This window comes from Bacillus cereus group sp. MYBKT14-1, from assembly GCF_051915185.1.
Lineage (GTDB): Bacteria > Bacillota > Bacilli > Bacillales > Bacillaceae_G > Bacillus_A > Bacillus_A cereus.
This window is the reverse complement of record NZ_JBQAEF010000005.1, coordinates 230,687-346,029: the sequence shown is the minus strand read 5'-3', so window position 1 is coordinate 346,029 and position 115,343 is coordinate 230,687. Positions and strand designations below refer to the sequence as shown.

Genomic DNA, 115,343 nt, shown 5'->3' with positions numbered 1-115,343 from the left:
AAATAGCAAAAGCTAAAGAAGAAGAGAAAGCAAGAGAAATAGCAAAAGCTAAAGAAGAAGAAAAAGCAAGAGAAATAGCAAAGGCTAAAGAAGAAGAGAGAGCGAAAGAAGCATCTAAAAACAACATACAGTCTGCTAAACGTGAATTAACGGTAGTAGCGACAGCGTATACTGCTGATCCAAGTGAAAATGGTACATATGGTGGACGCGTTTTAACTGCGATGGGGCATGATTTAACGGAAAATCCGAATATGAGAATTATCGCAGTTGACCCGAAAGTAATCCCATTAGGATCTAAAGTATGGGTAGAAGGCTATGGAGAAGCGATCGCTGGTGATACTGGAAGTGCAATTAAAGGTAATCGTATTGATGTTTTAATGGGTTCAAAAAGTAAAGCTATGAATTGGGGAAGACAAACTGTTAAAGTGAAAATTTTATAATAACAATAATTATCCAAATAGAAGTCAGTTCTCTTTATTGAGGCTGGCTTTTATTTTTTTAGTAGAAGGATAATAGGATTTTTAAATGACTTATTAATAAACCTGTAATAAAACATAAAAATTGTCTCATGTTTAGAAAAACTATTAAGAATGAGGTAAGGAAGTAAAACAGAAGGTTATTGAGAAGTAGAGAAGAATAGTATGTTGAAAACGAAGGGTTAACGTATAATGAAATATATAAATCGGATCAAATCGTTTACTAAACACTTTCACTCATAATAGTGTAATTAAGTTCAAAGGATAGGTGTATTTCATGAAAGAAGTAAGAGAATATATTGAAACAAAGAAACAAGGTGTATTGGAGTTGCAAATAAAAGAAACGGAAGAAAAGCTAGGTGCTGCTTTCCCAAATCAATATAGGGATCTTATTAAATTAGTTAATAATGCTGAAATAGGGGAATGGATACTATATCCGATTAAAGATAATAGAAATGTAACGAAAACTTGGGATGATATTGTTAGACAAAATATTGACATGAGAGATGAGTCTATACCAGAAAATCTTATCATAATTGGTGACGATGGTTCAGGGGATAAATTGTGCTTTAAAATAAATAATGGAAAAATGGATGATAAAATATATATTTGGTATCACGCGGATGACGAAATGGAAGAAATATCTCCGAGTTTAAAAGAATTTATTATGGAAACTATTCAGGAAGACGATGTTTTTTAGTCTTAATTATTATCATTTTGTGAATCATTCTTATAAAAGGCGAGGATAGAATATGACAATAGAATTATATGGCGCACATTGTAATGAGCGGAAAGGGTATAGAGTAATTGAAGGAAGAGGTTCATATAATCATTACTTTGGCGGTCAAGATTGTAATTTGCCAGTATGTAAGTTATGCGGTGAGAAGATGCATCAAATTCTCTGTTTTGATTTAAAAGATGGGAGACTTGCTGAACTTAAAAGTAATGAACTAAATATTTTACCATTCGTTTCATGCTTGAACTGTGCGATGGTGTGGGAACCGCAATATTTTCAGTTAAGTGATGGAGGTAAAACAGTTCAAATCATAAAGCAGCAAAATACAGAAGAATGGATAATGGAAGAGGAAGATAAGTTACCAGTTTCATTACCAAAAACAACGGTAAAGCTTATAAATATGAAAAATGAAGATATACCTACAGATGAAGATAGTTACTGGGAAGCTTTTGACTTGTTCGGTTCTGAATATGTATGTAGATTATTAGGGGCACCATTATATGCGGATCTTTCAGAGCATTTGGCGTGTCCAACTTGTTCTAAAGAGATGAAGTATGTTGCTACAATTACACAAGATATCGAGGAACGTGAACTTATTTCAGTAGTTGATTTCCAGTTTGGGGAAATGAATATATACTATTATTTATGTAAAGATTGTTCAATTATAAAAACGGAAACACAAAGTACATAACAAGACTAACATATTATATTAGTCTTGTTTTTGTATCGCAACATCATTAAGAATCGCATCAAATATATCTTTTTGCGTAAAGTTATCTGTAAAAATAGTTTCTGTGGCAACCTCAATTGTATCGTGCGGATTATACCATTTTTGGAGGGAATCTTCACCAAATTCATATCGTTTGTCCCTTGTGTTATGTCGTCTAATAGTTTCCTCTAATGATAAATCAAAGTAATATGCAAATGCATTTTCATCAAAATAACGAATTAATTCTTTTAACATCTCACCATACCTATGACTGTTCAATATACCTTCTAAAATAACAAATTCACATTTTCCTTTTCCGTACTTCGTAATTTCAAATAGTAAATCATGTGATAAATTACCCATTGTGTCGTGTACTCTAAGCATATCTCTACGTACAACATCCTGTGATACTAAAAGTGTTCCTTGTCCGAAATGTTCTTGTAGTTGTTTTGCAATCGTTGTTTTACCACTTGCGGAGTTTCCTCTAAGAATGATTAAAGTGGATGTAAGTATAGGATTAGACATAATGTATTTCCCCCCAACAGCATTAATTGTATAGAAAATTTTAACAAATAAAGTGAGGAAAGTGTATAATTAATATGATGGATATTTAAGGAGGGGGTAAGATGGGAGATATATTAAAAAATGCACAACCTATATGGAAACGGACTTGGTTTCGTTATCTAGGGGCATTTTTTATTGTTCAGTTACTGTTTACCCCGCATTAAAGGGCAGTAAGACCCCCACCTCAAAATTCAGCGAAAGCGAAGAAGTTAGGTGGGCGCCAAACTTTAGGCCAGGCGGAGAGTTTTTTAATAGAATATTAAATTCTCAATTTTTCACTGAATGGTTCACACTCTATACAATCCCGCAATTTAACGTATTTACAGCATTTTTTGCGATTACATTACTACCATATGCATTAGTAGGTGCAATGAAAGATGTAACAGCAAGAAAAAATATAAAGAAATAATAGAGGTATAATATGCTTTTTCAAAAAGAAGGTTTATTGATTAGATACGTAATGGAAGATGATGCATCTATCATTTCTAAATGGTTAACGGACCCAGCAGTCCTGCGGTATTACGAAGGACGAGATAATCCGCAATCTGTAGAAAAGGTGCTTGATCATTTTATACATAGTCCAAACAGTAATGAAAAAAGATGTTTAATAGAATTTGATACCATTCCGATTGGTTACATACAAATGTACCCAGTGGATTCAGAGTGGAAAGCGTTATATGGCTATAAAGAATCACAAAATGTATGGGGTATGGACCAATTTATCGGTGAACCAGCCTATTGGGGAAAGGGAATTGGAACAAAACTCGTTCAGGCAGCAATTACATATATTATGGGTGAAATGGGAGCAGAAGCAATTGCAATGGATCCGAAAGTAAATAATGAACGAGCAATAAAGTGTTATGAAAAAAGTGGATTTAAAAAAGTAAAGATTTTAAAGGAACATGAGTTGCATGAGGGGAAATTAGAAGATTGTTGGATGATGGAATATAAACAATAATAATGGCTTATACAAATAAAGGGGGATGTGTGAAATGAAAAAAGCATTAATCGTAATTGATGTGCAAGCAGGTATGTATACAGCTGGAATGCCAGTACATAATGGGGGAAAGTTTTTACAAACATTGCAAGAGCTTATTAGGGAATGTCGTTCAAATGATATTCCAGTTATTTATATCCAACATAACGGTCCTAAAGACCATCCGTTAGAAAAAGGTACGGATGGATGGCGAATCCATGCGGCCATCGCTCCGCAAGAAGGAGATAATATAGTTGAAAAGACGACTCCAGATTCATTCCATAATACAAACTTAAGCGAAGTGTTACAAGAGAAAGGAATTGAACACGTTATTCTTTCGGGAATGCAAACAGAGTATTGTGTAGATACGACAACGCGCAGAGCATGTAGTGAAGGGTATAAAGTAACGTTAGTGAGTGATGCGCATAGTACATTTAATACAGAAGTGTTACGTGCTGAAGATATTGTGAAACATCATAACGCAGTATTGGGAGCGTTTGCGGATGTTGTTGCAGTAAAAGACTTAAAAGTGGCTGCCTCTAAATAAGAGGCAGTTTTTTATTAGAAAAAATAGCGTCAAATATTGTTAGTAATTCGGTATTTTGAAATAATCACTTATATAATTTCACGTACCATAATGAAAAAATACAAAAAAGGAGCACCACATAATTAAAAAGGGCGCTCCTGCATTAAAACGTTACTTTTTCTTATCTTTATCCAATATATTTTGTTCTTCAGCAAACTCTGTACCATATGCAAAGCGGCGATTAATACGAATGTTATCATTGTTGTGCCTTGTATGAGAGTTAGAGAAGCGATGAACGATTACTTCAGATAAAGTGAAGACGATGGCAGAAAGGATACTGCCCCATGCAATTTGCATATAGTTGTCTAATAAAATATTACCGAAAATCCATACGCTTAAATATGTTAATAAGAAATCCGACATAATGGCACCAGTATTGCCAATTCGATTTAAAATAATTTTATCAACGAACATGTAGGATACGATTGTAACAAAGAGACTGAATGAAATAATTTGAACAAACGTTGCAGGGAAAAATAAAGCAAGCCCAATGCTAAATGCGATAATGCACGATATAAACTTGATAAGCACTACTGTGAAATCATTCAAAATTTACACCTCCGATTTATACATAGTTTTTCAATAAATTCTGGAGTTCATACATTGTAACGGATTTATTTACATAAAACTTTTTCATGTTCGGAATTTAGTCTAAATATTATAAAAACAATGAAAAAATGTTATAGTAAAATGAGAGTGTATGACATTTTTAGGTAAGGGGGAATCCAAGATGTGGATTACTTCAGAAGTAGAAATTCCAGATGAGTTAATTGATCACCTTGAGCAAGGAAAGTTAGTATTATTTGTTGGAGCGGGAGTTTCTATGAAAGGGAAATCAAACTTACCGAATTTTGATGATTTAGTTGATGAAATTGCAAAAACGTTATATGTCGAAAAACGTGAAATAACAGAGCCACATGATTATTATCTTGGCAAAATTGCGAAAACAAAAGATGTACATCAAGTCGCAAGAGATCTCGTTCATATAGAGAAATCAAAACCGAATCCATTGCATTATGCAATTCCAAGGTTATTTCCTTTAGATACAGATATCCGCATTGTAACAACAAATTTTGATCAACATTTTACAACTGCAATTAAAGAAATAAATAGAGATATCAATGTTTATTACGCTCCAGCTTTACCGACTGGGAGAGCTTTTAAAGGTCTTGCTTACATACATGGTAATGTAGAACAGGAGAAAGAGGCTTTAATTTTAACAGATGGTGATTTTGGAAGGGCTTATTTAACGGAAGGGTGGGCGAGAAGGTTTTTAGTTGATCTATTCTCAAATTACACCGTTTTATTCGTTGGATATAGTCATAATGACCCAGTAATGAAATATTTAGCAACTGGTTTACCACCAAGTACAAGACGATTTGCTTTTGTCGCACAAGGAGAAAATACATACCACTGGGAACATTTAGGGATAAGACCAATTGTGTATCCGAATAAGGTGAATAATCATCAATCCCTTGTAAAAGCGGTAAAACGCTGGGCTGAATTAATGGGTGATAATTATATTACGAAAAGAATGCGTATTCGGGATATTGTAACGGTTCCCCCGTCAGTAGAACAGGAACAATTATCATACATAAAGCAATCAATTAAAAAAATTGAAACAGTACGTTACTTTGTGGAATTTGCTCATGATTATGAATGGGTCGAATGGTTAGAAGCAGAAGGTAAATTACAAAATTTGTTTATGCTTACGCCAAACTATAATGAAGTAGATGAATTACTTGCAGAATGGTTAGTGGAACAATTTCTTTTTAGTCATCAGAAAGAATTATTTCAATTAATTTATAAAAACTATTCTAAAATATCACCGTTATTATGGAGAACAATTTGTAACTACTTAAACGAAACGAAGAGTAAGATGGACCCGTTGTTGTTTGCAAGGTGGACACTCCTTTTATTAGAAACAGCTGAAAAAGATAGTAGCTCTATAGAAAAGATTTCTAAGTTACTGCAAAAATGTTCTTTTCCTGAGCATAAAGAAATTGCCTTATTGTTACTAACTTTTATTTTAGACGGAAAACTGAAGTTGAAACGTGTAAGAAAATGGGGAAATGATACGCAAGAATCAATAGAACTCGAGGAATCGAGTCGCTTACCAGTATCTACATTTTCTCATGTGGAGCAAATTTGGAACGAAAAGATGAGGCCATATATCGCTTATTATGCTGTTCCAATTATGATGATTGGATTAGAAAAATTGAGAATGTTGTCGTTAAGACAAACGGCACTGAAAAAAAGAAATAAGGAAAATGTAGAGAAAGAGTTTCATCAAAATGATCTTGCATTTTTAATACGAATTGTAAAAGAGTGTCTAACTTATTTATGCGAAAACAATGAGAAAAAAGCGGATTATTATATTACAGAAATGATAGAAGCAAATAGTGTACTTCAAAAGCGAATTGCAATTGATGCGATGAATAAAAATATTTTTGTTCGTGTAGATGACAAAATGAAATGGTTGTTACATGAAGGACTTCTTTTAGATTTCACTTATAAACACGAAGTTTTTCAACTTTTAAAAAGGCATTATGCACATTGTTTAGAAAAAACAAAAGAAGAAGTCACTCGAACTGTAATAAAGCATCTTACAGAAGAGAGGGTATTTGATGCATGTCTCGTATTAGACTTATTATTCAAGTGTGATTCAAATAGTCCATCTACGGCAAATGGGTATGAGTTAATGAAGCAAAAGCATCCTCATTTTTATTCCGAACGATACAGTGTACAAAAGAAAGAGGATACAGAGCAAAGTATTACTTGTAATGTAACTGCTGACGGATTATTGCAACTGAAAGATGTTGAAATTATGAAGCAAGTTCAGCAATTTTCGCAAGATCGTGTTTTTGAACAACGCCATTTTTTAGAGATGTTATCAAAAGCATGTAAATTAAACACAGAGTGGAGTATTTCATTTGCATACCAATTAGTAGGAGTGCAAGAAATAAGTAATGAAGTATGGTTTGTTTGTATTAGAGAATGGCGAAATAATCGAGGATTGACAAATGAGCAAATCCAAAAAATTATTCCGCTATTGCAGAAATTTGTTAGAAATACTGCTTTTCATTGGTTAATTAGTAGTTTTCTATATGAAATTAGTAATCGACTAGAAGAGTTAGAAGAGAATAGTATACGTGTTGTAAAACGATTTGCTTTTTCAGTGTTTCCTCAAGTTATGAAGAGTGATACAGACTTTAAGCTTGGGAAACAAGATTTTTATAATGAATCAATTCAGCATCCAGTTGGAAAAATGACGGCTGTATTATTAAAGTTGTTATCATATGATCATTTATACGATCGTAATGTATATGAATATTTATTTTTATTTGAAGAACAAGTAAGAGTTAATTCGGAACGAACAAACTTTATGTTTGCTCGTTTAATAGCAGATATTACATTCCTATATCATATTGAAAAACAATGGTGCCGAAAATATTTGTTACCATACTTAGATTTAAAAAAACAAAATGAGATTACGGAATATGCATGGGCCGGCTTATGTTACACGCAAATAAATCTACCTTTATTTACAGAAATGAAGCGATTTATTAAGTATGCGATAGAACATTTGGAAGTATTACATCCGCATACGAGAGAAGCTTTCTTGAAATGGCTTAGCTTTGTATTTATTAAATGTGTACTATATTGGGAGCAAAAAACAGATTGGTTATACCCGTTACTCATACTAGAAAATGAAGAAAATAAAATTAAGTTTATGCAGTTTTTATGCTATTACGTCAAAACATTAAGTGTAAAAGAACAACAAAAATTTTGGACAGCTTGGCTCAGTGTATTTTTGCGAGAACGACCAAAAATGGGTGAGATAACTGCAAGAGAATATGTAATGCTTTTACGTATTATTTTATACATGGATGAAATATTAGAAAAAGGATTATGTATTATGTCTCGTGCATTTTCAAGTGTACATGGTAAATGTGCAGGTGAGGAAATGAAGCAGTTATTGATTGAAATGCTTCATAAAAAAGAAAGTATGAAAGCGCATAAAGAAATATTTGCAAATGTGTTTTTTATTTTACTACAAACATGTCACGAAGCCGTTTTATTTGAAAAAGAAATCATAAAAATAAAAGAATTATTAGTTCAGTATGAAGTAGAGGAATATGTTTTACATTTACTAGAAAATGAAATGATTCGCATAGGAATTGTAATGGGTGATTTACAAAAAGAATTATAGAACGAAAGTGGAATTTTAAAAAATATATAAAAAGTTGTTGACAGTGTTTTGAAAAGCGTTCTATAATACGAATCATACTTATTCAATTTCAAAAACATTTGAATAAACAAAGTGCAATGAAGAGATCACAGTAGTGGTTAGTCTTACTGTAACAGAGAGCTGGTGGTTGGTGTGAACCAGTACAGGGATAATCATGAATTACAGTCTTGGAGCATCTTTTTCGTAATAAAGATAGTTTTTCTTTATTACGAAAAAGCGGTCAATTGATCGTTAACAGTGAAGAGAGGTAGACGGAAAGTTAGTCTACAACTAGGGTGGTACCGCGATAAATATCGTCCCTACTGATTTATTCAGTAGGGACTTTTTGTATTTTAGTGGTCCAACTTGAAAATTAAATAGTCATGCATTGAAAGGAAAAGCAGTAGTTGTTGTTTCCCTGTAACAGAGAGCTGGTGGTTGGTGCGAACCAGTACATAAACAAGAGCGAATTACAGTCCTAGAGCATCTTTTTCGTAGTAAAGATAGTATTGTCTTTATGAAGGGAAAGACGGTCAGATGATCGTTAACAATGAAGAGAGGTAGACGAAAGAAGTCTACAACTAGGGTGGTACCGCGATAAATATCGTCCCTACTGATTGGATCAGTAGGGCTTTTTTGTACAAAAAAGTGGATTTTTAACTAGTAGTTTATGTCTGTGTACGAATTATTAGTTTAAAATAAGAAGAGGTATCGATTCCACTATAAATTTGTATAATTAGTCAGTTCAGAAAATAGAGAATTTTTTATTCTCTTACTATACTTTTAAAACATTAGAGGAGGATTTCCAAATGGCAAATCATGAATTAGATCAATTACGTAAACAGGTAGATGAAATTAATTTACAACTATTACACCTTTTAAACAAACGTGGTGAAATTGTTCAAAAAATTGGAGAGCAAAAGCAAGTACAAGGCACGAAACGCTTTGATCCAGTACGTGAGCGTGAAGTACTTGATATGATCGCAGAGCATAACGAAGGACCATTCGAAACATCAACAGTTCAACATATTTTCAAAACGATTTTCAAAGCAAGCTTAGAGTTACAAGAAGATGATAACCGTAAAGCGTTACTAGTATCACGTAAAAAGAAACAAGAAAATACAATCGTTGATGTAAAAGGTGAATTGATTGGAAACGGAACACAAACGTTCATCATGGGACCTTGTGCAGTAGAAAGTTTAGAACAAGTTCGTCAAGTAGGGCAAGCGATGAAAGACCAAGGCTTAAAATTAATGCGCGGTGGTGCATTCAAACCGAGAACTTCTCCATATGATTTCCAAGGTTTAGGAGTAGAAGGACTTCAAATTTTACGTCAAGTAGCAGACGAGTTTGACTTAGCAATTATTAGTGAAATTTTAAATCCGAACGATGTTGAAATGGCATTAGACTACGTTGATGTAATTCAAGTTGGCGCACGTAACATGCAAAACTTCGATTTATTACGAGCTGTAGGTAAAGTTAACAAACCAGTATTATTAAAACGTGGATTAGCAGCAACAATTGATGAGTTCATTAACGCAGCGGAATACATTATTGCGCAAGGTAACGATCAAATTATTCTTTGTGAGCGCGGTATCCGCACATACGAAAGAGCAACACGTAACACATTAGACATTTCTGCAGTACCAATTTTAAAGAAAGAAACACATTTACCAGTTATCGTTGATGTAACACATTCAACTGGACGCAGAGATTTATTATTACCAACAGCGAAAGCGGCACTTGCAATTGGCGCAGATGCAGTAATGGCTGAAGTTCATCCAGATCCAGCAGTTGCATTATCAGATTCTGCACAACAAATGGACATTCCAGAATTCCATAGATTCATGGATGAGTTAAAAGGTTTCAAAAATAAATTATCTTAATTCCATATCATATATGCGTTGAAGAGGAAACAGTAGTGCTTATCTCACTGTTAAAGAGAGCTGATGGTCGGTGTGAATCAGTACAAAGGTAAGCATGAATTACAGCCTTGGAGCATCTTTCCCGACAACTTTTGGAGGGGAAGACGGTCAAACGATCGTTAAAGAAGAAGAGAGGTAGACGAAAGAAGTCTACAACTAGGGTGGTACCGCGATAAACATCGTCCCTACTGAGCGCTCAGTAGGGACTTTTTTGTACAAAAAAATAGTAAAGGGGCAAGAGAAATGAGATACATTACAGCTGGAGAATCACATGGACCGCAGTTAACAGTTATTTTAGAAGGTGTACCAGCAGGTTTGACACTTACGGCGGAACATATTAATAAAGAATTATTAAGAAGACAAAAAGGTCATGGACGCGGAAGACGTATGCAAATTGAAACAGATACAGTTGAAATTGTAAGTGGTGTTCGTCACGGGATGACACTTGGATCACCGATTACGTTAATTGTAAAAAATGATGATTTCAAACATTGGACGAAAGTAATGGGTGCAGAGCCAATTTCGGAAAAAGAAAGTAAAGACATGAAACGTACAATTACAAAACCACGTCCCGGACATGCAGATTTAAATGGAGCAATTAAATATGGTCATCGTGATATAAGAAACGTATTAGAGCGGTCATCTGCAAGAGAAACGACAGTTCGTGTAGCTGCTGGTGCAGTTGCAAAACAAATTTTAAGCGAATTAGGCGTGGAAATTGCAGGACATGTTCTTGAAATTGGTGGAGTAAAAGCAAAACATATTTCAAACTTATCAATTGAAGAAATTCAAACAATTACTGAAAACTCACCAGTTCGATGTTTAGATAAAGAAGTAGAGCAAGAAATGATGAATGCGATTGACAACGCAAAAAGTAGTGGAGATTCAATCGGTGGTATTGTGGAAGTCATTGCAGAAGGTATGCCGATTGGCGTCGGTAGTTACGTCCATTACGATCGTAAATTAGATGCAAAACTTGCTGGTGCAATTATGAGTATAAATGCATTTAAAGGTGCTGAAATCGGCGTAGGTTTTGAAGCGGCACGACAACCAGGAAGCAAAGTGCATGATGAAATTCTGTGGGATGAAGAAAAAGGATACACGAGAAGAACGAATAATGCCGGCGGTTTAGAAGGCGGTATGACAACAGGTATGCCAATTATCGTAAGAGGCGTGATGAAGCCAATTCCTACTTTATACAAACCGTTAGCAAGCGTTGATATTGATACGAAAGAAGCATTCCAAGCGAGTATTGAAAGATCTGATAGTTGCGCAGTACCAGCGGCGGGTGTAGTAGCTGAATCTGTTGTGGCATGGGAACTTGCAGATGCACTAGTCGAACAATTCGGAAAAGATCGTATGGAATTATTAAAACAAAACATTATGCAACACAATAACTACGCAAAAGAATTTTAATAAAAAGGTGGGTTTAACGTGCAAGTAAAAGATCAACTATCATCATTACAACCATATAAACCAGGTAAATCACCAGAACAAATGAAAGAAGTGTACGGAGATCATTCGTTTGTGAAATTAGCATCGAATGAAAATCCATTCGGCTGTTCGTCACGTGTTTTAGATGAGTTGCAAAAATCGTGGTTGGAACATGCTTTATATCCTGACGGAGGTGCTACAACGCTCCGTCAAACAATCGCAGATAAGTTACATGTGAAAATGGAACAAGTACTTTGTGGTAGTGGTTTAGATGAAATCATTCAAATAATAAGCCGCGCCGTATTACGAGCGGGAGATAACATTGTAACAGCAGGTGCAACATTCCCACAGTATCGTCATCATGCCATTATAGAAGGTTGCGAAGTGAAGGAAATTGCGTTAAATAACGGTGTATACGACTTAGAAGAAATTTCTTCAGTAGTAGATAACGATACAAAAATTGTATGGATTTGTAACCCGAACAATCCAACAGGCACATATGTGAATGACCGAAAATTGACTCAATTCATTGAAGGTATTAGTGAAAATACGTTAATTGTCATTGATGAAGCGTACTATGAATACGTAACAGCAAAAGATTTCCCAGAGACATTACCGCTTTTAGAAAAACATAAAAATATTCTTGTACTTAGAACATTTTCTAAAGCGTACGGATTAGCTTCTTTCCGCGTTGGATATGCGGTTGGACAGGAAGAGTTAATCGAAAAATTAAATGTCGTTCGTTTGCCATTTAACGTATCTTCATTAGCGCAAAAAGCAGCGACGATTGCTTTTGGTGATGACGAGTTTATTGAAGAAATAGTTCGTGTGAATACAGAAGGATTACAACAATACGAGAGCTTTTGTAGGGAAAATGATATTCCATTTTATCCATCGCAAACAAATTTCATCTTCTTGCCAGTTGAGAATGCTGGAGAGATTTATGAAGCTTGTGCACACGCAGGATTTATTATTCGTCCGTTCCCGAATGGTATCCGTATTACAGTCGGAACAAGGGAGCAAAATGAAGGGGTGATTTCAGTGTTACAACAACACTTTGAAAATAAAAAAAGAAAGTCTCGAGATGAGGAAAATGCGTAAAAAGGTAGTATTAATTGGAACTGGTTTAATCGGAGGCTCTCTCGCATTAGCAATTAAGAAAGAGCACGATGTAACGATAACAGGTTATGATATATTTCAAGAACAAGTAGAGCGTGCAAAAGAATTACACGTAATAGATGAAATAGCAGTTGATTTACAGCTTGCATGTGAAAAGGCACATTTAATTGTTTTTGCTTCTCCAGTTGAAGAAACGAAGAAGCTATTACACAAACTTGCGTCATTCCGTTTACGAGAAGATGTTATAGTGACTGATGTTGGTAGTACAAAAGGCACGATTATGAATGAAGCAGAAACTTTATTTTCAAAGGAAGTATCTTTCATTGGTGGACATCCAATGGCAGGTTCTCATAAAACGGGAGTTGAAAGTGCAAAAGCGCATTTATTTGAAAATGCATTTTACATTTTAACACCGATGCATCATGTGCCAAATGAACATGTGGAAGAGTTAAAAGATTGGTTAAAAGGAACGGGATCACATTTCCTTGTTTTAAATACAGAAGAACATGATTATGTAACAGGGATCGTTAGTCATTTCCCGCACCTTATCGCAGCAGGTTTAGTGAAGCAAGTAGAGAAACATGCAGGAGATAATCCGCTCATTCATCAGCTAGCTGCTGGAGGGTTTAAAGACATTACACGTATCGCATCTAGTAGTCCGAAAATGTGGAGTGATATTGTAAAGCAAAATCGTGAGCATTTAATGGTATTATTAAAAGAGTGGATCTCTGAAATGGAAGATTTATATAAAACAGTTTCTACCGGAGATGCATGCGAGATTCAAAACTATTTTGCAGATGCGAAAGAATACCGTGATTCTTTACCAGTAAGAAAGAGAGGGGCAATTCCTGCCTATCACGACTTATACGTCGATGTATTAGATAAGGTGGGGGCATTGGCTCATATTACGAGTATTTTGGCGCGCGAGGAAATTAGTATTACGAACTTGCAAATATTAGAAGCGCGTGAAGGACTGCTTGGGGTATTACGTATTAGCTTCCAAAGGGAAGAAGATCGTATGAAAGCAAAACTAGCGCTTGGAGAAGAAGAATACCAAACTTATGAAACAATTTAAATGAGAAGGTGAAAAACGTGAAAGAAAGAACAATACAACCTGTTAATAACGGATTGAATGGCAATATTACAATCCCAGGTGATAAATCCATTTCACACCGTGCTGTTATGTTCGGTTCTATTGCAGAAGGGAAAACAACAATTAAAGGTTTCTTGCCCGGTGCAGACTGTTTAAGTACGATTTCATGTTTTAAAGAAATGGGAGTAGAAATTACGCAAAACGGTGATGAGGTTACTGTAGTTGGTAAAGGATTAGAAGGTTTACAAGAACCGAAAGCTGTATTAGATGTTGGTAATTCTGGTACAACAATCCGATTAATGTCAGGTATATTAGCTAACACACCATTTTTCTCTTGCGTACAAGGTGATGAATCTATCGCAAAAAGACCGATGAAGCGTGTAACAAACCCATTAAAACAAATGGGCGCAAACATAGACGGCCGAGAAGAAGGAACATTTACACCGTTAACAATACGTGGCGGAGATTTAAAAGCAATTGAATATATTTCTCCTGTTGCAAGTGCACAAGTAAAGTCAGCTATTTTACTTGCAGGTCTTCGTGCAGAAGGTGTAACAGCTGTTACAGAACCACATATTTCACGCGACCATACGGAAAGAATGCTCGAAGCATTTGGTGTTAAAGTAACTCGCGAAGGGAAAACAGTGAAGCTGTCAGGTGGACAAAAATTAACAGCAACAGATATTCAAGTGCCCGGTGACGTATCATCAGCAGCATTTTTCTTAGTAGCAGGTGCAATCATCCCAAATAGTAAACTAGTATTACAAAATGTAGGAATGAATCCAACCCGTACAGGTATTATTGATGTTTTAGAAAAAATGGGTGCTACGTTCACTGTAGACCTAATTAACGAAGGGGCATCAGAACCAGCTGCAAATATTACAATCGAAACATCTTCATTAAAAGGAATTGAAATTGGCGGAGATATTATCCCTAGATTAATCGATGAGATTCCTGTAATCGCATTAGCGGCAACGCAAGCAGAAGGAATTACAGTAATTAAAGATGCACACGAATTAAAAGTAAAAGAAACAAACCGTATTGATACAGTAGTTGCTGAGTTAACGAAACTAGGAGCTCGAATAGAAGCAACTGATGACGGTATGATCATTTACGGAAAATCAGCTCTAAAAGGCAATACAGTAAATAGTTATGGTGATCACCGTATCGGAATGATGCTTGCAATTGCTGGCTGCCTAGCAGAAGGAAAAACAATTATTGAAGATGCAGAAGCAGTAGGTGTATCATATCCTACATTCTTCGAAGAACTTCAAAAGTTAGCTAAATAAAGTAATGAGAAGCAGATACAGGATGTATCTGCTTTTTTATATTGAATTTGTGTCGTTAAGTCATTATAATTTCATTCACCGCACTGTAATATTTTAAATTATGGTACAATTCAAATAAAGGAGGGGGGAGAAACATATGAACGTTATACGATTAAAAGAAGATAAATTTAGAGAAGCACTACGCTTATCAGAATACGCTTTTCAATATAAAGTAGAAGAAGAACGAATGCAGCAACAACTTACAAAAATGAAGGAAAGTCATGAAGTATACGGTATTATGGAAGGTGAGGACTTAGCTGCAAAACTACACCTCATCCCGTTTCATATTTACATAGGTAAAGAAAAATTTAAAATGGGTGGCGTTGCAGGAGTAGCGACGTATCCAGAGTACAGAAGAAGTGGGTATGTAAAAGAGCTACTTCAACATTCACTTCAAACAATGAAAAAAGATGGCTTTACAGTCTCTATGTTACACCCATTTGCTGTTACATTTTACCGTAAATACGGCTGGGAACTTTGTGCGAATCTTCTCGTATGTCATTTGACAAAGAGTGATTTAGTTATGAAAAAACAAGTGAATGGTACTGTGAAACGTTTCAATAAAGAAAATCACCCAGAAGAGGTCGAGAAGCTTTATGAAACATTTGCAGAACGTTTTTCTGGTATGCTAGTTCGCAATGAAAAATGGTGGTTACAAGCTGTTTATGAGGATTTAACATTAGCAATTTATTACGATGAAAATAAAAGTGCAGCCGGCTATATGTTATATAAAATAGAAAACTATAAAATGACAGTAGATGAATTTGTTCCACTGCATAATGAAGCACGAAATGGTCTATGGAATTTTATTTGCCAGCATGATTCTATGATTAAAGAGCTTGAAATGACAGTAAGTGAAAACGAACAGTTGTTATATACATTGCAAGAACCACGTGTGAAAACAGAAATAAAACCATATTTTATGGGAAGAATTGTAGATGTAGAGCAGTTCTTAAAACAGTATGAGTTAAACTGGAACAATGTACAACAAGAAGTCATTTTACATATTACAGATTCATTTGCACCGTGGAATAATGTATCGGTGAGACTTGCAAATTATGAAATAGCAATTATAGAAGAACCAATGGATAAAGGGATCAACCTAGATATAAATGCACTATCTACAATACTGCTTGGATACAAACGCCCATTAGAACTAAATGAATTAGAATTAATTAGCGGAAGCGAAGAGGAAATACGGGCATTTGAGAATGTAGTACCAGTGCGCAATTCGTTTATTTATGATTTCTTTTAATTTGCATATAAGATGGAGTTGTTTCGAACAAAATTTTGGGATAGCTCCATCTCATTGTATTAATTTTTGTCGGTAAGTTGATATATCCTGAAAATCGCTGATATAATTTTATTCACATACAAGAGAATAGAATCGCAACTATACGTTGTCACGCACTTGACTTTTATTCCCTGTAATTTATAATTAAAAACGGAATGAATTTTCATTCCTGAAAATAGAGGTGGAAAAAATGGCTAAAAACAAACAAGAGGATATTTTTGATGCTGCGATGCAACTTTTTGCAGAGCGTGGTTACGATGGTACGACAATTCCAATGATCGCTGAAAAAGCAAATGTCGGTGCGGGTACTATTTATCGCTATTTTGAAAATAAAGAGGCGCTTGTTAACTCATTATTTTCAAAAAGTATGTTACAGCTTTCTGAAATGATAAAAACGGATTTTCCTGTTGAAGCAAATATTCGTGAACAGTTTAGTCATACGTATAACCGTTTATTTGAATTTGCGAGAAACAATGTGGATGCTTTTTTATTTACAAATTCTCACTGTGATAGTTATTTTCTTGATGAGCAGAGTAAGAAAATATTTGACGATTTTATAGGCTTCTTTATGAATATTATTGAAGATGGAATCGCAAAAGGTTTTCTTCGTCCATTGCCTCCAGTTGCTTTAATTATTATTGTATATCAACCGTTAGAAAAATTAACGAAAGTAATTGCAACAGGGCAATTAGAATACTCGAAAGAGTTAGTAAAAGAATTGGAAGAAAGCTCTTGGAACGCTATTAGAATCATTTGATTCTATAGCTTTATAAGGACAGGAATGAATATTCATTCCGGAAAGACTAGTTTAATAGAGTTTACAAAATAATGTAATAGAATAATAGGAATGAATATTCATTCCGTAACTAACGTAAATTTTAATCGCGGGAGATGATGCAAATGAGCAAGCTGAAAAATTGGAGAAGTTTATCTTTTCTATTATGGATAGTTATTACCATTACAATGATCGTAACGATGCCTAATATGGATAAATTAGTGAAAGAAAAAGGGCACATTACGATTCCTAATACAGAACAAAGTAGTATTGCTGACAAAATGATAAAAGAAATGGATAAAGACGGGACAGAAAAGTATGACATTATAGTTGTTTTTAATAGTGACAGTAAAACAGCTTTAATGACTGAGCAAAAAGAGGAAATAATAAAAACAATCAACGCTTTGCAAAATGAAAAAGAACAATTAGGAATTAAAGAAGTTGTTTCACATTTAGATAATAAAGAATTAGAGAAACAATTAGTTTCTAAAGATAATACGACTATTTTAACGCAAATATCGATAGATAAAAAGCATGGTGAAATATCGAAAGTTACAAATAACCTTCATAATAAAGTGAAAACGAAAGGGGTAACAACGTACTTAACAGGAAGTGATTTAATAGCAGGAGATTTCCTTACATCTTCTCAAGAGGGAGTGAAAAAGACTGAAGTTATTTCAATCATTTTCATTCTTGTAATATTAATCATTGTATTCCGTTCACCTATTGTTCCAATTGTTTCTCTTCTTACTGTTGGGGTATCATATTTAGTTTCAATGGGGATTATTGCTCATTTAGTAGATCAATTTAATTTTCCATTTTCTAACTTTACACAAGTGTTTGTCGTTGTTGTCCTGTTTGGGGTTGGAACAGACTATAACATTTTATTATTTACGAGATTTAAAGAAGAATTAAGTAAACAAGAAAACGCATTTTTGGCTACGAAAGAAACATTTAAATCGGCAGGGAAAACCGTTTTATATAGCGGGATAGCAGTACTAATTGGTTTTGCATCTCTTGCTTTAGCGAGTTTTAAACTATATCAATCTACTTCAGCGGTAGCAATTGGTGTCGCAGTTTTATTACTAGTATTAACTACGTTAAATCCGTTTTTTATGGTGCTTTTAGGAAAAGGGATGTTTTATCCCGTTAAAACATTTAAAGGTCATGAAGACAGTCGTCTATGGGGATTCTTTGCGAAAAACTCAGTAGTGAGACCATTTGTAGCTTTAATTATTGTATTCGTGATATCAATTCCTTTCATATTAAAGTATTCTAATACACTTAATTACAACGATTTATTTGAAGTAGACAATAAATATGAGTCGAAAATGGGGATTAACGTAATAGAAGAACATTTTCCACCTGGTTTTTCTTCACCAAGTACGTTAGTCATTCAATCGAATAACAAGTTAGATGAGGCGAGTTCGCTTCAAACTTTAGATGAACTAACTGATAAGATTTTGAAAGTAAAAGGTGTTTCAGAAGTATATTCACCGACACGTCCAACTGGTGATAGGATTAAAGAACTATATATAAATAAACAAGCGGGTGAACTAAATACAGGTTTAGGAGATGCCAATGGTGGTATAAAGGAAATTAATGATGGATTAACTACTGCGAAAGATAAGATGGGTAATAAGGACTCAAATAGTCTTGCGAACGTTCAAAAGTTAATTGATGGAACAAATGAAGCGAAAAGTGGTGTATCAGCATTAGGAACAGCTTTAAATCAACTATCCAATGGCATAAATGACGGAGCACAAGGTGCGCAGCAAATTGAGAGTGGGTTAACTTCAGTAAATGAAAATATAAGTGTATTATCTCAAGCAACTTCACAACTTCATGCTGGCTATACACAGTTAGAAAAAGGTTTAAGTTCTTACGATCAATACTTCGGAAGTATTTCTCAAGCGATTGACGGTGCGAAGAAAGGTTATGAACAAATTGAAATGTTAATGAACAATTTCATTCAAACGAAACCAGAATTAGCAAATGATCCTAACATTCTGCAGACGATAGGAATTGCTAAAGAGGCTCAAAAGCAATTAGGTGGGCTTTCAAATGAATTAAATAAATTGAAAGCGCAGCATAATGCGGCGATGGGATCATTTAAAGAAGCGAATCAATCATTATTGAAAGTGGATAATGGCTTAAAAGAAATGAACAATGGAGTTACTAAGTTACAAAAAGGAGCAGCTGATCTTAAAAATGGATTAAATGAAGGTGCTTCAGGTTCAAAACAAATTGCGAACAAGTCATCTGAGTTACAAACCGGATTAACGAAAATAAACGATGGGCAAGGTCAGCTATTAACCGGACTGAAAGACTTGCAAGAACAGATGGGTCAATTACAATCCGGACTAACTAAAAGTACAGAAGGCCTTGAAAAGGTAAGTAATGGCCTAGGGGATGCTCAGAAATATTTAGGAGAACTGAACGAATCAAAAAGCTCTGAGAAATTCTATATTCCAAAAGAAGTTTTGGAGGGAGAAGATTTCCAAAAAGCTTTGAATACGTACATGTCACATGATAGAAAGACTGCTAAAATGACAATCATTTTAGATGTAAATCCGTATTCAAAAGAAGCGATGCCAATTATTCAAGAAATCAATAACACAATAGATGGTACTTTGAAGGGGTCGGAATTAAATCATGCGAAAACAGCAATCGGAGGAACGACAGCTAGAAACGTTGATTTAAAAGAAGTAACTGGGCAAGATTTCTTACGTACAGCTACAATTATGTTAATTGGAATCGCGATTGTATTAATTGTGATTACACGTTCATTATTAAACACCATCTTTATTATTGGATCGTTACTATTAGCTTACTTTGCATCATTAGGGATAAGTGAACAAATTAGTACGCATATTTTACATGTAGATTCATTAAGCTGGAATGTTCCATTCTTTAGTTTCATAATGATTGTCGCTTTAGGAGTGGATTATAGTATTTTTGTAATGATGAGATACAATGAGTTAGAAGGGGACCCAGCGACGAAAATTGTAACTGCTTCTCGTCATATCGGAGGAGTCGTATTATCAGCGGCACTTATTTTAGGTGGTACATTTGCTGCATTAATCCCTTCAGGTGTATTAACGCTTATACAAGTAGCATCCGTAGTTGGCGTTGCACTTCTTCTATTAGCTTTAATTGTGATGCCGATATTATTACCGGCGTTAATAGGGTTAACGAGTAAAATGAAGAGTTACAAAGAGAAAATAAGAAATAAGAAGAGACTGTAGGGAATGATTTCTCTACAGTTTTTTCGGTATATAATATTTCAGATGAAAATGAATCCGATGTATGACAGAATGAGCAGTGAAAGGTTATATGAGAAAGAGGTCGATGATATACATACAATAGCTAGGGGAATGGACAAAAACTATCCGATTTCATTGTAGAAAGGTAATCAACCGTTGCTATTCATCCAGCTTCTACTATATAATAGCTATAGTCTACAATAATTGAGTCGTAATATGCGATTTTTTAAGACAATCGGTGAGAAAACGCTGAAATAAGCGGTATTAGTAGGAGGACACAAATGATTACAGTAAGTAACGTTAGTTTGCGTTTCGCGGATCGCAAATTATTTGAAGATGTTAACATAAAATTCACGCCAGGTAACTGCTACGGTTTAATCGGAGCAAACGGTGCTGGTAAATCTACATTTCTAAAGATTTTATCTGGGGAAATTGAACCATCAACAGGTGACATACATATTACGCCAGGTGAGCGTCTAGCAGTATTAAAACAGAACCATTTCGAATATGAAGAGTTCCCAGTATTAGAAACAGTAATTATGGGTCACACGCAACTTTACAAAGTAATGCAAGAGAAAAATGCTATTTACATGAAAGAAGACTTTAGTGATGAAGATGGTATGCGTGCTGCTGAACTTGAAGGTGAGTTCGCTGAGCTTAACGGTTGGGAAGCTGAGTCAGAAGCTGCAATCCTTCTTAAAGGTTTAGGTATTGGTGAAGATCTTCATGATAAGAAATTGTCAGAATTAACTGGGGCAGAGAAAGTAAAAGTATTACTTGCTCAAGCTTTATTCGGTCAACCTGACATTCTATTATTAGATGAGCCTACCAACCACTTGGACTTAAAAGCGATTCAATGGTTAGAAAACTTCTTAATGAACTTTGAAAACACAGTTATCGTAGTATCCCATGACCGTCACTTCTTAAATAAAGTATGTACGCACATGGCTGACCTTGATTTCGGTAAAATTCAACTTTATGTTGGTAACTATGACTTCTGGTATGAGTCAAGCCAATTAGCTTTAAAATTAACACAAGATGCTAATAAGAAAAAAGAAGAGAAAGTAAAAGAGTTACAAAACTTCATTGCACGCTTTAGTTCAAACGCTTCTAAAGCGAAACAAGCAACTTCTCGTAAAAAATTATTAGACAAAATTACATTAGATGATATTAGACCGTCATCACGTCGTTACCCATTCGTTGGCTTCACACCTGAGCGTGAAGTAGGAAATGACTTATTAACTGTTGAAGGTCTTTCTAAAACAATTGATGGTGAAAAAGTGTTAGATAATGTGTACTTCACTTTAAATAAAGGTGATAAAGTTGCATTTATCGGCCGTAACGATATTGCGATGACAACATTATTTAAAATTCTTATGGGTGAAATGGAGCCGGATAGCGGTTCATTCAAATGGGGTGTTACAACCTCTCAGTCTTACTTCCCAAGAGATAACTCTAAGTACTTTGAGAATAGTGATTACAACTTAGTTGAATGGTTACGTCAATTTTCTCCACAAGATGAGTCTGAAAGCTTCTTACGTGGTTTCTTAGGCCGTATGTTATTCTCAGGTGAAGAAGTTAAAAAGAACGTTTCTGTATTATCTGGAGGCGAAAAAGTTCGTTGTATGTTATCTAAAATGATGTTAAGTGGTGCGAACGTAATCACACTTGACGATCCAACGAACCACTTAGACCTTGAGTCAATCACAGCATTAAACAACGGTTTAATTGCATTCAAAGGTACAATCTTATTCACATCTCATGACCATCAGTTCGTGCAAACAATTGCAAACCGCATTATCGAAGTAACACCAAACGGTGTAATCGATAAAGAGGCTACTTATGATGAGTTCTTAGAAAATGAGGAACTTCAAAAACAAGTAGATGCAATGTACAAAGGTCAATAATATATAATGAAAAAACTCGCTCTTTTTAGAGCGAGTTTTTTTGTCGAGAAAACGTAACATCGCTGGTCGGTCAAATGAATAATTATTCAAATATAATATTAATGAACAGGAGAATTTTTTCATGTATGAAGGGATGTAATGACTTTAAGATTTAAAGAGTTAGTTGAAGAAGGGAAATGTAAGTGGAGTAATATAATCAAATCGTATTATTTTGTCATGTGAAATATGTACCAAATTTGGAGATAGAATAGTTTGCGAATGAGTTTATAAAGGTATATAGTATGGGGTGTCATAATTAGGGGATGAATCTTGGGAGAAAACAGGAAATGTTACAAATTTATTTTGTTAAATAGAAACCAAGGTCAAAATGTCTAGAAAGAAATAGTTGAATAAATACTAGCTTCAAATTATAATTACTAATATTCTTCATATAGTTAAATAAAGATAATCTATTTGAAGAAGAAAATTTGAATAGAGAGACAGACTTATAAAAAAATAAGCCTTGGATGATCAAAAGAGGTGGAGAAATGAAACAGTTCTTATTAAAGAGCAAAAGTGTGTTAAGCAATCATTTTGGATTCTTTCTGTTTGCCGTTATTTTATTGTGGCTCAAAACATATGCAGCTTATGTAACGGAATTCAATTTAGGAATTTCAAACACAATTCAAAAATTCTTGCTGTTTTTTAACCCGCTTAGTTCAGCAGTTCTATTTTTAGGACTTGCATTATTTGCAAAAGGGAAACGATCTTATATTTGGTTAATTATCATTAATTTGTTATTGTCGATTCTTTTATACGCAAACGTCGTATACTATCGCTTTTTCAGTGACTTTATTACGTTCCCGACATTAACACAAACGAATAACTTTGGAGATTTAGGTGGTAGTATTGTTGCGTTGCTACATCTTTATGATCCGCTATACTTCTTAGATACAATTATTTTAATTGTATTAGTAGCAACGAAATTTGCAAATCCGAAACCAATTCGTGTTGCGAAATATAAAGTATCATTAGTATTTGTAGCAGGTATTTTATTATTCAGTGTTAACTTAGGACTTGCAGAATCTGACCGTCCTGAATTATTAACAAGAACGTTTGACCGTAATTATATTGTGAAATATTTAGGTGCATACAACTACACAATTTATGATGGAATTCAAAGTGCGAAAGCATCGACAGAACGAGCATTAGCTGATGGCGATAATATGACAGAAGTACGAAATTATTTAACATCAACTTATGCAAGTCCAAATCCTGAGTATTTCGGTAAAGGAAAGGGAATGAACGTAATTTACATTCATTTAGAGTCATTCCAAAACTTCTTAATTGATTACAAATTAAATGGTCAAGAAGTTACACCGTTCTTAAACTCATTTACAAAAGATGCGAATACACTATACTTTGATAACTTCTTCCATCAAACAGGACAAGGGAAAACATCTGATGCGGAGTTTATGTTAGAGAATTCAATGTTTGGTTTACCGCAAGGTTCTGTCTTTACAACGAAATCTCATAATACGTATCAATCAGCACCAGCTATTTTAGGACAACAAGGATACACATCAGCAGTATTCCACGGTAACTACAAAACATTCTGGAACCGTGACGATATTTATAAATCATTTGGTTTTAATAAATTCTTTGATGCGTCATACTACGATATGAATGAAAAAGACGTAGTAAACTACGGGTTAAAAGATAAACCGTTCTTTAATGAATCTATTCCGTTATTACAAACGTTGAAACAACCGTTCTATACGAAGTTTATTACGTTATCGAACCATTTCCCTTATCCAATCGATAAGGCAGAAGCAACGATTGAACCAGCAACAACAGGTGATTCATCAGTAGATACGTACTTCCAAACAGCACGCTATTTAGATGAATCTGTAAAAGGCTTCATCGATTACTTGAAACAATCTGGTTTATATGATAACTCAATTATTGTTATGTACGGAGACCATTACGGTATTTCAGATAATCATAACGCAGCAATGTCAAAAGTAATGGGTAAAGAAATGAACTCATTTGAAAATGCACAGTTACAACGTGTACCATTAATCGTTCGTGTACCAGGAGTGAAAGGTGGCGTACAACATCAATACGGTGGTGAAATTGACGTTCTTCCAACGCTATTACACTTACTAGGTACAGATACAAAGAATTATGTTCAATTCGGTTCTGATTTATTATCACCAGATCATAAACAAGTCGTTGCGTTCCGTAACGGTAACTACGTAAGCCCAACAGTTACTGCACTAAACGGCAAATACTATGATACAACTACTGGAAAACCTGTAGAATTTACAGATGAAATAAAGAAAAATGAACAAATGGTTCAAAACTCACTAAAATACTCTGACCAAGTCGTGAATGGTGACTTATTACGATTCTACACACCGGAAGGATTCACTCCAGTAGATCGTTCGAAGTATAACTATAACAACCGCGATAAAAACAAAACGAAGGTAAAAACGACTCCGGAAGGGGAAGCTAAATAAATAATAAAAGGCGCTATTCATATGAATAGCGCCTTTTATTTGTAAATATACCATCATTATGAGACAGAACCAGCTGTTGCTTTTTGTTTAGCCTTTCCGAAGAAAACTACACCGATGATGATAATAATGATAAATGCCCATTTAACGAAAGGGTTACTTTCGAAAAATCCAGCGAACCATTTCTCATCTACAATCATTTTCGCGGCAGTATAAGCTAAAACGGCTGCTCCAATCGTAATGATGACAGGAAAACGATCCACCCATTTTAAAATCAATGTACTGCCCCATACGACTACTGGAATAGACACTAATAATCCGATGATTACTAAAGAAAAGTTACCATGGGCAGCTCCTGCAACAGCGAGTACATTATCGATGCCCATTAACGCATCAGCAATAATAATGGTTTTAATAGCAGACCAAAATCCTTCTTCGGCCTTAATATCATGATCTTTGCCTTCAGCAATTAATTTATAAGCAATCCATATAAGGAGTACACCACCAATTAGAAGTAGCCCTGGTATTTTTAACAACCAAACAACAACTAAGGTAGCGAGGGCTCTAATCGCGATTGCCCCGATAGTTCCCCATATAATAACTTTCTTTTGCTGATCTTTCGGTAATCTTCTTGCTGCTAATCCAATTACAATGGCATTATCACCGGCTAACACTAAATCAATTACAATGATGGCAAGTAGGGCGGACAAATATTCGGCTGAAAGAAAATCCATATACACATCACTCCTTAAGAGTAATATGTGCTAAAGTGTTGATAATATAAAAAAAGGATTGAAATTGTATATTCAATCCTTTTTTTGTCTGAATTCTGATATGTATGTTTTTATTTTGAATAAGTCGCTTTTGTAGTTTTTTACTTATCGCGTTTCTTTCTTAAATTGATTCCAAGCTTCTTCAGTTTGTACTATAAATACGATCATATAATATCGACTTATTTAAACTAGGTTAAAGATAGCATGTGATATTTCAAAGTTAAATTTATTTGATAAAAGGGAAGGGATGTATAATATTGATATGGTGCAAGCGTGTATAGGTTTTCTCTATAAGGAAATTCTAAAAACGATAAAAAAGACTTGATAACCTACTAGAGGGAATCAAGTCTTTTCATTACATACGATTATCATGCCAGAAGTTTAATGGGAAGTGTTCGTTCTCATTATATGCTTCTAATTCATATCCTTTTTCTTTCAGTCCTTTAATAATTCCAGGAACTGCTTTTACTGATTGTGGATGAATATCATGCATAAGGATAACTTCTGTTGGATTTGTAGCACCATGTAACACGTTTTCTACAATTTTAGCAGATGCAGCATCAACTTGCATTTTGTTATATTTCCAGTCTAAAGAATCAATTGTCCAATCCCAAACTTTTAAGCCATTTTCTACAACTTTGTTGCGAAGAGCTTCGTTTAATCCCGGCATAGAGCCGTAAGATGGACGAGTTAATACTGGTGATTTACCTAAAACACCAGAGATTAAGCCTTGGTCTTCCTTCATTTCATCTACGTAATGACCTTCAGTGTAGAGTTTTTTGTAGTTATGAGTCATACTGTGCATCCCAACGTAGTGGCCTTCAGCATCTTCGCGTTTTACAAGATCAGGGAAAGCTTTTACGTTTGAACCAATTAGGAAGAATGTTGCTTTTGCATTTTCTTTCTTTAACATATCTAAAAGCTCAGCTGTGTATTTTCCAGGACCGTCATCAAATGTTAAATAAGCGACTTTTCTAACTTGCCCGTTATAATGTTTTGGCGCTTCTTTCGGAGCAAGAGATGTTTGAATCTCACTTACAAGTTGAACAGATTTTGCTTCATCCTCTGTACTAGCTAGAGCAGTATGTACTGATCCAAAAGCCACTTCGTATGTGAATAATACCCCCGCACAAACTAACATAGCCCTTTTTACTAAAGTTGTCATTCGAATTCCATTGTGCATAATTTTCCTTCTCTCTATAAAAGTTCTACTCTACTATATTAGCAATTATAGGTAGGGAAATGCAAAGAAACTTTTTTACAAGTGTAAAAAAGTTTAGCCAAAAGTATGCAAGATTTTAAAGGAATGTCATTTTTAAAGAAATGTCACAAATAATTGGATAAATTGAATTATTAATTGGAAACAATATAAGGGATATTAATTTTAGGAGGTGCTTTAATTGAATTATAAAAAAATGGTTTCAATATTTATGACAAGCATATTTACAGTAGGATTATTAATTGGTTGTAATCCAGCTCCAAAAGACGAAAAGGAGCCAGATCCAACAGAGGAACCTTCTGAACAAAGACAGGAGGAAAAAAATGAAAAACAAGATCCTGCTAAAGAAAAAAATAATGAATTAAACAAAAAGGATGAACAAGAACCAGACCCAACAGAAGAACCTTCTGAGGAACAAAAGAAGAAAAAAGAAAACGAGTAGTTGTAGTTTAATGAAATATGTAGCGTGACTTTGTAAAAAAGAATATTTTCTAACACATACAACCACTTTTCTTGTTTTATAAAAAGTGGTTGTATAAAACTGTATATGAATTTAAAAATTTCATGGATATAAATTTTGCTTTAAGGCTATTTATTAATTCATATAGTTTGTAATATTTATTTCCCCTAAAATGAAGCTTGAAATCAATATTAATCTCTCTTTACAAACTCTTCAATTATCATATTAAATTCACCTGTTAGTTTTATCAACAAACTTTACATTGTTACTGCCTTTCGTATTAAATACTTCATACAGCATAATTATCTCTCCTTAATTTAAACCTAATACACTCCTGATGTGTAATAGTAAGTATGGTTGTGTTAAAGTTGTGACAAAAAATTAATTGATTCTTTTATTTTATGAAGATTTGTGCTTTCTTTTAACGATTAAAGTGTTAAATATATTAGAAAGTTTTAATAAAATTAAAAACTACTACCTTGGAAGTAGGAAATAAAAAATTTATAGGAATGAGACTAAAGTCTTAAAACCGAAAGGAGGCTAATCATACTTTCGTATCACTTCATTTTCGTTCTAATTATTGATTCGAATATTTGTATTTAGCCGACTATATAATGCATTTCATGGTGTGGTGGAAGATACGAATAAAGCTGTACAAAGATCTGCTGATCGGTATATAAAGGCTCTGCAAGGAGAACTATTTCATACGTAATAGCTTATATTTCATCTCTACATTTATATAACTAGTTTTATATGAATTTTATACTAAAGTCCTATTGTTTATTAATTAATAGGTCTTTCAACTTAGGAAGCTCACACTAATGAGGGGTGTTAAAGGGAATATATGTAACCTATACTAATTACTATAAAGCTTTGGAAAATGAAAAGGAGGAGATTTGCATGAAGAATTGGGTTCAATTTAGAATTGCAAGACCAACAGATAAATTTGAAGAAGTGATAAGTTTTTATGAAACAGGATTAGGATTAAAACGTATAGGGGAATTTCACAATCATGAAGGATATGACGGGGTTATGTTTGGGTTACCAGATGAAGAGTATCATTTGGAGTTTACTTCACATGTTAATGGAAGTCCATGTCCGGCACCGACAAAAGATAATTTACTAGTTTTTTATATGCCTAATAAAGATGAAATTGAAAAGATAGTAAATCGATTAAGTAATATAGGCTATCATGAGGTGGAACCAGAAAACCCGTATTGGATAGAGAAAGGAACCACAATAGAGGATCCAGATGGTTGGAGAATTGTGATTATGAATGCATCTGAATAAGGAAACTATTTTTATATGAAATAGAGTGTAACAAAATGATTTAGACATAAATCCCTACAGTGTTTGTAGGGATTTTTATATAAGAAATTTTTATTGAGAGAGTTATTAAAATGTAGAAAGTATTTTGGCTAAGAACAAATGTAATAAACATAATTTATGAAGGAGGTATAAAAGTATGATAGTAAACCATTTTGAAGAGTTTTCTAAACATGTTGGAAATACACATCTCATTAAAAGTTCTTTCGTAGTTTATATCTTATTCTACGTAAAATTGATATCATCAAAAAACTGTATGTTTAACATATATAGTTTTTTGATGGTGTAGCTGTGCAATGTTTAGAAATTTCACATACCGTATTTTAAAAATAAATATAGGAAAAACAAAAAGTAATGTAGAATATATCGTACATACATATATACAGTCAACATAAAAGATAAAGAGGTGGGTATATGTTACTTGAGGAAGTAATGCAGCAACTAGAGGAATATGGAACAGAACAAAATCGAAAAACGTATAAAAACCACGGAGCGAAAGAGCCGTTATTTGGAGTTAGTTTTGCGAATTTAAAATTGTTAAAAAAGAAGATAAAAAAAGATCACGATTTAGCAGTTGGATTGTGGGAAACGAAAAATATGGACGCAATGACATTAGCAACTTATATTTTAGATCCGAAAAAAATAACGACAGAACAGCTTAATAGTTGGATTCAGGATGTTGATTATTACTGTTTAATGGATGTTCTTATGACATCTATATGTACTTCGCCAATTGCAATAGAAAGAATGGAAGAGTGGACAAAGTCTAATGATGAATGGATTGGAAGAGCTGGCTGGTCTTTATTAGCAAATATAGCGATTAAAAATAAAACGTTACATGATGATTTCTTCTCTCCGTACTTAGAAGAGATTAAAGAAAATATACATAATGAAAAAAATAGAAAAAAAGAAGCGATGAATAGTGCTTTAATCGCAATAGGAATTCGTAATGAAGACTTAGAGCGACAAGCGATTGAAATTGCAAGTGAAATTGGAAAAGTAGAGGTTGATCACGGTGCAACATCATGTAAAACACCAGATGCAGAAAGCTATATAAAAAAAGCGAGAGAAAGAGCTGAAAAAAAGAAAGTGAAATAAGAAAAGAGGATGGGTTATGAAAGCAATTGACGCAGCACAAAACATAATTACATCACAATTTCCGAATTGTGATGTAGCTTTACTCGGCGGAAGCGTTGCACGAGGAGAAGCGACGAAAACATCTGACCTTGATATTGTAATAGTTGACCACAGTTTAACTTCTTGTTATAGAGAATCTTTCTATAGTAATGGATGGCCTGTTGAGGTGTTTGTTCATAATTTCGAAACATATAAAACCTTTTTCAAAATGGATTGTGATCGAGGGAGACCGTCGTTACCACAATTAGTTTCAGAAGGGATTGCCTTAAAAGGGGAACAGGAAATTGTTGAGAAATTAAAAAAAGAAGCGAATGATTTACTACATAAAGGACCGGCTAAATGGACCGAAGAAACGATTAAGCAGAAGCGATATTTTATTACGGATACTTTAGATGACTTTATTGGTGCAACAAAAAGAGAAGAAGAATTGTTTATCGCTAATTTATTAGCCGATTTAGTACATGAATATGTATTAAGAGTAAATGGTAAGTGGCTTGGGAGTTCAAAATGGTTTATTAGAGTGCTAAAAAGATATGATGAGCAATATGCAAACAAATTTGTAGCGGCTTTTGATCATTTTTATAAAACGGGAGGGAAAAATGAATTAATTCATTTTATAGAAAAGACGTTAGAACAGTATGGTGGAAGAGTGTTCGAAGGATTTTCTATTGGTAAATAAAAAGGGGAGAGAACAATGAATGTACCATATGTTCAATTAAGAGAATTGACACTAGATGATGTAGAAGATCGCTATCAATGGTCATTAGATAGAAATGTAACAAAACATTTAGTTGTACCAGATCAATATCCCCCGTTCACTCGTGGAGATACGAGAAACTGGATTGAAGCTTGTATAAGCCGAAAAAATGGTTATGAACAAAGGGCAATCGTTACTGAGACAGGTATACATATTGGATGGGTAGACCTTAAAAATTTTGATAAAACAAATAAAAATGCTGAACTAGGAATTGCGATTGGAAATAAAGACTATTGGGGTAAAGGATTTGGAATGGCAGCTCTAAACAGCATGTTACAAATAGGTTTTTCTCAGTTTGAATTGGAGAAAATTTGGTTACGTGTAGATGAAGATAATACAAAAGCTAAAAAGAGTTATGAAAGTGCCGGATTTGTATGCGAAGGGTTAATGAGAAATGATCTATTGAGACAGGGAAAGCTCATTCATCGCTATCGTTACAGTATATTAAAAGAAGAGTATGAATCAAAAAATAATAACCTATAAAAATATTATGTAAATTAAAAAGGGGAAAATAAAATGATTCGATTACTTACAAAAGCGGATGCAAAAAAATATTGGGAGTTGCGTTTACAAGCACTACAAGTAAATCCAGAAGCATTTATAACGACTTATGAAGAAGCAGTACGTCAAGAAAACCCTCTTAAACGAGTTGCTAGTAATCTTTCATCCAACAGTAGTTTTACATTTGGTGCTTTTAATAATGAAAATCGTTTAGTTGGGGTTGTTACTTTATTAACAGAAGAAAAAGACGCATATAAGCATAAAGGACATATCGTTGCAATGTATGTAGATACTGAAAATCGAAGAAGTGGTCTTGCACGTGATTTAATACGTAAAGCGATTGAAAGGGCAAAAGAGATGAAGCTAGAGCAATTGAATTTAGGGGTTGTGTCAACGAACGAACCAGCCAAACGATTATATGAATCAATGGGATTTAAAACATACGGAATTGAAAAAAGGGCTATAAAAATGAATGGTGTGTATAGTGATGATGAACATATGGTGTTGTTCTTTTAAGAGAGGAAGTTTTGTATGAAAGATCTCCATTTAGAAAGAAAAATGGACCCTCAAGTAGCGATTTTGTATGCGACGGTTGCTGATACGTTTAATAGATTGCAAAAGTTAGTCGAAGGTACTGAAGAGAACGAACTATCCTATAAAGGATCTGAAAATAATGAAAATAGTATTGGGCAGTTACTTCAGCATTTAGTAGTTGTTGATTTACATTGGGTGTATCGTTTCAAGGGAGAAGATGTTCCGCCAGCATTTGAAAATAAATATGGTCCTATGTTAAATGAAGTAGGAGAATTACCAAGTTTAAGAAAAAACACATTGCAAGAGTTAATGCAAGATTATGAAGCAGTGCAAAAATTGTTTTATGAAGAATGTATGAAACTATCAGAAACTGATTTAACGCGGGAAGTTTTGTATGAAAAAGGGGAAACTGCGACAATAAGATGGGGAATATGGCATATAGCAGATCATAATCGGTATCATCAAGCTCATATAAGTCGACTGAGGAAATTATACAGAGAATATAAACTACATATTCTTTAATTTTTGAATGAACGAACGCCTCTAAATAATAATTAAAGGAGGCGTTTGTTTTTATTCGTTCGCTTTTCTTCCCAAGCTATTATTAAATTTTTATGATAATCTTTTGGTTTTTCAATAAAAAACATGTCAATTGAATGTGTTGGTGTTGGAAGCCATTTTTTACGACGTTCTTGTATCTTATTGTGATGAGTATAGTGAGGATAAATGACAGTGGATTTCATTCCTTGTGTTTTGTAAAATCGAATATCCTCTATCTCATGCCAAAAAACTTTATTTCTATCTAAATCAATTATAATACCTTCATCATCCCAATAAAAAACTGTGTTTTCTCTTCTTTTTTTCAAAAGATAGAAACCATAGTATAAAAAAAGTACTGGAAAGATTATTAATAGAGTATCTAGGAAAGTAAACTCTTCGATTAATGCTAAAATATAAATAAAAAGAAAAGAAAATTCAGCAGCTAACACCATTAAGGTGAATAGCATGGGAATTTTATATGTTTTTAATATGATCACATCCAAATAATTGATTTATACCTTAAATTAAAAGTCTTCATTTGTACGATATACACTAATCATTATGCATATACAACTCGATTAACGGAATCTATGGAACGAATGATATATCTTATTTCTAATATGTTATCTTGTGTGCTCATTTAAGAAGGTATGTTAAAATGCTTCCTTCTAGTGTTATTTTAATATATAGTATAATAAATGAAAATATCATTATTTTATAATTTAATGTTCTGTTAAAAAAATTAACATTTGAATGATTTGAAAGTTATTTAATAAATAAAAAACTATTATAAGGAGGTTTAAAATGAAAGCTATTGCAGTAGGGATACTGGCATCCTTTTTCTTTGCCTTTACTTTTGTTTTAAACAGGGCAATGGACTTAGAAGGTGGAAGCTGGATTTGGAGTGCATCATTACGGTATTATTTTATGGTTCCAATGCTATTACTTATTGTTATGTATAGAGGGAACTTAAAGCAACTCTTTCAATATATGAAAAACAATCCGAAAGAATGGTTAGTGTGGAGTATCGTTGGATTTGGTCTCTTTTATGCACCGCTTAGTTTTGCTGGAGCGTTCGGACCAGGTTGGCTCGTTGCATCAACATGGCAAATTACAATCGTTGCAGGGATTTTGTTAACACCATTTTTTGCGGTGGATCCACTACATAAAAAACTTCCGATGAAGGAATTAGTAATGTCGGGCATTATTTTATTCGGTGTCGTTCTCATGCAAGTAGAACATGCTTCTTCATTAGGTATTCGTGAAACCGTTTTATGTGTAGTTCCTGTACTTATTGCAGCATTTGCGTATCCTCTTGGAAATAGAAAAATGATGCAAGTTTGTAAAGGGGAATTAGATGTATTTCAGCGAGTACTCGGTATGACATTAGCAAGTTTACCATTTTGGTTTTTATTATCTGGTTACGAAGTATCAACAGGCGGATTACCGTCAAGTAGCCAAGTTTTTCAATGTTTTATTGTAGCAGTTAGCTCTGGGTTAATCGCGACAGTATTATTTTTCTTTGCAACAGATCTTGTGAAAGATGATCCGCAAAAATTAGCAACAGTGGAAGCGACGCAGTCTGGTGAAGTTTTATTTGCGCTAGTAGGAGAGTTGATCTGGTTATCTGCACCAATCCCATCATCATTATCTTGGATTGGTATGAGTCTCGTTATTATTGGAATGATACTTCATAGTTATGTGGCTGTCGTTGTAAAAAAAGAAGAAAAAATAACGGCGTAATGAGATTAGCTCTTTTTATTAAGAGCTAGTCTTTTTTCATAGAAAGGGATGAAAGTATGAATTTACAGTGTGTTAAACAAATTGAGAAAGATTCAATATTAAATGTGCTACAATATGCCGTCGGTCCAAATGAAATAAGCTTAAAGAAGGCAGTAATATTTTATCAAAGTAATAAAGGGACTTTGTACAAATATGAAGAAAAAGCTTGTCTAGGTATTGAAATAATCGGAGAAACTAAAGCACGCATATGTCATATAGCAGTGGCTCCAGATTATCGTCAAAAAGGAATTGCACTGCAAATGATTAAAGAAGTGGTAAGGATATATCAATTGACTTATATAGAAGCGGAGACAGACGATGGGGCGGTAGAATTTTATAAAAGAATTGGTTTTCAAGTTAAAAGTTTAGGAGAAAAATATCCAGGGATAGAAAGACTTCATTGTTACATGGAAAAATAGTATAAAATATGCATATGGAGTATAGTTTGAAAAAATAGGATTTACATTTTTCTTCATTTCAAAAAAACTCTCGCTCATCATTATCTACGATTTTAATAGAGTTTTGAGGCTTCAGTATAATAATATACATATTTTTGTAGTAATGAATATGATTAAGTTAAAAATTGAGAAAAATATGATAATATATTTATATAAAAGTTTAAATTTACGTGGCTAGTGGGGGAACCAATATGAAAATGAATGAAATAGTAGCAAGTACACAATTTCCAAATACAATCGAAACAATAACAAAAGATTTAAAAGCATTAGGAGTCGAAAAAGGAATGACAATTATCGTTCATTCATCACTAAGTTCTATCGGGTGGATATCTGGTGGTGCCGTTGCTGTAGTAGAAGCATTAATGAAAGTTGTTACGGAAGAAGGAACGATAATAATGCCAACGCAATCTTCGGATTTGTCCGATCCGAAACATTGGTCAAGACCACCTGTACCGGAAGACTGGTGGCAAATTATCCGAGATAACGTCCCAGCATTTGATTCACGTATAACCCCAACAAGGGGAATGGGTGAAATAGTTGAATGTTTTCGTACATATCCGAATGTAGTACGTAGTAATCATCCGTTAGGAAGTTTTGCTGCATGGGGAAAACATGCAGTAGAAATAACAATGAACCATTCGTTATCAATGAGCTTTGGAGAAGAATCTCCATTAAGAAAAATATATGATTTAGACGGGTACGTATTATTAATTGGTGTTGGATATGATTCCAATACGTCTGTTCATTTATCCGAGGTGCGTTCTGGTGCATGTGAGTTAATACAAGTAGGAGCACCTATTATAGAAAACGGTGAAAGAGTGTGGAAAGAGTTTGTTGAAATGGATTACGAATCTGAGAAGTTTGTAGAAATTGGTGTGGAGTTTGAGCGAAAAGGAACTGTAAAAAATGGGAAGATAGGGAATGCAACGTGTCGTCTAATGAAACAGCGTGATATAGTTGACTTTGGAACAGAATGGTTTCGTAAGAAAAATTAGTAAGGGATGGTTACAATGAAGGGGAAAAAGGTATTAATTACGAGCGGTGGTTGTCTAGAAAAATGGGATCAAGTACGCGGGCATACGAATATGGCCAAAGGTACAATCGGAAGGATAATCGCAGAAGAACTTCTAGCTAAAGGGGCACATGTTATATATTTACACGGTTATTTTGCGGAGAAACCGAGTGATGTACATAGAGGGTTAGAATTACATCCATTTGAAGGAATCGTTGATTTACAAGATAAAATGAAAAGTATCATATCACATGAAAAGGTTGATGCAGTCATTATGGCAGCGGCTGGATCAGATTGGATTGTAGAGAAAATTTGTGATCAAGATGGTAATGTTCTTAATATGAACGGAAAAATTTCAAGTGATATAGCACCGATTATTCACTTTCAAAAGGCTCCAAAGGTATTAAAACAAATAAAAGAATGGGACCCAGAAACAGTACTTGTTGGTTTTAAACTTGAAAGTGATTTAAATGAAGAAGAACTGTTTGAAAGAGCAAAAAATAGAATGGAAGAAGCAAGGGCGAATGTAATGATTGCGAATTCACCACATTCTTTATATTCGCGCGGGGCTGTGCATTATGTAATTGGACAGGATGGTAAAGGGAAGTTGTGTAATGGGAAAGATGAAACAGCGAAAGAAATTGTCAAAAGCTTAGAGGTATTATGTAATCGTGTCACTGCTTTTTAAAATTAAGTTTTTAGATGAGAATGAATCCGCATAGTAATAAGTAAGCGAAACTTTAATTGGTGGGAATTTTACTTTTACACGAATGTGAAGCGTATACCAATCAAGAGCTATACACAGAATAATTGGTGAGGAGTGGATTCTATGGAACATTTATTAAAGCAAGCTATTAAACTTAGAAATGAAAAGAAATATGCGCAGTCTAAAGAGATGCTTATAGGATTAACAAACTTTACAAAGGATGCAGAAGTACTGTATCAGTGTGCGTGGATACATGATGTAATGGGGCTAGAAACAGAAGCAGTTCCGTATTATGAGCAGGCAATCGCAAATGGACTTGATGGCGAATCGCTTTGCGGTGCTTATATTGGTTTAGGAAGTACATATCGTTGTATAGGGGAATATGAAAAGGCAATTACAGTATTAGAAGCTGGGGTGAAAAAATTTCCAGAGAACGCTCCGATGAAAGTATTTTTATCATTAGCAAAATATAACGTAAACGATCACGAATCAGCGATGAAATTATTACTTGAAACTGTCGTGAAAGTAGAGGAAGTAAAAGAATTTGAACGTGCCATTTCATTTTATAAAGACCATTTAAATGAGGTTTTTAAATAAAGGAGTGAACGTATGAAGGTTACACTATCACGAAGGCGAAAAGGTATTTGGATTGGACTCGTCTCTTTAATTATGCTATCAAACTATTTATTGTATGCCCTTCCAATTGTACCAGTTGCGCCGAAAGAAGTTGTGCTTGGGTCATTATTAGATTGCATGTTTGTCATTCCAATCATCACGTATTTCTTCATTATTCGAAAAAGATACTCGTTAACATATATAGTTCCTGTTGTAATAGCTGGTTATATTTTTGCAAGATTTATTATTCCAAGTGATTATTTACAAGCTTTTTCATTCATCTCTTATATTATTGTTGCGGCTGAAATTGCATTTGTATGTCTAGAATTATTCCTTCTCTATAAAATTGTTAGAGTGCTTCCTAAAATAATAAAAAAATATAAAGAATATAGAAGAGAAAATTATTCCTTTTCTTATGCAATTGATGCAGCGTTTGACGCTACTATGAAAAGAGGTAAGTTAATAGATGTCATTCTAACAGAGTGTAAGTTAATCTATTATGCGTTTTTATCGTGGCGTGAAAAAGTACCAACAGGTAAATCTGTATACTCATATCATAAAAAGACTGGTGCTATAGGTGTGTATATCATGATTATTCATGCAACAGCAATTGAAAGCATTGGTTTTCATTATTTACTACATCAGTGGAATCCAGTAATAGCATGGATTTTACTTATTTTAAATGTATACGCGATGATTTATTTTATAGCTGAAATACAAGCGATGCGCAAAAATCCACTTGTCGTAACAGAAGAACAAGTAATCATTCAAATCGGATTAGGAAAGAAAATTGTTGTGCCATTTACACAAATCGATAATATTGCGTTCTACAAGGGTGAATTGCTAACGGCAAAAGAAGGGAGACAGGTATTGGATGCAACTGTTATGGAGTTCATAAAAGAACCTGCTACTTTTGAAATAACATTAAAAGAGTCAGTGAAAGCGCAGTTGTTATACGGATTTTCTAAAACAGTAAGTCGTGTTTACTTAAATGTTGATGAAGAACGAAAATTTTATGATGCGGTTAAGGAAAAGTTAAAACATGAGTAATAGTACTGTTAGTTGCATAAAAACAAATGAGCTTCCGTTAGAAGTGAAAAATATGAAACATGGATAGTGAAAAACTCTTTCTAAATAAGAAGGAGTTTTTATTATGTACTTGTATAAAGCATTATATAAAAAACTATACACTTCTTTATTACTACATAAATGGATATAATTAAGGATAGAACTAGCATAAGGAGAAACAAAATAATGAATAAGTTACTTACATCGAAAATTGAAATTATAGAAAGAAAAATCCGGTATAACTCAACAATAGTAGATCACAATTGCTTATTACTTGAAAAGCAATCACAAAGTATCGTTTTATTTCACGAGGTGCAGTATTCATTTACAATGACTGCAAATGATACTAAGTTAACAATCCCAAAAGGGAGTTATACAATCGCATATTACTGGAGAGATCGTCCGTACAATTTATACGTATGGAGAGATATAAAAGGAAAGTATTTAGGTTCCTATTTTAATATCGTAAAAAACACACAAATAAAAGATGAAGTGGTTTCCTTTGAAGATTTAATCATCGATATTATGGTACTTCCAAATGGAGAATATTTCATATTGGATGAGGATGAATTACCAGAACCATTAGGAAATTTCGAAGGTGGTTATGTGAAGAAAGCTCTTTATGAATTAAAAGAAATCATTCAAAAAGAGCTTCCACCAATAGTTTTGGAGACAGCCAGGGTGCGGAGGAAATAAAATTTAATTACATAAATATTTTGAATGGAAATGAGTAGTCTCAAGTTATATGATCTAACTTTTTTGATAAATCTAAGGTTAGTAGCATATCTCTTGAGATTACTCTTTTTTTGTAGAAATTTCGTCGCTTAGTTATTAAATCGATTTTAAATTTATGAAATAATATTGACTGAATCAAGTTCAGTCGTTTATGATTGAATCAGATTCAGTCGTGGTGAAAACATTGTAGGAGATGACGTATGAAAAGAATATCAAAAGAACCAGATGTAAGACGCCAAGAGTTAATGGATATTGGTTTTGAACTATATATGAAAAATGGTATGAAAGGATTTGGCATAAAAGATGTTGTGAATCATGCAGGTGTAGCAACGGGCTTATTTTATTATTACTTCAAGTCTAAAGAGAATTTTGTTGATGAAGTTTTAAATGACTGTATTGTGAAAAATATGGAGTTAATTGAAGAAATACTTGTTTCAAATGAACGGTCTGTCATGCAAAAGATGAAAGATTCACTAGATATATTTTGGACATTTATTGAAAAGTTAGCACCCTATAAAAATGTGAGTTCGTTTCAGACGGAACAACATTTTCAACTGGAACAGAAATTATTCGCACGTATGCAACCGTTAATTAGACAAGTAATTGAAGAGGGAGTAAACATAGGGGTTTTTTATACTGATAACTCATTATTAGCTTCTGGGTTTATTCTATACGGTCTTAGCAGTATTGCTCATTCAGAAGTAAAGTTGAATCTAGATACAAAACATGAAATGGTTAATTTAGTATTAACTACACTACGATACAATCAAAAGGAAGGAGAAAGTTTATGAAAATTATTATCGATGGAAATAATATCTCACAAGAGCAACTTATAAAATGGAAAAGAGAACGGATAAAAAAAGTAATATATATATTAGGACATAAAGAGCCTGAAATAAATGATACAGACGTCATGATAAAACAGCTAACGGAAATAAAGTTGCGATATACATACAATGAAATGTACGAAAAGTTGAAATCAAAACTTAGATTAAGTGCGATAGGTATGCGTATCTGTACTCTTTTATCTGGCGATAGACGAAAATTTTCAAAAACTAGTATTTATTTAGATGGGATTACAGCAGAAGAAGCCATACATGGAATTGATAGTTTGATGCTTGAACAATCACGTGAAAATAACAAAGTGAATTTATCTGCTTGTCCTGATCACTATGTACTAAGACCCTTTGGGGAAAATGAATTAGAGGTTATCGAAACTACTGGTAATTCTCCGTTTCCAGTTCAATTTTTCATTGTTTTTGGTGACGAAACCGGATTGAAAACACCGAGAGATAAATCTTATCAATACCAATCAACAGGTGTTGCACGTATGAAAGATGGTACTACTATTGGTGGAGTTCGACATCAATTTAAAGATACTGATACAGGGATAGAAGTAAGTCTAGTTGTTGAGTTCCCAGCCCTTTGTCCTAATAGTCTAATTAAATCCCATCAAATGCATTTAGCGTGTGAGTTTTCTTATTGGTTACAGTGGATTAAAGATCAGAAAAAATAGTAAGTAAACGTCGTTTAAATAAACAAAAGTAAAATGTTCAAACAAATCATATGTATGTTTTAATAAAACCTAGTTGACTTATCGGAAATATTTGTATAATATGTACTTAATTCCATAACGTATTGCTGATTGGAGAAACCAAAGGCATTTTATCAACAGATAAAATGCCTTTGGTTTTTTTATTGCACAAATACTGAATCTGTTCATTTATATGAATCATTTTAAGGAGGGGAAGAAATGACTGTTTCAATTGATGGGGTATCAAAATATTTTTTGAAACAAACTGGTACGGTTCAAGTGCTAGAGAATATTAATTTTCAATTAGAGGAAGGGGATTTTGTTACAGTAATTGGTCCGAGTGGGTGCGGAAAAAGTACATTACTAAAAATTGTTGCAGGTCTAGATAATGATTTTGAAGGTGAAGTTGTTATTGACGGGGAGCCTATCTTAAAAACGAGCAAGAAACAAGGTTTTATTTTTCAAGAACATAGGCTTTTTCCATGGTTAACAGTTGAAGAAAATATAGCGGCAGATTTGTCGTTAAAAGATAAGTATGTGAAAGATAAGGTGAGAGAATGGGTTGAAATCGTTCGGTTAGATGGCTTTGAAAAATCGTATCCGAAAGAAATTTCAGGCGGGATGTCACAACGTGTTGCGATAGCGAGAGCGTTATTAAGAGATCCAAATGTATTATTACTTGATGAACCTTTTGGAGCGCTGGATGCTTTTACTCGAAGTCATTTACAAGAAGTATTGCTAAATATTTGGGAGCAGAAGAAAACAACAATGATATTCGTTACACATGATATAGACGAAGCGATATATCTTTCAAACCGAATCATCATTATGAGTGCAAAACCAGGGAAAATACATAAAGTGATTGAAAATAATTTGCCTTATCCGCGAAATAAAACTTCTCAATCGTTCCAACAACTTCGAACGAAAGTATTACAGCAGTTTGAATATGGAGGGTTGATTCAAACAAGTATATAGGAAAAGGGTGATTTTATATGTATAAAAAATTTAAAATTCTTTCTTTTGCTTTAGCTATATCAGTATGTTTATTAGGATGTGAAAAAAGTACAGCAAGTAGTAAGAAAGAAGATGTAACAATACAAATTGGTATACAGCAAGGGTTAAGCCCGCTATTACTAGCAAAGAAAAAGGGGTGGTTTGAAGAGGAGTTTAAAAAAGAAGGAGTTAAAGTGAAATGGACAGAGTTCCAAAGTGGACCTCCTTATTTTGAAGCAATCGCATCAAACCGATTAGACTTTGGTGAAGTAGGGAATTCTCCAGTCATTTCAGCGCAAGCAGCAGGTATTGGGTTTACCGAAATCGCCAATACAAGTTATGCGAGAAAAGGAACTGGAATTCTCGTTCAAAAAGATAGCAAGATTGCGAGTGTAAAAGAGTTAAAAGGTAAAAAAATTGCAGTAGCAAAAGGAAGTAGTGCCTTTAATTTATTGTATCGAGCACTTGATAAAGAAGGGATTGATGCAAAAGAGGTAAATGTCATTCAATTACAACCAGATGAAGCGCAGCCTGCATTCGAATCAGGATCAGTAGATGCATGGGCGATTTGGGACCCTTTCATATCATTACATACGTTAAATAAAGGTGCGAAGGTGATTGCAGACGGTGAAACATTAAATGTCTCTTCACCAGAATTTTTAATTACGAGAACAAAATTTGCGAAAGAACATCCAGAATTAGTTGAGAAATTCCTCAAAGTTTATGAGAAAGCACGTGTATGGCAAGATGCTAACTTAGATGAAGCAATAAAAGTATATACTTCTGTAAAAAAGATAGATGCGGAGATCGTAAAAGAAGTGTTTAATCACGACAAACCAATTTTAGTTCCGGTAACGAAGGAAATAATAGCAGAACAACAAAAGACAGCGGATTTTCAATATAAGCTCGGTTCTATAAAGAAAGAAATTAAGGCGGAAAAAGTTGTAGATAATTCTTTCGTAGAAAAAGCATTGAAAGCGAAGTGAAAAGAGGTTTTGTATAGTGGAAAATACGAAAGCTGTTATGAAACCAGCGAGTATAACGATTGAGAAAAACAGAGTTAAGAATGTGCGAAAGTTAAATGTAAAAGTTTTAGTAAGGGCGATTACTATACCGGTTATTATATTAATAATTTGGCAGTTAGCTGGCGTATTCGGTCTTGTTTCTAAAACAGTTTTACCAACACCATTAGATATTTTTTTAGCTTTCCAAGAGCTTATTAAAACAGGAGAGTTATTCGGCCATTTAAGTATTAGTGTATTCAGGGCTGCGGCTGGTTTCTTTATTGGTGGGGGCTTAGGAATCATTTTAGGAACGATTGTTGGATTTTCAACGAGAAGTGAGCAATATTTAGATCCATCTGTGCAAATGTTAAGAACTGTACCTCATCTAGCTGTTGCGCCACTTTTCGTATTATGGTTCGGTTTTGGTGAAACATCGAAAGTGTTATTAATTGCAGATGGTGCATTTTTTCCTTTATACGTAAACGCATTTTTAGGTATTAGAGGTGTGGATTCAAAGTTATTTGATGTAGCGAGAGTGTTAGAGTTTAGCAAAAGAAAACTAATTACGAAACTCATTTTACCATCTGCATTGCCTAACCTTTTACTAGGAGCAAGGTTATCGTTAGGTGTTGCATGGGTGAGTTTAGTAGTAGCAGAACTTATGGGATCTACAGAAGGTATTGGTTATATGATTATGGATGCAAGGCAATTTTCAAATACAGATATCGTATTTGTCGGCATAATTATCTTTGCATTTGTTGGGAAGTTTTCTGACTCTCTAGTACGTTTACTAGAAGCGAAGTTTTTAAGATGGCGAGATAATTTTAAAGGTGAGACTGGGAATTAACATATAAATTATTAGGGGTAATTTATATAGAATGTGTTAGTATACGATTCAAAATAAATAAGGGGTGTGTAAAGGCATGGAATTATTATGGTTTATTCCGGCTTATGGAGATGGTCGATATTTAGGAACGACAAAACGAGGAAGAGCAGCTGAATATGGTTATTATAAGCAAGTTGCTGCGGCAGCTGATTATTTAGGATATACGGGTGTTTTACTTCCAACTGGTCAAGGATGTGAAGACCCTTGGGTGTTAGCTTCAGCTCTTGCTGCTGAAACAGAAAAACTAAAATTTTTAGTAGCAGTAAGACCAGGACTAATGTCCCCTACAGTTGCAGCGAGGATGGCATCTACATTTGATAGAATTTCAGATGGGAGACTGCTTATTAATGTAGTAGCTGGAGGAGATCCAGTTGAACTACAAGGAGATGGATTATATCTTGATCATGATGAAAGGTATGAAGCAGCGGATGAATTTTTAAAAGTTTGGAAATCGACATTGCAGGGTGAAACGATCTCTTTAGAAGGAAAACATATTCAAGTTACAGATAGTAAAGTTGTCTTCCCACCAGTTCAAACGCCATATCCTCCTATATATTTCGGAGGATCATCAACTGCTGGAAAAGAAGTAGCAGCTCAACATAGTGATGTATACTTAACGTGGGGAGAGCCGCCAGAGCAAGTGAAAGAGAAAATAGAAGAAGTAAGAAAACTTGCAGAAGAGAAGGGGCGTACAGTCCGATTTGGCATTAGATTACACGTAATTGTAAGAGAGACAGAAGAAGAAGCATGGGAAGAGGCCGAACGTTTAATTCAATATGTGGATAATGAAACAATTGAGCTTGCTCAAAAGACATTTGCAAGATATGATTCGGTTGGTCAAAAACGGATGACACATTTAAATAAAGGTACGAGAGAGTCGTTAGAGATAAGCCCTAATTTATGGGCTGGAATCGGACTTGTAAGAGGTGGGGCAGGTACTGCACTTGTAGGCAATCCATATACAGTAGCAGAAAGAATAAAAGAATATGAATTGTTAGGAATTGATACGTTTGTTTTATCAGGATATCCACATTTAGAAGAAGCATATGAAGTGGCAGAATTGTTATTCCCATTATTGAAAGACGAGAAGAAAGAAGAAAATAAAATTGTTGGTGAAATGATTGCTGATGCATATGCATTAAAAAAATAGTCAGAAATAAAGTTTCACCTATTTATTGCTTCATTTTGTTTACTGTCTGTTAATACGGGATAAAAAATCCGCAAGTTATTCGCTTGCGGGTTTTCATCGTAAATTATTAGAAAATATGGTAAAATTAAAGGGTAACTTAAGGTGCGGTTGGTTGTTCAATTATCACTTCTCCGAGTAGGAGGGGGGTGATAATACGTGAGTGAAATAGCGTTGCTACTGCAGGGTGGACTGTTTCTCGTTGCATTGTTAACGTTCGTCGTCGTTTTAATAGACAAGCTCAAAAAATAACAACCCACCTATGCCTATAGAATGTGGGTTGTTTTGTTTGTAAGAAACAAATAGGATAAATGAACAATCCAATCTGCTAAGTTACGTGGACTAGTGTGTAGCCGCACACTAGTCTTTTTTATTTATTTACAATTTATAATTGGTTTATGTGATTGTATTGTTCTTTTCATACTCATTATAACACAGTGTCTTTTCATCAAGAAAGGAGACCGTATGTTCTGGTATCTATTATATAGTAGGTGCTTTTTCTTTGAACAGCCCATCCATATACTGTTTTAAACTTTGGACATAAAATTTCTGTGTATTCACATTATTTACACCGACAATGGGTGATGGAAGGTCAAATCTTTTTTCTGATAAATGAACGACAACATCAAAGATGTCAAACAAGCGAATGAAGCAAAACAGACCGTCTTTATCGCTAAGTAAAATAAAGTAATGATTTTCACTACTTGTATTTAGCGTATTCCATAAAGAACTTTTGCTTAAATCACGTACAATGCTTTTTTCTTTTAGTTCCACGAAATCTGCATTTGAGAGAATGGTAGAAATATCAATTGCATCTTGATCTTCAAAGTAGCCATCAACTGCTTGTACAGCGAATGTATAAGCCATTTTTAATATACTCATTTTATATTTACGGTTATCTAATAGTAATTCACGTTGAATAGAACTCGCTACTTTTGTTACACGTTCCTCTTTCCAAATTTCATTATGTAAGGAAATATCGTGCTTTTTACATAGTTTCATAATTAATGCATTAGAATAAAGAATTTCGTCGCTTACTTCGACAACATCAGTCTCAGCAGCCGCAAGTTCCTCACCGTGCTCATTCGTATAGAGTGGGGAATCAATTTGTCTTTTCATTTGTTCAATCTTAAATTGACTCAATTTATGCCTAATTAAAGGGCGATCAATATTTGTTGTCATTTGTTCATGACAAGTATCACAAATTGAGTTTGTGAAATAATATCCACATAATATTTCTGGAATGACATATTGTTCACTAAGTTCTTTCGTATCTTTTCTGCAAATGATGCATTGTGTCATTTTTATCACCTTTACCTGCAAATTTGTATGTAATCTCATTGTAGTGTATTTATTGGTATTTTGGAATATTGTAAAGGAAAATATTATGTGAAATTCATACTTATTTTGGTACAATGAAGAGAAGTGCTAGTTTAAAGGAGGCCATTTTTTTGAAATCAAAAGTGCACTTTTGGACATTAGAAGTGCTAATGGTTGTAGGAATCATATTTATTTGCACAAAAATATCATTTTTATTTCAACCGATTGGTATCTTCATATCAACATTATTTTTCCCAATCTTAATCGCGCTTTTTTTATACTTTATATTTAATCCTGTATTAATCTTTTTGGAGAATAAAAAAGTACCTAGAAATTTAGCGATATTGCTGTTATATCTTTTTATCATAACATTAACTGCGGTTGGCGTTGGAGTAGTTGTTCCTACGATTTCACAACAGCTAATGGACTTAGTAAAAAATATGCCAGGCTACATAAAAGAGGGAAAAGTATACATACAAGAATTATCACATCATAGGTTGTTTGAATGGTTATCTACACAAAACTACGTTTCCATTGAAACAATTGAAAAAAATGCGATTGAATACTTAAAAGATATACCAAATACAATTACGTCGAGTGCAACGGCTTTATTTGGTATTATCACGAACGTTGCATTAGTTGTATTTACTGTACCGTTCATTTTATTTTACATGTTTAAAGATGGACATGCCTTTCCAGGAAAAGCGGTAAGTTTATTACCAGAATCTTACCGTGAAGAGGGGCTTCGTATCATTAAGGAAACGAACGAAACATTATCTGCATATATTCAAGGGCAAGCGCTCGTTTGTATATTTGTAGGTGCGTTTACTTTTATCGGTTATTTAATTATTGATTTACCGTACGCTTTCGTTTTAGGGATTATCGCAGCATTTACAAACATCATTCCTAACTTAGGTCCATTTATCGGGGCAGCACCAGCTGTTATTGTAGGACTGTTCGTATCTCCGATGCAAGCCTTATACGTAATTATTATCGTAACAATTGTACAACAGTTTGAAAGTAATATTATTTCACCACGTATTATGAGCTCGAAATTAAATATTCATCCACTAACAATTATTATTTTAATTTTAGGGGTAGGTAACTTTGCGGGAATTATCGGAATGATTTTAGCAGTACCAGTTTATGCAGTAACAAAAACAGTTGTTTCGAACTTAGTGAGATTGTTTAAGACGAAGAGAAGTAACCGAAAATAGTAAAAACTGAGGAAGATACACCGCTTTTTAAGTGGTGTATCTTTTGTTTATAAATAAATAATTAAAAGTGGGTTGATTTGATTTTATTATATATTTTTTATACATCAAATTCAGTGATAAACTTGTGTGATATAAGCTCTATAAAACTATGTGGAATCCCTCTGAACTATCCAAATCATTTCCTTACAGCGTGCTATCAACATCATAATCGACTCCTTTCAATTCTATATAGTTAAACGATTAAAGGTGAGTGTAGTACTTGCTTCTACGATCTCGAATTTCATCAATAACTTGTTTATATTGTCTTTCTTGTTTTAATTCATTTTGAGATATTGTTTCTTTTTGAATCGTAATCGTTAAAAAGAAAAGGTGAAACTTCATATGTGAATTCCTCCTTTCGAATTGGAATTACAGATGACTACAGTAATGACTTTGTCTTTCTTTTACAGAATTCATAGCCTGATTAATTTGTCGTTCATGAAGCATTTCAGACTCAGAAAATTTATTTTTTTGAATGGTAATGGTTAAAAAGAATACTTTAAATTTCATAAAATAATTGCCCCTTTATAAATGATTTAGAAAAAACGAGTGTAATAAGAAATTATAGGTGACTACAGTAATGACTTTGTCTTTCTTTTACAGAATCCATAGCCTGATTAATTTGTCGTTCATGAAGCATTTCAGACTCGGAAAATTTATTTTTTTGAATGGTAATGGTTAAAAAGAATACTTTAAATTTCATAAAATAATTACCCCTTTATAAGTGATTTAGAAAAGACGAGTGTAATAAGAAGATTGGCGCTCTTTTACTTCGTCCATAATGCTTTGGATGTGTTGTTCACGTAAAATCTCTTTCTGTGAAAGCTTACGTTTTTGAATGGTGATGGTTAAAAAGAATGCTTTAAATTTCATGAATATATGACCCCTTTAAAATATATTTTTAATACATTTGAGTGTAGTATGAACTTTTAATGTCAGTTATTTTATCAGTCAGTTGTTTTAACTGTTGTTTACGATTGATTTCAGTTTCAGATAAAGTATGTTTTTGAAGCACAGTCGTAAAAAAGAAAATATGAAAAGTCATAAATGAATTCCTCCTTTCAAAAAGGAATTACAGGTGATCACAGTAAAGTGCTTGGCGCTCCTTAACATCATTCATAGCTTTTTCAATTTGCTCATTATGAAGAATTTCATCTTTGGAAATTGTATTTCTTTGAATCGTAATACTTAAAAACAATACGCTAATAGTCATTGAATGTTGCTCCTTTCTTAGAAAAATAATGTAAGAGACTAAAAAATCGCGCAAAAAAACCACAGGAAGATACAGTTCTCCTATGGCTGGGCGTGAAAAAGCCACAGGAAAGTATACGACCTCCTGTGGCGAATTTATGAATTAAATGAAATAAAGTACGATTTTCAATTCTCCATTAGGGTGGTCGAATTCATATTTAATTGTCCAGAAAACACAGGTGCAGTTAACGCTAAAGTTAATGCATGTAATTGTAATTTCATCATTTCCTTCGACCTCCTTTTAGAAATTTTTTCTTACGTTAGTAAGTATATACAATTAATGGATAATTGTAAACATAAAAAATGAAAATTTTTAATTTTGATTAAAATGCGTATATTTAAAAAGGGATTTGAAAGTAAATATTGTAATTAACGAAATATCGATAAAAATGGGGGATGCTAAATGAAATATATGCATCATAACATAATCGTTATGCTAACAATTTTTTTATTCATTACGGCTTGTTCTAACGGGGAAAGAATAAAAGATATATATGATGTTAGGTCAGATGATTTTAAGAAATATACTGGGACATACGTTGGTAATAATTCAGATGTGGTTGCAATTATTAATCATTTACCCGGTGGTGGAACAGTTCAAAGTATAAGTTTAGAAAATGAAAATATAAAAGTGAACTATGGTGCAAAAGAGAGTGGAGCTCTTACAGAAGAAATGATTGAGACGTATTGGTTTGATGAGAAAGATACGATGAAGAAGAATTTTCTCTTTAATGCTACCTATCTAGTAATTTTAGTACCAAACGCAAAAGCTTATGAGTTTCAAATAGAAAATAAAAACTTTAAGATAACGAGGGAAGAAATGTTATCAATTTTGCATAGGGAATTCGATGATTTTACAAAAGAAAAAGATATATGGGATAAAAATAAAGTTATAAAGTTCTTTAACGGCAATGAAGAAAAAATTAAAATGCTTGTGGAAGATAAAGATTTTCGGAAATCTTTATTTGCTAAATATCCAGTGAGCCAGTTGAAATAATGGAGGGGAGAAGATGGAGTTAGTATACAAAATTTCTTATCATAGAATACAGGATCATTATTTACCTAAATTAGTACAGGCAATTAGGCTCGTTAGTGAAGAAGATTTGTGGAAAAAAGAGACCTCTGTTAATTCAATTGGTGGAATCGTACTACATATTTGTGAACATTTACAGAGAAATACAAGGCGTTATAAGGATCCAAATACAGTTTTTGAAAATGGAATTGAAGAATATTTTCCAGTGAAACAAATAAGCTCTGAAGCTTTGTTAAAAACTGTTGAAGAAATATTTGATGAGTGGGGCAAAGCATATATACAGGTCTGGGAAGAAAAAAGGCATATTGATCTTCAAAGTCTATTACATTTGGTTGAGCATACAAGCTATCATTTAGGGCAAGTAGTAGATCGTACAAAATGTATTGAGGGACAACAGTTAAATTTTTGTCAAAATGGTATAAATGAAAAGAATTTGAGAACAAGAGTTGAAACTTCGAATTTTTAGAAAGAGAGACATTCTTAATTGAATGACTCTCTTTTTTGTAAAAGAAATTTATGGAAAAAAATAATTCTATGTGATATGGTTAATTACATAAGTAATGAACCTATGAACCTAAGGTGGTGAAAATGTGAAGCCGACTCTAGAACAAAATAAATTAATATACATACAAATTGCAGAAACGATTGAATCTGATATTTTAAAAGACATATTGCTTGAAGAAGAACAAGTTCCATCGACAAATCAATTTGCGAAGATGTTACAAATAAATCCGGCTACCGCAGCTAAAGGGGTGAATGTATTAGTGGATGAGGGGATTTTATATAAAAAGAGAGGGATCGGGATGTTTGTTGCAAAAGGAGCAAAAGAAGTTGTACTAAAAAAAAGACAAAATACTTTTATGACTGAATATTTACCTAAAGTGTGGGAAGAAGCGAAAGTACTAGAAATATCAAAAGATGAATTGATGGATATGATTCAAAAGATTACGAAGGAGGGGAAAGAGGGATGATTGCACTTGAAACGAAAGATGTAACGAAAAAGTATAAAAAGAAAATAGCTGTAAATGAAGTAACGATTTCATTGGAAGAGAATAAAATATATGGTTTGCTTGGAAGGAACGGAGCAGGGAAAACGACTTTATTAAATTTACTAGCAGGACAAATTACTTCAAGTAGTGGAAGTGTATCAATATTTGGTGAAGATGTTTTTGAAAATAGTAAAGCGATGCAAAATATTTGTTTCGTTAGAGTAAAAGAAGAGTCTCATTTAAGTTATAGCGTAAAAGAAATTTTTAAGATATGTAACATGTTTTATAAAAATTGGGATCAGAAGTTTGCTGAAGAACTGGCGGGTAAATTTCAGCTTAATATAACAGAGAAATACCATAAACTATCTCATGGCATGCAAACAGTTGTAGGAATTATTAAAGGGTTAGCAAGCAGAGCGACAATTACTATTTTTGATGAACCAACTACAGGATTAGACGCAGCACATCGTGAGTTATTTTATAGTTTACTACTAGAAGATTACGGGGAGTATCCCAGAACAATTATATTATCAACACATCTGGTAGAAGAAGTAACCCATGTTATTGAAGAAGTAATTATCATAAAAGAAGGTGCACTTGTTGTTCAATCAACAGTGGAAGATTTATTGCAACAAGGTCATATTATTTCAGGGCAAAAAGGTAAAGTGGAGGAGTTCTTGATTAATAAAAAAGTTATAAATAAAGAAATTTATGGGAATAAAGGTATTGCTGTTATATGGGAAGAGCTTTCTAATGAAGATTGTTACTCTCTTGAAAAAGAAGGTTTAGTAATTGATAGAATTACATTACAAAAACTATTTATTCACATGACTGGTGGTGAAGTGGAATGACGATGTTAATGAAACAATTGAGGTTACATATAAATTTTCATTATAAAGCAATTTTAATATTTTGGATTGTAGCTTTATTAATAAAAGGAGCTTTATATGCTGCTCATTTAAATGAAGCGAAAGTTGGTTATTTACCCGAAATTATCAATAATCCTTCAATTGCAATTATGATTTTTATAGTAGGGAGTGTTTTCATTGTTCAAGATGATTTATTTCGTTTAGCAGTTTCATTTGGTATAACGAGAATACAATATTTTATCGGAGCGATTTGTTATATTGTGTTGCAATCCGCATTGTTTTCATTCCTTCAAATACTGTTTTTACAAGATATAAAATATAACTTAGTAAATGTTAACTTTGGAGAGCAATTAATACAACAGTTTATTTTACAATTTTTATTTTATGTTACGATAGCATGTTTCTTTCAAGTAGTAGTAATTTTTAAGCAAAGATTTCAATGGATTGGTCTCATGATTGGTGGGTCGCTTTTCCTTTCAACAAATAGTGTGCTGTATGGAGAAGTAGGGATAAAAGGATTGTTATTTACAAATGATGTATCTTTAATAGATATCCCTTATTTTATTGTTATTTCAATTGGATTAACAATTCTTTATATCATAACTAGTAGTATATTTATTCGTAAAGTATCATTTGAACGAACAGTTTAAAATAGTGATAGATTATTTTTTTAGGGAGAAGGAAAATATATGGGAGACACGTCCTCACTAATAACCGTCTTTTTATGCATTGCACTACTAATATTTTGGCGTCGTTATCGCTCCATGCATAAGTCAATAAAGGGATCGGGAAAACGTATTTTATGGCCATTACTATTTTTAACACCAGGTATTGTATGGTTTTTAAGTCCCGTACATCCAGCTATATTGCAAGTAAGTATAGCGGTATTCATTGGTGTACTTTTTGCTGTGCCGCTTATAGTATTAACAAATTATGAACGAAGAGATGATGGGAATATTTATACGAAAAAAAGTGCAGCTTTTTTAATTACTTTTATTGCACTTGTCGTTTTGAGATACGGTTCAAGAAAATATATTGTTGACTTAGATCAGCAAACAATAGGTTTATTATTTTATGTTGTTGCAGTATCGTATATTTTTCCTTGGAGAATTGCCTGTTATATAAAGTTTAGAAAAGTTTGGCGGGAAAATAATAATCATGCTATATGAAAACTTCTCATTTGAGAAGTTTTTTTATTTTTACAGGTAAGCAAAACAAGTTGTTGAAGGGCAGGCTGTCATAGAATATGATACATATTATAATGAGGAAAAGTTGAGGGGATAAAAATGCGTACAATTTTACTTTTTCTAAACAACATGTTCATTAGCGAAATCGAGGACATTAGGCAAAAACATGATCCTTTATTTGGATTAATTTTACCGCATATTACAATTGTATTCCCATTTGAAAGTTCGATTTCAAATGATGAGCTGAAATTACATATTATAAATGTATCAAAACCGATACAGAATATAGAAATTGAATTTACGAATCAAATTACAAGTGAAAGAGAATATTTGTTTTTACGAGTTGAAAAGGGGAAAGAACAAATAGAGGAACTACATAATATTCTATATACAGGACCTTTATTACAATTTTTGAAAGAAGACATTCCGTACATCCCGCATGTAACAGTCGGAAGAAAAGAAAGTGCCGAATTAGCTGCTGAAGTAGTGAAGGAGATTCCTAGTTTTCATGGGAAGTTAAATTGTGTGATTGATAGAATAAGCGTGGAGCGAATTGGAGAGAACGGGGAATCAATTATTGAATTTGAAGTGCCATTTCTAAAAAGCTGACAAAAGTCAGCTTTTTATTTCGTAGCATGAAGTAATGCACCAATTGCACCGCTATTACCACCATCTTGTAAAAAGATTGGTGTTTTATTTTGATATTCGGTGTAGCTACTAATAATATGTTGAAGTTGTACGTTATTACATAAAGTCGAACCAATATAAATAATATGTTCAATGTTTTTTGTTTCAGCGAATTGAAGGCTTAATGCAGTAACGACTTCACCGACAAGTCCTTGTACAGTAGCTAGTATATCGGAGCTACTATTATTTGATTCTGTAATGGCTGCTTTTCCGAAGTTACTAGCAGTTAAGTTATTATCGATAGGGGAAAGAATACCACCATAAATATCTCCAACCGTAATATCTAGCTCTTTTCTAGATCCTACTTTTGTTAGAGGTATTATATCTTCAAAATGATCTATATTTGTTAACAATTTTGAGAGTCCCATAATAGTCCCACCGCCAACTCCGGTTCCACCAGCGCGAATATATTGTTCATTATAAACATAATGGATAGAAGTACCTGTACCGATATTGGTTAAAATAAAATTGTTTATAGTATGTTGTTCTTCTTTTAATATGAATTGGACACCTGCAAGAGTAGCTTCAAATTCGCTTAGCTCTATTATTTTATATGAACCTGTAAGCAGTTGCTGTAATAGTTTCGATTTACCACCCGTAATACATATTTGTTTTATGCCATTGTTGTTTTTAATCCAATCTATTATTTTATGTTGTTCATGCGAATAAAATTTTTCAAAAGTTAATAGCTTTTTTTTGTTAAAATAAGCTATTTTCGTTAATGTGCCTCCAGCATCGATACCGATAGTACGTTCCATTTTCCTGCTCCTAACTACGTAATATGTTTTCCTATTTACTTAATCGGTTGAGAATAGATATTTCCAACTGATATAAGGAACACTTTAATCTGCTTGATATATTAATAGTTTTTCTATAGTTACAATAGGCTGGTCGTTTACAGTTGCAATACCTTTACCAAGAACAAAACCTCGGCGATTGCGCGTTAGCTCATAATGTAAATCAAGTTTATCACCGGGATATGCTTTTCCGTGGAATTCAACTCCATCTAAAGAGGAGAGGAATCCTAGTCCTTCAGAATCACTTGTATGTACAAATGCACTAAGCTGAGCAAGTGCTTCTACAATTAACATATGAGGCATATGTTTGTGACTATCATTTATAAACCATTCGTTATTTGTAATGAGTTTATATCCTGTAACGAATTCATCTTGTTTTACATTTGTTACTTTATCAATCATTAAAAATGGATAACGATGGGGAAGTGTGTCTTTAATATGCATATGAAAGTACCTCCAATTAATAATACCCCTGCTAAAGTTAAGCAGGGGAGCCGGAATTAATTTTTAACTAATTCATTTACTTTTTCAAGGACGAAAATGCCGCTATTTCTAATGTTTTCAACAACTTGTTGCAACACTTCTTTATCTTGAACGAGTGCAATACGTACGAAGCCTTCTCCGTGAGGTCCAAATGCATGACCAGGTGTAACAACGACATTCGCACGATCCATTAATGCATAAGCGAAGTCTAGAGAAGTCCATCCTTGTGGAATTTCTGCCCAGACAAACATACTACCAGCTGGCTTATCGACATTCCAGCCAAATGTTCGGAATCCATCGACTAAAGTATCTCTCCGTTCTTGATAAATATTGCGGTTTTTCTCACAAAATGCAGCGCCATTTCTTAGTGCTGCAGATGCCGCTTTTTGAATTGGTAAAAATACACCGTAATCGGTATTAGATTTAAATTGAGTAAGTGCACGAACAATTTCTTCGTTTCCAATCATATATCCAATACGGCTACCTGCTAAACTATAACTTTTTGACAAAGAATTGATTTCTACGCCAACTTCTTTAGCACCAGGTACAGAGAGGAAGCTAATTGGCTTATTACCATCAAAATAAAATTCGGCATAAGCAAAATCATGGACAACGATAATATTATGCTTTTTCGCGAATGCGATTACTTCTTTAAAGAAATCTTCATGAGCCATTGCTGGAACGGGATTTCCTGGGAAGTTTAAAATCATCATCTTCGCTTGATCGGCAATTTCTTCAGGGATGACTTCTAAGTTTGGTAAGAAATCATTCTCTTTCTTTAAAGGCATGTAGTAAGATGTTGCACCAGCCATTTGAATACCTGTTTCATAAGCTGTATATCCTGGATCAGGAACTAATATAATATCACCTGGATTTGCATAAACCATAGGTAAATGAACGAGCCCGTCTTGTGAACCCATTAATAATAAAACCTCTTTATCCGCATGTAATAAAACGTTATGAGTGTTGTTGTAATATTCAGTTACAGCTTCGTGAAATTCTTGAATACCTGATAATGTATACCCGTAGCTCTCTTTTTCACTCGCTGTATGTACCATTGTTTCTCTTACAAAATCAGCGGGCGGCATATCAGGATTTCCGATGCTCAAATCAATCATGTTATGACCTGCTGCAATTTTTTCTTTTTTATAGGCTCCTAATTCACTAAATATAGAAGATTGGAATGCTTTCATTCTGTGTTTTTAATTATTCTGAAAACACATGTTTATATTTTATCATTTTTTTATGAAAATTAAAATGATTGACAAATTTAGAGGAAGGATTAGCCTATTTTGAAAAGTATCGATGTAAATAGCGTAGATGTGTTAATTGAAATGTCTATTATAGGATTCATTTTATATAACTTAAGGTATTTTCTAGTTTTTATTAAGTATATTTCTCATGTTTTGAATGAAAAAGAATACGAAAACAAGGGCTATTTTTGTGGCCGATTTCTAAAGTGAAATAACGCAGAAAATATTTTCTGCGTCTCCTCTGAAATGTAATCATTTCTTTTTATATGTGCATAATTTTTCGGCTGTCAAAAAGTATACATTTAGTGTACCGTCGGCAACTTTTAAAGTTTGGTCCGATGTAAATGAATTACCATAATCAATGTGATATACATTAGAATTTTTGACAAATGAGCCTTTATATAAATCGTCTTTATTCTTTGTTGTTTGCATTTCTACTAAATTTTGCACAATCTTCTCTTTATTTTCTTTTTTGACAACTGTTTCAAATTTATAATATACAGGGCATTCACCTTTTTTATTGTCAACGACTTCCCAAGAACCGTATATATCGTTATTGCTGCATCCACTAAGTAGGATGATTAGTATAGGAATTGTAAGTAGAACCTTTTTCATTTTGTACTCCTTTCTTTTAAATTTGAATAAACGTGCGAATACGATAGGGATATTATAATAAATAAAGTTTAAATTTTTTTAAAGAATTATTTAATTTCATATAAAAATTTAAGAGAAATTAAATAAGCATGAATCTAGTGTAAAGTCAGATTCATGCTAGTACTATAGCCTATGTTATGTCTTTTTTGAGGATAAATAAAGAAGAAAGCAGAATCACTATTCCATTTAATATATATACGCTTGCGATCATAAAGGCTAACGTACCTGCGCCAAATCCTGCTTTATCGAATATAGAAGCAAATGTTGCGATAGTCAAAAAAATAATGGGAGTCAGTAGTAAAAATATGAAACCTGCCACGATTCTTTTTTTAAAACTATGTCCAGATAAGGAAATGGCTAAAAAGTTTAGGATGCTAAACAGAGCAATTGCAAAGAGCAGGACAATAAATACTTCGATGCCATCAGACATTTTACCACTCCTTTTATAAAGAGTACTTTTTATAATCTATTCGAAATAAAAGGGGGATACTCCTTTAGGTAATTTCAATAAACGTAATAAATAGGCGTATTATAAAACAAAGAAGTATGGATTCAATATTAGATCCATACTTCTTTGTTTATTTTATAAATTCGCAGATTGCGAATGCTGTTTTTCATAATGTTTCTGCTTAGAAAGGGAAATAGAAATAATCAATAATGAAACGACTCCGAAGATGAGAACCATATATTGTAACCCAATTGTATCTAAGAAGAAGCCTGTGCCAAGTAAGACGATTTGGAACATAACCCTCTCAAACATATTACGGAATGAGAAGAGGCGACCGTGATAACTTTTTTCCACTTTCGTTTGGAAAATCGTCGACATAATAGGGAAGAAGCAGCCAACACTAAACCCAAACAAACCAAATGATGTAAGAGCCATCCATTTTATATCGCTAAAGAACAATGACAGGTGTGCAAAAGCAGTACAAACTGCGAAGAAATATAGTAATTTTTCAGGTTTGAAATGATCAGATAGACGTTTAATTACGAAGGCACCTAACATAAATGCGACACCTTCAATTGTATATATGAACCCTTTAATCGTAGGATCATGTTGCATTTCGCTAATGTTAATAACCATTAAATTAAACCCAGCTATAAATAATAGAGGGATGATACTTAATATAAGTGCTGTAAAAGCAATAGGAATTCCTTTTAAAATACGAAATACTTCCATAAAGCTATTATCTTTTGCAGCTTGTTTACTTGGTGTTGTTGATTTCTTGTCTTCGAATTGTAGGAAGAAAGTCGAGAGGAATAATAAGGCGTATGCTGCCATTGAGAAGGCATACATGTACTGTAAACTCATCACAACTAAAAGAATTCCACCTAGTGAAGTACCTGCAATACGAGCAATTGTACCAACATTCATATGTATACCGTTCATTTGTAATAACTCATGCTCACGTACGATGAGTGGAATTACAGATTGTAATGCAGGGAAATAAAATGCTGCTGAAATTTGAAGAGCAACCATAAATGCGATCATAAATGCGATACTTTCAAATTGAATAGCGAAAAACATAAAAATAACACTTAAAACTCGACCAAACCCAGCGTAAAGAAGAACTTTTTTCTTTTCATACTGATCGATGACACGGCCAGCCATAGGTCCAACTAGAACACCGGCTAATAGTCCGATAAATAATATAACTGATTTCATGAAATCAGAAGGGACATATTTTTGCATAAATTCAAGGTTGCCAAGAATACCAAGCCATAATCCTAGACCTGCAATAAACTCCCCAATTAAAACAATCCAAACGTTTTTATTACGCCACATAACATAAAACCTCTCCGTCTTTTAAAATGAAAAACTCGTATATAAAACCTCCTTATTTATGTAGTATTTTTATACAAACTTTTTTAGAGTCAGAGTCTATATTACGTGTTTCATAATTGGATTTCAATCTTTTTGATTTGTAAAAAATTTGATGTATTAATTGATGAAATAAGTGAATCAAAACGCAAAAAAATTATGATTAAAGCTAATAGAAAGTAAGGATAAATATAAAATTAAACATTAATTTCACTTAGCAACATTTACGCTCTTGTCCAATATATAAAGCGCTAAAAGATAGAGGACCAACAACTTCTGCACTTGCACCACTAGTAAGGTTTTCTACAGTTAATGAATATTCGTGTGTCCCACTGCCAACGTTTTGATCTATAGCTTGAAATGTTTGTACGTACAATTGCTTTATTTGGAGAAAAAGGGACTACAAAAGTTGTTTCATCAGTTTTACTTACAGGATGAGTAGTTTGGACAAATACTAGAATATTTTAATAAAGTCGAAAACAAGTGTTGGAAAGAAGTAATTCACATAAAAGCATCAAGAATATATCACAATAAGATGATATTTTTCTTAATGCTTTTTGTAATTAAGCAGAATATTCTTCTTTACGTACTTCAAAAAATTCATTACGTCGTAAGTAATTATAAATTTTCTCTGAAACCTCTTCTTCTTCAGACACTAAGAAACGATGATCAAAAGCGTAGAAAGATTGACCTTTAATTAATTTTACGTAATACATATTAAACGCCTCCTGACACTAGATTATTACTTGCTTCGTATTATAATGGCCTATATGTCTGCTAAAAATACTTGGAGTTTCAAAGGGGCTAAGTAAAGGAATGAAAGAGCTTACAATTCTGTAAGGTTTATGTCACCTTTTTCGATAGTTTACATTCACCAATTTCTTCTATACTACAAATAAGTTACATAAAATAAGGGGGGTAAAAAGATGGATGAAATAATTGGAGAAGTTGTAGCTGGTATTTGTGAATTTGTAGTGGAAGTAACAGCGGATGCTATAGGAAGTTTAGTTTCCGGAAATGATGAGGAAAAAGAAACATTATAATAATTTGTAAAAGAATAAAGTTGATCAAATTATAAAGGCTGATTTCTAAAGGGAACTCAGCTTTTTTATTTTTTACATTACATTAACTTAATTTGAATATTCATTTGTTATCATATTTAAGAAGCCTATATAAGGAGGTGAATAAACGAATATGTCGAATTCAGGGCCTGATTTATCTGTTTCTCGTTTGATTGTGGTAAATATAGAGGAAAAAGAATATCATTTTATTGTTCGTGAACATCCGATTGTAGGGAAATTTATATCGCTATTTGAAAATGGAAAAGAATATGGTTTAATAGATAAACAAATCGCTAATAAAGATAAATTTATTACATCGGAGCTTACTAAATTAGATTATTTTAATATAGATGTTTTATATCGTACACCTGGGTGGATATGGATTGGTATGGATCAATTTGGTTTACATGCTCGTGAGGCTACTTATAACGAAGTAGATGTTATTATGAAGTTGAAAGAGGATTTGTATTATATAGATATATACGAAGAAATAAAAATGTAGTAAATATTTAGTCAGGTTAGGGGGCAAGTTCCCGTAGCCTTTTTTTGTTTAATAGAAGAACGTATAATCATATTATTTTGATTATAAGAGAATGTTATGAGAAGTGAGATGAAAAGAGGATTTGAAAATACATGAAGAGAATTGTAATAATTATATGAGTCGTATATGTAAATAATAATAGAAAGAAGATGATAATATGAGTAAAGAAGAGCTTGTGAAAAAACAGTTTGGCAGTAATGCAGATAAATATGTAAATAGTAAAATACATGCTAAAGGACTGGATTTACAATATGTAGTTCAACAAGTTGAGTCTCGTCATAATAATCGTCTTCTTGATGTTGCCACTGGTGGCGGACATGTGGCAAATATGTTAGCACCCATGTTTGAAGAAGTAGTTGCACTTGATTTGACAGAACAGATGTTAGAAAAAGCCAAAATTTTTATAAAGCAGAATGGGCATGAAAATGTATCTTTTGTAGCAGGAAACGCAGAGGATTTACCATTTGCAGCCCATTTTTTTGATACAATCACATGCCGGATTGCAGCCCATCATTTTACGAATCCGGCTCAATTTATTTATGAAGTAAATCGTACATTGAAGGATAATGGATTATTCATCTTAATAGATAATGTTTCGCCAGAAAATAATGAATATGATACATTTTATAATTTTATAGAAAAAAAGCGAGACCCAAGTCATGAACGAGCTCTAAAAAAGACAGAATGGCTTACTTTATTAGAAAAAAACGGTTTGCAAATGCAGTCATGTCTTACTTTTGATAAGAAGTTTGATTTTGACTGGTGGTGTAATATGATGGATGTCCCTTTACAAAAGCGTGAAAAATTAACAGAATGTATGATGAAAGCACCAAACGAAATGAAGGGATATTTTAATATTCAATTTAAAAATAATAAAGTAGAATCGTTCTATACTGAAATGGCTATGTTTATATGTAAAAAAAGTACAACGTTAAAAAGATAAATGTGTTGCAGTCTTTCTGAAGTACGATATACTTAGTACAGAGAAACTGAGAATTGAGGAATAGTTATAATGATTCGTGTACGCATTGAAGGTTCTGAGGAAGAAATGCTTGAATTTATGGGGAAAATGCCAGACATTCCTGGATTTGAAAAGACACATATGAGAGAGCCGAGAAAAGGAAATAACCCGAAATACGATTCAAGTAAAAATGTACTTGCATATTTGTCTTATAAAAAGATTGAAGTCGCCAATAAATAGGCGACTTTTTTAGTTTGCGCTGTTTCACCGCCTTGTCTTTTTCACATAATAATAATAGTAGATTATGCTTAAGAGGGGTGAGAATAGTTAATAAGAAAATTATCTTTTTTGGAGACTTTGGTATTGATGACGCCGTAGCGTTAATTTATGCAAATAAAACATGTAAATTAGATATTCTAGGTATTGTTGCTGAGTACGGGAATGTATCACGAGATATCGTTACGGAAAATGTTTATTTTTTAGAAAGGTACTATGCTACACAAGTGAAAATTATTGAAGGTGCGAGTAGACCGATGACAGCTGAAGAGCCTTTGTTTTTCCCTGAAATCCACGGGGATCACGGTTTAGGTCCTATTATTCCACCTGAGATGAGAATTTGTAAACGAGAAAATTTTTGTGAATTAATCAAATTAATCGAACCTTGTCCAGAAGATATTATAATTGTGGCGACAGGGAGACTAACGACGCTTGCTACGTTATTTTTATTGTATCCAAATATAATGGATCGTATTTGTTCGTATTATATAATGGGCGGCGCTTTCCTATTTCCAGGTAATGTTACACCAGTATCTGAAGCGAATTTTTATGGTGATCCAATTGCAGCAAATATTGTTATGAAATATGCGAAAAACGCTAGCATATACCCGTTAAATGTAACACAGGGCGCGCTTATTACGCCTGAAATGGCCAATATAATAGATAAACAAGGAACTGGACAGGCGAAACTCATTAAACCAATGATTGATTTTTATTATGAGAATTTCTATAAAAAAGAATATCCGGGTATTGGTGGAAGTCCTATACACGATTTACTACCGTTTATCTCGTTTATAAATGACAGTATTTTCGAATATAAAAAATCGGCAGTGTGGATTAGTACGACAAATGATGTGACTAGGGGCCAAAGTGTAGCAGACTTTAGAAAAATAGCTGAGCCAACAAGGTTTGATGATCGGCCGATTCAAAGAATTGCTGTTGGTTTTAACTATGCAGCTTTTAAAGAAGAGTTTATGCGAACAATATTGAAGCCAGATTGTTCTTAATGTGTGTAATAACAAGTCGGATAAATCGTTAGTTCAAAAAAAGGTTTAATCTGTGTGTATTATTCTCAAAAATCTTAAAGTTGAACAACATGAATAACTTATGAAAAATGTCACATAACTAATGGTAAGCAATTGTTTCTAATTATATTTTGATTGGTGAAATGTAAAGGAGGTTATTATATGATTTGGTCTTTAATCGTCGGTGGTATATTAGGATGGCTTGCGAGCTTAATTACTGGAAAGGACGTACCTGGTGGTGTAATTGGTAATATTATTGCTGGTATTATCGGTTCTTGGGTTGGTTCGAAATTACTTGGTAGTTTTGGTCCAGTCATTGGCGGATATGCAATTATTCCAGCTTTAATCGGTGCGATTATTTTAATTTTCATCGTAAGTTTCTTATTACGAGCAATGCGAAAATGAATGTAAGGACTGTTTACATTTGTAAGCAGTCCTTTTTATATGTTATGCTAGTATTATACAATCAGGAGGTGTCAGCATTGAAATCATTTACAGTAAATTTCCATCAAGAAGATAATGCAAAAGCGACAACAGTACATAAATTAAGTGAAGAGGACTTCAATAAAGCAACTGAAAAAGGTACTCGTCATTTATTTGATTTAGATACAAACGTTGGCTTCTTCGTATTCTTTGATGCAGAAGATGCAGAAGGAAATGATCAATACTTAATGTTACAATATGAAGGGGATCATGAAGAACCAACTGCATGCTACGGATTTGATTTAAAACTATACTATCAATTTTTAGCACTATACTTAAACGATCTTGAATTCCAAGGCGAAACAGATGAGGAAGAGGAAGAATACGGTCCAATTCATCATTTAGCGCATTTACTTTATCATATTGTTGAAGATGGTAAATCAATCGAAGTGTAATATACATATTTGAAGCTGCTCTTTTTGGGCAGCTTTTTTATATGACATTGAAATGGTGTACTGTAAGCTAAATAAGGTGAAATTTTAATCAGTGGGGGTTTTGTTCATTCCCACTGATTATCAGCCCTCACCAATTTAGCTTTTACGGGTAGCAGGGCCCCCACCTAACTTCTTTGTTTCCGCTGAATTTTGAGGTGGGGATCTTACTGCCCGGCAAATAGCGAGATAAATTAATAATAGAAATTTATTTATTACTTTCATGTTAGCGTCGTAAAACACCTGTTATAATGATTGTAATTAAATTCTTGGAGGCTAATTCTATGCTTGTAGATGTAAAAGCTTTTATTAAAGCTGCAGGTTTAACATGTATTTCATCATTAAGTGGAGATAACACGTTTGCTTATAATTTTGAAACAGTAAAAAACACTATCGCTACATTTTTTAAGAAGCTAAGATTTACCGTTTAATTTCATTTCAACCAGTAGGAAAAGAGTAATCACTTCCTACTGGTTTTTTTGTTTCAAGGAGCTGTTGTGACAGCATGTTTTAAGTTATAGATAGAGGATATTATCATTGAGAAGAGAAGGTTTAAAGAAGGAGATGAATACGATGATTAACAATATAATTCCAAGTTTTTTAAAATTATGGGAAAGTGACGATTTAGAATTAGAAGTCCTTAATTAATACTATACTTCGCATCCGGTTGATTATCGAAATGAATAAAATACAATAGGGGGTAAAAATGATGAAGGTATATTTGAAAATAGTTATGTTATTTCTTGCTTTTACATGCACATTTGCATTAGCAGCATGTAAAGGGACAGACGAAAAAAAGGAAGCAAATCCAGCCTCGGAAAATCATAAAAATGAACAAAGCAATTCTTCAGAAGAAAAGAAAAATCTTGAAGCAAAACCAAGTAATGAAAAAACAACAAAACCATCAGCTGAGCAAGATTCGAAAGATAGAACACTTAATCAAAAATCAATTAACCACGTTAAAGATTTGTTTGAACTAGCAAAAGAAGGAAAGGTACCTAATGTGCCATTTGGAGCCCATACAGGGGATATTGAAGAAATTGAAAAAGCGTGGGGGAAAGCAAATAAAACCGAATATGCAGGGAATGGAATGTACGCAACTTTTACAAATAAAAATGTTGTTTTCGGATTTAATAAAGGGTCACAAGTTTTTGATGTACGCTCATATCATGCAGAACTAAAATTGATTACATTACAAGAAATTGAAAAAGCATTAGGAAAACCATCTTCAGTTAAAGAGAATGGTGAAGATAAAATATATGTATACAAAGTAAATAACCAGTATGAATTGAAATTTGTCATTCCAAAATCGACTGGTAAGGTCGATCATATTTCCGTATTTTCGCCAGAGGATAGTATTAATAAAATGGCAGGATAAGAAATTAAGTGATTTCAAAAACACCTCACTTTCTTGAAGTGAGGTGTTTTTAGTTGTAAACAAGGAACGTCTCCTGTCATATAAAACATACTTTCATATGCGAAATACTTCACTTTTATTTTTTAGCATTTATCCAATAAGAAATGTTGATTTACTGAAAAAGTAGTAACCTATAAATTATGTGTAGGATGGTTCACGATTTTTTTACGTTCCAAACTTTGAACAAATAGCGCTTGAACAATACCTCCAACTAATAAGAAGCTAGCACAAATATAAAACAGCATACTTCCATTTAACTTACTTAATATAACTGCACCAATAACTGGTCCACACGTTCGAGATATATCCCAGTGTATACCGTAAATTGAAAAATATAAACCACGTTTATCATGAGGTGCAATTTCTGAAACGAATCGTAATAAATGGTTTAGAGCAATACTTTCTCCAATGACTAAAAAGAGTAAGGTGAAGAATAACGACAATATCGTCGTTGAATAACTAAAGCCAACTGCAGCTATTGTATAGCAGGCGTAAGAAATAAGGATGATTTTCGCCATAGAAAATCGTTCAGACCATTTTACGAGGAAGATTTGTAGAATGATTTCCAAAATGGCTTTGCATGTTGAAATAAATGCGAGTATGAATACGAGATTAGGAAATACATGTTCTGCAAAAATACGATAATTCGTCTCAGTTTGTGCATAAAAAAAGCTAATAGGAAGTGTAGAAACCATAAGACCGAATATGGCGTAATGTTTAAAAACAAATTGCTTTGGTGAACTTGCCTCAACTGTTTGTTTCGACTTACTTATAGGTGGAACAGTTTCTGGGAGCTGGGTCCAAACAACAACAGCATATATCGTAAGAGTTACACTTTGCACGATAAATAAATATTCTGGGTGAGTATTATAAAAACTTGCACCGATTAAAGGGCCGACTACGGATCCGATTGCTCCCATCGTTTGTAGGAGAGCAAAAATCTCTGCTTGCTGCTCTTGTTTTGTTAAATCAGCAATTTGTGCACGCTGAGCTGGAATGTATAAGGAACGGCCAATACCATTAATGACATATAACAGTGCAAATATAAAAACGGATTGAGCGAAAACGAAACTACCGATTGCAACACCTTGTAGTAATAATCCGAGTAACATAATCTTTTTTCGGCCATATTTATCAGTAATTCCTCCAGCAATAAGTGTAAATAAAATGTCTGAAAGTGGCTGCAGTCCGAAAATCAGCATAGTTATTATTACATTGCCGTTTAACATTTTATTGACGTAAATAATCATAATGAGAGCTAACATAGATTCAGTCGTTCGGGTTAATAATTCACCGCACAGTCTAATAAAAATAGGTTTATTGTAACGAAGTAAGAGATAATTCAATATTAATTCCTCCTTTCTATATTGAAATGATAAGATGAAAGGAGAGTTGGAAAAAGGGTAGAAACAATAGGGAGTATTTTTCACCTTTTAGGGGGAGTATGATGTTTATTTTAGATCAATACATTGAACTATGGATTGCTTATGGAAAAGGGAAAAAAGAGGGAGAACGATTGGAAGTAACAGTGCAAAATATATCTAGAACACTATTTTGTACAGAGCGTAATAGTAAATTAATTATAAAAAAATTAGATGAGTTAAATTGGATTAAGTGGTTTCCAGGTCGCGGCAGAGGAAATCGTTCTAAGTTAATATTTCAAAAGCACCCGATGTCTTTAATTTTAGATAGAGGAAAAGAAATAACGAAAAAAGGGGATGTGAAAAGCGGAAGCATATTTGTGGAACGCTATAGCTCACATTTTCCATCGGTAAAGGGAGAATATCACTCCTGGGTGGATTCAATATTTGGTCATAAGGTTGAAATGACATCTGAAGGGAGAAGAGATGTACTCCGGTTGCAAGTACAAATGAATTTAGATATCACATTAGATCCTGTATACGCTACAATGCGTTCAGAATGCCATATGGTAAAACATATATTCGACACACTCGTGTATGTAGACGGTAATACAAACATTATAGAGCCAAGACTTGCATTTCACTGGGAATATAATGACGCTGAAAAAATATGGACGTTTTACTTACGAAAAGGAGTTCACTTTCATAATGGAAAACAACTTACTGCACATGATGTTATATACTCGTTGAATCGATTTATGAAGCTGGAAAATAATGCACACGCATGGATGTTACAACACGTTGAAAATATCCGTTCAGTGGATGACTACGTTTTCGAAATTCAATTACATACGGAAAATCGAATGTTTTTACATATGCTAAGTGCAGAACAGTGTTCTATCGTGAATGAAGATGAAGCAGGAGGGTTAATTGGAACAGGGCCTTTTCAATTATATAAAAGTAATGAAAATCTGTTCATTTTAGAAGGACATCCTTTATATTTTCGTGAAAGACCTTTTTTAGATCGTATTGAGTTGTGGAATGTAGAACAAGGTGTAAGTACATACGATGTTTTAGTAAAGGCGCAGTATAAAGATAAAGAAAAATATAATAAAGAATTGTCTCGGCTTGAGTCGAACGTGACATATATAACATGTAATCTTACGAAAGAAGGACCAATGCAAGATGCGTTATTTCGGAAAGCGTTATATCAAATCATTCATGGTTATACAATCGTTCAAGAACTCGACGGAGAACGTGGAGAAGTGGCAAAGAAACTAATATTAGCAAATGAAAGCATAGTAGATATTGACGAAGATATCGAAAGTTTAATTAAAAGGAGTACTTATCATAGTGAAGTGCTACAACTCTACACATTTACAGGACGAGATCATGTTGAAGATGCACAATGGATACAAAAAGAGTGTGCGAAGTACGGGATTCGTGTAGAAAATAATTTTCTTGAGATAGAAGAGCTATTGGAAGTAAGTACGATACAAAAGGCCGATATGATGCATGATAGTGCCACAATAAGTGAACGAATAGAAGATAGTTTATTATATATGTTTCTTACAAAAAATAGTTTTATTCATGGACAAAGCAGCATGGACTTTCATGAAAAGTTGTCTCCTTATTTTAGACAAGAAGAATTAGAGAAAAGAGTTACACTGTTACGCGATATCGAGGATACTTTGTTACGTCAAATTCATATTATTCCTTTATATCGTAATAAACAAGAGGTAAGTACACATGAAAAAGTTCAAAATATAATGATTAATTCACAAGGTTGGATTGATTTTTATAATATTTGGTTTAAATCTTGATATATAAGGGCTTTTGCACATTTTCATAAGATGTGTAAGAGCCTTTTTGTATGTGAGAATAGGTTTGTTTTACACATTGTTACGCTACTTGTGATAAAAGTCTATTTACAGCGTAACAGTGTTATGTTACATTGTTATCAGGAAGGAGTGTTATACAGTTGAGTACAGATTTAATTTCAAAAAAAGATTTATTAGAACTAACTGGTATTTCATACGGACAGTTATATAGGTGGAAAAGAAAAAATTTAATTCCGGAAGATTGGTTTGTACGAAAATCAACGTTTACAGGTCAAGAGACATTTTTTCCGAAAGAAAAGATATTAGAGCGTATCGATAAAATCCAAACGATGAAAGAGGATTTATCACTTGATGAACTAGCGAACATGTTTTCACCGAGTGTGAGAGAAATTCTTTTAACAAAGGAAGAGATTTTACGCAAGGGGATTGCATCAGAACCAGTTTTACAATTTTTCATAGAACAAACGAATAAAACAGCAGAGTTTCAATTTGTAGACATTCTTTATGTGTACATGTTAGAAGAATTACTACAATCAGGAGAGATTAGTTTAGAAGAAGGAAAAATGGTCTTGCAAGTTTTACGTGAAAATTATGAAGCAATGAAACATAAAACTTGTGACTTAATCATTGTCCGAAAGTTAGGTATTTCGACATGTTTATTAGTTTCAAACGTGGACGATTTAATTTTTGAAAAAGGCACCAAAATCGTTTTACGCGAAGCGATTATGAAATATACCGAAGCATTAAAAACTAAATTGTTGTAGTGGAGGAGAAAGTATGCGTACAGATAATTTGATTATAAATGGTTACGGTTCATCGAATGGTGGCGAGTTTCATAAAGTGCAATTAAACGGAAAAGGAACTGTGAATGGAAATGTTGAATGTGAGCAATTTGAATGTAACGGTTACGGTGCAGTTACTGGCGATTTGAAAAGTAGCAGTGCACGAATTAGCGGATCTGGTAAAGTTGATGGCACAGTTCATGCTGAAACGATGCGAATTGATGGAAAAGCAACAATTACGCAAAATGTAAAAGCAAACAGTTTGAAAATTGCAGGAAAAGGTACGATAGGTGGAAATGTTACTGGTGAAGAATTTAAAGTCAATGGTCAAGCTACAATTGACGGTAATTGTGAAGTGGATACTTTTTCTTCAGAAGGACAATTTACAATCGGTGGTTTATTAAGCGCAGATGAAATTAATATAAATATTCACGGTACATGTCGAGCGAAAGAAATTGGTGGTCAAACGATTAAAGTAAGACATAGATCAGGTACATTTAGTAGGCTATTTAAAACAGTATTTGGCTTGCAGTTAGAAGCTGAACTATTAGAAGGTGACAATATCGATATTGATTATGCTCACATAAGAACGGTAAGAGGAAACAATGTTACAGTAGGAGCAAACTGTGAGATTGAACTGATTGAATATACGGGTGTTCTTACTGTTGATAAAAATGCAAATGTAAAAGAAATTAAGCAGGTTTAACGGAAGGGAGAAATCAGTATGGAACATCCACATAGTCTCACAGTAAATGGTTCTGGTAATTCAGCAGGCGGAGATTATAATAAAGTGAAGATTCGCGGTGAAGGAACAATTACCAATGATATGAGTTGCAATGAGTTTAAAACGTACGGAACGAGTGATGTACGCGGTAATGTGAAAGTGAAAAACTATGTCGTGTATGGAGATAACGAAGTACAAGGAAATGTAGATGCGGAATATGTAAAAGTATATGGTAATACACAAATTCATGGTGATGCTCATATTGAAAAAACAAAAGTTAGAGGTATGATAGATATTGCAGGAAAGTTTTCAGGTGATTTCGTAGATGTAAAAGGTGCTTTAAATGTGAAGGGAGATATTGAAATAGAAGATTTATCATTAACTGGTGGTCTTGAAAGTGCTGGATTACTTAATGCTGAAAATATTCAAATCTCACTTCGTTATGAAGGCAGTAAGGTAAGAGAAATTGGTGGTAAAAAGATTACTGTTCGTAAAAAAACGAGATTTATTCCTTTTACTAGTCATGCTGGAAACCTCCAAACTTCGATTGTTGAAGGAGATGATATCTATTTAGAACATACGATTGCTGAAGTTGTAAGAGGCAACAACGTCACAATTGGTCCTGGATGTGAAATTAGTGTTGTAGAATATCATACTAGTTTTAATCAAAAAGGTAATGCAGTCGTAAAAGAACATAAACAAATATAAGTAGTATGAGGGAGAGCAAGAGATATGGTTGAGAAGAATAATAAGCTCGGCTTTGTTGTGGCGGGCTTATTGCTAGGTATTTTAATGGCATCGATGGATAATACCATTGTCGTAACGGCGATGGGAACAATCGTTGGTGACTTAGGAGGCCTCGAAAACTTTGTATGGGTCGTTTCTGCCTATATGGTCGCAGAAATGGCAGGCATGCCGATTTTCGGTAAGCTATCAGATATGTATGGTAGAAAGAGATTCTTTATTTTCGGTTTAATTGTCTTTATGATTGGTTCGGCACTTTGTGGTACTGCTGAAAATATTACACAGTTAGGTATTTATCGTGCCATTCAAGGTATTGGCGGCGGGGCATTAGTGCCAATTGCGTTTACTATCGTTTTTGATATTTTCCCACCTGAAAAACGCGGGAAAATGGGTGGCTTATTCGGAGCGGTATTTGGATTATCTAGTATTTTCGGGCCATTACTTGGCGCTTATATTACCGATTACATTAGCTGGCACTGGGTATTTTATATTAACTTACCACTTGGCATTTTAGCACTTATTTTTATTACATTCTTTTATAAAGAATCACGCGTTCATAGAAAGCAAAAGATTGATTGGTTTGGTGCAATTACTTTAGTTGGTGCAGTAATTTGTTTAATGTTTGCTTTAGAACTAGGTGGACAAAAATATGATTGGGATTCTAGCTTTATTTTAAGCTTATTTGGTGGATTCGCCATTTTAATCATCGCATTCATTTTTATTGAACGAAAAGTAGAAGAACCAATTATTTCATTTGAGATGTTTAAGCAGCGCTTATTCGGAATGAGTACAATTATTGCTTTATGTTACGGTGCTGCATTTATGTCAGCAACTGTGTACATTCCGTTATTTATTCAAGGTGTATACGGTGGTACCGCAACAAACTCAGGATTATTACTTTTACCGATGATGTTAGGATCAGTCGTAACAGCGCAGTTAGGCGGATTTTTAACAACTAAACTTAGCTACCGAAACATTATGATTATTTCTGCGGTTATTATGCTAATTGGACTATTCTTATTAAGCACGTTAACACCAGAAACAAGTCGTGCATTATTAACAGTTTATATGATTATTATCGGATTTGGAGTCGGTTTCTCATTCTCTGTACTAAGTATGGCAGCTATTCACAACTTCGGTATGGAACAGCGCGGGTCTGCGACTTCAACGAGTAACTTCATTCGTTCGTTAGGAATGACACTAGGCATTACAATCTTCGGAATGATCCAAAGAACAGGTTTCCAAGAGCTATTCTATCAGAATCGGCAAGATCTCAAATCCCTCCGCAAATATTAGATAAGATTATTGACGCTCTTTCTAGTTCAATTGTTCAAACATTCATGTGGGCATTGGTACCAGCTGGATTAGCATTCATATTCATTTTCTTTATGGGAAATGAGCGCATGGTAATTAAGAAACAACAAACGAATAAAAAGAGTGAAACATCAAAAGCGTAATGAAAAAGCTCCTTTCTAATTGGAAAGGAGCTTTTTCGTATGTACGGATTTAGATTAGCCTTCGATAATTTCGTATTCTTCGTCTGCTAATAGTAAAATTTGTGTTTTCTTACCTTTGTTTTGAACTTCGATTACATCGTAAGCACCTAAGTCTCTTACTTTGCTTTGAGAAGCGTTAACCATAACTTCAATAGAATCAATTAAGATATCTTCTTCAATGTATGATTCAGGCAATGCCATATCTTCAGTATCTAATACACATGCGTATAGATTTTGTAAGTTTTCAGCAGTTGGGTTTTGTTCCTCAACATCAATGATGTTTTTTACTGCTTCCATATTTTCCTCTTTTGCTTGGTATACTTTAATTTTAGCCATTGTTTTAATCTCCTTTATAACGTAATCGTAGAGGCTACACCTTATTATAACGTTTTTTTTATGAAAGATGAAATTGTTATATGTATTTATAGTAAAAATTATGTGTCCTTACTCAAAAATGGTGTGATTTCCATATAAATGTACGAGTAGGTAACGATATTACTACGTTAACGTTATATTGTCCAAGCTTTTCTTATTTTCTTCTCATATATATGTAGTAGCAATTCTATATAGAGAAGGGATGGAGTGTAAGTGGGGTGTGAACCGAAACGTGATTGTGGGTGTTGCCAAAATAGTATATGTGAGTTTTTACAGAGTCTAGAACCGTATACAAAAGTTGAAAGTATCATAATAGCAGGAAACGAAATTGCTGTATCTTATTTTCTTTCATTTAATAAGAAAACAGGTATCGTATCATTCGTACAAGAAGACAATGAGGTTATATTTGTCGATTGTTCAAAGATTGATGCAATTCGAATAGGGAAAGTATGTAGTTGCAAAACAAAAGTTAAATATATTGAAGAGGACTTTAGCTTGCTAGGAAATGTTTGCCCGCATTGTTTAACGGAGGGGAGTACAATCTTTTTCGATTTTAACAATCCTGAATTAAATGTGTCTTTCCAAGCAACAACAATTAATCCACCTAGATGTACTGAATTTACAGATGATCTCGGGAATGTAGTAAAGCAAATTACTATAGTAGGTGAGGCGAGAGTTTCTAGAGATTTTGTTCAAGTACCTGAACTGGTAGGTTTTCGATTACTTTTATCACATCCAGCTGGAGACCCTTTAAACTACGGATTATTATTTATTAATTTTCCTGATACGATTTTTATTTTTATATTGGCATCAAGCGGATACCTTTCCATTTCGAACTGTTTAAAAATAGAGGGCGGAACTGGTGATGCCGAAATAGAAGAGATGAAAAAAATGATAGAGGATGACGTTAACACGTACAAATCAGTTGTTAAATTGACTAAAGTATATAAGAACGGTGAGACGGAATCTTTTATTTATAAAAATGAGTTATAACACATGTATTTAAATGCACCCTCAAACTATTGTTGAGGGTTGTTACATAATTAATTATGTTGGTCCTTCAAACCGTTTGTTAACGGGTAAGAAATATATTTATTGTTGACTTATTTTATATGTTGATCATTTCATAGTTAGTAGATGTTATAATCATTTTATGTTTACTGATATTTTATAAATATTCGAAGTTTTAATTTAATAGTCAATTGCTTTTATGATGAACAGGTGGGTATGTATATGAATACGAATTATGGAGCGCTCATGAAAATGTTAAGAGTAGTTGATTCTAAAGAAGGCGGGAATGTAAATGATGTATGAAGCGAATATACATACAAGAAAAAAACTAGTTTCTATGTTTGAGGATTTCAATAACGTTGTTTTACTTTCTTATTTACAAGGGCATATGGGTACTGCTTGGGTAAATGATCTTGAAAATCCAAAAGTAGCACAAGTTACGGTAGGGATTTTTACATTTTACGCTGGAGACCCAAATACGAAAGAAACAGAAGAGTTATTACGTAATATTCCAGAAAGAATTTTAGTTATCGTAAATAGTGAAGAGTGGAAACAACGCTTAGAAACATTCCATGAAAGAAAAATAGATAAGTTTTTACGTTATAAATTCAAACGAAATCCAGAAGTTTTTAATCGTTCAAAATTAAAAACTTTTATATCAGCACTTCCAAAAGAATATGAGTTAAGAAGAATAGACGAGTATATCGCAAATAGCCCTACATTACATAAGATATCTGAAGATTTCACAAGTCAATTTCATTCGGTAGAAGATTATATAAACCGTGGTATAGGTTATAGCATTTTATATAACGGAGAAGTTGTATGCGGTGCATCCTCGTATAGTATTTATAATGATGGGATTGAAATTGAAGTTGCGACTGATCACAATCATAGAAGAGAGGGCTTGGCAACTGTAGTAAGTGCAGCTCTTATATTGGATTGCTTAGAAAATGGAAAGTATCCAAACTGGGACGCAGCGAATACTACATCTGCTAAACTAGCAGAAAAGTTAGGATATGAATTTGATAAGGCATATGATACTTATTTTGTGGATAATAGATGAGTGAAGGAGTTACATACTAAAAAATAAATACGCCCTAGTACGTAAGTCTAGGGCGCATTTATTAGTTGGTAAATATCTTCATAACAATCATATCATATTTTATCTTTTGAATGTTTGGAATTAAAGATATTTATGTGACTTTTTGAAAAAATAAAAGAGCAGCTAGCAAAAGCCAACTGCTCCTCTCCAAGGGGAAATGGAGAAATACAATCATCTTATCTATAGTATTGACGGAACATAGAGTTTTAATCAAAGCCCGATTGGTGAGGGATTTGATTAAAACTCCCACTGATTAAAGTTTCACTTTATTATATTTACAATTTAAATAGTAGAACGTGTTTATCGTAGTTCTCCAAACACCAATTATATTTTTTTAGAATAATTGGATGGACTGCTTCTGTCGTAGTATCGACTTCAGTATATCCATATTTCTTATAAAAGTTTTCTAATTCCTCAAAAGGAAGACAATATACATTTTGTATTTGTGATTTTTTCGCAGTTTCTACTAAAAATGAAACAAGCTCACCAGCTAATTGAAGCCCTCTAAATTGAGGCAGAATAAAAATCCCGCCCATTTCTAAAGTATCTTCATCTATTTGGACTAATCGGCCAACACCTGCATACTCGTTGTTATATGTAATAATTGCAACTTTATCTCTCTTTAAATCACTTCGTACAAATCCTATTGAGTCATATTGACTATTAATCCATTTTAAATCGTTAGATGTGGCCAATTGAATACTCATATATATCCTCCTTCGGAATACTAGCGCTCTCTTCATTATATAGAACATAAGATACTATATCAAAGGAACCTTGAGGTAGCCCATTTGTTTAAGTTATTAGTTAAAAGTGTGGGGTTGCTGGCATTGAAATGATGGCTTCACCAAACATAGGATAATAATCTTGTGAATTTAGTGTTACATAGTCAAAATAAAAATTAATTCATGCGTTCGGTAACGCGCGATGGTTTAAGTGTAGAGAAGATCATAGGGGTATTTTAATTAGTAGCTACTGTATTCATTGAATTTATTAAGGAAATGTCGTAATCCCTAGCCTTAGTGATACAAATCAGGGTTTAGTAAAAAAACTCTTCCTGAAAAAGAGGGGGATTAAAGATAGGAGCACTTCGAAAAGTGCCCTTCAGTAAACGACTACTTATTCTAAAAAGAAAGGATGCAATATATTATATGAAGTTTAGTGTATTTAAGTATGGGTCTTTTATATAAATGTGAAATAAAAGAGGGGTGTCTTCTTATTAGAAGGCAGCCTTTTGTTATTAGAAAAAAGAATTAGAAGTAAAATAGAAAATCAAGTTACTTGTCCAAACAAATTTTTAAAAAATACATAAAATGCTAGTAGTTAGCCAATATTTTCATATTGCTAATTTTTTAGTCTAAAAGGGGTGATTTTATGTGTGAATGTGAAGTTTGTAGAAGAAAGAAAAATCGGGATCCATTAAACCGGGAGTTTGAGCCGAAAAAACGAGTTCCTGAGCCAAAAAAAGAGGATTGCGAGCCAAAAAAAGAAGATTACGAATCATTAAATGATTATTCGTTTAGTAAAAATGCAAATTTTTTAGAGGAAGCTATACAAACAGATGAAATCGATCAAATTTCTGAGGAATATATTGAAATAGTTGATTCAGCAGATGTACAAGTTACTACTACAGATACAAAAGCTGCGCTATCTATCCAAGCGGCATTACAAGCAGCTATCGTAGTTGTAGTAAGTATTTCTATAGCAGATAGTGAAAAGGCAGATAAAATAACACAAGAATTATTTCAAAAATCAGCTATTAAACAAATTAATAGACAAAAAACATTTATTAAAAATTCTAGAAACGTAACCGTAACAACTACTGATACAGATATTGCAGTGAATATTCAAATTCTCCTTCAAATTTTATTAGCGCTACTAGTTAAACTAAACATTTTATAAAGTTTAGCTATAAGGGTTCACTCTAAGTAAATATTTTTTGTTGTAATATGTGGTACAAGCTTGGACTTCTCATTATGACCGAATTAATATTCAAGATTTATGGGAAATTAAGTGTGGAAAACTACACAATAACAAAGATGAACTTATTATTTAACAGTGAATAAAACTTAAATATGTGAAGTAAAGGAGGGCTGTCTTCGTATTAGAAGACAGCTTTTTGATTTTATTAGTAAAAAAAGTAAAAATAGAAGATTAAGTTACTTGTCCAAGCAATTTTTATTTAAATACATATAATGCTGGTAGTTATTTGAAATTTTTATAGAAAACTGATAGGAGTGAACATTGTAAATGGATGATTTAAATAAATTTTCTTCCTTTAAGTTTGATAAGGATCAAAAGAATATAATTATAGACCTTTTACTCTCAGATATTTTTAATAGGCATGGGATAAATGAAGAAAAATTAAAAAATTTATCACCAGAAAAAAAGCAGCAAATTAAAAGTATTGTTTCTGAAATACAATCACAAGTTAATAATTATTTAGATTGAAGGGGGGTGAACATATGGACAAAACATGTCATTCAGATGAAAATAAAAAGTGGAGTGCATTAGATTCCTCAAATCCTCATCCATCTTTTAAAAATGCTAGCGTTTCAGAAGCAGCTGCGCAAGAAAGTAAAACGTATCAAATTTCTGAAGAATCTATTACAATTGTAGATTCCGCAGATGTAGAAGTTACTACTACAGATACAAAAGCTGCTTTATCTATTCAAGCAGCATTACAAGCAGCTATCGTGGTTATAATAAGTATTTCTATAGCAGATAGTGAAAAAGCTGACCGTGTAGCACAAGAACTGTTTCAAAAATCATCTATTAAACAAATTAATAAACAAGAAACTGTTATTAGAAATTCTAGAAATGTTACAGTTACGACTACGGATACAGACATAGCAGTAAATGTTCAAATTCTTCTCCAAATTTTATTAGCTTTACTAGTAAAATTAAATATTTTATAAAATGTTTAACTTGTTTTTATCTAGTGATTCTTACAGGTGAATATTCACTGTTTTAATTATAGTACAGGCTATAAATATTTATCATAACTGGACTAATATTCAACATCACCAAAGTATGAATGTAAACAAACAATTTGATGGAAAATAAAGTTTGGTTATTTTATGAAAATGTAAAAGCCATTTCCTTTATTGGATTTGGCTTTTAAATTTTAAACAGTATGAATTTGAAAAGATTATATTAAGATAAAGAATTAAAATATAATGATACAAAATACTTATAAAATTATTCGTGTTTTAGAAAAATAATAAGAAAAAGGTGTTTAAAATAGGATCATTTTCATTAATAGTTCAAGTTTTGAAGAATAGTGCATACAATATAAAGTGTTTTCCTTTCTTCATTTAAGTTTTACGTATATAATTTAAAAGTACTATTTTTATTTTATTATTTTATATTTATAACAGAATAGAGGTTTAAAAATGGGTGTTAAAATCATTACGGATAGTGCGGCGGATTTACCAGTAGAATTGCTGCAAGCATATGATATTGATTTAATTCCACTCCGTGTATATGATGAAGCAGAAACAGAGTATTTAGATGGAGTAACATTAGAGTCAGTTACATTATTGCAAAAAATGAGAGAAGGCGCTGTTTATAGAACATCATTGCCTTCACTTGAAACGTTCCAAGAAAAATTTGTTTCTTATGCAAAAGAAGGTAATCCTTGTATATATTTAGCTTTTTCATCTGAACTGTCTGGTACATATCAATCATCAGTTGTCATTAAAGAGGAAGTAAAAGAAACATATGCTAACTTAGATTTAGAAATTATTGATACGAAATGTGCTTCGCTTGGTCAAGGTCTTGTCGTTTTAGAAGCTGCTAAAATGGCAAAAGACGGCGCATCAAAAGAAGATATTTTAAAGCGTGTTGATTTTCTAATAAGCCATATGGAACATATCTTCACTGTAGCTGACTTACAGTACTTAGTGAGAGGTGGACGTTTAAGCAAAGTCGCAGGATTTATCGGTGGTTTACTAAACATTAAACCGATCTTAAACGTGGAAGAAGGAAAACTTGTACCACTTGAAAAGGTACGAGGGAAAAAGAAAGTATTAAGCCGTATTGTTGATATTATGGAAGAACGTGGTAAAGACCTTAAAGGTCAAACAATCGGTATGACTCACGGTGACGATTTAGAAACAGCGGAAGCATTAAAATCATTAATTACGGAAAGATTTGGCTGTGAAGTATTTATCGTAAATACAATTGGTGCAGCAATCGGTGCACATACAGGACCTGGCGTTATAACGTTATTTTTCTTAAATGAAGTAGAGTAAAGGATTGATCTTTTGATCAATCCTTTTTTATTTTTTAATCTGTGATAATCGGTCGATATGGTATTGATGAAGATAAAATCTTTGAAGTTTTCCTATATCAAATGCAATCTTGTAGAGGGAGTATTTTTTATATGTGTAATGATACTTAATGGTAGAAGAAAAGAGTATAAATAAGAATATATTTATAGGAATTTAAATATTTGGAGATATCAAAATTTTGCCATTTCATATATAATTGTGTGGGGAGAAATATCTGTAACTATTTGTAAAAATAGGAGGCGGCTATAAAAATGCAAGAAAGTGCTAGATGGGATTTAAATCGTTTGTATTTGAATGAGGATATTCTATTTCCGATTTTGGAGTTGAAAGAGCAATATTTTGTAACAAAAGATGTAGAGATTCTTTCAAAGCTTATACAAGCTATTGAAAAAGCAGAATACTATTTGTACTGTCGATCGGTTGAAGAAAGTGTTCCATCTGACCTTACTAAATTGACCGTGAAAGTGAAGGAACTAAAAAGTGAATTACAGCAAGTAATAAAACATAATGAAGTGGAAACTTCAGATAATACTAAGTTAATAAAAGATGAACTTAATGCGTGGGAAAATATGTACATACAATTACGGGATAGGATAGAAATAGAGCACAATAATAAACTATTATCCTTTGGACAAGCAAATACTATTGCAATGAATAGTGATAATGAAAAGGAAAGATTAGAAGTATTCGAGTCATTAACATGTGCTTTACATAAGGAAAAAGAAATCTTTGCTACTGTATTAAATCAAGTAGGGAGATTGCGTAATGCAAAGAGTAATGAAATAGAAGATAGAGAGATTTTAACACAATCTTTTCATGCGAATGGCATTTCAGAAACTGTATTATTCCAAATGTGGAATGCGACAGAAGAAAACCTTGATAAATTAGTAAGTGCTTTAAACGTGTATAAGAAAGGGAAAGCTTCAATTACATGGCATGCACTTATGACGGTAAAGGAAAGTAATGAGGTCATGATTCCTTTTTCAGTAGCAATACAAAACGTTTATGATGCATGTAAGAATATTGATGAAGAATTAGCAGAATTTGCACGTAATGCGATAGAAAGTGGTTGGGTAGATGCTGAACCGAGAGAGAATAAACCACCAGGTGGGTTTTGTGCTCCATTTTTCAGTGAGAAAGAATCGAGAATCTCCATGCGTTATGATGGGAGTATAGATAGTGTAAGAGTGCTCGCTCATGAATTAGGACATGCTTGGCATTTTTATAATATGAGTTTTGAACAATCTACATCTTTTTTAGATGATTATTTGCCGATGAGTACGGCTGAATCAGCATCTATTTTCTTTGAAACGGTACTCTTAAATTATCTAATTGAAACAACGGATAGTAAAGATATGAAAAAGTCATTACTTAGCTGGAAAATAAGAAATAGTTTTAATTATGTAATGGCAATACGAGCATCGTATCAGTTTGAAAAAACATTTTATGAAAAATGTAAAGAGGGTCCATTAAGTGCTGATGAAATTGAGAAATTATCTATAATGGTACAAAAAGAAGCTTATGGAAAAGCTTTAAGTGAATACCAGCCGTTTGTATGGATGAAATATATTCAATTTTATATAGCAGATGTTCCTTTTTACAATTATCCATACACATTTGGATATTTAGTAAGTTTTAGCTTATTAGAAATAGCTCAAGAAGGTAAAAGTACTTTTCATTCGAAATATAAAGAGTTCTTACGAGAAACAGGAAAGGCTCCAGTAGAGGAGCTTATGAAAAAACATTTTGAAATAGATATAAGAAATTATGAATTTTGGAATAAAGCTTTTATTCAAATTTCTAAAGACATTGATGAATATTTACAGCTTATGTAAGGGGAGAGTATAGTGGATCAGCAGTTTATAAAAGGTATACCTTTTTCAACTTTAGAATATGCAAAAGCTATAAGTTTATTAAAAGGTTGGCTACATGAACAACAAGAGAAACCAAGGTTTGTAGTAACTGCAAATCCTGAAATTGTTATGTCTGCAAAGGAAAATACGGAAAAATCAAAGCAGTTTAAAAAGATGTTACTATCTGCGGATTTAATAACAGCGGATGGGATTGGTGTCATAATTGGCTCGAAAATATTAAAAGGAACTTTGAAAGAACGTGTTACTGGGGCGGATTTAACTCACGATTTAATAAAATATTGTAACGACAATGAATATCGTGTCTTTCTTTTTGGAGCTGCGCCAGAAAGTAATAAAAAGGCATTAGAAAAATTAAATGAGCAGTTCCCAGGAGCACAATTTAAAGGACAGCATGGCTTTGTAAATGGTGAAGAAATAGAAGAAATAAAAATGAAAATTAAGCAATTCAAGCCGCATTTATTACTTGTAGGACTAGGTTCACCAAAACAAGAAGAGTTCATTTATGAAAACATACAAACATTAAACGTTCCGCTATCTATTGGTATCGGAGGAATGATTGATATAATATCTGGTACTGTAAAAAGAGCACCGAAAATAATGAGGGATACTGGAACTGAATGGCTGTATAGGTTACTCTCACAGCCGAAAAGATTAAAGAGACAACTTGTACTTCCGAAATTTTTATTGTCGGTTATGTCAGAGAGGATTAAAGGGATTAATTAATAAAGGGGACTACATACATGAACAGAATCGGCATTATCGGAGCAATGCAAATTGAAATAGATTTACTTTTAGAAAAGCTAGTAATACAAGAAGAACAGACAATAGCGGGAATGCCATTTTATATTGGAGAATTCATGGGAACAGAAGTAATTATTGCACGTTCTGGTGTAGGGAAAGTAAATGCAGCTGCATGTGCGCAAACATTAATTCATAAATTTAATGTAGACTCTATCATCAATACGGGCGTTGCTGGTGGATTACATCCAGATGTAAAAGTTGGTGATGTAGTTATTTCAACGAATGTTACTCATCATGATGTAAGTAAAAATCAAATGAAAAAATTATTCCCGTTTCAAGAGGAGTTTATTGCAAGTAAGGAATTGATAGAGTTAGCACGTAAAGCATGTAACAGTAATAGTTCAAATATTCAAGCTCACGAAGGAAGAATTGTAAGTGGTGAATGTTTTGTTGAAGATTCAAAGTTAAAGGCAAAATTAATAGACGAATACGCACCTCATTGTACAGAAATGGAAGGTGCAGCAATTGGACATGTTGCCTACATAAATGATATACCGTTTCTTGTTATACGATGTATTTCTGACAGTGCAGATGATGAAGCTCAAGTTTCTTATGATGATTTCGCGAAAACTGCTGCAAATTATTGCTCAGAAATTATTATTGAGATTCTTAAAAATATATCTGGTAAAACTATAGTCCAAAAGGAGAGATAAGAATGTTACAAGCATTAATTTTTGATATGGATGGAACATTATTTCAAACAGATAAAATTTTAGAATTATCGTTAGATGATACTTTTGATCACTTAAGATCACTTCAATTATGGGATACGGTAACACCGATTGAAAAATACCGTGAAATTATGGGTGTGCCGCTACCGAAAGTTTGGGAAGCTTTATTACCGGAACATTCTATTGAAATAAGAGAACAAACAGATGCATATTTTTTAGATAGACTAATTGAAAACATAAAAAGCGGAAAAGGCGCTTTATATCCAAATGTAAAAGAAATATTTATATATATAAAAGAAAATAATTGTTCAATTTACATTGCTAGTAATGGTTTGAAAGAATATTTACGAGCAATCGTAACGTATTATGCTTTAGACAAGTGGGTGACTGAAACGTTTAGTATTGAACAAATACAATCGCTAAATAAAGGTGACTTAGTTAAAAGGATTATGAACAAATATGATATAAAAGAGGCAGCGGTAGTCGGTGACCGGCTATCTGATATAAATGCAGCGAAAGATAACAGTTTACTTGCAATTGGATGCAATTTTGATTTTGCGCAAGAAGAGGAACTTGCTCAGGCTGATATAGTAATAGATGATTTAATAGATTTAAAGCGGATACTGCCTGCTGTACAGAGATAAATAAAGTGTGTGCATTTTTTTCGAGTCCTATATGTCTTATTTTATGGAGGGGAATATGCTTAAAAATAATTTTAAAATTAGTAATATTCCTGCGGTTTTGTGGGGAGATAAGAGTGAAAAAATTTTTATTGCAGTACATGGAAATATGTCAAATAAGGAAGATGCAGTTATTCAAATATTAGCTGAAGAAGCCGATCGAAAAGGTTATCAAGTATTAAGCTTTGATTTACCTGAGCATGGAGAAAGAAAGAATGATAACACTCCTTGTAAAGTACAGTTTTGTGTTAATGAATTATCTATAATTATGAACTACGCAAAAGAACATTGGAAAGAAATAAACGTGTTTGCATGTAGTATGGGAGCGTATTTTAGCCTTTTAGCTTTTCAAAATGATGTGATAGAAAAGGCATTATTTTTATCACCAGTAGTTAATATGGAACGAATTATCGAAAATATGATGAAATGGTTTAATGTAACACCGGAGCTTTTACAAAAAGAAATGACTATAGAGACACCTATTGGTCAAAAGTTATATTGGGATTATTTATGCTATGTAAAAGAGCATCCTATTAGTACATGGAATACAGATACATATATTATGTACGGAGCTAAGGATGAACTGTGCGAATTTGAAACTATTAACTATTTTACAAAAAAAAATCGTTGTGAATTAGAAGTTATGGAGACGGGTGAACATTACTTTCATACTGAAGAACAGTTAAAAATATTTGAACAGTGGTTACACAAACATATTGATTAACAAATTACAATTTATCTTGAACCTGTTAGAGAAGAATGGGGAATATATAAACTGATATTATATTTGAGAGACATTATAAATGTGTATGTATTCATTTAAGTAAACAGGTGCTTTAGTTCAATAAGAATTACACAACTTTAAAGAGCCTTACCACACACTAGATTGTAGCAAGGCTCTTATATTTTCATAATAAAATTAATTAACTGTATTATCGATTTACATATGAAGTGAAGTATATGCATACTATGAATTAAATAAAGTAACAACCATAAAAATGCTCAGAATAAATGATTCTCGAGCATTTTTATGTATTTTCGTACTTAGGGGGAATGGACTTGAAAGATATACATATTCAACAAATAGAAAATTTAATGGAATATGAATTCAGTCATCTCGTTCAAGACAGTGAAGAAGAAGGGTTTAATTTCCTTATAAGACTAATAAATGAATATAAAAACAAAGTAAATGTATTCAATAAAACTGGAGAATGTTTATATGGTATTTTCCAAGGGGATATGTTAATCGGAGTTGGAGGTTTAAATAAAGATCCGTACACAAAAGACAATAAGATTGGGCGGTTGAGGAGATTTTATATTTCCAAGGATTATCGGCGTATAGGGTTAGGGAATTTATTATTAAATCAACTATTATGTCATGCGGAAAAGTATTTTGAAGTGATTGTTTTACATGCTGACACGAAGCAAGGGGATGTGTTTTATACTTCAAATGGATTTGTAAAAGGGGGATTATATAAGGGATCGAGTCACTACAAACTATTATAGAGATTGCTATCCAAAGAATAGCTACGGAAAGGTATTTTCGTTGATAAATCGATATATTTTAAAAATCCCTGATATATATGAAGGTGCGACCCTTATATTAAAAACAACTTTTATAATTTCATTTACCAAATTGTTATTATAAAAAAGAGCACCTTAGCTTTTAAAATTTAGCTTATAAGGTGACTCCTTTTCATTCAATTACATTTTAACCTTCATTTGTTTCAATAATAATCCTGGTTTACCTTTTACATAATAAAAATGCGGATTATTTTCATCATCATAAAGCATAATATAAGGCTTTTCATTTAGTGGGAGCAGTATAAGTACTTCGTCTATTGTAGTGTGTAACCATTGATTAGTAATAGAAACCGGCTTAGATAAAGGGATTTTTATCATATAGCCATCTTTTGGAACGACATTTAAGTTTTTAAATGGACCAGTTATTGCTTTAGCGTATTGAACTGCTTCTTTTTGGATTACTGGATCTAAAGATTGCTTTTGAATGACCATTTCTTTTTGACAATCAAATACTTCAATTTGTTGATTTGTATTTGCGAACGCATTTGTTGATAATAGAAATAGAAGAAGAGAAATGACCCCGATTTTTTTTATCATAGTACAACACCTCACCATTACTATCCCCTCAAAAGCTTTAAATATTTTTCTGTCACATTCATGTAACAAAGATGTTGTATGATACAATTGGTTTTTGTTTAAAAGCAATGGAGGAAAAAATATGAAAGTTTTAATTGCAGATGACGAACAAGATATGTTAAGGATTTTAAAAGCTTATTTTGAAAAAGAAGGATTTGAAGTTTTTTTAGCAAAAGACGGGGAGGAAGCACTTCAAATATTTTATGATGAAAAAATTGATTTAGCTATTTTGGATTGGATGATGCCAAAACATAGTGGTATTACTGTCTGTCAGGAAATAAAAAAGAATTCAAGCGTAAAAGTATTAATGCTTACGGCGAAAAGTGAAAGTGAAGATGAATTAGCAGCGCTTCAAAGTGGGGCAGATGAGTACGTGAAAAAACCATTTCATCCAGGAGTACTAATTACGCGAGCGAAAAAACTTATTCAGCATGATGATATTATTCAAGTACAAGATGTAAAGATAAATTTCGCCAAAAATAAAGTATATAAAAATGATATAGAGTTAGAAATTACAAAAACAGAGCTCGAATTAATAAAATGCTTTTTAAATCATAAAGGAACGATTTTAACTCGTAAAAAATTGTTAGACATTGTATGGGGATTTGACTATTTTGGAGAAGAGAGAACGGTTGATACACATGTAAGAAGGCTGCGTAAAAAAATTGGAGAAAATATTATTAAGACGCATCGTGGGCTGGGTTATAGTTTGGAGGAACAAAGTGAATAAACTTGGGAAAAAGCTATTTCTCAGCATTTCTTTAACCGTTATTCTTATATTTACAATTTCTTTATTATTAATTAACTTTCTCCTGCCGAAATATAATATTTATAAAACACGTGAAAACTTAAATGAATTTACAACTCAAATACAAAATGCGCCAGTCAATGATTTAGAAGATGTTATTCATACAATTGAAAGTGAAAATAACGTTACAATTGCGTATACGCCAATTAATCAGTCAGAAGATGCTATGAACGACGAGTTACGCATGCAACTTACGAAAAAGAAAGTAACGTTAAATAAGCTCTGGATTACGAAAGACGAAGTTATGAAAGTGAAGACGGAAGGGCAATCGAATAAACTGTATGATCAAGGAAAGGTAAAAGCGAGTTTTTTTGCTAAATATATTGCGAAAGATGATACGATAATTTTAATTGGGACTTCCATTGCGAATTCAAATGAAATTATAAATACGTTAAATACATTTTACTTATATATCCTATGTTTCTCGCTCCTTCTTATTATTTTACTTGTGTGGATACTTTCAAAAATAATAACGACACCACTGAAAGAGTTAAGTGATGTGGCTCAGGATATTTCACATTTGCAGTTTAAAAGAACGAAAGTGAAAACGAATGATGAAATAGGAGAGTTGGCCAATAGTATTAATATCATGAGTGAAAAACTACATGAAGCACATCAAGACTTAACTGATCGTAATGAACATTTAAAACGATTTATGGGTGATGTAACGCATGAATTAAAGACACCGATCGCATTAGTAAAAGCATACTCTATGGGGATTAAAGATGGATTAGATGATGGGACTTATGTAGATACAATTATTAAACAAACAGATCAAATATCAAACTTAATTGAAGAACTATTACGATTTTCTAAACTAGAAAGAGATATTTTACAAAAAGAAGAATTCCCCATTGAACCACTGGTTCAGAGTATATTAGATAAGCATCAGATTGAACTGGATTCGAAAGAAATTAACTTGCAAGTAAATTGTAATGCAGGCAATACAATCGTTTATGCAGATTTAAATAAAATGAGAATGGTGTTTCAAAATTTAATTTCTAATGCGATAAAATATACAGCAAATCAAAACATAATAATTACATTAGAAGATAGAAATAAAAGTATATATTTCCAAATAAAAAACGGCATTCCTACGGATAAAATTAAGGATATCGAGAAAATTTGGGAGCCTTTTTATGTACTAGAATCTTCTCGTAGTAAAGAAAAATCAGGTACAGGATTAGGACTAGCGATAGTGAAAAGTATTTTAGAAAGGCATGGTTTTGAATATGGAGTTTCCTCTATAGATGGAGAAATTCAATTTTATATAAATGTGAAAAAGGACTAATGAAAATATTAGTCCTTTTTGCAGCTTTAGAGATTAGCGATATAGGATGAATCACCATAATTTTCGAAATTGATGCATTAAATAGAGAATTAGCAAATGTTCTACTTTCATTAAATTCACGTGAAGTTCACAGGAAAACGTTATATTTACATAGTTATATTTGAATTTAATGAAGTGAGGTATTCAGATTTGAAAAGAAAGAAATTAGTAATTGGTAGCATTTTAATGGGTATGACGTTATCTTTATCTGCATGTGGTTCATCAGATAATATTGTAACGACAAAATCAGGAAGCATTTCAGAAAGTGATTTTAACAAAAAATTAAAAGAAAACTACGGTAAACAGAATTTATCTGAAATGGTAGTAGAGAAAGTATTACATGATAAATATAAAGTTACGGATGAAGAGGTAACGAAACAACTAAAAGAATTAAAAGACAAGATGGGCGATAATTTTAATACATATATGGAATCCAATGGTGTGAAAAATGAAGATCAGTTGAAAGAGAAATTAAAGCTTACTTTTGCTTTTGAAAAAGCTATTAAAGCAACCGTAACGGAAAAAGATATTAAAGATCATTATAAGCCAAAGCTTCAAGTTAGCCATATTTTAGTAAAAGATGAAAAGACAGCAAAAGAAATTAAAGAAAAATTAAATAGTGGCGAAGATTTCGCGGTATTGGCTAAACAATATTCAGAGGATCCAGGTTCTAAAGAAAAAGGTGGGGAACTATCTGAATTTGGACCTGGTATGATGGTGAAAGAATTTGAGGATGCTGCGTATAAGTTAGAAGTTGGTCAATTGAGTGAACCTGTTAAATCTTCTTTCGGATATCATATTATTAAGCTAACGGATAAAAAAGAGCTTAAACCGTATGAGGAAGAGAAAGAGAATATTCGTAAAGAATTAGAACAGCAACGTATACAAGATCCTCAATTCCATCAACAAGTTACTAGAGAACTGCTTAAAAATGCAGATATAAAGGTATCTGATAAAGACTTGAAAGATACCTTTAAAGAGTTAGAAAAATAATAAATGGAATGTAAGGCAAGCGATAGAAATATCGGTTGTCTTTTTCTCTATTTATCCCGCTATTTGCCGGGCAGTAAGACCCCACCTCAAAATTCAGCGAAAGCAAAGAAGTGGCCCTGCTGATCGTAAACGCCCAATTGGTGAGGGCTGATTAAAGTTTCACTTTATAAAGAAGGTGGGAGTGGGAAAATAATTTCACACCTCCATTAAATTTTACTTAATAAGAAATCTTTGAGTTTCTCAACTTTTATATAAAAATAAAACTGAATTTTCAGTTATTTTGTTATATAGTAAAAGAGAACGAATAAGGGGAGGGAATATTTTGAGTAAAAAGAAAATGGCAATTACACTGTCAGCAATGCTATCTGCAACAATTATACCTAGCTTTACTATGGATGTGCATGCAGAGAAGAAGGAAGAGACTAAAAATACGAAAATTGAATTAGAAAATGGGATGACAAAACCGATTTATTCTCTCGATGAAGCTATTATCGAAAATTTATATGTAGAGACAGAAGTTGATAGTGATCGAGACGGTAAGAAAGACAGAGTATCGATAAAAGTTATGCGTCCAAAGACAGATCCGAATGTGAAAGTTCCTGTTATTTATGAAATGAGTCCATATCGATCTGGATTAAAAGATGTTCCTGTATATAATGTAGATAAAGAATTGTATGCGTATGAAGGAAAACCGTATGGAGCGATTAATCTTGGTTCGTATGGGAACTATTACGTGCCAAGAGGTTATGCAGTTATTTTAGGCGAAAGTATCGGTACTGGAAAATCAGATGGATGCCCTACAACTGGAGATGAACAAGAGATACTCGGGACAAAATCTGTTATTGATTGGGTAAACGGTCGCGCGAAAGCATTTACAGAACAGGGTGAGGAAGTTCAGGCAAATTGGTCTACAGGCAATGTAGGTATGACTGGAGTTTCTTATAATGGTACATTACCAAATGCTGTTGCGACTACTGGAGTTGAAGGTTTAAAAACAATTATTCCAATCGCAGCAATTAGTAGTTGGTATGATTATTATCGTGCAAATGGTGCAGTCATTGCTCCAGGCGGGTATCAAGGAGAAGATACAGATAATATGGCAGAAGCAGTACTGACAAGGGAAACCCCTGAAGTTTGCGGACAAGTTATAAAAGAGTTAACGGCTGGACAAGACCGAAAAACAGGTAATTATAATGATTTTTGGGATAAACGTAACTATGTAAAAGATGCTAAAAATGTAAAAGCGAGTGTATTTGTTGTTCATGGTTTAAACGATTGGAATGTTAAAACGAAACAGTTCGCGCAATGGTGGGAAGCACTTGGAGAAAATAATGTTCCGCGTAAAATGTGGCTACACCAAGGTGGTCATGGTGGGACATCAAGTAATAACTGGCAGCAAACACAAAATAAATGGTTAGATTATTGGTTGTACGGAATTGAAAATGGAATTATGGATGAACCAATGGTTGATGTGCAAAGAGAAAATAAAACGTGGCAAAAGATAAAAAATTGGCCAGATCCAGCGGCTGTACCTTCAAAAATCCGTATGTATTTAAGCAATAAATCAGTCAATTTGCCACTAAGTATGGGATCGGCTAATAAAGTTTTCTCATTCTTAGATGATGCACAAATAAAATCAAATCAATTAGTAGCAAACCCAGAATTAGAAGTAGCAAATCGATTAGTATATACAATGCCTGTACTGCAAAAAGATACGCGTATAAGTGGTACACCAAAGATTTCAATTACAGGAAATATTGATCGATCTGTATCAAATTTAACAGCGTTACTTGTTGACTATGGAGGAGCGAAGCCGGAAATCGTAACGAGAGGCTGGATGGACCCACAAAACGTAAAGAGTATAGAAAATTCAACAGCGATTCAACCGGGCAAAGATTATACATTCACATGGGACATGCAACCAGATGATTATGTATTTAAAGCGGGGCATCAAATCGGAGTTGTTTTAATTGCAAGTGATTATGATTATACAATTAGACCGAAAGCTGGCACGAAACTTACAGTGAAATTAAGTGAAGTGACATTGCCGATTGTGAAATAAATATTTTTTCTAAAGAGCTTACTAAAGTAAGCTCTTTAATTTGTAGTCTGAATTTTTAATTTTTATATTTCAAATTGGAAGGTTATGTAATACAATATCATTATATTCTATGGAAAGTGAGTGATATATTATGATAGTCAGCTCTTTCGAAATCTCATTAAAATTAGAGGTACAGGAAGATTAGTTGAATTGAAATCTTCCGTACGTAAAAACGGAGGAGAAAATAAATGTTTAGCTTTTATAGTACACTTTGTACGGAACTGTATGATTACACAAAACCAGTCGGTTATTCTTTAAATGGTGATATTGAGTATTACAAAGAACGTTTAAAAGATTGTAGAGGAAGAATCCTCGAAGCTGCAGTAGGTTCAGGGCGTGTCATCATTCCGCTTCTAGAGGCTGGTTTTAAAGTGGATGGGATAGATTATTCGCCTGAAATGCTAGATTCTTGCCGTAAGCGCTGTAAAGAGAGAGGCTTACATCCTAATTTGTATGAAGGAAGCTTGCAACAATTTTCACTTCCGCATAAATATAACGCAATTATCATTCCTACTGGATCTTTTTGTTTAATTGAAAATCGTTTGGATTCTATAAATGCATTGAAATGTTTTTATGAACATCTTAATCCAGGTGGACGATTAATCGTAGATATTATGCTCCCGCATAAATGGAAGACTGGGGAAATTCATACATCGACTTTCTCTTTGCCAAGCGGAGATGGAGTCACATTAGAAAATAAATCAATTGAAATAGATTGGCTGAACCAAGTTACTGTATCATATTTGAAATATGAAAAGTGGAGTAAAGGACAGTTAGTACAAACAGAATTGCAACGCTTTGCGCTGCGCTGGTATGGAATAGAAGAGTTTATACTTCTTTTAGAAAGTATAGGTTTCTCAAACATTACTCGCTCTGCTGAATATGTTTATGAAAAAGAACCGTCAAATGCAAATCAAACGATTACTTTTGAAGCTGTGCGAAAAGAATAGAACTAAAACTATGAATAAAAAATAAGGCAATCGATTAAAAATCGGCTGCCTTATTTTTAATTTTATGTAATGGTTTATAGAGAAAGATTGGAGGGAAATAAATGAAACTTATATTAATATTTGGCCCACAAGCAGTTGGAAAAATGACAGTGGGGGAAGAATTAGCAACATTAACCGGTTTAAAACTTTTTCATAACCACATGACAATTGATTTAGTAAGTCCAATTTTTGATTACAGTACGAAAGAAGCAAAAAGACTAGTAAGTTTATTTCGTAATGAAATATTTGAAGAAGTATCTAAAAGTGATTTATCTGGAATGATTTTTACGTATATATGGGCATTTGACCTCCAAAAGGATTGGGATTATATACATCATGTAGAAAATATTTTTGAATCAAAAGGTGGGACAGTGTATTTTGTAGAGCTGGAAGCGGAATTAGATGAAAGATTAGAACGAAATAAAAGTTCGAATCGATTAGAACATAAACCGAAAAAAAGAGATATTGAGTGGTCTGAAAATAATTTGAAAGAAACGATGAAAAAGCATAGATTAAACTCTCTTCATGGTGAAATTGAAAAAGAAGAGTATATAAAAATTAATAACACGTATTTGAGTGCAAAAGAAGTAGCGGAAATGATTAAAGAGAAGTTTCAATTGTAAAATTCCCGAAGTCTATTTCGTTTCTATTGTCCAAGCATTCTCCTACTAATTACATATACTATTTATGTTAAAATCGGTCACTATTTTAGATGGTGCTATTTTAATATATATAACTATGCAGGGAAGAGGGGAGAATAAATTTGGAAAACGTAGAACAAGATAGAATTGAAAATCAAGTGTATTCAAATCGTGTAGTAAGATCAGAATTTGATGCGAATTGGGAAACTTGTATATCAAAGAGTGGTTATGTAATTTATGTAGCAACAAGTAATAGTGCTGAAGTAATAGTGCTTCTTGCAGATGGTTCAAATAAATTATTAATTTTCGAAAAAGGCGGTAAAGTAGTAGTAGGTGGCGGTGGAACAAGTCATTACAGTAAGCCGCATATTGCAAGAAATATTTAAGATAGAACATGTTAATTAAGAAGAAGCTGGAAAACGGTTGTCATTCATGTTTAGGGCATGATAGACGAACCGTTTTTTATTTGTTTATAAATTTAGAAGAACTTCATTGATTACAAATACATCAGGATGAGCAGCGAAATTAGAAGAAAACTTGGCGGGTAATGGTACAAAATATTATGTACATTTGCAAGAATCTTACAGCGATATAAAAAAGCATTTCCTATTTGGGGAAACACTACTTCTATGTTATAGTATAATAGTGTTTTTAGATGGTACTATTTTAATATATCTATAATTTTGTTATGTATTATTTTCATATTAAATTAGCACCTAAAGTATTTTTTTATATAAGGAGTAGTAATTAGAGAAATGAAAAATATAGACTTTATACTAGAAAGTGACGAGGCATTAAAACCGTCTGAACGATTAGTACTATTATTATTAGAGAAGCATAGAATGTTATATACGAACGATCTATTGGCATTATCAAATTTATCATATAAAACATTAACAGATTCATTAACGGCGCTAGTTTTAAAATCGTATGTGTTAAAGGAAACAGGTAAGGGAAGAAGACAGAATTGCTATAGATTAGTATGATAAGGCAGCTGTTTTAGAAACTTTTACATATGTTTTTTTCAATTGTAAGGTGAAATTGTATTTTTGTTTTCGAACTAAAAACTTACTATAAGAGGGGCTAAGATAGTAGCGTTTCATTTTTGTAAATATAATTATTCTATCATTGAAAATACAAAAATAAAATAAACCGCATAAAACAGAAATAAAAAAACAATCCATTTTTAAAATGGATTGTTTTTTATTGGAATAATATTATTTGATATGTTGAAAGCATAAATAGCAGAATAAACATTACCTGTTTTAGTTCATGCAACTGAACAAATATGATGAAAACTATGTGTATAGTTTTTTGCTTGCTTTTTCAGTCATTCTAATGAAATCATGGTCTTCATTGTTTAAAGGCAGTATTTTTAACATTATTGCTATTCAGCATTAAGCACAAAAAGTGATATATAATATTATTATGTAAACTTAAGATTTTAAAAGGAAAATATAATAATGAATAGAACATGTAGAAGGAGATGCTTAAATATTTTGAAGGATGGGAGATTATTATGGAGCATTTACAATCAATAGCACAAGCTGTTATAAGTGGTAATAAGGAAAAAGTAGTGAAGTTTATAAAGGCGAGTCCAAGTATTGTTAACGAATGTAGTGAAGATGGATGGACACCACTTCATTTAGCAGCTTATTTTGGACAGAAAGAAATAGCGAGTTTTCTTTTAGAAAGTGGTGCAGATATACATAGTAGAGCGAAAAACGAAAATGAAAATATGCCTTTGCAAGCAGCAATTGCGAACAAGCAAAGTGAACTTGTTGCTTTCTTAATTGAAAAAGGATCAGATGTAAATATTATGCAAAGTGGTGGCTGGACAGGACTTCACGAAGCGGCATTATTAGGAAATGAAGAAATAATTATGTTACTCTTTAAAAATGGAGCTAATAAGATGATAAAGAAAAATGATGGGAAAACAGCGTATGATATTGCATTAGAAAAAGGATATTATCATCTATTACATCATTTGAAACAGGAAGTGAACTTATGATGAATAAATGGAGTGTTGGTATATTTTTATTTAATGAAGTAGAAGTGTTAGACTTTGCAGGGCCATTTGAAGTTTTTTCTGTAACTGAGGTGAATGAAGAAAAACCATTTACTGTTTATACAGTTAGCGAGAATGGGGAAATGATTACAGCAAGGAACGGATTGAAGGTACAGCCAGATTATAGTATTGAAAATTTACCACCAGTGGATATTTTAATAATTCCGGGTGGGCTAGGTGCTAGAGAATATGAAATAAAAAATGAAATAGTAATAAAATGGATTCGCCAACAAATGAAAGAAGTAAAGCTGATGACTTCAGTTTGTACAGGAGCGCTATTACTGGCGAAAGCAGGTTTACTGGAAGGTTTAAAAGCAACAACACATTGGGCTAGTATTGAAAAGTTTAAAAATGAGTTTCAAAATGTTGAAGTTATAGAAAATGTAAAGTTTGTAGATGAAGGACATATTATAACATCTGCCGGAATTTCAGCTGGAATTAATATGGCATTTCATATTGTGAAAAACTTGTTAGGTGTGCATGTTGCGGAGGACACAGCGAAGCGAATGGAGTATGATATTAGTTTCCCAAATTAAAAAGCCCGGATTGGGCTTTTTATATTGAATGAATATAACTAAGCTCTTCATCACTCAACATAGGGCGAACAGATGCATTTGCATTTTCTTGTGCTTGTATTCCTGTTTTGGCACCAGGAATTACAACACTTACTGCCGGATGAGAGAGTACATAGCGAAGTGCAAGTTGCCCTAAGGTCTGATTTTTATTTGAGAGCAACCGAAGTTTCTCTACAGTTTGTAAGTCTTCTTGAAACCAAGTTTCATTTGGCCAATCTTTACGTAAATCTCCATCCGGAAAAATTGTTTTATTTGTGAATTTTCCAGTTAATATGCCCATTTTTAATGGGCCACGAATAACAGCTCCTAAATTTTTCTCTTGTAAAAATGGTAATATATCTTTTTCTGGTTTTCGATTTAATACATTGTAATCAAGCTGTACGATATCAATTTCGTTGTTGTTATTGAAATGATGAATGTATTGTAAATCATGAGTCGAAACACCGACTGCTCTTACTTTGCCATCACGTTTTAATATGTCAAATGCACGTAGAAATGCTTCTGTTTCCCTACGATTATGCCACCAAATATGACAAAAATAAAGATCAATATAATCTGTTTGAAGACGTTGTAAACTTGTTTCGAATACGGCGATGATTTTTTCGGGAGTATCATATACAGGAACTCCATTAGGGTCGTAGTGATGCCCGATTAAACCACCTTTCGTTGATAGGATAATATCATTGCGATGTCCTTTAATCGCGGTAGCCACCAACTTTTCGCTATGTCCTAAACCATACACATCCGCAGTATCAATAAAATTCACACCACACTCAATTGCTTTTTTTATAGCAGTTATAGATTGTTTATCGTTAACAGGTCCCCATTCATCACCACCGATTGCCCATGCGCCAAAACCTATTTCAGAAACAGTTATTCCAGTTTTACCTAATGTGCGGTAATGCATATTTCTCCTCCTTGTAAGCATGTTATAACATGGATATGTGGGGAAGGAATTTTTTGTGTGAAAAAACTCTTCTACAATAGTAGAAAAAGAATTACAGAAACTACTATTTTATAGCAGTATGTATAAAAAAAAACGGTGTAAATGTAGAAATGTCGTCGAATGCTATCTTTAATTGGTTAATTTATGGGATATTTTTGTGAAGGAGTTTATTTTATAAGAATAGAATTTAGTTTAGTAAGAAAACGTGCCGATGGTAGTGAAAAATATGGGTTAGGGGGATTTGAATGAGGAAACTCAAACGAGTAAATGTTCCTAATATACCAGAACAATCATCACAACCTAGTGACAAGCGTAAGATAAATAAAAAGAAGTTAAGGCGTCTTATTTTAATGGTCCTTTTTATTGCAGCAACTACTCTGTACGTTCAATATATTTTAACGAAACAACAAGAAGTAATTGATAAAAAGAAAGATACGATTATGGATCAAAAGAAACAATTAGTATCTTTAAAGAAAGATAAAGATTCTTTAAAGACTAACATAGAAAATTTAACAGACGATGAGGAAGAAATTTTGAAGTTAGCGAGAAAAGAGTATCAATTTTCTAAGTCAAATGAAACTATATTTGTGATGCCAAAGTAATAAAAAAACAGTTAGCCATTGAACTGCACCTCCAATTGTTAGGCAGCGTCTAACAATTGGAGGTGCAGTTTTTTATGTATGAATGTCATGGTACAAGGAACAATCACATATTGTAAAAATGAAGAGTTTAAGCTGTTTTCATAAATATGGAATATACACTAAAATAAATGTTGTTAAAATTCTGTCAATTATATTATAATACAAGGTAAGCGGATACATTTTTTAATCAACGTTGAGTTCCTCGCTCATACGACTATTAAGAAACCCGTTATCCTCGTATAAGAAAGGAAGATAGCTGTGTACGCTTCAAATACAATTTATATCGTAGGGGATGCGAAAGCACCTCAAAATAATCCCATTACTGAAAAGTTTAAAAGCTATTTCGTAGCATTTATCCTTGTTAAGGATACAGGGGAAATTGTAGATGCAGACTGCTCAGCGACAATTGCATTAACATCTCAATTTGTTAAATATTTATTTCTACATAAAAATATAAATGACCCGGCGTTAGTAATGGAAGTAAAGAACCGATATTTCGGTTCTTCTCAAAAAGCGTTACTTGTAGCGCTAAAAGATGCACAGAAAAAATATAATCAGATTGCTGCTTTGTCTACTCAATCATAGACAAAATCCAGCCGTAAGAATCATTCTTATGGCTGGATTTTTTTATTTCACATTATCGTCCTACATTAAAAGTAAACGAAAATAAAGTAGAGAGATAGGAGAATAAATGCCCAATGGGTTTACCTAATAATCCGTGGGTATAAATCTCCGGTGGATTAAAATTTCACTTCATTGGAGAACGAAAGGATGAACAAAATGAAAATTACAGATGTAAAAGTAAATCGTAGACGTGTAAAACTGCATACACCGTTTAAAACCGCGCTTCGTACTGTAACCGAAATTGAAAGTATAGATGTTTATATTCATACAGACGAAGGAGTGATTGGTAAGGGGGCTGCAGCCGCAACGCCAGTTATTACGGGGGATTTCACCAGCGGAATGGAAGAAGCGATTTTAGGGCCGATGCGTTCATGTTTAATTGGTCAAAATATCATTCAATTTCAGCAGTTACTACAGCGCATTCAAATGAGTTGTATTGGAAATTCAAGTGCGAAAGCAGCGGTAGATATCGCTTTATATGATGTATATTGCCAATATCAAAATCTGCCGTTATATGCATTGTTAGGCGGGAAGAAAGAAATTCATACCGATATTACAGTGAGTGTGGATGAGTCTGTATTAATGGCAAAAGAAGCGAAGAAACATATAGAAAAAGGATTTCAAACATTAAAGATTAAAGTGGGTAAAGAGGCGCATTTAGATTTGGAACGTATTGAGGCAATTCGAAATGTGGTACCAAGAAATACGACATTACGTTTAGATGCGAATCAAGGTTGGAGTCCAAAAGAAGCGGTCTCTATCATTCAAGAGATGGAAAATCGTAATTTAAATATAGAATTTATTGAACAACCAGTACACGCGAAAGATTGGGATGGGTTAAAGTACGTCAAAGATCGTGTGCAAACGCCAATTATGGCCGATGAAAGTATATTTTCAGCAAGTGACGCATTAAAGCTCGTTCAAGGAAGATATGCAGATTTCATTAATATTAAATTAATGAAATGTGGTGGCATACGTGAAGCATGGCGTATTGCTGATATCGCAGAAACAGCTGGTGTGAAGTGTATGGTGGGCAGCATGATGGAGTCTTCACTTTCCGTTAGTGCTGTTGCGCATTTAGCGGCAGCGCATCCTAATATTCATTATTTTGATCTTGATGCACCGCTTTGGTTAATGGAAGAGCCAGAAGGAATGACTTATTCTGGATCAAAGGTAAACCTTCAATCGACAGTGAATAGTAAATCTTAGGAGAAGAGACAAGTAAACTATCTTTTAAGGGGGATATATATGAAAAAAGTAGGAACTGCATTTTTAACAACTTTATTTATATTTTCATCGTTTACAGCGGCAAATGCTGAAGAAAAGAAGGATAATAAAGCATTTATAGATGTATCTGCTGCAACGTTATGGACAGCACCTGATTCATTAAGACCAATCGATACACCGAGTGCAACAAATCCAGTGGATCTATGGAAATGGACGAAATCAATGACACTTGACGAGAAACTATGGTTAACAAATGCAAATAAATTAGAAACACAAGCTTTACTCGGTCAAGAAGTAACTGTTATTGATAAGAAAGGTGAATGGGTGAAGGTATTAGTGCATGGACAGCCAACACCACGAAATGAAGAAGGTTATCCGGGCTGGATGCCTGAAAAACAATTAACATATAATCAAGAATTTGCAGATAAAACAAATGAACCTTTTGTCTTAATAACCAAACCAACAGCGATTTTATATATAAATCCTTCTGAAAAACATAAATCACTTGAAGTCAGTTATAATACAAGACTGCCGCTATTAAGTGAAGACACAATTTCATACCGTGTATTGTTGCCAAACGGTCAGAAAGCATGGCTACGAAAAAATGATGGAACAGTTTACCGATCTCAAACTGATATTCCAACTCCGGCGGCCAATGATTTAATTAACACAGGGAAAATGTTTTTAGGCTTACCGTATATATGGGCTGGTACAAGTGGTTTTGGATTTGATTGTTCTGGCTTCACACATACGATCTATAAATCGCACGGCATTACAATTCCGCGAGATTCTGGACCGCAATCAAGAGCAGGGGTTGCAGTTGATAAAGAAAATCTACAAAAAGGAGATTTAATTTTCTTTGCACATGATCAAGGGAAAGGTAGTGTCCATCACGTTGCAATGTATATTGGTGATGGCAATATGATTCACTCACCAAGAGCTGAAAGGTCGGTAGAGATTATACCGCTAAATACACCAGGATATATAGAAGAATACGCTGGTGCTCGTCGTTACTTACCTTAAAAATAGAAGGGGGTTTTTAAATGAAAAAAGTTATTCGTTACTCATTAGTTAGTACTCTATTAGTTTCTTCATTTTTAGTTGGTTGCGCAAAAGAAAAAACTGCAACAAAGCCGAAAGATGAGAAGAAAGTATTACAGTTACTAGAAACAGGTGAAATTCCGTCGTTAAATTCAGGGAAAGTAACAGATGCAGTCTCGTTTAACGTTTTGAATAACGTAATGGAAGGACTATTCCGTCTATCGAAAAATGATGAAATAATTGAAGCCGGCGCACAAAAATATGAAGTGAGTAAAGATGGAAAAACATATACATTCCAATTGCGTGATGCGAAATGGTCTAACGGAGAGCCAGTAACCGCTCATGATTACGTATACGCTTGGAAGCAATTGATAAATCCAGATACTGCTTCTCAATATGCATACATTGCGTACGATGTAAAAAATGCTGAGAAGATAAATAAAAAACAACTAGGTCTAGATGAATTAGGAGTAAAAGCGAAGGATGATAAAACATTCGTCGTAGAGCTAGAACATCCTGTACCGTATTTTACGAAATTATTAATTTTACCATCCTTCTATCCAATTAACGAAAAATATGCGAAAGAGCAAGGTGATAAATATGGATTAGAAGCAAATAAAGCGGTATATAATGGACCGTTTACATTATCAGAGTGGAAGCATGAAGCTAGCTTTACAATGAAGAAAAACGATAAGTATTGGGATAAAAAAGAAGTGAAGTTAGATGAAGTAAACTATCAAATTGTAAAAGAAATTTCAACTGCGGTAAATTTATATGAAACAGATAAAGTTGATAGAGCTGTTATTTCTACAGAATTCGTAGATAAATATAAAAATAATAAAGAGCTAAAACAATATACAGATCCAGTTATGTACTTCTTCCGATTTAATGAAAATGTACCGATTCTTAAAAATAAAAATGCACGTCTTGCGCTAAGTACAGTTTTTGATAAGAAGGGACTCGCAGATTCATTTTTAAATGATGGATCGGTTGCAGCAAACTATTACGTACCAAAAGGATTTTTAAAGGGGCCAGATAAAAAAGATTTTAGAAGTACGGCAGGTGAGTTTAATAAAACTGATGTAAAAAAAGCGAAAGAATATTGGGAAAAGGCAAAGCAAGAAACAGGTACAGATGAAGTGACGTTAGAACTATTAAATTATGACTTGGAAAACTTTAAAAAAGTTGGAGAGTACATTAAAGAGCAGCTTGAGAAAAACTTACCAGGATTAAAAGTGAATGTGAAATTACAACCACATACGCAAAAATTAGCACTTGAGAAGAAGAAAGAATATGAAATGTCGTTATCACGCTGGTTACCAGATTATCCAGATCCAATGACTTACTTAGAAGTATTCCTTTCTGGAAGTAGCGTCAATAATACAGAATATGCAAACCCAGAATATGATGCGTTAATTAAGAAGATTAAAACAGAATTAGGTAATGATGAAAAGGCTCGCTGGAAAGCAATGCAAGAAACTGAAAAAATGTTACTTGATGATGCAGTAATTGCACCGGTATTCCAGCGCGGATTATCTTACTTACAAAAACCATATGTGAAAGATTTATATGTACATCAATTTGGTCCAGCTACAAGTTTAAAATGGGCAGATGTACAAAAATAAAAGAATGGAGAAACAGACTTCATGTATGTGATAGTCTGTTTTTCTTATTTAAAGTTAGAAAAATAGTTCATGGTATAATTTATTAGTCTGTAAACAGTATTTGGAGGGGAAATGATGTCTATGTTTGAAGAAGAGAAAGTAATTTATACAAAAAGATTATTTATGAGGAAACCAATTGTAGAAGATATTAATCAGTTTTATAACATATTAAAAAAAGATACTGTTGGCAAATGGTTGGCTAAATCAAGAGGAATGTCGAAGGAAGAAACAAATGATTATATTGGGCAACTTATCTTACATTGGGAACAGTATGACTTCGGGGTATGGTTGTTATTTAATAGTGAAACAGGAAAGCTTTTAGGACATTGTGGTTTAAGAAAGGTAGATGAAACAGGTGCAATAGAAATTATGTATCTCCTTGACCCAGAACATTGGAGGAATGGGTATGCATTAGAAGCAGCAGAGGCTTCCATTAAATATGCAATAGAGACTTTGAATGTAACAAGAATAATTGCTAGAGTTAAAGTAGCAAATGAGAGCTCGAAAAAACTTTTACGAAAGCTCGGGTTTATATATACTCATGAAGTTAATCATAGCGGGCGTTTATTATCATATTTTGAACTTCATACATCATCCGAAGAATTCTAGACATTTCATATGTTTTTTTATTGTTAAAAAATAAAATTATTACTAAAATTCCAGTGTGAAATTTATGTAGAATCTTGTATAATTAACATGTTTCTATGGAAACATTTTCTTGCGCTATTTATATAGGGCTTAATAGAACAAGGAAGGAAATACATACATGTATATAATAGATAAATAGAATGGAACATGTATAGAGACAAAGGAGAGAAAAGATGACGTGTCAAAAACAAGGGTTACAATTTAATAACGATAGAAAGAGGGACAGAAGATGAAAATGAAGCATGCTTTTGGTCCTATAATTTTAGCATGTGTGCTTTTTTTCATTATCATTCTAATCCCATCGAAAAGTTTAGTATCACTTATTAGTGATAAGAAGGTAGAAGATGCGGCAACTTCTTTACAAAAAGAGAAATTACAAAGTGTTTTCTTACAGCAAAAAATGTTAGAGAATTCACAGTATTTACCGATGTACGGTTCATCAGAATTTTTACGAATGGATGCATATCATCCGTCTAATTATTTCAAAGTAAATCCAGCTGGTTTTACACCGTTTTTAATTGGAACTGGCGGTACACAAAGTTTAGCTCATATTTTAAATATGACATCTACTATGGATGAATTAGAAGGTAAAAAAGTAGTCTTTGTTCTTTCACCACAATGGTTTACAAAGACTGGTGTCTCACAAGGGGATTTCACTAATAATTTCTCCAAACAACAAGCATATCATTTTATTTTTAATGATGAGATAAATCCAGGAATGAAAAAGCAAATCGCGAAACGACTATTAGATTATAAAGTTGTTCAAGAAGATGATATATTAAAAAATTCATTAGAAGGTATTGTATATAATGATACGAAACATAACATAAAAGCAGGTTTAGTTAAACCACTTGCTTATATGCATCGAAATATTTTAGATCATAGAGATATATTTAACTCTTTATTTAAAATCGAACCGATGAAGGAGAAAACAAATATCAGGCTTCGTTCAATTTCTTGGGAAGACGCACGTAAACACGCAGAACAAGAAGGGAAAGCTGAGTCTACTACAAATACATTCGGAATTGAAAATCCGTATTATCATAAGAATAATCTGAAGAAAAAACTAAAAGGTTTAAAAAACTTTAGAGCAAATGAAACATATGATGAATCACCAGAATACGATGATTTACAAATTATTTTAGAATTATTTAAAGAGAAAAATGTCAAACCACTCTTTATTTCTGTACCTGTAAATGGGCCTTGGTATGATTATACTGGCTTCCCGAAAGAACGCCGTGAAGTGTATTATAAAAAAGTTCGAGAACAGGTTGAGAAAGCAGGATATCCAGTAATTGATTTCTCTGGTCATGAATATGATAAGTATTTCTTAAAAGATACGATTCATTTGGGCTGGAAAGGTTGGATTTATTTTGATGAAGCAGTGCAGAAATTTAATTCTGAGAAATAAAGTATAGAAATCGGAATGGCTATGAGCCGTTCCGATTTTTTTAGTATAGAGGATTTTGGTGAGGACAATTTGGGAATGCATGTATATCTTGAATCTGTCTATAATTATAATGTTTCATTGCAAACTGAGCTTGATAAAGGTATTCATACACATATAATTGACCATCATGCGCTGAACATAATACACCAGAAGTTCCTTGCCCATTTATGAAGGAAATGCCGATAGGGCGTCCGATTAAGTACGGTATTTTTTGCTGCCAATGCATAGGGGAATCACTCCTTTTTGAGATAATATACGAAAGAAATGATTAAATGGTTGCTTATCCATGTAAATGTAGAGGGAAAGGTATTATATAATTCCTGAAGATTAATTCATATATAAATAAAAACCGCTATAATTCCGAATGAATTTATAGCGGTTTTTATTATATTCTTAAGCGAGATTTTTACGCTTTTTTGTCCATTTTTTTATAACGAAGTATAAAAGTATAAGTGCGACGCCACCAATTGCGAATGATTTCACATACGGACCAGCAATATCATTTATATTCTCCCAATTTTCACCTAGTTTTTCACCTAAATAAATGAAAATAATAGACCAAGGGATAATCGCAAGTGCTGTTAATGTAGTGAAACGTAGTAATGGCATTTTTGTAATACCAGCAGGAATTGAAATCGCATGACGCACTACTGGAATGAAGCGTGCTGTAAAAATGACGCCAGTCCCGTAACGATTAAACCAATCTTCTGCAGCATCTATTTGTTTTTTATGTATGAAAATATATTTTCCGTAACGTTCTAATATAGGGCGTCCGCCGTATCGTCCAAGCCAATAAATAAAGATTTGAGCAATAACACCGCCAATTGTACCGAATACAACAGCGCCTATAAATGAGATACTTCCATTGAATACTAAGTATCCTGCATAAGCAAGGACAATTTCACTTGGGATAATTTCAATCATAAGTCCAAGCATAATGCCCCAATAACCTAATCCTTCAAAAAACGTTAATACTGAATGAATAAAACTACTTAACATTGTTGCACCTTCTAGTTTATGAATTTTTGAGTATAAGAACCTTTTATTTAACGACGTAAAAGTTTCACTATATGTAAATTATACCTTATTTACATAGGGGATTGCTATTTCAATTCTTTTATGTCTCTCATAATTATTATAGTAAAAGATATAAGCCGCATTTTCATGAAGGGTTAATGAAAAGATTATTAAAAATTTCTCATATATCAATGATAATAGACTGAAAATTAAGTATAATGGTATAGGTCTTTCATTTACAAAAATAGGAGGAGAACGTATGTATATTACAGATCCGATTTATGGACCAATCTCTATTCGTGATAGAGATATCCTTCGATTGATAGATACAAAAGCATTTCAAAGGTTGGCGAATATTAAACAACAAGGACATACTTATTTTTTACATGAGAACGCAATACATACGAGGGAAGAACATTCGATAGGTGTATATGTGCTAGTAAATAAAGTGATAGAACATCTTACTGAGATTGGTGACATACATTTATCGAAATATGAACGAAAGCTAGTATCTACTGTAGCCCTTCTACACGATGTTGGACATGGGCCATATTCACATTGTTTTCAGCAAATATCGGGTGAAGATCATGGTGAGTGGACGGTACGAATCATTCAAGAGGACGAAGAAATACGTACGATTTTAAATCAAACACATAGATTATTAGATGATGTAACGAAAGCTTTAACAGAAGATGGAGTTTTTCCAATTATAGATGAGCTCTTATTTAATTCATTAGGAATGGATCAATTAGATTTTTGGAATAGAGATTTATATTACTCATCGCTTGAATTAGAAGGTTTACAGATAGAAGAATTGATTGCTAACATGCGTTTAATTGACGATAAACTTGTTATTGAAGAATCAGGAATCCCCTTCATCGAACAATTAATGAAAATGAAAGAAGAGCTTTACAATAATGGATTTGGCCACCCGTTTGTGATAGGAAAAGACATATTGCTGCAAACAATTTTAAAAATGATAGAGGAGAAAAATCTTTCGTTCTATACTCCTGAACTTCAAAACTTCTTTCATAAAGGAGAGAAGTTAGAAGTAGAAGACTTTCTTCCGTTACAAGATGAAATGATTTTAAATGAAATAAAGTACTTTGCAAAATCAGAGGACGTACAATTAGCGACGTTAATTCACCTTTATTTTTCAGAAGCCAAAAGTTTATCTTTTGAAAAAGGACTAGAGGGTGATTTTAAAAAGGAAAATAGCACCTTAGCAGTAATAACTGAGAAAAAGGCGTACAGTTCATATGTAGGTGGTATTTACGTCTATAGTGAGGGGCAGTTAGAGGACATTTTAGAGAAATCAAATTTCATTCAAGAGATAGTAAAATTGCCTAAAAAAGAATATGCCTATTCAATTTGATTTGGTTCGAAAATAAAAAATGAATGAGATGGAAACGTAAATTTAGAGGAGGGAATAAAATACATGAAACATAAAATTGCTGTACTGGCAGATGTACATGGAAATGCAACTGCTTTAAAAGCAGTTATCGAAGATTCTATGAAAGAAGGTGTGACTGATTATTGGTTTTTAGGAGATTTAATTATGCCTGGTCCTGGATCGAATGATTTATTTGAAATATTAGAAAGTATTAACGTTGATACTTATGTACAAGGAAACTGGGAAGATAGTTTTCTTGACGTTCTTAATAAAAATATTGATATTGATAACGCAACTGATATTTATGTTTCTAGATTAGTTCAGTATCAATGTGAAAACTTGGATGAAAACTATATTAAGCATGTTAAAAATTTACCATTACATATAACAAAACAGGTTAATGATTTATCAATCAGTATTAGTCATAATCTACAAAATAAAAATTACGGGGGAGATTTGTGGCCCACTAATAATCAGGGACAGTTTGATCGGTTATTTGATCGTGATTATGATATTGCGATTTACGCTCATACCCACCATCAATTATTGCGCTATAGTAGCAATGATCAATTAATTATTAACCCAGGAACAGTTGGACAACCTTTTTACAAGTGGAATAAGCTAAACTCTGACTTACGTGCTCAGTATGCAATTCTTGAAATTGATGAGGCAGGGATTACTGATGTGAGGTTTAAAAAGGTTTTTTACGATGTAGAAAAGGAATATAAAAATGCCATAAATAAAAATCTTCCTTATATTGATTTATATCGTGAGCTGTTAGAGACAGGAAAAACTCATACGCATGATATTGAATTATTACAAGAAATTAATGACAAATATAATTATAAAGATGAAGTAATTAAGTTTATTGAGAAAATCTGATGGGAATTTAATAAAAAGAAATGAACATTGTTGAATGTTAGGTTAGTCATGATTTTTACATAATCAAGAGCTATTGTAGAATGAAACTTAGATGTAAAATGATTTTTGTATTTTATATTGATTGAAAACAAGCATCCCCCTGTACTACGTATATGACGGGGGGATGCTTGTTTTTTAAGGCTTCACATCTAAGTTCTGTAAAAATAAAGTTGCTGTTACGTAACGTTTTGCTAACATTTGTACATATGCGGTATGTACAGAAAGGGTCGCAATAATAATAGCGTTACGAATTGCTTCACGTTGTTCGTTATTAATTTGATCGAACTTGCTTGCGATTTTATCAGCTTTTTCTTTTACGATGTTTTCAATTGTATGAACGGTATCTGTTGCATTTAATTGTAAGCAATTCCCTTGATTGAGTTCTTCAAATAGAGAAGAGTATGCTACATATAAATGAACAGGATTGATTAAATCATCACTTCGATCGGCTGGGTCATTTACAATAAGGCGTAATAGCTTACGAATGGATTCAAAATCAAGTGCTGTTTTTAAATCTTCGACAATGAATAGTAAGGCTGCTTGTTCAATTGAATATTTTTTCCCCTTTTGAGGAGAGCCAATCATTTCTTTTATATCTCGTTTCACCCAGTTTTGCATAGCAGTTACAGAGAAACTTGTGTTTTCAATCTGATTGCCAAGCGCAACTATTTCATTTAAAGAAAAACCGACATCAGTATCGTCAATTTTAATCAGCTTTTCAAAAATAGGTGAAAGTGCGGTAGTAATAAAAGCTGTAACGCTTTGTCCGCTTTCAATATCTTTTTTATGTGACTTTGCCCAAGCTTCTTGTAAAATACCGAGAGGCTTTTTCGTATTCCATCCTCTTAGTGATAGAAGAAGGGCAGCCATTTCGTTTCGTGTGAGATGAAATGTTTCCATCTTTTCACCTCCAAAATAATAAAAAGTTCTTATGAACTTATAATATGTTTTGTTTCATTTAAAGTCAATTCTGTTTTGCTTAATTTTTCCTTTGTCACCAAACTGTCGGAAGTAAATAATACTTGCATATTTCGACAAAAGTTCATATAATAAGTTCATAAGAACCTTTAAAATGTTCTTAAAAGCAAATCTATCATTCTGAATTTACTAGAAAGATAGATTTCACATATATCTATATAAAAGGAGAATGGATATAATATGTTGAAAAAACTTGTAGCAGTAATGACAGCATTCATGGTTATCTTTGGGGCTAGCAGCTTTATGTTCGTAGATCATGCGGCAGCGAAAAGTTACAAATCTGGTAAAAAATCATTTACACCAAGTTCAGGTCAAAATTCAAAAGTTGATTTAAACAAAAAAGACTCAAATGTAAATTCTCAAAAAACGACTCCAGATTCAAAAACGAAAGCAACAAATACAGCACCAAAAAGTAATAAAGGAAGCTTTATGAAAGGTTTATTACTAGGTGGTCTTGGTGGTTTACTAATGGGTAGCTTATTTGCAAATATGGGAGCTCTTGGTTCTGTATTAGCGTTTATGGTAAATATGTTAGTAATGGCTGGTATCGTAATGTTAGCAGTTCGTGCATTTAAATACTTCAAAGACCAACGTAAGAAGAAGGCAGATGAAGTAGCATGGAAACAATAAAAATTTCTGAACAAGAGCTTATAAATGCGCTTTGTATATATATCGCTGAAAAAAGACAAGTGGGTCCAGAAGAAGTATTAGTTGAACTTATGTATGATGATGACTACGGTTTCTCTGCGGAAGTAGAGGTAAATGGTCGCCAGCAAATTTTAATTCAAGCAAACTTAATCGAAGCTTTACGCTTATTGCTTGACAGAGAATATAATGTCAATCCATTCGCAGCGAGATTGCAACTTGAATTAGATGATGAAGAAGGAATTTATGCATTAGCGAAATTTAATAACTCAGATGAGTAGAGAAAAGAGCTGTTGAGAATAATCTCAGCAGCTCTTTTTAGTATGTGCATATGTAGAAGAATAATCACGCCAAATTTCATTCATTTTTCGTCTACCGATATCTACCATCGGATTAAACTGAATTGCAGCTTTCTGACGAACAAAGTGAACGTTTTGCATGGCGTGAGATAATTGTTGGTCGACTATATCACGTTTTTTACTTGCATATTTTGCGATAGATAGACCTGCAACTGTTCCTTGCGCCATCGCAATTTTTCCGCTTTCAATGCCTGTAATATTGCCAGCTACAAATAAACCAGGAAGAGGAGTTTCCATTTTTTCGGAATGGAGAGGAACGTGTCCGCCTAATTCTGAAATGTAATGGAAGGGACAACCGGCTACAGCTGCAAGTTCGGCAAGTGGGTATAATCCCCCAGCAATACAAACAAAATCTGCTTCATATATTTTCTCTGTTCCATTAATAACATTTCCTTTAGAGTCAATATTAGCAACACGTACACCTTCAACTTGATCTGTTCCGATAATTTCAAGAGCTGCTTTCCGAAGGTGAAGTGGCGTTCCGTTTATTTTCATTCCGCTGTTTGGATAGAATGTTAATCCAGCTTTTCGAATCCAATCAAATTTCATAAAGTGGCTACCTATACGCAAAATAGCAGAAGGAGCGAGATGTGCTGCATTTAAAAGAGAGTTTAAAACTTCTTCAGGTTCACCAGCTTTTTGACTTAACTCGCTTTTTTCAGGGAGTATAATATGATCTACTTTAATTCCCGCTAATTGCAATTCACTTAAAATGGCGAAAGACAAAATGTTAGCACCAATAATGATTCCTTTTTTTCCAACTTGCACGCGATGAACATTTGTCATAACTTGAGCTGCTCCAATTGACATCACTCCTGGAAGTGTCCAGCCTGGAAGGGGAATAGCATATTCCGCAGCTCCAGTAGCAAGTAGTACGAAAGGTGCTTCTAACGTACCGATATTAGTATGTACAAACCAATTGTTTTCATCTTTATCTAAATTATAGACCGAAACACCGCACCTGATATGTACTGAAAGTGATTCTGCTTCTTCATGAAGTCGCTTCGATTCTTCTATTCCGTTCCACCATTCTCCAGTAGGCTCTTGATGCAACTGTCCTAACAATCTCCCGCCCGGCTTCATAAATTCATCAATAACGAGCACTTTTAGTCCGAAACGAGCACAAGAGATAGAAGCAGATAATCCCGCTGGTCCTGCACCAATGATAATTACATCACTCATCGTTTTTTCACCATCCCTCTCACGATATTCGGATGCTGTTTCCCGCTTTCAACAACCATGTTTTCTTCTACAACAGTTAAGCATGCACGTACATTTGTTTGATTATTTACTGTCACGCGGCATTCGGAACAGTGCCCGATATTACAATAAATACCTCGCGGTGTCCCGCTATCTTCATGAACTCTTAATGTCCGTATTCCATTTGCTAACAGGGCAGCAGCAATCGTTTCATGTTCATATGCTTCGTATTGATGACCGTTAAATTGAAAGGTAGTACGCTCACTACTTTGTAAAGTACCTAAAATAGGGTGATGTGTAATTCTACTCATTTACTTTCACCTACCGATCCAAAAGTAACTGCACGTATTGGTGGTTGATATTTTAACGGTATTTCATTAAGAGTTACGTCAGGATTCGCATTTTCAATCATTCGATCTATCATCATTCTGCATGTGCGACCACCGCAAAATCCCATGCCAGCACGTGTTCTTAGTTTTAATTCTCTTGCCGAGCAGTTATATTCAGCAATTGTCGATTGAAGTTGCCCATATGTAACCTCTTCACAACGACAAACGATTAAGTTGTTTTTATTTGTCATGTGTATTCCTCCTCTAGTTCGATTTTCACAAATTATATATGCAAAAATCATGCCAATATAGAGAGGAGATGGCTACCTGTAAACGCCTGATTGGTGCATAATGATTCTTTATTGAAGTCCAAGTTTCTTTAAACGGTTATATAAAGTAGCCCTTGTTACGCCAAGTTGTTTTGCGCATTCTAATTTATTCCCATTTAAAATTCGTAAAGCCCTTTCAATAACTTTTTTCTCATGCTCATCCATCTCTTCTTGTAAAGAAAGGATTGTATTATTGTTGCTGAGTAATAGGGAATGAGATGTATGGTTGTCTAAAGTTTCAGTCGTATGAAATGGTAGATATTCTTGTTTTATAATTCCGTCTGTTGCGAATACCACAAGCCGTTCAACAACGTTTCGAAGTTCGCGAATATTACCTGGCCAATTGTAATGAAGCAGTTCATGCATAATGCTTGAAGGTAGGTCACGAATTGGTCGGTTATAGTTGATTGAAAAATCATTTAAGAAAGAATAAGTTAATTCAATAATATCCTCGCGTCTTTCGCGCAGCGGTGGAATATGCAAGCTAACTACATTTAAGCGGTAATATAAATCTTCTCGGAAAGTTCCTTTTCTCATTTCTTCTTGTAAATCACGATTTGTAGCAGCGATAATGCGGAAATCAATATTAATTTCTTTTTCACCACCAACTCGGTAATACTTTCGCTCTTGCAGTACACGTAACAGTTTTACTTGCATATCAAGTGGCATTTCACCTATTTCATCAAGAAATAAAGTACCGCCTTGCGCGAGTTCAATTTTCCCTTTTTTTCCTTTACTATTTGCTCCAGAAAACGCCCCACGCTCGTAACCGAATAATTCACTTTCAAATAACGCTTCTGGAATTGCCCCGCAGTTAATCGAAATGAAAGGCGCCTTCGCTGCCTCACTTGCTTCATGAATTGCTTTCGCAAATACTTCTTTTCCAACTCCGCTTTCCCCAAGTATTAAAACAGTTGATTTTACCGAACAAACTTTTCTAGCTAATTGTATCGTTCTTTGTATAACAGGACTTTTCCCATTCATCGCAAGGAATGGATCGGATTCATCTTTATACTTTGCCACTTCTTGTTCTAAACGGTGCATTTCATGTGACATATTAAATAGTTTTTCATTTAAAGCGACTTGATTTGTAACATCTGTTTCTGAAACGACTGCTCCTATAATTTCATCATTACAATAAACTGGATTTGAATTAATTAATACGAATAAATCGGGACGAGGCTGATGGAACTGAGCGACTATGCTTTTTCCATCATGTAAAGATTGTAAAATTTCCAAGTCTTTATAATCAAAAAAACGAGTAATCGGTTGCCCAATAATCTCATTATGGTTGACTGAAAATATTTTTTCAGCGCCATCTGTCCAAGTTCGAACGTATTCTTTACTATCAATGACTGTAACAGAAGAGTCAGTTGTTTGTATTACAGTGTCATAAAATGACTGTAGTTCATTGTAGGACTTATAAAGAAATGGAATCATTTGCTGAGAAGTTATACAGCATAGCGGCTCATCGTTTTCGTTAAGGATGATAACAGCTAATTCATAAGAAAAAGCGTCAATTAATGCAGTGAATGAGTCATCTACATAAATAATTGCGCAATTATATTCTTCTGTAGTAGAAGGGAGATAATAAAACCTTTCGTTTATTTTCTTAATGCGATCAAGGCTACATGTATGATTGATTAAAGCGCTTTCCAAAAATTCTTGTATAGTCGGAAATGAAAATGCCATAATGTCCTCCTGTTATGTATAAAAATTTTGACAGTGATAAAAAAATAATACACCTATTTACTATAAATTTAAAATATTTTTACAAATAAAAATATTTTTTATAAAAATTGTATATGTACAGAATTGGCACGTCAATTGCATAAAAGAAAGTGAGAGGTTTAGGGAAAGGAGGAGTATAGTGTGAGGCACTGCGACGTTTTAATTATAGGTGGTGGAATAATAGGGTGTTCTATCGCTTATTACACTTCAAAATACGGAAGAGACGTAACAATCATTGAAAAAGGAGAATTTGTCAGCGGGACGTCTTCACGGTGTGATGGGAATATTTTGGCCATTGATAAAGACCCAGGGTTTGATAGTCAAATGTCTTTAGTAAGTCAAAAATTAGTAACTGATTTAAGTGAAGAATTAGAGCATTCATTTGAATATAGGGCACCAGGAAGTATTCTCGTATGTGAGTCAGACGAAGAGATGGAAGCTGCGCAGCAATGGGTAAATCGGCAAAAAGAAGCTGGATTACCGTTTCGAATGCTTGATAGGCAAGATATAAGAGAAGAGTCGCCTTTTTTTGCTGATGATTTATTAGGCGGTTTAGAATGTGCGACGGATTCAACTGTGAATCCATATCTCCTTGCATTCTCGCTTCTGTCAGAGGCACAAAAGTTTGGCGCAAAAGCTTTTAAACAGACCGAAGTAAAGAGTATAAACATAGATACGAATGGTTCATTTGTTGTAGAAACTACGAATGGAACTTTTACAGCACAACAAGTTGTAAATGCAGCGGGTGTGTGGGCTCCTAAGATTGGTCAGATGTTAAATGTAAATATACCAATTGAACCGAGAAAAGGGCATATTATTGTAGCATCAAGACAACAACACGTAGGGTGCCGTAAAGTAATGGAATTCGGTTATTTAATTTCTAAATTTGGCGGAAAACGAAAAGTAGATGCTTTAACTGAAAAATACGGGGTTGCGCTCGTATTTGAGCCTACTGAAAGTCAAAATTTCTTAATTGGAAGTAGCCGTGAATTTGTAGGGTTTCATACGAGAATAAACAATGAAGTCATTAAATGTATTGCAAATAGAGCGATTCGCTTTTATCCGAAAATGGCAGATATGATGGTAATTCGTTCTTACGCTGGTTTACGTCCGTGGACAGAAGATCATTTACCGATTATTTCACGAGTGGAACATATTCCAAATTATTTCATTGCCGCTGGGCATGAAGGGGATGGGATTAGTCTTGCAGCAGTTACTGGGAAAGTAATTGAAGAGTTATTAAATGAAAAAGAGACAATTATTCCTATTGAACCACTTCGTTTGAGTCGTTTTACAGAAAGGGTGTTAAACGGATGAAGTCACAAAGAGTCTTTACGACAATTGATACACATACGGGTGGGAATCCAACGAGGACATTAATTAGTGGACTTCCAAAGTTGATTGGAGAGACGATGGCAGAGAAGATGTTACATATGAAAAAGGAGTATGATTGGATTCGAAAATTGTTAATGAATGAACCGCGTGGTCATGATGTAATGTCAGGGGCATTATTAACAGACCCGTGTCATCCTGAGGCTGATATAGGTGTTATATACATAGAGACAGGTGGATATTTACCGATGTGTGGTCACGATACAATCGGTGTATGTACAGCGTTAGTTGAATCAGGTTTAATTCCGGTAGTTGAACCAATTACTTCTTTAAAACTAGATACACCGGCTGGCTTAGTTGAAGTAGATATTGCTGTTCAAGATGGAAAAGCAAAAGAAGTATCTTTCTGTAACATACCAGCTTTTTTATTAAAAAATATTACTGTACAAGTGAAAGACATTGGAACTATAGAAGCTGATATTGCGTATGGAGGGAATTTTTATGCCATTATTGATGCGAAATCAGTAGATCTAGAATTAGTACCAGAAAATGCATCTACAATCATCGATAAGGCGATTCATATAAGAAACACAATTAATGAGAAGTTTGAAATCACTCATCCAGAGTATTCGTTTATAAGAGGATTAACACATGTTGAATTTTATACAGATCCTACTCATGCATGTGCGCATGTGAAAAATACAGTTGTTGTACCACCAGGCGGAATAGATCGATCTCCATGCGGTACAGGAACATCTGCGAAGCTAGCTGTATTATACGCTCAGAAAGAAATCGAAATTGGTGAAGAGTTCATTCATGAGAGTATCGTTGGTTCTTTATTTAAAGGATATGTCATGAATACGACACATGTTGAAAATATTGAAGCTGTCATAACGAAAATTACGGGATCAGCTTGGCTTATGGGTATGCATAGATTTTTTTACAATGAAATGGATCCACTTAAAGAAGGATTTTTGCTAATTCCGCCGATGGAACATGAAACGGAGGATATAAAATGAACATTCAAAAAATGTATACAGCAGTAGACGTACATGTAAATGGCGAGGCATTTCGTGTAATGAAAGACGTACCATGCAAATACTACTACAGTTTGGAGCAATTAAATGAACAATTTTCAGGTGAATTAGCAGAAGAGATGAAGCTTTTATTAAATGAACCACGTGGTTTTATCGGTTTGAATGGGTGTATTGTCGTTCCATCTATCCATAATGAAGTGGATGCAGCTGTATTATTTTTTAATCATGAAGGTTCGATTCCGCTTCATTATGGAGGCATTGTTGCAGTAATAACGATGTTACTCGAAAGTGGGTATTTAAAAAAGAGAGAGTCCAATCAATACAAAATTGAAACGTTATCTGGAATATTTTTAGTTCATGCGTATGTAGAGAATGATGAAGTTATATCGGTTTCGTTTGAAAGCAAACTATGCTATTTGATTGAGGAAAATTTACAGGTTGGTAATGTAAGTTATTCTCTCATACAAGCAGATAAAGTATATGCAGTTGTAGAAAAAGGTGCGTATTCGCCAGAAATTCGTGTTGAAAACATTTCAGAATTGAAAAGATGGGGAGAAGCTACACTGCAGGCTATACAAAAACAGTCGCTAATAAAAAGGCTTATTTTAGTAGATCCTTCGCAAAAAGAAAAGAACCATATAAAGTCGATTACATTTCATGAAGATAACTTTATCGTACGTTCGCCAGGTTTTGTTTCTACTATCGTTTCCTATGTTCATGCGTTATTTAAAAATGATTATATGGCGGATAAACCTTTTAAAAATGAAAGTATATTTAATAGTTTTATAACTGTGGAAAAAGTGAAGAAGGAGGAACTAGGATACATTTTCCGTTTTGAAAGTAGAGGATTTATTACAGGAATGCAGACGTTTCTATTAGACCCTACGGATCCATTTCCGGCAGGTTTCTTATTAAAATAAAATGTGATAAGGAGAGATAAATATGCAAAAAATTAAAGGGGCATTTCCAGTATTAATAACACCGATGGATGAATTTCAGGAAATTAATTGGGATGGGGTAAAACAAAATGTAAATTACTTTATCGAACAAAAGGTTGCAGGTGTCATCATTAATGGAAGTACAGGAGAGTTTGTAAGTTTATCAAAAGAAGAACGATTTAAAATGGTAGAGACCGTGTTGAAAGAAATTGATGGCCGTATTCCAGTCATTGTTGGAACTGCAGCAGAGACGACGAAAGAAACAATTGAATATACGAAACATGCAGAAGCGCACGGAGCGGATTGTGCATTAATTATAAACTCTTACTATTGTAAACCGAAGGAAGAGGAGATTTATTTTCATTTTAAAGAAATCTCAAATTCTGTAAATATACCAATTATGCTATACAATAACCCATTTACTTCTGGTGTTGATATGAGTACAAAGCTAATGCTCCGTATTGGAAAAGAGTGTGAAAATGTTACACATATTAAAGAATCTAGCGGAGATATTCGAAAAGCGAGAGATTTAGTAAGACAAAGTGAAGGGGCTTTCCAAGTCTTCTGTGGTTCTGAAGATTTAGTTATGGAATCATATTTAGTTGGTGCTTCGGGATGGGTTTCAGTAGCAGGAAATATCGTTCCCGGTCTCGTTACAAAAATGTATGAGCATTTTCAAAATGATGAATTAGAAAAGGCGTGGGAAATAAACGATGCTATTTTACCACTTTGCGAGTTTCTTGAAGGATCAGGGAAATATGTTCAAATCGTTAAACGTTCCATGGAATTACATGGGCAAGCGGGAGGACCTTCTCGCTATCCAAGACTAGGATTAACTGTTGACGAAGATCAAAAGCTTCAAACGATTTTATCAAATATTGCAGCTCATGTAGCTGTTTAAATAAGGAGGAGAACATAATGTTAAAGACAAATATTGAGCTGAAACCAAAAGTGGAAGCGTTTTTAAATGAAGAAATTAAAATGTTTATTAATGGCGAATTTGTTGCTGCTATTGGGGGAAAGACGTTTGAAACGTATAATCCAGCTACAGAAGATGTTCTAGCTGTCGTATGTGAAGCGCAAGAAGAGGATATTGATGCTGCAGTAAAAGCGGCAAGATCTGCATTTGAATCCGGTCCGTGGGCAGAAATGACTACTGCTGAAAGAGCGCATCTTATTTATAAATTAGCAGATTTAATTGAAGAACATAGAGAAGAATTAGCGCAACTAGAAGCTTTAGATAATGGAAAGCCATATCAAGTAGCACTTGATGATGATATTTCAGCAACTGTAGAAAATTATCGTTATTACGCAGGATGGGCTACAAAAATTATTGGGCAAACAATCCCAATTTCAAAAGATTACTTAAATTACACGAGACATGAACCTGTAGGTGTTGTAGGTCAGATTATTCCGTGGAATTTTCCGCTCGTTATGTCTTCTTGGAAAATGGGAGCTGCACTGGCGACAGGTTGTACGATCGTATTAAAGCCAGCAGAGCAAACGCCTTTATCTTTACTATATACAGCAAA

126 protein-coding genes, 4 pseudogenes and 3 other annotated features (2 of these 133 running past the window's edge) are annotated in these 115,343 nt (G+C 33.4%); of the genes and pseudogenes, 98 read left to right on the top strand and 32 right to left on the bottom strand.

Annotated elements, in window-relative coordinates; genetic code table 11:
- The 3 genes from ACTFO4_RS16145 to ACTFO4_RS16135 form a co-directional block, all read left to right on the top strand.
- Positions 1-440 carry part of the coding region annotated (locus tag ACTFO4_RS16145; protein ID WP_238601029.1) for a 3D domain-containing protein on the top strand (this coding region is incomplete at its 5' end). Its footprint begins 32 nt before the window's first position, so 440 of the 472 annotated nt are shown.
- Positions 441-753: 313 nt separating this feature from the next.
- Positions 754-1,176 (top strand): SMI1/KNR4 family protein, encoded by a 423-nt coding sequence (locus ACTFO4_RS16140; RefSeq protein WP_000665935.1) that lies wholly within the window; start codon positions 754-756, stop codon positions 1,174-1,176.
- A gap of 52 nt (positions 1,177-1,228) precedes the next feature.
- Complete coding sequence (locus ACTFO4_RS16135; RefSeq protein ID WP_440013926.1) at positions 1,229-1,903, top strand: hypothetical protein; 675 nt, start codon at positions 1,229-1,231, stop codon at positions 1,901-1,903.
- Positions 1,904-1,921: 18 nt separating this feature from the next.
- On the opposite strand, the gene ACTFO4_RS16130 is transcribed toward ACTFO4_RS16135, so the two are convergent.
- A complete protein-coding gene (locus ACTFO4_RS16130; protein WP_326235455.1) occupies positions 1,922-2,446 on the bottom strand; it encodes a kinase in 525 nt (174 codons plus the stop codon).
- Positions 2,447-2,547: 101 nt separating this feature from the next.
- Between ACTFO4_RS16130 and ACTFO4_RS16125 the strand changes: the two are divergent.
- From ACTFO4_RS16125 to ACTFO4_RS16115, 3 genes and pseudogenes are all read left to right on the top strand, one after another.
- A pseudogene (locus ACTFO4_RS16125) lies at positions 2,548-2,894 on the top strand (YfzA family protein).
- 12 nt (positions 2,895-2,906) lie between these two features.
- Entirely contained in the window at positions 2,907-3,443 is a 537-nt protein-coding gene (locus tag ACTFO4_RS16120) for a GNAT family N-acetyltransferase (protein WP_000898772.1), read from the top strand.
- A gap of 34 nt (positions 3,444-3,477) precedes the next feature.
- Positions 3,478-4,008: a cysteine hydrolase family protein gene (locus ACTFO4_RS16115; RefSeq protein WP_000709539.1), complete on the top strand. Its 531-nt coding sequence runs from the start codon at positions 3,478-3,480 to the stop codon at positions 4,006-4,008.
- A 150-nt stretch (positions 4,009-4,158) separates the two neighbouring features.
- Here ACTFO4_RS16115 and ACTFO4_RS16110 read toward each other — a convergent pair whose 3' ends face one another.
- The gene (locus ACTFO4_RS16110; protein WP_000997702.1) at positions 4,159-4,596 is read right to left on the bottom strand and encodes a YndM family protein; all 438 of its coding nucleotides are present in this window, start codon (positions 4,594-4,596) and stop codon (positions 4,159-4,161) included.
- Positions 4,597-4,777: 181 nt separating this feature from the next.
- On the opposite strand from ACTFO4_RS16110, the gene ACTFO4_RS16105 reads away from it, so the two are divergent.
- From ACTFO4_RS16105 to ACTFO4_RS16055, 11 genes are all read left to right on the top strand, one after another.
- Complete coding sequence (locus ACTFO4_RS16105) at positions 4,778-8,260, top strand: DUF4020 domain-containing protein (RefSeq protein WP_326235454.1); 3,483 nt, start codon at positions 4,778-4,780, stop codon at positions 8,258-8,260.
- 107 nt (positions 8,261-8,367) lie between these two features.
- Positions 8,368-8,603: a binding site (T-box leader), on the top strand.
- Between the two features lie 54 nt (positions 8,604-8,657).
- Positions 8,658-8,893, top strand: a binding site (T-box leader).
- Positions 8,894-9,087: 194 nt separating this feature from the next.
- Positions 9,088-10,164, top strand: a complete 1,077-nt coding sequence (locus tag ACTFO4_RS16100) for a bifunctional 3-deoxy-7-phosphoheptulonate synthase/chorismate mutase (RefSeq protein WP_001273575.1) — start codon at positions 9,088-9,090, stop codon at positions 10,162-10,164.
- 9 nt (positions 10,165-10,173) lie between these two features.
- Positions 10,174-10,393 (top strand) — a binding site (T-box leader).
- A gap of 53 nt (positions 10,394-10,446) precedes the next feature.
- Complete coding sequence (gene aroC, locus ACTFO4_RS16095; protein ID WP_001269425.1) at positions 10,447-11,619, top strand: chorismate synthase; 1,173 nt, start codon at positions 10,447-10,449, stop codon at positions 11,617-11,619.
- An 18-nt stretch (positions 11,620-11,637) separates the two neighbouring features.
- Complete coding sequence (hisC, locus tag ACTFO4_RS16090) at positions 11,638-12,738, top strand: histidinol-phosphate transaminase (RefSeq protein ID WP_001197280.1); 1,101 nt, start codon at positions 11,638-11,640, stop codon at positions 12,736-12,738.
- Entirely contained in the window at positions 12,731-13,831 is a 1,101-nt protein-coding gene (gene tyrA, locus ACTFO4_RS16085; protein WP_440013924.1) for a prephenate dehydrogenase, read from the top strand. The genes hisC and tyrA overlap by 8 nt, the downstream gene beginning before the upstream one ends.
- A 17-nt stretch (positions 13,832-13,848) precedes the next feature.
- Complete coding sequence (gene aroA / locus ACTFO4_RS16080) at positions 13,849-15,138, top strand: 3-phosphoshikimate 1-carboxyvinyltransferase (RefSeq protein WP_000664631.1); 1,290 nt, start codon at positions 13,849-13,851, stop codon at positions 15,136-15,138.
- Between the two features lie 136 nt (positions 15,139-15,274).
- On the top strand, positions 15,275-16,432 hold the full coding sequence (locus ACTFO4_RS16075) for a GNAT family N-acetyltransferase (RefSeq protein WP_078421264.1): 1,158 nt from the start codon (positions 15,275-15,277) through the stop codon (positions 16,430-16,432).
- A 229-nt stretch (positions 16,433-16,661) separates the two neighbouring features.
- Positions 16,662-17,228 carry a TetR/AcrR family transcriptional regulator gene (locus ACTFO4_RS16070; protein ID WP_001107307.1) on the top strand — a complete coding sequence of 189 codons (567 nt, stop codon included), beginning with the start codon at positions 16,662-16,664 and terminating at the stop codon, positions 17,226-17,228.
- Between the two features lie 143 nt (positions 17,229-17,371).
- Positions 17,372-20,494, top strand: a complete 3,123-nt coding sequence (locus tag ACTFO4_RS16065; RefSeq protein ID WP_135277795.1) for an MMPL family transporter — start codon at positions 17,372-17,374, stop codon at positions 20,492-20,494.
- Between the two features lie 299 nt (positions 20,495-20,793).
- Positions 20,794-22,419 (top strand): ABC-F family ATP-binding cassette domain-containing protein, encoded by a 1,626-nt coding sequence (locus ACTFO4_RS16060; protein ID WP_000633864.1) that lies wholly within the window; start codon positions 20,794-20,796, stop codon positions 22,417-22,419.
- 527 nt (positions 22,420-22,946) lie between these two features.
- A complete protein-coding gene (locus ACTFO4_RS16055; RefSeq protein ID WP_088339083.1) occupies positions 22,947-24,920 on the top strand; it encodes an LTA synthase family protein in 1,974 nt (657 codons plus the stop codon).
- Between the two features lie 56 nt (positions 24,921-24,976).
- Here the strand turns inward: ACTFO4_RS16055 and ACTFO4_RS16050 are convergent, their stop codons facing one another.
- Entirely contained in the window at positions 24,977-25,651 is a 675-nt protein-coding gene (locus ACTFO4_RS16050) for a TerC family protein (protein WP_000346930.1), read from the bottom strand.
- A gap of 394 nt (positions 25,652-26,045) precedes the next feature.
- A complete protein-coding gene (locus tag ACTFO4_RS16045; protein WP_088338515.1) occupies positions 26,046-26,873 on the bottom strand; it encodes a peptidoglycan-N-acetylglucosamine deacetylase in 828 nt (275 codons plus the stop codon).
- Positions 26,874-27,090: 217 nt separating this feature from the next.
- Here ACTFO4_RS16045 and ACTFO4_RS16040 point away from each other — a divergent pair, with 217 nt between their 5' ends.
- The 8 genes and pseudogenes from ACTFO4_RS16040 to ACTFO4_RS16005 all read left to right on the top strand — a co-directional run bounded on the left by ACTFO4_RS16040 (position 27,091) and on the right by ACTFO4_RS16005 (position 32,146).
- Complete coding sequence (locus ACTFO4_RS16040) at positions 27,091-27,351, top strand: hypothetical protein (protein ID WP_001106988.1); 261 nt, start codon at positions 27,091-27,093, stop codon at positions 27,349-27,351.
- 616 nt (positions 27,352-27,967) lie between these two features.
- Positions 27,968-28,081 (top strand): annotated as a pseudogene (locus ACTFO4_RS16035) (hypothetical protein); the annotation flags it as partial.
- 188 nt (positions 28,082-28,269) lie between these two features.
- Positions 28,270-28,659, top strand: a complete 390-nt coding sequence (locus tag ACTFO4_RS16030; protein ID WP_000800665.1) for a VOC family protein — start codon at positions 28,270-28,272, stop codon at positions 28,657-28,659.
- Between the two features lie 450 nt (positions 28,660-29,109).
- Positions 29,110-29,793, top strand: coding sequence for a DNA alkylation repair protein (locus ACTFO4_RS16025; protein WP_078421262.1), 684 nt, complete (start codon positions 29,110-29,112; stop codon positions 29,791-29,793).
- A gap of 16 nt (positions 29,794-29,809) precedes the next feature.
- Positions 29,810-30,511: a nucleotidyltransferase domain-containing protein gene (locus tag ACTFO4_RS16020; protein WP_326235452.1), complete on the top strand. Its 702-nt coding sequence runs from the start codon at positions 29,810-29,812 to the stop codon at positions 30,509-30,511.
- Positions 30,512-30,526: 15 nt separating this feature from the next.
- On the top strand, positions 30,527-31,072 hold the full coding sequence (locus ACTFO4_RS16015; protein ID WP_326235451.1) for a GNAT family N-acetyltransferase: 546 nt from the start codon (positions 30,527-30,529) through the stop codon (positions 31,070-31,072).
- A gap of 33 nt (positions 31,073-31,105) precedes the next feature.
- Positions 31,106-31,606: a GNAT family N-acetyltransferase gene (locus tag ACTFO4_RS16010; protein ID WP_416810045.1), complete on the top strand. Its 501-nt coding sequence runs from the start codon at positions 31,106-31,108 to the stop codon at positions 31,604-31,606.
- A 15-nt stretch (positions 31,607-31,621) separates the two neighbouring features.
- Positions 31,622-32,146, top strand: a complete 525-nt coding sequence (locus ACTFO4_RS16005; RefSeq protein ID WP_017673224.1) for a DinB family protein — start codon at positions 31,622-31,624, stop codon at positions 32,144-32,146.
- 32 nt (positions 32,147-32,178) lie between these two features.
- Here ACTFO4_RS16005 and ACTFO4_RS16000 read toward each other — a convergent pair whose 3' ends face one another.
- Positions 32,179-32,661, bottom strand: a complete 483-nt coding sequence (locus ACTFO4_RS16000) for a hypothetical protein (RefSeq protein ID WP_243821147.1) — start codon at positions 32,659-32,661, stop codon at positions 32,179-32,181.
- A 307-nt stretch (positions 32,662-32,968) separates the two neighbouring features.
- Here ACTFO4_RS16000 and ACTFO4_RS15995 point away from each other — a divergent pair, with 307 nt between their 5' ends.
- The 14 genes from ACTFO4_RS15995 (at position 32,969) to ACTFO4_RS15930 (ending at position 44,395) form a co-directional block, all read left to right on the top strand.
- On the top strand, positions 32,969-33,907 hold the full coding sequence (locus ACTFO4_RS15995) for a DMT family transporter (protein ID WP_088338518.1): 939 nt from the start codon (positions 32,969-32,971) through the stop codon (positions 33,905-33,907).
- A gap of 56 nt (positions 33,908-33,963) precedes the next feature.
- Entirely contained in the window at positions 33,964-34,365 is a 402-nt protein-coding gene (locus tag ACTFO4_RS15990; protein ID WP_001053116.1) for a GNAT family N-acetyltransferase, read from the top strand.
- Positions 34,366-34,595: 230 nt separating this feature from the next.
- Positions 34,596-35,399: an aminoglycoside N(3)-acetyltransferase gene (locus ACTFO4_RS15985; RefSeq protein WP_000783346.1), complete on the top strand. Its 804-nt coding sequence runs from the start codon at positions 34,596-34,598 to the stop codon at positions 35,397-35,399.
- Between the two features lie 15 nt (positions 35,400-35,414).
- Entirely contained in the window at positions 35,415-36,104 is a 690-nt protein-coding gene (locus tag ACTFO4_RS15980; protein WP_017673227.1) for a phosphopantothenoylcysteine decarboxylase domain-containing protein, read from the top strand.
- Between the two features lie 141 nt (positions 36,105-36,245).
- Positions 36,246-36,719, top strand: coding sequence for a tetratricopeptide repeat protein (locus ACTFO4_RS15975; protein WP_000400636.1), 474 nt, complete (start codon positions 36,246-36,248; stop codon positions 36,717-36,719).
- A gap of 12 nt (positions 36,720-36,731) precedes the next feature.
- Complete coding sequence (locus ACTFO4_RS15970) at positions 36,732-37,787, top strand: hypothetical protein (protein WP_078421260.1); 1,056 nt, start codon at positions 36,732-36,734, stop codon at positions 37,785-37,787.
- 204 nt (positions 37,788-37,991) lie between these two features.
- The gene (locus tag ACTFO4_RS15965; protein WP_001037883.1) at positions 37,992-38,501 is read left to right on the top strand and encodes a DUF402 domain-containing protein; all 510 of its coding nucleotides are present in this window, start codon (positions 37,992-37,994) and stop codon (positions 38,499-38,501) included.
- Between the two features lie 239 nt (positions 38,502-38,740).
- A complete protein-coding gene (locus ACTFO4_RS15960; protein ID WP_000822621.1) occupies positions 38,741-39,331 on the top strand; it encodes a TetR/AcrR family transcriptional regulator in 591 nt (196 codons plus the stop codon).
- Positions 39,328-40,056 (top strand): hypothetical protein, encoded by a 729-nt coding sequence (locus ACTFO4_RS15955; protein ID WP_135277799.1) that lies wholly within the window; start codon positions 39,328-39,330, stop codon positions 40,054-40,056. Before ACTFO4_RS15960 ends, ACTFO4_RS15955 begins: the two co-directional genes overlap by 4 nt.
- Before the next feature lie 237 nt (positions 40,057-40,293).
- Positions 40,294-41,049: an ABC transporter ATP-binding protein gene (locus ACTFO4_RS15950; protein ID WP_000218576.1), complete on the top strand. Its 756-nt coding sequence runs from the start codon at positions 40,294-40,296 to the stop codon at positions 41,047-41,049.
- A gap of 17 nt (positions 41,050-41,066) precedes the next feature.
- The gene (locus ACTFO4_RS15945) at positions 41,067-42,053 is read left to right on the top strand and encodes an aliphatic sulfonate ABC transporter substrate-binding protein (protein ID WP_000276909.1); all 987 of its coding nucleotides are present in this window, start codon (positions 41,067-41,069) and stop codon (positions 42,051-42,053) included.
- 16 nt (positions 42,054-42,069) lie between these two features.
- Positions 42,070-42,918, top strand: a complete 849-nt coding sequence (locus ACTFO4_RS15940) for an ABC transporter permease (protein ID WP_000432128.1) — start codon at positions 42,070-42,072, stop codon at positions 42,916-42,918.
- A 76-nt stretch (positions 42,919-42,994) separates the two neighbouring features.
- Entirely contained in the window at positions 42,995-44,107 is a 1,113-nt protein-coding gene (gene ssuD, locus ACTFO4_RS15935) for an FMNH2-dependent alkanesulfonate monooxygenase (RefSeq protein ID WP_088338521.1), read from the top strand.
- A 195-nt stretch (positions 44,108-44,302) separates the two neighbouring features.
- The gene (locus ACTFO4_RS15930) at positions 44,303-44,395 is read left to right on the top strand and encodes a putative holin-like toxin (protein WP_001289320.1); all 93 of its coding nucleotides are present in this window, start codon (positions 44,303-44,305) and stop codon (positions 44,393-44,395) included.
- Between the two features lie 228 nt (positions 44,396-44,623).
- Here ACTFO4_RS15930 and ACTFO4_RS15925 read toward each other — a convergent pair whose 3' ends face one another.
- Positions 44,624-45,445, bottom strand: a complete 822-nt coding sequence (locus ACTFO4_RS15925; RefSeq protein WP_000189709.1) for an HNH endonuclease — start codon at positions 45,443-45,445, stop codon at positions 44,624-44,626.
- Between the two features lie 149 nt (positions 45,446-45,594).
- Between ACTFO4_RS15925 and ACTFO4_RS15920 the strand changes: the two genes are divergently transcribed.
- Positions 45,595-46,680 carry an AI-2E family transporter gene (locus ACTFO4_RS15920; RefSeq protein WP_000837892.1) on the top strand — a complete coding sequence of 362 codons (1,086 nt, stop codon included), beginning with the start codon at positions 45,595-45,597 and terminating at the stop codon, positions 46,678-46,680.
- 240 nt (positions 46,681-46,920) lie between these two features.
- On the opposite strand, the gene ACTFO4_RS15915 is transcribed toward ACTFO4_RS15920, so the two are convergent.
- From ACTFO4_RS15915 to ACTFO4_RS15890, 6 genes are read right to left on the bottom strand one after another with little or no spacing between them, the layout of a single operon-like run.
- A complete protein-coding gene (locus tag ACTFO4_RS15915; RefSeq protein ID WP_000668497.1) occupies positions 46,921-47,061 on the bottom strand; it encodes a YrzI family small protein in 141 nt (46 codons plus the stop codon).
- 27 nt (positions 47,062-47,088) lie between these two features.
- Positions 47,089-47,229 carry a YrzI family small protein gene (locus ACTFO4_RS15910; RefSeq protein WP_000669806.1) on the bottom strand — a complete coding sequence of 47 codons (141 nt, stop codon included), beginning with the start codon at positions 47,227-47,229 and terminating at the stop codon, positions 47,089-47,091.
- A 52-nt stretch (positions 47,230-47,281) separates the two neighbouring features.
- Positions 47,282-47,422, bottom strand: a complete 141-nt coding sequence (locus ACTFO4_RS15905; RefSeq protein ID WP_000669805.1) for a YrzI family small protein — start codon at positions 47,420-47,422, stop codon at positions 47,282-47,284.
- Positions 47,423-47,448: 26 nt separating this feature from the next.
- Positions 47,449-47,592 carry a YrzI family small protein gene (locus tag ACTFO4_RS15900; protein ID WP_000668965.1) on the bottom strand — a complete coding sequence of 48 codons (144 nt, stop codon included), beginning with the start codon at positions 47,590-47,592 and terminating at the stop codon, positions 47,449-47,451.
- A gap of 28 nt (positions 47,593-47,620) precedes the next feature.
- Positions 47,621-47,764, bottom strand: coding sequence for a YrzI family small protein (locus ACTFO4_RS15895; RefSeq protein WP_000142712.1), 144 nt, complete (start codon positions 47,762-47,764; stop codon positions 47,621-47,623).
- Between the two features lie 27 nt (positions 47,765-47,791).
- A complete protein-coding gene (locus tag ACTFO4_RS15890; RefSeq protein WP_000156193.1) occupies positions 47,792-47,932 on the bottom strand; it encodes a YrzI family small protein in 141 nt (46 codons plus the stop codon).
- A gap of 441 nt (positions 47,933-48,373) precedes the next feature.
- Between ACTFO4_RS15890 and ACTFO4_RS15885 the strand changes: the two genes are divergently transcribed.
- The 7 genes from ACTFO4_RS15885 to ACTFO4_RS15855 all read left to right on the top strand — a co-directional run bounded on the left by ACTFO4_RS15885 (position 48,374) and on the right by ACTFO4_RS15855 (position 52,657).
- The gene (locus ACTFO4_RS15885; protein ID WP_017673233.1) at positions 48,374-48,967 is read left to right on the top strand and encodes a DUF4825 domain-containing protein; all 594 of its coding nucleotides are present in this window, start codon (positions 48,374-48,376) and stop codon (positions 48,965-48,967) included.
- A 13-nt stretch (positions 48,968-48,980) separates the two neighbouring features.
- Positions 48,981-49,469, top strand: coding sequence for a DinB family protein (locus tag ACTFO4_RS15880; RefSeq protein WP_440013914.1), 489 nt, complete (start codon positions 48,981-48,983; stop codon positions 49,467-49,469).
- 124 nt (positions 49,470-49,593) lie between these two features.
- Positions 49,594-49,974 carry a GntR family transcriptional regulator gene (locus ACTFO4_RS15875; RefSeq protein WP_000805185.1) on the top strand — a complete coding sequence of 127 codons (381 nt, stop codon included), beginning with the start codon at positions 49,594-49,596 and terminating at the stop codon, positions 49,972-49,974.
- On the top strand, positions 49,971-50,843 hold the full coding sequence (locus ACTFO4_RS15870; protein WP_000560921.1) for an ABC transporter ATP-binding protein: 873 nt from the start codon (positions 49,971-49,973) through the stop codon (positions 50,841-50,843). Before ACTFO4_RS15875 ends, ACTFO4_RS15870 begins: the two co-directional genes overlap by 4 nt.
- A complete protein-coding gene (locus tag ACTFO4_RS15865) occupies positions 50,840-51,511 on the top strand; it encodes a DUF4052 domain-containing protein (RefSeq protein ID WP_000178200.1) in 672 nt (223 codons plus the stop codon). The genes ACTFO4_RS15870 and ACTFO4_RS15865 overlap by 4 nt, the downstream gene beginning before the upstream one ends.
- Before the next feature lie 39 nt (positions 51,512-51,550).
- Positions 51,551-52,030, top strand: coding sequence for a CcdC family protein (locus tag ACTFO4_RS15860; protein ID WP_075677176.1), 480 nt, complete (start codon positions 51,551-51,553; stop codon positions 52,028-52,030).
- A gap of 117 nt (positions 52,031-52,147) precedes the next feature.
- Complete coding sequence (locus ACTFO4_RS15855; RefSeq protein ID WP_001259195.1) at positions 52,148-52,657, top strand: 2'-5' RNA ligase family protein; 510 nt, start codon at positions 52,148-52,150, stop codon at positions 52,655-52,657.
- 14 nt (positions 52,658-52,671) lie between these two features.
- Here ACTFO4_RS15855 and coaW read toward each other — a convergent pair whose 3' ends face one another.
- The 8 genes and pseudogenes from coaW to ACTFO4_RS15815 form a co-directional block, all read right to left on the bottom strand.
- Complete coding sequence (coaW, locus tag ACTFO4_RS15850; protein ID WP_000442501.1) at positions 52,672-53,493, bottom strand: type II pantothenate kinase; 822 nt, start codon at positions 53,491-53,493, stop codon at positions 52,672-52,674.
- An 84-nt stretch (positions 53,494-53,577) separates the two neighbouring features.
- The gene (locus tag ACTFO4_RS15845) at positions 53,578-53,976 is read right to left on the bottom strand and encodes a 3-hydroxyacyl-ACP dehydratase FabZ family protein (protein ID WP_000547649.1); all 399 of its coding nucleotides are present in this window, start codon (positions 53,974-53,976) and stop codon (positions 53,578-53,580) included.
- Between the two features lie 56 nt (positions 53,977-54,032).
- On the bottom strand, positions 54,033-55,208 hold the full coding sequence (locus ACTFO4_RS15840) for an LL-diaminopimelate aminotransferase (RefSeq protein ID WP_440013912.1): 1,176 nt from the start codon (positions 55,206-55,208) through the stop codon (positions 54,033-54,035).
- Positions 55,209-55,520: 312 nt separating this feature from the next.
- Positions 55,521-55,883, bottom strand: a complete 363-nt coding sequence (locus ACTFO4_RS15835) for a hypothetical protein (protein WP_000757018.1) — start codon at positions 55,881-55,883, stop codon at positions 55,521-55,523.
- A 169-nt stretch (positions 55,884-56,052) separates the two neighbouring features.
- On the bottom strand, positions 56,053-56,352 hold the full coding sequence (locus ACTFO4_RS15830; protein ID WP_001279462.1) for a hypothetical protein: 300 nt from the start codon (positions 56,350-56,352) through the stop codon (positions 56,053-56,055).
- A gap of 153 nt (positions 56,353-56,505) precedes the next feature.
- Positions 56,506-57,708: an MFS transporter gene (locus ACTFO4_RS15825; protein WP_000269257.1), complete on the bottom strand. Its 1,203-nt coding sequence runs from the start codon at positions 57,706-57,708 to the stop codon at positions 56,506-56,508.
- Between the two features lie 250 nt (positions 57,709-57,958).
- Positions 57,959-58,126 (bottom strand): annotated as a pseudogene (gene exsC / locus ACTFO4_RS15820) (exosporium protein ExsC); the annotation flags it as partial.
- 181 nt (positions 58,127-58,307) lie between these two features.
- Positions 58,308-58,460, bottom strand: a complete 153-nt coding sequence (locus tag ACTFO4_RS15815) for a YqbF domain-containing protein (protein WP_000291905.1) — start codon at positions 58,458-58,460, stop codon at positions 58,308-58,310.
- Positions 58,461-58,938: 478 nt separating this feature from the next.
- Between ACTFO4_RS15815 and ACTFO4_RS15810 the strand changes: the two genes are divergently transcribed.
- The 8 genes from ACTFO4_RS15810 to ACTFO4_RS15775 all read left to right on the top strand — a co-directional run bounded on the left by ACTFO4_RS15810 (position 58,939) and on the right by ACTFO4_RS15775 (position 63,900).
- Positions 58,939-59,307, top strand: coding sequence for a hypothetical protein (locus ACTFO4_RS15810; protein WP_000071480.1), 369 nt, complete (start codon positions 58,939-58,941; stop codon positions 59,305-59,307).
- Between the two features lie 196 nt (positions 59,308-59,503).
- Entirely contained in the window at positions 59,504-60,289 is a 786-nt protein-coding gene (locus ACTFO4_RS15805) for a class I SAM-dependent methyltransferase (RefSeq protein ID WP_000031299.1), read from the top strand.
- A gap of 69 nt (positions 60,290-60,358) precedes the next feature.
- On the top strand, positions 60,359-60,547 hold the full coding sequence (locus tag ACTFO4_RS15800) for a DUF3970 family protein (RefSeq protein WP_000621873.1): 189 nt from the start codon (positions 60,359-60,361) through the stop codon (positions 60,545-60,547).
- 77 nt (positions 60,548-60,624) lie between these two features.
- On the top strand, positions 60,625-61,590 hold the full coding sequence (locus tag ACTFO4_RS15795) for a nucleoside hydrolase (RefSeq protein ID WP_001223682.1): 966 nt from the start codon (positions 60,625-60,627) through the stop codon (positions 61,588-61,590).
- Positions 61,591-61,770: 180 nt separating this feature from the next.
- Positions 61,771-62,013: a GlsB/YeaQ/YmgE family stress response membrane protein gene (locus ACTFO4_RS15790; protein ID WP_000638306.1), complete on the top strand. Its 243-nt coding sequence runs from the start codon at positions 61,771-61,773 to the stop codon at positions 62,011-62,013.
- A gap of 77 nt (positions 62,014-62,090) precedes the next feature.
- Positions 62,091-62,486 (top strand): hypothetical protein, encoded by a 396-nt coding sequence (locus ACTFO4_RS15785; RefSeq protein ID WP_000834883.1) that lies wholly within the window; start codon positions 62,091-62,093, stop codon positions 62,484-62,486.
- A 320-nt stretch (positions 62,487-62,806) separates the two neighbouring features.
- A complete protein-coding gene (locus tag ACTFO4_RS15780) occupies positions 62,807-62,953 on the top strand; it encodes a hypothetical protein (protein ID WP_000959548.1) in 147 nt (48 codons plus the stop codon).
- 275 nt (positions 62,954-63,228) lie between these two features.
- Positions 63,229-63,900, top strand: coding sequence for a YjgB family protein (locus tag ACTFO4_RS15775; RefSeq protein ID WP_135277807.1), 672 nt, complete (start codon positions 63,229-63,231; stop codon positions 63,898-63,900).
- A 170-nt stretch (positions 63,901-64,070) separates the two neighbouring features.
- Here the strand turns inward: ACTFO4_RS15775 and ACTFO4_RS15770 are convergent, their stop codons facing one another.
- A complete protein-coding gene (locus ACTFO4_RS15770) occupies positions 64,071-65,285 on the bottom strand; it encodes an MDR family MFS transporter (protein ID WP_001108464.1) in 1,215 nt (404 codons plus the stop codon).
- A 101-nt stretch (positions 65,286-65,386) separates the two neighbouring features.
- Between ACTFO4_RS15770 and ACTFO4_RS15765 the strand changes: the two genes are divergently transcribed.
- The 5 genes and pseudogenes from ACTFO4_RS15765 to ACTFO4_RS15745 all read left to right on the top strand — a co-directional run bounded on the left by ACTFO4_RS15765 (position 65,387) and on the right by ACTFO4_RS15745 (position 70,848).
- On the top strand, positions 65,387-67,123 hold the full coding sequence (locus tag ACTFO4_RS15765; RefSeq protein WP_088338525.1) for an SgrR family transcriptional regulator: 1,737 nt from the start codon (positions 65,387-65,389) through the stop codon (positions 67,121-67,123).
- Between the two features lie 158 nt (positions 67,124-67,281).
- A complete protein-coding gene (locus tag ACTFO4_RS15760) occupies positions 67,282-67,905 on the top strand; it encodes a YhbD family protein (protein ID WP_000102257.1) in 624 nt (207 codons plus the stop codon).
- A 13-nt stretch (positions 67,906-67,918) separates the two neighbouring features.
- Positions 67,919-68,629 (top strand): bactofilin family protein, encoded by a 711-nt coding sequence (locus ACTFO4_RS15755; RefSeq protein WP_001258384.1) that lies wholly within the window; start codon positions 67,919-67,921, stop codon positions 68,627-68,629.
- Positions 68,630-68,647: 18 nt separating this feature from the next.
- Positions 68,648-69,355 carry a hypothetical protein gene (locus ACTFO4_RS15750; protein ID WP_017673238.1) on the top strand — a complete coding sequence of 236 codons (708 nt, stop codon included), beginning with the start codon at positions 68,648-68,650 and terminating at the stop codon, positions 69,353-69,355.
- Between the two features lie 24 nt (positions 69,356-69,379).
- Positions 69,380-70,848: pseudogene (locus ACTFO4_RS15745) on the top strand (MDR family MFS transporter).
- A gap of 54 nt (positions 70,849-70,902) precedes the next feature.
- Here ACTFO4_RS15745 and ACTFO4_RS15740 read toward each other — a convergent pair.
- On the bottom strand, positions 70,903-71,223 hold the full coding sequence (locus ACTFO4_RS15740) for a hypothetical protein (protein WP_001062733.1): 321 nt from the start codon (positions 71,221-71,223) through the stop codon (positions 70,903-70,905).
- A gap of 252 nt (positions 71,224-71,475) precedes the next feature.
- On the opposite strand from ACTFO4_RS15740, the gene ACTFO4_RS15735 reads away from it, so the two are divergent.
- Together ACTFO4_RS15735 and ACTFO4_RS15730 are read left to right on the top strand one after the other, a co-directional pair.
- Positions 71,476-72,255, top strand: coding sequence for a BC_2878 family exosporium-associated protein (locus tag ACTFO4_RS15735; protein WP_000501710.1), 780 nt, complete (start codon positions 71,476-71,478; stop codon positions 72,253-72,255).
- A 310-nt stretch (positions 72,256-72,565) separates the two neighbouring features.
- The gene (locus tag ACTFO4_RS15730; RefSeq protein WP_088338710.1) at positions 72,566-73,336 is read left to right on the top strand and encodes a GNAT family N-acetyltransferase; all 771 of its coding nucleotides are present in this window, start codon (positions 72,566-72,568) and stop codon (positions 73,334-73,336) included.
- A 314-nt stretch (positions 73,337-73,650) separates the two neighbouring features.
- Here the strand turns inward: ACTFO4_RS15730 and ACTFO4_RS15725 are convergent, their stop codons facing one another.
- Positions 73,651-74,082 carry a GNAT family N-acetyltransferase gene (locus tag ACTFO4_RS15725; protein ID WP_000027166.1) on the bottom strand — a complete coding sequence of 144 codons (432 nt, stop codon included), beginning with the start codon at positions 74,080-74,082 and terminating at the stop codon, positions 73,651-73,653.
- A 667-nt stretch (positions 74,083-74,749) separates the two neighbouring features.
- Between ACTFO4_RS15725 and ACTFO4_RS15720 the strand changes: the two genes are divergently transcribed.
- The 10 genes from ACTFO4_RS15720 to ACTFO4_RS15675 all read left to right on the top strand — a co-directional run bounded on the left by ACTFO4_RS15720 (position 74,750) and on the right by ACTFO4_RS15675 (position 83,202).
- A complete protein-coding gene (locus ACTFO4_RS15720; RefSeq protein WP_017673240.1) occupies positions 74,750-75,277 on the top strand; it encodes a spore coat protein in 528 nt (175 codons plus the stop codon).
- A gap of 348 nt (positions 75,278-75,625) precedes the next feature.
- A complete protein-coding gene (locus tag ACTFO4_RS15715) occupies positions 75,626-75,826 on the top strand; it encodes a spore coat protein W (RefSeq protein ID WP_000342253.1) in 201 nt (66 codons plus the stop codon).
- Positions 75,827-75,840: 14 nt separating this feature from the next.
- On the top strand, positions 75,841-76,293 hold the full coding sequence (locus ACTFO4_RS15710) for a spore coat protein (protein ID WP_000361676.1): 453 nt from the start codon (positions 75,841-75,843) through the stop codon (positions 76,291-76,293).
- Positions 76,294-76,770: 477 nt separating this feature from the next.
- Positions 76,771-77,631 carry a DegV family protein gene (locus ACTFO4_RS15705; RefSeq protein WP_440013908.1) on the top strand — a complete coding sequence of 287 codons (861 nt, stop codon included), beginning with the start codon at positions 76,771-76,773 and terminating at the stop codon, positions 77,629-77,631.
- A gap of 290 nt (positions 77,632-77,921) precedes the next feature.
- Positions 77,922-79,505 carry a M3 family metallopeptidase gene (locus tag ACTFO4_RS15700; RefSeq protein WP_017673241.1) on the top strand — a complete coding sequence of 528 codons (1,584 nt, stop codon included), beginning with the start codon at positions 77,922-77,924 and terminating at the stop codon, positions 79,503-79,505.
- 12 nt (positions 79,506-79,517) lie between these two features.
- Positions 79,518-80,267 carry a WecB/TagA/CpsF family glycosyltransferase gene (locus tag ACTFO4_RS15695; RefSeq protein ID WP_017673242.1) on the top strand — a complete coding sequence of 250 codons (750 nt, stop codon included), beginning with the start codon at positions 79,518-79,520 and terminating at the stop codon, positions 80,265-80,267.
- Between the two features lie 17 nt (positions 80,268-80,284).
- Positions 80,285-80,998: a 5'-methylthioadenosine/adenosylhomocysteine nucleosidase gene (locus tag ACTFO4_RS15690; protein ID WP_001079719.1), complete on the top strand. Its 714-nt coding sequence runs from the start codon at positions 80,285-80,287 to the stop codon at positions 80,996-80,998.
- A 2-nt stretch (positions 80,999-81,000) separates the two neighbouring features.
- On the top strand, positions 81,001-81,660 hold the full coding sequence (locus ACTFO4_RS15685) for an HAD hydrolase-like protein (RefSeq protein ID WP_017673243.1): 660 nt from the start codon (positions 81,001-81,003) through the stop codon (positions 81,658-81,660).
- 55 nt (positions 81,661-81,715) lie between these two features.
- The gene (locus ACTFO4_RS15680; RefSeq protein WP_326265178.1) at positions 81,716-82,420 is read left to right on the top strand and encodes an alpha/beta hydrolase; all 705 of its coding nucleotides are present in this window, start codon (positions 81,716-81,718) and stop codon (positions 82,418-82,420) included.
- A gap of 287 nt (positions 82,421-82,707) precedes the next feature.
- Positions 82,708-83,202 carry a GNAT family N-acetyltransferase gene (locus tag ACTFO4_RS15675; RefSeq protein ID WP_113304098.1) on the top strand — a complete coding sequence of 165 codons (495 nt, stop codon included), beginning with the start codon at positions 82,708-82,710 and terminating at the stop codon, positions 83,200-83,202.
- A gap of 198 nt (positions 83,203-83,400) precedes the next feature.
- On the opposite strand, the gene ACTFO4_RS15670 is transcribed toward ACTFO4_RS15675, so the two are convergent.
- Positions 83,401-83,817 carry a hypothetical protein gene (locus ACTFO4_RS15670; protein WP_440013905.1) on the bottom strand — a complete coding sequence of 139 codons (417 nt, stop codon included), beginning with the start codon at positions 83,815-83,817 and terminating at the stop codon, positions 83,401-83,403.
- A 121-nt stretch (positions 83,818-83,938) separates the two neighbouring features.
- Between ACTFO4_RS15670 and ACTFO4_RS15665 the strand changes: the two genes are divergently transcribed.
- From ACTFO4_RS15665 to ACTFO4_RS15620, 10 genes are all read left to right on the top strand, one after another.
- The gene (locus ACTFO4_RS15665; protein ID WP_000865970.1) at positions 83,939-84,586 is read left to right on the top strand and encodes a response regulator transcription factor; all 648 of its coding nucleotides are present in this window, start codon (positions 83,939-83,941) and stop codon (positions 84,584-84,586) included.
- Positions 84,579-85,955, top strand: coding sequence for a sensor histidine kinase (locus ACTFO4_RS15660; RefSeq protein ID WP_440013903.1), 1,377 nt, complete (start codon positions 84,579-84,581; stop codon positions 85,953-85,955). Before ACTFO4_RS15665 ends, ACTFO4_RS15660 begins: the two co-directional genes overlap by 8 nt.
- Positions 85,956-86,144: 189 nt before the next feature.
- Positions 86,145-86,987 (top strand): peptidylprolyl isomerase PrsA, encoded by an 843-nt coding sequence (locus ACTFO4_RS15655; RefSeq protein WP_088338711.1) that lies wholly within the window; start codon positions 86,145-86,147, stop codon positions 86,985-86,987.
- A 322-nt stretch (positions 86,988-87,309) separates the two neighbouring features.
- Complete coding sequence (locus ACTFO4_RS15650) at positions 87,310-89,049, top strand: Xaa-Pro dipeptidyl-peptidase (protein WP_440013901.1); 1,740 nt, start codon at positions 87,310-87,312, stop codon at positions 89,047-89,049.
- Positions 89,050-89,276: 227 nt separating this feature from the next.
- The gene (locus tag ACTFO4_RS15645; protein WP_017673250.1) at positions 89,277-90,038 is read left to right on the top strand and encodes a class I SAM-dependent methyltransferase; all 762 of its coding nucleotides are present in this window, start codon (positions 89,277-89,279) and stop codon (positions 90,036-90,038) included.
- Positions 90,039-90,139: 101 nt separating this feature from the next.
- Positions 90,140-90,700: an AAA family ATPase gene (locus ACTFO4_RS15640; protein ID WP_440013900.1), complete on the top strand. Its 561-nt coding sequence runs from the start codon at positions 90,140-90,142 to the stop codon at positions 90,698-90,700.
- Positions 90,701-90,840: 140 nt separating this feature from the next.
- Complete coding sequence (locus ACTFO4_RS15635) at positions 90,841-91,104, top strand: hypothetical protein (protein ID WP_440013898.1); 264 nt, start codon at positions 90,841-90,843, stop codon at positions 91,102-91,104.
- Between the two features lie 369 nt (positions 91,105-91,473).
- On the top strand, positions 91,474-91,704 hold the full coding sequence (locus tag ACTFO4_RS15630; protein ID WP_000789031.1) for a hypothetical protein: 231 nt from the start codon (positions 91,474-91,476) through the stop codon (positions 91,702-91,704).
- 533 nt (positions 91,705-92,237) lie between these two features.
- A complete protein-coding gene (locus ACTFO4_RS15625) occupies positions 92,238-92,729 on the top strand; it encodes an ankyrin repeat domain-containing protein (protein ID WP_440013897.1) in 492 nt (163 codons plus the stop codon).
- Positions 92,726-93,322, top strand: a complete 597-nt coding sequence (locus tag ACTFO4_RS15620) for a DJ-1/PfpI family protein (protein ID WP_000981423.1) — start codon at positions 92,726-92,728, stop codon at positions 93,320-93,322. The genes ACTFO4_RS15625 and ACTFO4_RS15620 overlap by 4 nt, the downstream gene beginning before the upstream one ends.
- Before the next feature lie 19 nt (positions 93,323-93,341).
- Here ACTFO4_RS15620 and ACTFO4_RS15615 read toward each other — a convergent pair whose 3' ends face one another.
- A complete protein-coding gene (locus tag ACTFO4_RS15615) occupies positions 93,342-94,268 on the bottom strand; it encodes an aldo/keto reductase (protein ID WP_017673253.1) in 927 nt (308 codons plus the stop codon).
- A gap of 284 nt (positions 94,269-94,552) precedes the next feature.
- Between ACTFO4_RS15615 and ACTFO4_RS15610 the strand changes: the two genes are divergently transcribed.
- From ACTFO4_RS15610 to dltD, 7 genes are all read left to right on the top strand, one after another.
- Positions 94,553-94,909, top strand: coding sequence for an FtsB family cell division protein (locus tag ACTFO4_RS15610; protein ID WP_001228737.1), 357 nt, complete (start codon positions 94,553-94,555; stop codon positions 94,907-94,909).
- A 297-nt stretch (positions 94,910-95,206) separates the two neighbouring features.
- Positions 95,207-95,533 (top strand): DUF3870 domain-containing protein, encoded by a 327-nt coding sequence (locus tag ACTFO4_RS15605; RefSeq protein ID WP_000271312.1) that lies wholly within the window; start codon positions 95,207-95,209, stop codon positions 95,531-95,533.
- A gap of 186 nt (positions 95,534-95,719) precedes the next feature.
- The gene (locus tag ACTFO4_RS15600; protein ID WP_440013895.1) at positions 95,720-96,781 is read left to right on the top strand and encodes a dipeptide epimerase; all 1,062 of its coding nucleotides are present in this window, start codon (positions 95,720-95,722) and stop codon (positions 96,779-96,781) included.
- A 39-nt stretch (positions 96,782-96,820) separates the two neighbouring features.
- Positions 96,821-97,822 carry a C40 family peptidase gene (locus tag ACTFO4_RS15595; RefSeq protein WP_440013894.1) on the top strand — a complete coding sequence of 334 codons (1,002 nt, stop codon included), beginning with the start codon at positions 96,821-96,823 and terminating at the stop codon, positions 97,820-97,822.
- Between the two features lie 20 nt (positions 97,823-97,842).
- Entirely contained in the window at positions 97,843-99,465 is a 1,623-nt protein-coding gene (locus ACTFO4_RS15590; RefSeq protein ID WP_242259423.1) for a peptide ABC transporter substrate-binding protein, read from the top strand.
- 114 nt (positions 99,466-99,579) lie between these two features.
- Positions 99,580-100,113, top strand: a complete 534-nt coding sequence (locus ACTFO4_RS15585; RefSeq protein WP_000061617.1) for a GNAT family N-acetyltransferase — start codon at positions 99,580-99,582, stop codon at positions 100,111-100,113.
- A gap of 268 nt (positions 100,114-100,381) precedes the next feature.
- Positions 100,382-101,563: a D-alanyl-lipoteichoic acid biosynthesis protein DltD gene (gene dltD / locus ACTFO4_RS15580; RefSeq protein ID WP_440013891.1), complete on the top strand. Its 1,182-nt coding sequence runs from the start codon at positions 100,382-100,384 to the stop codon at positions 101,561-101,563.
- A 40-nt stretch (positions 101,564-101,603) separates the two neighbouring features.
- Here dltD and ACTFO4_RS15575 read toward each other — a convergent pair whose 3' ends face one another.
- Positions 101,604-101,828 carry a hypothetical protein gene (locus ACTFO4_RS15575; protein ID WP_440013890.1) on the bottom strand — a complete coding sequence of 75 codons (225 nt, stop codon included), beginning with the start codon at positions 101,826-101,828 and terminating at the stop codon, positions 101,604-101,606.
- 167 nt (positions 101,829-101,995) lie between these two features.
- Positions 101,996-102,601 (bottom strand): DedA family protein, encoded by a 606-nt coding sequence (locus tag ACTFO4_RS15570; RefSeq protein ID WP_000952911.1) that lies wholly within the window; start codon positions 102,599-102,601, stop codon positions 101,996-101,998.
- 277 nt (positions 102,602-102,878) lie between these two features.
- Between ACTFO4_RS15570 and ACTFO4_RS15565 the strand changes: the two genes are divergently transcribed.
- A complete protein-coding gene (locus tag ACTFO4_RS15565) occupies positions 102,879-103,994 on the top strand; it encodes an HD domain-containing protein (RefSeq protein ID WP_000275987.1) in 1,116 nt (371 codons plus the stop codon).
- Positions 103,995-104,057: 63 nt separating this feature from the next.
- Entirely contained in the window at positions 104,058-104,894 is an 837-nt protein-coding gene (locus ACTFO4_RS15560) for a metallophosphoesterase family protein (protein ID WP_000680868.1), read from the top strand.
- Between the two features lie 174 nt (positions 104,895-105,068).
- On the opposite strand, the gene ACTFO4_RS15555 is transcribed toward ACTFO4_RS15560, so the two are convergent.
- The gene (locus ACTFO4_RS15555) at positions 105,069-105,833 is read right to left on the bottom strand and encodes a DUF1836 domain-containing protein (RefSeq protein WP_440013887.1); all 765 of its coding nucleotides are present in this window, start codon (positions 105,831-105,833) and stop codon (positions 105,069-105,071) included.
- A 258-nt stretch (positions 105,834-106,091) separates the two neighbouring features.
- On the opposite strand from ACTFO4_RS15555, the gene ACTFO4_RS15550 reads away from it, so the two are divergent.
- Both ACTFO4_RS15550 and ACTFO4_RS15545 read left to right on the top strand, forming a co-directional pair.
- Positions 106,092-106,541: a hypothetical protein gene (locus tag ACTFO4_RS15550; RefSeq protein ID WP_440013886.1), complete on the top strand. Its 450-nt coding sequence runs from the start codon at positions 106,092-106,094 to the stop codon at positions 106,539-106,541.
- Positions 106,529-106,837 carry a YxcD family protein gene (locus ACTFO4_RS15545; RefSeq protein WP_000447747.1) on the top strand — a complete coding sequence of 103 codons (309 nt, stop codon included), beginning with the start codon at positions 106,529-106,531 and terminating at the stop codon, positions 106,835-106,837. The genes ACTFO4_RS15550 and ACTFO4_RS15545 overlap by 13 nt, the downstream gene beginning before the upstream one ends.
- 24 nt (positions 106,838-106,861) lie before the next feature.
- On the opposite strand, the gene ACTFO4_RS15540 is transcribed toward ACTFO4_RS15545, so the two are convergent.
- From ACTFO4_RS15540 to ACTFO4_RS15525, 4 genes are all read right to left on the bottom strand, one after another.
- Positions 106,862-108,097 (bottom strand): NAD(P)/FAD-dependent oxidoreductase, encoded by a 1,236-nt coding sequence (locus tag ACTFO4_RS15540; RefSeq protein ID WP_440013885.1) that lies wholly within the window; start codon positions 108,095-108,097, stop codon positions 106,862-106,864.
- Positions 108,094-108,426 (bottom strand): (2Fe-2S)-binding protein, encoded by a 333-nt coding sequence (locus tag ACTFO4_RS15535; RefSeq protein ID WP_000087071.1) that lies wholly within the window; start codon positions 108,424-108,426, stop codon positions 108,094-108,096. The genes ACTFO4_RS15540 and ACTFO4_RS15535 overlap by 4 nt, the downstream gene beginning before the upstream one ends.
- Positions 108,423-108,695, bottom strand: a complete 273-nt coding sequence (locus tag ACTFO4_RS15530) for a (2Fe-2S)-binding protein (RefSeq protein ID WP_017673259.1) — start codon at positions 108,693-108,695, stop codon at positions 108,423-108,425. The genes ACTFO4_RS15535 and ACTFO4_RS15530 overlap by 4 nt, the downstream gene beginning before the upstream one ends.
- Positions 108,696-108,803: 108 nt before the next feature.
- Positions 108,804-110,465 carry a sigma-54 interaction domain-containing protein gene (locus ACTFO4_RS15525; protein ID WP_017673260.1) on the bottom strand — a complete coding sequence of 554 codons (1,662 nt, stop codon included), beginning with the start codon at positions 110,463-110,465 and terminating at the stop codon, positions 108,804-108,806.
- A gap of 180 nt (positions 110,466-110,645) precedes the next feature.
- On the opposite strand from ACTFO4_RS15525, the gene ACTFO4_RS15520 reads away from it, so the two are divergent.
- The 5 genes in view from ACTFO4_RS15520 to ACTFO4_RS15500 are tightly spaced (at most 22 nt apart) and all read left to right on the top strand, a layout consistent with a single transcriptional unit that may run on beyond the window.
- A complete protein-coding gene (locus ACTFO4_RS15520; protein ID WP_001215258.1) occupies positions 110,646-111,821 on the top strand; it encodes an NAD(P)/FAD-dependent oxidoreductase in 1,176 nt (391 codons plus the stop codon).
- The gene (locus ACTFO4_RS15515; RefSeq protein ID WP_017673261.1) at positions 111,818-112,855 is read left to right on the top strand and encodes a proline racemase family protein; all 1,038 of its coding nucleotides are present in this window, start codon (positions 111,818-111,820) and stop codon (positions 112,853-112,855) included. Before ACTFO4_RS15520 ends, ACTFO4_RS15515 begins: the two co-directional genes overlap by 4 nt.
- On the top strand, positions 112,852-113,793 hold the full coding sequence (locus tag ACTFO4_RS15510; RefSeq protein ID WP_001025560.1) for a proline racemase family protein: 942 nt from the start codon (positions 112,852-112,854) through the stop codon (positions 113,791-113,793). The genes ACTFO4_RS15515 and ACTFO4_RS15510 overlap by 4 nt, the downstream gene beginning before the upstream one ends.
- Before the next feature lie 22 nt (positions 113,794-113,815).
- Entirely contained in the window at positions 113,816-114,712 is an 897-nt protein-coding gene (gene dapA / locus ACTFO4_RS15505) for a 4-hydroxy-tetrahydrodipicolinate synthase (protein WP_001169455.1), read from the top strand.
- A 17-nt stretch (positions 114,713-114,729) separates the two neighbouring features.
- Positions 114,730-115,343: the start of an aldehyde dehydrogenase family protein gene (locus tag ACTFO4_RS15500; RefSeq protein WP_000920973.1), read on the top strand. It continues 871 nt past the right edge of the window; 614 of the gene's 1,485 nt are visible here — the first part of the coding sequence; the start codon lies at positions 114,730-114,732; the stop codon falls past the right edge of the window.

Coding starts and splice junctions, on each gene's coding strand:
- ACTFO4_RS15600 (WP_440013895.1), top strand. CDS start 95,720: ATGAACAAAATGAAAATTACAGATGTAAAAGTAAATCGTAGACGTGTA.
- ACTFO4_RS15895 (WP_000142712.1), bottom strand. CDS start 47,764: ATGACTTTTCATATTTTCTTTTTTACGACTGTGCTTCAAAAACATACT.
- ACTFO4_RS15965 (WP_001037883.1), top strand. CDS start 37,992: ATGAATAAGTTACTTACATCGAAAATTGAAATTATAGAAAGAAAAATC.
- ACTFO4_RS15870 (WP_000560921.1), top strand. CDS start 49,971: ATGATTGCACTTGAAACGAAAGATGTAACGAAAAAGTATAAAAAGAAA.
- ACTFO4_RS15715 (WP_000342253.1), top strand. CDS start 75,626: ATGGATGATTTAAATAAATTTTCTTCCTTTAAGTTTGATAAGGATCAA.
- ACTFO4_RS15740 (WP_001062733.1), bottom strand. CDS start 71,223: ATGGCTAAAATTAAAGTATACCAAGCAAAAGAGGAAAATATGGAAGCA.
- dapA (WP_001169455.1), top strand. CDS start 113,816: ATGCAAAAAATTAAAGGGGCATTTCCAGTATTAATAACACCGATGGAT.
- ACTFO4_RS16130 (WP_326235455.1), bottom strand. CDS start 2,446: ATGTCTAATCCTATACTTACATCCACTTTAATCATTCTTAGAGGAAAC.
- dltD (WP_440013891.1), top strand. CDS start 100,382: ATGAAAATGAAGCATGCTTTTGGTCCTATAATTTTAGCATGTGTGCTT.
- ACTFO4_RS15555 (WP_440013887.1), bottom strand. CDS start 105,833: ATGGAAACATTTCATCTCACACGAAACGAAATGGCTGCCCTTCTTCTA.
- ACTFO4_RS15990 (WP_001053116.1), top strand. CDS start 33,964: ATGAATTTACAGTGTGTTAAACAAATTGAGAAAGATTCAATATTAAAT.
- ACTFO4_RS16135 (WP_440013926.1), top strand. CDS start 1,229: ATGACAATAGAATTATATGGCGCACATTGTAATGAGCGGAAAGGGTAT.
- ACTFO4_RS15690 (WP_001079719.1), top strand. CDS start 80,285: ATGAACAGAATCGGCATTATCGGAGCAATGCAAATTGAAATAGATTTA.
- ACTFO4_RS15910 (WP_000669806.1), bottom strand. CDS start 47,229: ATGAAATTTAAAGTATTCTTTTTAACCATTACCATTCAAAAAAATAAA.
- ACTFO4_RS15815 (WP_000291905.1), bottom strand. CDS start 58,460: ATGTATTACGTAAAATTAATTAAAGGTCAATCTTTCTACGCTTTTGAT.
- ACTFO4_RS15640 (WP_440013900.1), top strand. CDS start 90,140: ATGAAACTTATATTAATATTTGGCCCACAAGCAGTTGGAAAAATGACA.
- ACTFO4_RS15645 (WP_017673250.1), top strand. CDS start 89,277: ATGTTTAGCTTTTATAGTACACTTTGTACGGAACTGTATGATTACACA.
- ACTFO4_RS15885 (WP_017673233.1), top strand. CDS start 48,374: ATGAAATATATGCATCATAACATAATCGTTATGCTAACAATTTTTTTA.
- ACTFO4_RS15530 (WP_017673259.1), bottom strand. CDS start 108,695: ATGACAAATAAAAACAACTTAATCGTTTGTCGTTGTGAAGAGGTTACA.
- ACTFO4_RS16060 (WP_000633864.1), top strand. CDS start 20,794: ATGATTACAGTAAGTAACGTTAGTTTGCGTTTCGCGGATCGCAAATTA.
- ACTFO4_RS15705 (WP_440013908.1), top strand. CDS start 76,771: ATGGGTGTTAAAATCATTACGGATAGTGCGGCGGATTTACCAGTAGAA.
- ACTFO4_RS15585 (WP_000061617.1), top strand. CDS start 99,580: ATGTCTATGTTTGAAGAAGAGAAAGTAATTTATACAAAAAGATTATTT.
- ACTFO4_RS15900 (WP_000668965.1), bottom strand. CDS start 47,592: ATGAAATTTAAAGCATTCTTTTTAACCATCACCATTCAAAAACGTAAG.
- ACTFO4_RS15570 (WP_000952911.1), bottom strand. CDS start 102,601: ATGTTAAGTAGTTTTATTCATTCAGTATTAACGTTTTTTGAAGGATTA.
- ACTFO4_RS16115 (WP_000709539.1), top strand. CDS start 3,478: ATGAAAAAAGCATTAATCGTAATTGATGTGCAAGCAGGTATGTATACA.
- ACTFO4_RS15775 (WP_135277807.1), top strand. CDS start 63,229: ATGATGAAGGTATATTTGAAAATAGTTATGTTATTTCTTGCTTTTACA.
- ACTFO4_RS15615 (WP_017673253.1), bottom strand. CDS start 94,268: ATGCATTACCGCACATTAGGTAAAACTGGAATAACTGTTTCTGAAATA.
- ACTFO4_RS15560 (WP_000680868.1), top strand. CDS start 104,058: ATGAAACATAAAATTGCTGTACTGGCAGATGTACATGGAAATGCAACT.
- ACTFO4_RS15825 (WP_000269257.1), bottom strand. CDS start 57,708: ATGTGGCGTAATAAAAACGTTTGGATTGTTTTAATTGGGGAGTTTATT.
- ACTFO4_RS15680 (WP_326265178.1), top strand. CDS start 81,716: ATGCTTAAAAATAATTTTAAAATTAGTAATATTCCTGCGGTTTTGTGG.
- ACTFO4_RS15665 (WP_000865970.1), top strand. CDS start 83,939: ATGAAAGTTTTAATTGCAGATGACGAACAAGATATGTTAAGGATTTTA.
- ACTFO4_RS16050 (WP_000346930.1), bottom strand. CDS start 25,651: ATGGATTTTCTTTCAGCCGAATATTTGTCCGCCCTACTTGCCATCATT.
- ACTFO4_RS15550 (WP_440013886.1), top strand. CDS start 106,092: ATGTTGAAAAAACTTGTAGCAGTAATGACAGCATTCATGGTTATCTTT.
- ACTFO4_RS15540 (WP_440013885.1), bottom strand. CDS start 108,097: ATGAGTGATGTAATTATCATTGGTGCAGGACCAGCGGGATTATCTGCT.
- ACTFO4_RS16010 (WP_416810045.1), top strand. CDS start 31,106: ATGATTCGATTACTTACAAAAGCGGATGCAAAAAAATATTGGGAGTTG.
- ACTFO4_RS15620 (WP_000981423.1), top strand. CDS start 92,726: ATGATGAATAAATGGAGTGTTGGTATATTTTTATTTAATGAAGTAGAA.
- ACTFO4_RS16065 (WP_135277795.1), top strand. CDS start 17,372: ATGAGCAAGCTGAAAAATTGGAGAAGTTTATCTTTTCTATTATGGATA.
- ACTFO4_RS15865 (WP_000178200.1), top strand. CDS start 50,840: ATGACGATGTTAATGAAACAATTGAGGTTACATATAAATTTTCATTAT.
- ACTFO4_RS15970 (WP_078421260.1), top strand. CDS start 36,732: ATGAAGGTTACACTATCACGAAGGCGAAAAGGTATTTGGATTGGACTC.
- ACTFO4_RS15545 (WP_000447747.1), top strand. CDS start 106,529: ATGGAAACAATAAAAATTTCTGAACAAGAGCTTATAAATGCGCTTTGT.
- ACTFO4_RS16030 (WP_000800665.1), top strand. CDS start 28,270: ATGAAGAATTGGGTTCAATTTAGAATTGCAAGACCAACAGATAAATTT.
- ACTFO4_RS15630 (WP_000789031.1), top strand. CDS start 91,474: ATGAAAAATATAGACTTTATACTAGAAAGTGACGAGGCATTAAAACCG.
- ACTFO4_RS15535 (WP_000087071.1), bottom strand. CDS start 108,426: ATGAGTAGAATTACACATCACCCTATTTTAGGTACTTTACAAAGTAGT.
- ACTFO4_RS16140 (WP_000665935.1), top strand. CDS start 754: ATGAAAGAAGTAAGAGAATATATTGAAACAAAGAAACAAGGTGTATTG.
- ACTFO4_RS16075 (WP_078421264.1), top strand. CDS start 15,275: ATGAACGTTATACGATTAAAAGAAGATAAATTTAGAGAAGCACTACGC.
- ACTFO4_RS15765 (WP_088338525.1), top strand. CDS start 65,387: ATGTTTATTTTAGATCAATACATTGAACTATGGATTGCTTATGGAAAA.
- ACTFO4_RS15905 (WP_000669805.1), bottom strand. CDS start 47,422: ATGAAATTTAAAGTATTCTTTTTAACCATTACCATTCAAAAAAATAAA.
- ACTFO4_RS15880 (WP_440013914.1), top strand. CDS start 48,981: ATGGAGTTAGTATACAAAATTTCTTATCATAGAATACAGGATCATTAT.
- ACTFO4_RS15790 (WP_000638306.1), top strand. CDS start 61,771: ATGATTTGGTCTTTAATCGTCGGTGGTATATTAGGATGGCTTGCGAGC.
- ACTFO4_RS15610 (WP_001228737.1), top strand. CDS start 94,553: ATGAGGAAACTCAAACGAGTAAATGTTCCTAATATACCAGAACAATCA.
- ACTFO4_RS15510 (WP_001025560.1), top strand. CDS start 112,852: ATGAACATTCAAAAAATGTATACAGCAGTAGACGTACATGTAAATGGC.
- ACTFO4_RS16045 (WP_088338515.1), bottom strand. CDS start 26,873: ATGCACAATGGAATTCGAATGACAACTTTAGTAAAAAGGGCTATGTTA.
- ACTFO4_RS15625 (WP_440013897.1), top strand. CDS start 92,238: ATGGAGCATTTACAATCAATAGCACAAGCTGTTATAAGTGGTAATAAG.
- ACTFO4_RS15575 (WP_440013890.1), bottom strand. CDS start 101,828: ATGCATTGGCAGCAAAAAATACCGTACTTAATCGGACGCCCTATCGGC.
- ACTFO4_RS16120 (WP_000898772.1), top strand. CDS start 2,907: ATGCTTTTTCAAAAAGAAGGTTTATTGATTAGATACGTAATGGAAGAT.
- ssuD (WP_088338521.1), top strand. CDS start 42,995: ATGGAATTATTATGGTTTATTCCGGCTTATGGAGATGGTCGATATTTA.
- ACTFO4_RS15985 (WP_000783346.1), top strand. CDS start 34,596: ATGAAAATGAATGAAATAGTAGCAAGTACACAATTTCCAAATACAATC.
- aroC (WP_001269425.1), top strand. CDS start 10,447: ATGAGATACATTACAGCTGGAGAATCACATGGACCGCAGTTAACAGTT.
- ACTFO4_RS16015 (WP_326235451.1), top strand. CDS start 30,527: ATGAATGTACCATATGTTCAATTAAGAGAATTGACACTAGATGATGTA.
- ACTFO4_RS15515 (WP_017673261.1), top strand. CDS start 111,818: ATGAAGTCACAAAGAGTCTTTACGACAATTGATACACATACGGGTGGG.
- ACTFO4_RS15980 (WP_017673227.1), top strand. CDS start 35,415: ATGAAGGGGAAAAAGGTATTAATTACGAGCGGTGGTTGTCTAGAAAAA.
- ACTFO4_RS15720 (WP_017673240.1), top strand. CDS start 74,750: ATGTGTGAATGTGAAGTTTGTAGAAGAAAGAAAAATCGGGATCCATTA.
- ACTFO4_RS15835 (WP_000757018.1), bottom strand. CDS start 55,883: ATGAAAAAGGTTCTACTTACAATTCCTATACTAATCATCCTACTTAGT.
- ACTFO4_RS15915 (WP_000668497.1), bottom strand. CDS start 47,061: ATGAAGTTTCACCTTTTCTTTTTAACGATTACGATTCAAAAAGAAACA.
- ACTFO4_RS15675 (WP_113304098.1), top strand. CDS start 82,708: ATGATTCTCGAGCATTTTTATGTATTTTCGTACTTAGGGGGAATGGAC.
- ACTFO4_RS15860 (WP_075677176.1), top strand. CDS start 51,551: ATGGGAGACACGTCCTCACTAATAACCGTCTTTTTATGCATTGCACTA.
- ACTFO4_RS15700 (WP_017673241.1), top strand. CDS start 77,922: ATGCAAGAAAGTGCTAGATGGGATTTAAATCGTTTGTATTTGAATGAG.
- ACTFO4_RS15805 (WP_000031299.1), top strand. CDS start 59,504: ATGAGTAAAGAAGAGCTTGTGAAAAAACAGTTTGGCAGTAATGCAGAT.
- ACTFO4_RS15845 (WP_000547649.1), bottom strand. CDS start 53,976: ATGCATATTAAAGACACACTTCCCCATCGTTATCCATTTTTAATGATT.
- ACTFO4_RS16100 (WP_001273575.1), top strand. CDS start 9,088: ATGGCAAATCATGAATTAGATCAATTACGTAAACAGGTAGATGAAATT.
- ACTFO4_RS15590 (WP_242259423.1), top strand. CDS start 97,843: ATGAAAAAAGTTATTCGTTACTCATTAGTTAGTACTCTATTAGTTTCT.
- ACTFO4_RS15925 (WP_000189709.1), bottom strand. CDS start 45,445: ATGACACAATGCATCATTTGCAGAAAAGATACGAAAGAACTTAGTGAA.
- tyrA (WP_440013924.1), top strand. CDS start 12,731: ATGCGTAAAAAGGTAGTATTAATTGGAACTGGTTTAATCGGAGGCTCT.
- ACTFO4_RS16020 (WP_326235452.1), top strand. CDS start 29,810: ATGAAAGCAATTGACGCAGCACAAAACATAATTACATCACAATTTCCG.
- ACTFO4_RS15995 (WP_088338518.1), top strand. CDS start 32,969: ATGAAAGCTATTGCAGTAGGGATACTGGCATCCTTTTTCTTTGCCTTT.
- coaW (WP_000442501.1), bottom strand. CDS start 53,493: ATGGAACGTACTATCGGTATCGATGCTGGAGGCACATTAACGAAAATA.
- ACTFO4_RS15595 (WP_440013894.1), top strand. CDS start 96,821: ATGAAAAAAGTAGGAACTGCATTTTTAACAACTTTATTTATATTTTCA.
- ACTFO4_RS16070 (WP_001107307.1), top strand. CDS start 16,662: ATGGCTAAAAACAAACAAGAGGATATTTTTGATGCTGCGATGCAACTT.
- ACTFO4_RS15725 (WP_000027166.1), bottom strand. CDS start 74,082: ATGAGTATTCAATTGGCCACATCTAACGATTTAAAATGGATTAATAGT.
- ACTFO4_RS15780 (WP_000959548.1), top strand. CDS start 62,807: ATGCTTGTAGATGTAAAAGCTTTTATTAAAGCTGCAGGTTTAACATGT.
- ACTFO4_RS15525 (WP_017673260.1), bottom strand. CDS start 110,465: ATGGCATTTTCATTTCCGACTATACAAGAATTTTTGGAAAGCGCTTTA.
- ACTFO4_RS15730 (WP_088338710.1), top strand. CDS start 72,566: ATGATGTATGAAGCGAATATACATACAAGAAAAAAACTAGTTTCTATG.
- ACTFO4_RS15755 (WP_001258384.1), top strand. CDS start 67,919: ATGCGTACAGATAATTTGATTATAAATGGTTACGGTTCATCGAATGGT.
- ACTFO4_RS15975 (WP_000400636.1), top strand. CDS start 36,246: ATGGAACATTTATTAAAGCAAGCTATTAAACTTAGAAATGAAAAGAAA.
- ACTFO4_RS15830 (WP_001279462.1), bottom strand. CDS start 56,352: ATGTCTGATGGCATCGAAGTATTTATTGTCCTGCTCTTTGCAATTGCT.
- ACTFO4_RS15750 (WP_017673238.1), top strand. CDS start 68,648: ATGGAACATCCACATAGTCTCACAGTAAATGGTTCTGGTAATTCAGCA.
- ACTFO4_RS15890 (WP_000156193.1), bottom strand. CDS start 47,932: ATGACTATTAGCGTATTGTTTTTAAGTATTACGATTCAAAGAAATACA.
- ACTFO4_RS15800 (WP_000621873.1), top strand. CDS start 60,359: ATGATTCGTGTACGCATTGAAGGTTCTGAGGAAGAAATGCTTGAATTT.
- ACTFO4_RS15945 (WP_000276909.1), top strand. CDS start 41,067: ATGTATAAAAAATTTAAAATTCTTTCTTTTGCTTTAGCTATATCAGTA.
- ACTFO4_RS16055 (WP_088339083.1), top strand. CDS start 22,947: ATGAAACAGTTCTTATTAAAGAGCAAAAGTGTGTTAAGCAATCATTTT.
- ACTFO4_RS15565 (WP_000275987.1), top strand. CDS start 102,879: ATGTATATTACAGATCCGATTTATGGACCAATCTCTATTCGTGATAGA.
- ACTFO4_RS16025 (WP_078421262.1), top strand. CDS start 29,110: ATGTTACTTGAGGAAGTAATGCAGCAACTAGAGGAATATGGAACAGAA.
- ACTFO4_RS15950 (WP_000218576.1), top strand. CDS start 40,294: ATGACTGTTTCAATTGATGGGGTATCAAAATATTTTTTGAAACAAACT.
- ACTFO4_RS15685 (WP_017673243.1), top strand. CDS start 81,001: ATGTTACAAGCATTAATTTTTGATATGGATGGAACATTATTTCAAACA.
- ACTFO4_RS15855 (WP_001259195.1), top strand. CDS start 52,148: ATGCGTACAATTTTACTTTTTCTAAACAACATGTTCATTAGCGAAATC.
- ACTFO4_RS16005 (WP_017673224.1), top strand. CDS start 31,622: ATGAAAGATCTCCATTTAGAAAGAAAAATGGACCCTCAAGTAGCGATT.
- ACTFO4_RS15710 (WP_000361676.1), top strand. CDS start 75,841: ATGGACAAAACATGTCATTCAGATGAAAATAAAAAGTGGAGTGCATTA.
- ACTFO4_RS15670 (WP_440013905.1), bottom strand. CDS start 83,817: ATGATAAAAAAAATCGGGGTCATTTCTCTTCTTCTATTTCTATTATCA.
- ACTFO4_RS15955 (WP_135277799.1), top strand. CDS start 39,328: ATGAAAATTATTATCGATGGAAATAATATCTCACAAGAGCAACTTATA.
- ACTFO4_RS15840 (WP_440013912.1), bottom strand. CDS start 55,208: ATGAAAGCATTCCAATCTTCTATATTTAGTGAATTAGGAGCCTATAAA.
- ACTFO4_RS15810 (WP_000071480.1), top strand. CDS start 58,939: ATGTCGAATTCAGGGCCTGATTTATCTGTTTCTCGTTTGATTGTGGTA.
- ACTFO4_RS16105 (WP_326235454.1), top strand. CDS start 4,778: ATGTGGATTACTTCAGAAGTAGAAATTCCAGATGAGTTAATTGATCAC.
- ACTFO4_RS15960 (WP_000822621.1), top strand. CDS start 38,741: ATGAAAAGAATATCAAAAGAACCAGATGTAAGACGCCAAGAGTTAATG.